Origin of the sequence: Streptomyces sp. NPDC058086, from assembly GCF_042885015.1 — a bacterium.
GTDB lineage: Bacteria > Actinomycetota > Actinomycetes > Streptomycetales > Streptomycetaceae > Streptomyces.
Genome location: NZ_JBHVST010000025.1, coordinates 1 through 113,130, shown reverse-complemented (window position 1 = coordinate 113,130; position 113,130 = coordinate 1). Strand labels below are relative to the sequence as shown.

Genomic DNA, 113,130 nt, shown 5'->3' with positions numbered 1-113,130 from the left:
GTCCGTGCGGCGCTGGGCGAAGGCGCAGAAGCGGCAGCCGGTGTAGCAGACGTTGGTGAAGTTGATGTTCCGGGTGACGATGTACGTGACGTCGTCGCCGACGGCGGACTTGCGCACGTCGTCCGCGATCCGGCAGAGGGCGTCGAGCGCCGGGCCGTCCGCGTGCAGCAGGGCGAGCGCCTCGTCGTCGGTGAGCTTCGTCGGGTCGTCGGCCGCGGTCGCGAGGGCCGCCCGTACGTCGGTGTCGATGCGGGAGGGCAGCATCCCGGGCGCCGCAGCCTCCCGCAGCGCCTCCCAGTCGCCGTACACGAGGTCGAAGTCGTCCCGGCGGTCGCCCGTGCGCCCCTCGGTGTCGATGGTGTGGTGCAGATCGGTGCGCCCCGACGCCGTGAAGGCCTCCTCCGGCTCCTGCCAGGGATGCCCTTCGACGACGGCGTCCTCGCGGGCGAGCCCCGTCTCCGGGTCCGCGAGCGCCCGTACGTGCGGCAGCAGCCGCGGGTCGAGCCAGGGCTCCCCGCGCTGCACGAACTCGGGGTACACACACAGCCGCTCGCGCAGTTCGAAGCCGACGGCACGCGACTGCTCGGCCAGCTGCTCGATCTGCGGCCAGGGCCGCTCGGGGTTGACGTGGTCGATGGTGAGCGGCGAGACCCCGCCCCAGTCGTCGATCCCCGCGCCGATCAGCCGCCCGTACTCGGAGTCGACGAGGTTCGGCGGGGCCTGGAGGCAGGCGGCCGGTCCCATGATGTGCCGGGCGACGGCCACCGTGGCGACCAGCTCGTCCAGTTCGGCGTCCGGCATCCCGCGCATCGCCGTGTCCGGCTTGGCGCGGAAGTTCTGGATGATCAGTTCCTGGATGCCGTGGTACGACCGGGACACGCGCCGCAGCGCGAACAGCGACTCGGCGCGCTCCTCGTACGTCTCCCCGATCCCGATCAGCAGCCCGCTGGTGAAGGGAACGGACGACCGCCCCGCGTCCTCCAGGACCCGCAGCCGTACGGCGGGCTCCTTGTCCGGAGAGCCGTAGTGCGGGCCGCCGGGCTCGCTCCACAGCCGCGTCGCCGTCGTCTCCAGCATCATGCCCATGCTCGGCGCGACGGGCTTGAGGCGCTGGAAGTCGGTCCAGGACATCACCCCCGGGTTGAGGTGAGGCAGCAGTCCCGTCTCCTCCAGGATCCGGATGGAGATGGCGCGGACGTACGCGATCGTGTCGTCGTACCCGTGCGCGTCCAGCCACTCCCGGGCCTCGGGCCAGCGGTCCTCGGGCTTGTCGCCGAGCGTGATGAGGGCTTCCTTGCAACCGAGTTCCGCGCCGCGCCGGGCGACGTCGAGGACCTCGTCCGGCGACATGAACATCCCGTGCCCGGCGCGGCGCAGCTTGCCCGGCACGGTGACGAAGGTGCAGTAGTGGCACTTGTCACGGCACAGCCGGGTCAACGGGATGAAGACGCTCTTGGAGTACGTGATGACGCCGGGCCGGCCGGCCGCCTCCAGGCCCGCGTCCCGCACCCGGGCGGCGGACGCGGCGAGGTCGTCGAGGGCCTCACCGCGCGCCTGGAGCAGCACCGCGGCCTCGGTCACGTCGAGGGCGACACCGTCACGGGCGCGTTTGAGGGCGCGACGCATGGAGTTCTCGGTCGGGCCGGTTCCGGAGGTCGCGGTGGTCGTCATCCTTCGAGCATACGATCGTGGTGATCAGGCATTACAGGGCGTGGCCGTATTCCTCCGGGGCGGCAGATCGTTACAGGTTGCCACTGGCACCCCGCGCGGGTCGGGCCCCGGCAGGCGCGCCGCCTCCCCGAAAGCTGTCGATTTCCTTCCCTTGCCCCGCAGTTCACAGCCGACTACCAGGGTTGTACGTGCCAACGTGCACCACCCATGTCACTCTCACGACACCCTGGGAGCAGCAGCATGTGCGAGGACGACCACGGCATCGAGAGCTTCGACGGAATCGGCAGACGCGCGCTGTTCGTGACGGGGGCGGCAGCCGCGCTTACGTTGGGAAGCGTGACCTTCGCGAGCGGCTCCGAGGCGACCGGCCGTACCGAGACCCGTACGGTGTCCGGCACCCTGCCCACCGGTTCGCCGGACTTCGTGTACCTCCCGGTGGAGGTCCCGCGCGGCGTGCGGGAGATCCACGTCGCGTACACCTACGAGAAGCCGTCCGTCCCGGCCGGCACCGCGGGCAACGCGCTCGACATCGGCCTCTTCGACGAGCGCGGCACGGCACTGGGCGGCGAGGGCTTCCGCGGCTGGTCGGGCGGCGCGCGCACCGAGTTCTTCGTCCGCGCTGACGACGCGACGCCGGGCTACATCCCCGGCCGGATCCGCTCCGGCACCTGGCACATCGCGCTGGGCCCCTACACGGTGGCGCCGCAGGGCCTGCCGTACGAGGTCACGATCACGCTGACGTACGGGGAGCAGGACGCCACCCCGGTCCCGACGTACCCGCCGTCCCGTGCGAAGGGCCGGGGCCGCGCCTGGTACCGGGGTGACTGCCACCTCCACTCCTGGTACTCGGACGGCCGCCGCACCCCCGCCGAGATCGCCGCGCTGGCGCGCGCCGCGGGCCTGGACTTCATCAACACCTCGGACCACAACACGCACTCCTCGCACCCCCACTGGGCGGACCAGGCGGGCCCCCATCCCGACGGCGAACTGCTGATCCTGCTGGGCGAGGAGATCACGACCCGCAACGGTCACGTGGTGGCCCTCGGCACGGACCCCGGCACGTTCGTCGACTGGCGCTACCGGGCCCGCGACAACCGTTTCGGCCGTTTCGCCCGTCAGATCCGTCGCGCGGGCGGCCTCGTCGTCCCCGCCCACCCGCACGCCACCTGTGTCGGCTGCGGCTGGAAGTTCGGCTTCGGGGAGGCGGACGCGGTGGAGGTGTGGAACGGTCCGTACACCCCCGACGACGAGGTGACCCTCGCGGACTGGGACAACACACTGGTGGCGGCCGTACGTTCGGGCACCCCCGACCGCTCCTGGCTCCCGGCGATGGGCAACAGCGACGCCCACCGCGACCCCGATCCGGTCGGCAGCCCGCAGACGGTCGTCCTCGCAGACGACCTGACCCGCGAGGCCATCCAGGAGGGTCTGCGCGCGGGCCGCTCCTACGTGGCGGAGTCGAAGTCGGTGTCCCTGACGTTTTCGGCGGCCGGTGCGAAGGGCGAGCACGCGGGCATCGGCGAACGCCTGCGGGTCGCCCCCGACACTCCGGTCACCGTCCGCCTGGAGGCCACCGGCGCCCCCCGCTGCACGGTCCGCTTCGTCACCGACCAGGGTGTTCTTTTCACGAGCGCCCCCTTGCCGGTCTCGGGCTTTGGGACGGTGGAGTGGAACACGACGGCGCAGTACGCGGCCTACGTACGGGCGGAGTTGCGCCACGAGACGGCGGCGGGACCGGTGCCGGGGGCGTTGGCGGCGTTCACGAACCCGATTTTCCTCGGGACATGAGTCGGCTGGTTTGACTTCCTGATGGGGCCGTCGGCCGACTGGTGCTGCTGAGCGAGAAGCGGCGGGGCCGCTCAGCGCTCACCGGTCGGCTCCGGCCACAACGCCCGCACCGCGTCAGGCACCTCGGCCACAACAGCCGGGTCGTGCAAGGACAGTTGGAGGATGTAGCCCGGGAGGACGGAGAGCATCGCCGAAGCGATCGCCTCGGCCGTCACACTTGTGGGCAAGTCGCCGCGGTCCTGGTGGTCACGGACCATGATGGCCAGGTCGGCGCGCATACGGCCCATGAGCTGGTCGAGCTTGTGAGCCACCGAGCGGTTGCGCATGGCCTCTCCCCAGACCAGAACCGCGAGCCCGGCCAGGTTCCCCTCGGCGGACTTGACCCGAATCACGTCGAGAAGTTCCGCCATGACCGCCCCCATGGACTGGCCCTGCCGGTTCGTGGCGACGGCGAGCGTGATGTCGAGGACCTCGCGCATGTTCTCCTCGGCGATCGCGAGGATCATCTCGTCCTTGCTGGTGAAGTGCCGGTACACCGCTCCCGCGGACAGCCCCGCCTCCGTGAACAGGTCCTGCATGGACGCGGAGTGGAAACCGTCGCGGAGGAAACAGCGTCGCGCCGCGTCCAGGATCTGCTCGCGGCGGGCGTCCATGTACTGCTGGGTGACCTTGGGCATGGGGCCACCCTATCAAGAAAAACGAACATTCGTGTTGACGTTTGCTCGTACAGCGGGCCAGACTGGGGAATTAATAGAACGATCATTTCTTTTTTTATGAGAGGGGCTGACCGTGAGGAGCCCGTTGTCAGGAAACCCGGCAGGGCGGGAAGCGGCCGTTGCCGTCCTGGTGTTGCCCCTGGTGATCTCCCTGGTGGTGCTGTTGTTCGCCTGGCCGGCGGGACGGACCGCGCCACGCGATGTCCCGGTCGGAATCGTGGGCACCGGAGCGGCCAGCCAGCACGCGGTGGAGGGACTGGTCCATGAGAAGCCCGGCGCGTTCGACTTCCACCTCTATCCCGACCAGCAGGCCGCGCGGTCGGCGATCGAGAACCGGGACGTCTACGGCGCCCTCGCCATCTCAGCCCACGACATCACCGTGCTGACGGCCCCTGCTGCCAGCACCTCCGTGGCCCAGCTTCTGGGTGAGGTCGGACAGCAGCTGGCCGATCGGGCCGCCCAGCAGGGGGCCGCCGGTCCTCAGTCCTCGGCCAAGATCCACGTGAGGGCGCTCGACGTGGTGCCCATCGCCGCGGAGGACCCCAGGGGAGTGGTGTTCAGCTCGGCGGTCTTCCCGCTCACGATCTGCGCCATCCTGATCGGGGCGTTCGTCTCGACGGCTCGCGGCCTGCGACGCCCATGGCACCGATTGCTGACACTTCTCGTCGCATGCGGCGCCGCGGGGCTCGGCGCCTACCTCGTGGCCCAGGGTTTCCTCGGGGCGCTGCCCCACGATCACGTGGCCACGTGGGCGGTCCTGTCGCTCGTCCTGATCTCCATCAGCGCCACCGCCGCCGGGCTGGTCCGACTCCTCGGGCAGGCGGGCCTCGGGCTCAGCGCCGCGCTCATGGTCTTCGTCGGGAACCCCTTCTCCGGCGCCGGCTCCGCTCCGGACATGCTTCCCAAGGGAGTGGACGACGTCGGCCAGTGGCTGCCCCCCGGCGCCGGAGCCAGTTTGCTTCGCGACACCGCGTACTTCGACGGCAACGGCGGCTCCGGCCACCTTGCCGTCCTCGCCCTGTGGACCGTCTGCGGGTTCACGGCAGTCATGTTCGGCCGACGGATCACCAGGCAGGCACCCGGCGCGAAGACCGGTGCGACGGCTTCGGGAGCGTCGCTCTCGTCCTTGCCGGCGTCCGGCGCCGCTTCGCCGGACCGGCGTCACGCGCACGCACACGCTCACGCACGTCGCGACGACGATGACGGCTGATGCCGAACGCTTCATACGGGACGGTGATCGCGGCCGTCCCGCATGAGCCGACCTCGCGAAGGGGGCGAGCCCTCCCACGCGGGCCGCACCGCCACCTGGGAGGCGCGGCCCGGACGGCACACGGGCCGACTCCCGCCACAGCCACGCGTACGACATACGGCGCGAGGCGTTGAACCGCGATGCCTCGCGCCGTACCGGAACGGACACACACCATGACCACCTCACAGCGCCCGCAGCCGGCCGGGCCCCCTCCGGCCGCCACTCGGGCCTTCGCCCTGCTGGGCAGACGCTGGAACGGCCTGATCCTCGCGGCCCTGGCCAAAGGCCCGGCCCACTTCGCGCAGGTTCGCGAGCTCGTACCCGGTATCAGCGACCGCATGCTCGCCCAGCGCCTCCAGGAACTGACCGCGGTCGGCCTCGTCGCCCGAAACGTCCAGCCCGGCCCGTCCCCGCGAACCCATTACGCACTCTCTCCGCACGGCAACGCCTTCCTCATCCCACTGGCCGCCTTGCTCGTGTGGGCGGAGGACCACCTTCCAGCGAGCGGCTCACTGGCCGAGGGCCAGTAGCGTCACCATGAGGACCGTCAGTACGCCCAGGCCGATTCCGCCCGCCTTCGCTCCACCTCGGGGGAGGAGGATCCCGGCGAGGGTGTCGACCGGTCGGCATCCGATGTCGTACTCAGGTCACCGTGAGGCCGTGACCTGAGTACGGCTACTCCGGTGTCGTGTTGGAGAGGCGGTCCAGCCACTCGCCCAGGAGGACGGACTCGCCCGGGGTGAAGTCCGGCCTCGGGGTCTGGCGGAGGAGGGCGGCGAGGTGGGTGGCGGTGGCGGGGAGTACGTCCTCCGCCTGCGCTTCCTCGTCGCCCGCGGACGCGGTCTCCGGCCCCGTCGCCTCCGGGGTGAAGACCACCGCGTGCACCGCGTCCCGTATCCGCCGGGAGAGCGTCTCGTCCGTGAAGGTCGTCGGGCGGGAGACCAGCATCAGGGAGACGCCGACGTTGGCGGACATGATCATCTGGGCGGCGAGTTCGGGGGCCAGGCGCAGCTTGCCCTGTTCGGCCGCGCGCCGGAGGTCCGCGGTGAGGATGCGGTGGGACTCCAGGGCGGCGGCCGGCGGTGTGCGCATCGCCGGGGAGTTCATGAGGCGGTACAGGTTCGGGTTGCGCAGGGCGAACTCGATGTGGGTGTCCCAGCCGTCGCGCAGGTCCTGTATGGGGTCCGTGCCGGGCCTGCGGCTGCGCTTGGTCGCCAGGTACTTCTCGTACCCGTGGTCGACCACCGCCGACAGCAGGCCCTCCTTGTCTCCGAAGTGGCGGTAGAGGGCCGGGGCGCCGACCCCTGCCGCCTCGCAGACCGCCCGGGTGGAGACGTCCCCGTCGGGGGAGTTCGCCACCAGTTCGGCCGCCACTTCGAGGATGCGCTCTTTCGTACTGCTCACGGACGTACTCACGGTAGCGACGTTATCCGAGTCGTCCGAGGTCACGTCGTCCCCTTCTGCGCTACGGGAGACAACAGGTCCGCCAGGCCGATCCGGGTCAGGAACTCTGCGCGGACACGGTCCGCGACCACGCTGACCTCCTGCGAACCGTCGTCCGCCGGGTCCACATGCACCCGGAAGGGACGCTTCCCGTACGGGGCGCCCACCACGTCGACGATGGCGTCGGCGACGAGCGACACGTCCGCGTCGGGCGGCGTGAGGGCCGCCAGGCGTCCCGCGACCTGGTCCATCAGGCCCGCGTAGTGCTCCTCGTAGGCGGGCAGCACGGTCTGTTCGGAGGGGTGGCCGCCGCTCGCGAAGTGGTTCGTGCCCGAGGTGAACGCGCCCGGCACCACGATCGTCGTCTCGATGCCGAAGCGGGCCAGCTCGGCGGCGTACGACACGGCGAGCGCGTCCATCGCGGCCTTGGCGGCGAAGTACGGCGCCAGGTACGGCGGGGTGCCGCCGCGCGTGGAGGTGGAGCCGACCCACAGCAGCAGGCCGTGGCCCTGGGCCCGCAGGTGCGGCAGCGCGGCCCGGTTGACCCGCTGGGTGCCCAGCACGTTCGTGTCGTGGACCGCGGCCAGTTCGGCGGGCGTGAAGGCCTCCGTCGGGCCGGTCACCATGTGCCCGGCGTTGTGGACGAGGACGTCCAGCCGGCCGGCCCCCGCCAGCACCGTGGCGATCGCCGCGTCCGCCGACTCCTGGGAGAGGACGTCGAGTTCGACCGTACGGAGGTCCACCGCGTGCTCGGCGGCGTACGCCTCGGCCTCCGCGACCCGGGCCGCGTTGCGCCCGCCGGTGTCCCGCATCGCGGCGTACACCGTGTGCCCGGCGCGGGCGAGGGCACGGGCGGACAGCGCGCCGAAGCCGGATCCGGCCCCCGTGATGACGATCGTCTTGCGCGAAACAGCGTCCATGACCGAATCCATGACTGAACTCCTTTTGACTCGTGGCAAGCTGAATCGTGGCGAGTCGAATCGTGGCGAGTTACGCGATGCCGCCGTTGGCCCGCAGCACCTGGCCGTTGACCCAGCGGCCGGCGGGACCGGCGAGGAAGGACACCACGTCGGCGATGTCCCGGGGGGTGCCGAGGCGCTCCAGCGGCGGCTGGGCCGCCATCCGCGCGATGGTCTCCTCGTCCTTGCCGTCCAGGAAGAGGGCGGTGGCGGTCGGGCCGGGGGCCACGGCGTTGACGGTGACGTCCCGGCCGCGCAGCTCACGCGCGACGATCAGGGTCATGGCCTCGACGGCACCCTTGGTGGCGGCGTACGCGCTGTACCCGGGGATCGCGAGCGCCAGCACCGAGCTGGAGAAGTTGATGAGCGCGCCGCCCGCGCGCAGCCGTCGTGCCGCCTGCTGGTCGACGACGAACGTGCCGCGGACGTTGGTGCGGTGCATGCGGTCCAGCGCGTCGAGGTCGAGGTCGACCAGGGGCGCGAGAACCATGACACCGGCCGCGTGGACGACGACGTCCACCCCGCCGAAGGCGGATTCGGCGGCGTCGAAGAGGGCGGCCACCTCGGTCTCGTCGGCCACGTCGGCGCGGACAGCGATCGCTTCTCCGCCCGCCTCGGTGATCGCGGCGACGGTCTTGTCGGCCTCGGCCTCGTTGCCCGCGTAGTTCACGACGACGGCGTAACCGTCGGCCGCGAGGCGCTCGGCGGTCTCCCGGCCGATTCCGCGGGATCCGCCCGTGACGACGGCCACTCGGCGGGACGTTCCCGACGTGCTGGAGTGCTCGGTCATGACGATGCTCCTCGATGTGGCGGGGTAGCGGCGTTCACCACCCGATGAGAGCAACGCTAACACCATTTCGATAGCGACGCTACCGTCAGTCGCGCTCAGCCCAGAAACGCCGCTACGGTCGCCACGAACCGCCCGGCGTCGTCGAGCCAGGGGTAATGACCGGCCCCCGGCTGCACGACGAGTCGCGCGTCGGGGAACAGCCCCGCGAACTCGGCCGTCGCCCCGGGCGGGCTGTTCAGGTCGAACTCCCCGGTGAGCAGCAGGGCGGGGGCCCGGCAGGCGGCGAGCGCGGCACGGGTGGCGGGCGGGTCGAAGGCGCCCTCGGCCGCGAAGAGGGCCACGGCTTCCGCGTTGCGCGGCCGGGCCGCCGCATGGTGCCGGCGTGCCGCGGCGTCCCAACGGCCCCAGAAGAAGGGGGCGATGGCCTCCCAGTCGCCGCCCGTTCCGGCGCCGATCGCCTCCAGGGCCCCGAACGCCGCCGGGAACCAGGGCTCGTCCTCTCTGAGCCGCGCGAGTGCGCGCCGCGTCTCCCCCGTGACCTCGATGCCGACGGCCCTGGTGCCGGGACCGATCAGGGCGAGCCTGCCGACGCGCTCCGGGTACCGGGCCGCGTACTGCGTCACGACGTTCGCTCCGGCGGAGTGGCCGAGCAGGTCGAGCCGGGCCGGCCCGAGGTGCGCGCGCAACGCCTCGACGTCGTCGACCAGGCGGTCGCAGCGGTAGCCGGCGGTGTCGTGCGGGAGCGCGGACCGGCCGGTACCGCGCAGGTCCAGGACGGCCAGCCGGCGGTGGGCGGAGAGGCCTCCGAGGTCACCGAGGTAGCGGGAGTCCGTGGGGCCGCCGGGGACGCAGAGGACCGGATCGCCGCCGCCGTCCCCGTTCCCACCTCCCATCAGGCGGTAGGCGAGGCGGGTTCCGTCAGGTGCGGTGAAGGTGGGCATGACACGGATCCTGACAGCCATAACCCGGTTATACAACCGGGTTATGGCTCGACTGAGACACTCGACCTCGGTATATAACCGAGCTATGGCAGCCGAAGAGGACACGCGTCGAACCCCCGAGCCCATGACCGAGCCACTGGCCGGGCCCCTGACCGAGGCGCAGGCCGAGCGGATGTTCGCCGACATGAACGACGTCATCCGCGCGGGCGAGGAGATGCGCCGGCTGCGCGCCGAGATGATCAAACTCTTCGCCGGTCTCGGCTGGACCCAGGACAGGATCGCCCGCCTCACCGGCATGAGTCAGCCCGCCGTGTCCAAGCAGGTCACCAAGCACAAGGGGGACGATCCATCACCCCCGCCGCGCCTCTCCCTCGACCAGCACGACACCCCCTGGCTCCAGGGACGCCTCTGGGGCCTCGCCGAGGAGATCTCCGAGACCCTCCACGACACCGCCCACTGCACCCGCCACCTCGACGCCGTCGCCCGGGGAAAGAAGCACTTCACACCCCAGAGCGTCGACGAACTCCGGCGCCTGGTCGAGGAGGACCTGCGGCTGCACCGGACCACTCTGCCCGACGGCCACCGGCACGCCTACGACGAGATCAGCCGCGCCCTCGACACCCCGGCCCCCTCGACGGCCACCCCCACCGAATCCCCCTCCGCACGCCGCACCCTGGCCCGCCAGATCCAGCGCACCCGCCTCAGGGACGAGGCCTGAGCCGACGCTCGCTCACCCGCCGCACCGGGGCCGGTGTTCCTACAGCCGCCACACTCAACACCATGAACCCGCCCGAGAATATGGACGCATTCGTGAAGGCCAAGGGGAACGCCTCCTCGTACACCGCCCGGATCCTGCGGCGGCAGAACTTCGCCGAGGAATGGGAGAAGTCCGCGCGGATGCGGGCCGAGGCCGGAATCGTGACCACAGCCTCGGAACCCGCCGAGAGCGAGGACGCCACCCTGGATCGCTGGGCGCGGGTCGCGGCCAGGTGAAGCACGGCCACGTCTACGAGCTGTCGTTCGCCGGAAGTCCCGCGCACGCCCTGGTGATGTCGACATCCCGGTCGACGCCCCCTCCTCGGGCACCGTCGTGCTCGGCGAGTTCCGCACCCTGTCAGCCCCTCACTTCACCGAAGAGCTGGGCCCCGTCGACGAACGGGTCATGGAGGCCGTCGAGATCGGTCTCCGGGCCGTGTTCGACCTGTGGACCCGGGCCTGCCGGGCCCGTCAGTCCTGCCGCGTTCCGGCGTTCACCGGCCCCGGCGAGGAGGACTCCGGCCAAGGCCCCTTCCTCGCCCGAGCCCAGTCGCGGGCCCACGCACCCGCGCCTACCAGTACGGCCGCCCCGGCTCCGTACAGGGGCAGCCACAGGGTCGTCGTGGCCGCCAGGCAGTCGGCGACGGCCTCATCGCTCTGGGCCTGCTGTGCGTACGCCAGGGCGGCGCCGTCGCGATCAGCCAGGTTCGCCAGCGCGGCCTCCGACTTGATGGCCTCGTACCTGCCTCTCCCCTCACACCCGCTACGCGTGCCCGACATCGGAAACAGCCAGGCCCAGCGCTGCATCATGGGCGCCAGTGCGATCGCTACGCACAGGCCGACGACCAGCGAATACGCGACCAGGCCGCGCATGTATGCCGACCGGATGCCGGGCGTCCATGCCGACCGCCGCTGGAAGGCGAAGATCACGGCGAGAAGCGTCACCCCGATGTACGTGGAGAACCACTGCCAGGAACCCTGCGCGAGCGCGAACGTCAGCACAGCGGCGAGTCCGATGCCGATGACCCCGGCCTGGCCGGCGCTGTCACCTCCCGCTCCGGTGGATGCCGGCCTTCGGGTCACTTGAGGGCTGGGGTGGTTCATGGGCCTCTCCTGCAGGGTGGGAGTCATCAGCATCCGCCGCGTGACGCCGCGAGCCCCGGCACCATGCCGGACGGGTTCGGCACCCCGCTCGGATGACGCACCCTGCCGGTCCGGACAGGCCTAGGCCCTGTCCGGCCGATCATGCCGGACAGGCCCTAGTTCCCCGACGGCCACACGATCGCCTGCACCTCGCTGTACGCGTGCAGTGCGTACGACCCCACGTCCCGCCCCACCCCGCTCTTCTTGAAGCCGCCGAACGGTGCCTCCATGTTGCGGCCGACGGTGTTGACGCCCACCCCGCCCGCACGCAGCGCGCGGGCGACGCGGAAGGCGCGGGCGACGTCGCCCGACCAGACGTAGTCGATCAGCCCGTAGTCGCTGTCGTTGGCGAGGGCGATGCCTTCCTCCTCCTCGTCGAAGGGCACGACCACGACGACGGGCCCGAAGATCTCCTCGCGGACCACCCGCATGTCGGGGGTGCAGTCCGCGAGGAGGGTCGGGGCGACGTAGAAGCCGCGGTCGTACGGGGGGCGCGTGCCGCCCGTGACGATCCGCGCGCCCTCCTTGCGGCCGAGTTCGACGTAGGCCTCGACCCGGTCCCGGTGAGCCGCCGAGATGACCGGCCCGACGACCGTCCCGGGCTCCCGCGGATCCCCGACCGACAACCGCCCGGCGTACGCCGCCAGTTGCTCGACCAGGCGGTCGTGGACACCCCGCTGTGCGATCACCCTTGTCGGCGCCGTGCAGATCTGGCCGCTGTAGAAGGAGAACGTCGTGCCGATGCCGAGCACCGCCGACCCGACGTCCGCGTCGTCGAAGACGACCGCCGCGCCCTTCCCGCCCAGCTCCATCAGCTGGCGTTTCATCCCTCGCCCGCACACCTCGGCGATGCGCTGCCCCACCGCCGTCGAGCCGGTGAAGCTGACCATGTCCACGTCCTCGCAGTCCACGGCCGCCTCGCCGACCTCCGCGCGCGAACCGCTCACCACGTTCACGACACCCGCCGGTACACCCGCCGCCTCCAGGGCCTCAGCCATCCGGAACACGGAGAGCGGATCCTGCGGGGCGGGCTTCACGACCACCGTGTTGCCCATGGCCAGGGCCGGGGCGATCTTCCCGGCCGGGTTGGCCCAGGGGTTGTTGTAGGAAGTGACACAGGTGACCACGCCGACCGGCTGGCGGACGGCAAGGGCACCCATCACCGCCGCCTTCCCGAACGGCCCGGCCTCGTTGATCTGCGGCGGCAGCGGCTGCTCGACGGGCTCCACGCGCGCGTAGCGCCGGAAACGGGCCGCGCCCACCCCCACCTGCATCCCCCGCGCGGTCCCGATCGTGGCACCGCTCTCGGCCTGGGCGAGATCGGCGTAGGGGAGGAAGTTGCGCCGGATGATGTCCGCCGCCCGGCCGAGGAGCGCCGCGCGCTCCTCGGGGGGCGTCCGTGACCACGGGCCGAAGGCCTCCCGGGCCGCGGCGGCGGCCGCGTGCACCTGCTTCCGCGAGGCCTCCGGCGCCAGCCCGACGACACCCTCCGTCGCCGGGTCGATCACCTCGTAGTGCCCGTCGTCGGGCTCCACCCAGGAGCCTCCGATGAACAGCCGCTGCTCGTCGCCCGCCCCCCGCACATCGGTCACCGCGTGCTCACCGTCTGCGTGTCCCGCCCCGAACGGAGCACCTTCCCGGGGACGGCGCCCGTCACCACGTCCCCCCGGATCGACTCGACCCCGTTGACCCAGACCGCCGTGATGCCGATCGCCTTGGAGTCGAGTCGCGGGCTGTCTCCCGGCAGGTCGTGCACCAGGGTGGCCTTGCCGGCGTCGATGCGCTCCGGGTCGAACAGCACGAGGTCCGCATGGAAGCCCTCCGCGATCCGCCCGCGTTCCCTCAGTCCGAAGAGCCGCGCCGGGTCGTCCGTGAGCATCTTCACGGCCGCCTCCAGCGTGGTCAGCTTCCGCCCGCGCAGACAGTCCCCGAGGAACCGGGTCGTGTACGGGGCCCCGCACATGCGGTCCAGATGGGCCCCCGCGTCCGAGCCGCCGAGCATGACGTCCGGGTGCTGCCAGGTCTCGGCGCGCAGCGTCCAGGAGTCGGTGTCGTTGTCGGTGGGCATGGGCCACAGCACCGTCCGCAGGTCGTCGTGCGCGCAGATCTCGACCAGGCACTCGAAGGGTTCCTGGTGGCGCCGGGCCGCGATGTCCTTCACGACCTGCCCGGTGAGGCCGTCGTTCGCCGGGCTGTAGGTGTCCCCGATGACGTACCGGCCGAAGTCGGCGAGGCGGCGGAAGACGCCCGCCTCCTTGCTGTTCGCCCGGGCCAGCATCTCGGCCCGCACGGACGGGTCCCGCAGCCGTGCGATGCGCTCCGGGACGGGCAGGGCAAGGATCGGGCCCCACCCGGGGATCAGGTTCAGCGCGCAGAACGTGCCCAGGGACATGTTCATGGGGGTGAGGATCGGCATGGTGAGGGCCACCACCCGGCCGCCCGCCTTCCGTGCCCGTTCGCTCGCGACCAGTTGCCTCGGTACGCGCTCGGGGACGGCGGCGTCGACGGTCAGCACGTTCCAGTTGAGCGGGCGGCCCGCCGCGGCGCTCATCTCGACGAAGAGGTCGATCTCGTCGTCGCTGAACTGGTCGAGGCAGCCGGCGACGATCGCCTCGATCTGGGTGCCCTCGTGCTCGCGGACGGCCCTGCTCAAAGCCAGCAACTCCGCGGGCTTCGCGTGCCGGGAGGCGACCGGTTTCCCGTCGCCGTCGGAATGGGTGGAGGACTGGGTGGTCGACAGGCCCCAGGCTCCCGCCTCCATCGCCTCGTGGAAGAGGGCGAGCATCTGCTCCAGCTGTTCCCCGGTCGGCTGCCCGCCCACCGCGTCCGCGCCCATGACGTACCGCCGCAGCGCGCAGTGCCCCACCATGAAGCCCGCGTTGACGGCGATCCGCCCCTCCAGGGCGTCGAGGTAGTCGCCGAAGCTGTGCCAGTTCCAGGGCGCCCCCTCCTCCAGGGCGACCAACGACATCCCCTCGACCTTGGACATCATGCGGCGCGTGTAGTCGGCGTCCTCGGGCCGCGCCGGGTTCAGCGGGGCGAGGGTGAAGCCGCAGTTGCCGCCCGCGACCGTCGTCACCCCGTGGTTCAGGGACGGGGTGGCGTAGGGGTCCCAGAAGAGCTGGGCGTCGTAGTGCGTGTGCGGGTCGACGAATCCGGGGGCGAGGACGAGACCGGAGGCGTCCTCGCTTGTGCGGGACGCCTCCGTGACCGTGCCGATCGCGGCGATACGGCCGTCGCGGATGGCGACGTCCGCGGTGTAGCCGGGCGCGCCCGTGCCGTCCACGACGGTCGCGCCCTTGATGACGTGGTCGAGCATGGCCGCACCCTCCTCAGACCGCTTGCCGGAAACGGGTCGTCCGGTGCACCGGATCCGTGTCGATCTTCGGAATCACGTGCTCGCCGATCAGCCGGATCGTCTGCAGGGTCTCCTCCTTCGGGACCCCGACCGGCAGCCCGAAGGAGAGCTGGTCGGCGCCCGCCTGCTCCCAGCGCTTGCACTGGGTGAGCACCTCGTCCGGGTCGCCGCAGATCAACAGCTCCTCCTCGATGAGGAGTTCGACGAACTCGGCGTTGTACTCGGGGAGCGTCTCCGGCCAGACGGGGAAGCCCTCGGGGCGCGGGAAGGTGTCGTGGTAGCGGAAGACGAGGGAGGGCAGGTAGTGCAGTTCGCCGGCGACCGCGATCCGTATCGCCTCCTCGTGCGTCGGGGCGCAGATGGCGGTGGTCGTCACCATCACGTTGTCGTTGACGAAGGCCCCGACGGGCTCGGCGTCCACGATGGCGGTCTTGTACTGCTGGAGCACCCACTCCATGTCGGAGACCTTCTGCACGCTGAAGCCGAGCACGCCCAGGCCCTTGCGGGCGGCCATGGCGTACGAGGGCGGCGACCCGGCGGCGTACCACATGGCGGGGTGCGCCTTCCCGTACGGCTTGGGGAGCACCTTGCGGGGCGGGAGCTGCCAGTGCTTGCCCTGGAACCCGGCGTACTCGTCCTGGAGCCACATCTTCGGGAACTCGGCGATGGTCTCTTCCCAGATCTCCTTGGTGTAGTTCATGTCGGTGATGCCGGGGAGGAAGCCGAGGATCTCGTGGCTGCCCGCGCCCCGTCCGCTGCCGAACTCGAAGCGGTTCTCGCTGAGGTGGTCGAGCATGGCGACCTTCTCGGCGACCTTCACCGGGTGGTTGACCTGGGCGAGCGGGTTGAAGATGCCCGAGCCGAGGTGGATGCGGTCCGTGGCGTGGGCGAGATAGCCGAGGTAGACGTCGTTCGCCGAGAGGTGCGAGTACTCCTCCAGGAAGTGGTGCTCGGACGCCCAGGCGTACTTGAAGCCGGACTTGTCCGCCTGGATGACGTACTCGGTCTCCTCCATCAGCGCCTTGTGCTCCGCGAGCGGGTCGGTCTCGGCGCGCTTGCCCACGTATCCCTGTACAAAGAGCCCGAATTCCAAGGAGGTTCACCGTCCCCACATTCGTATCTGACGTTCCGTCAGATCTACTTGCCGCCGACTGTTGCACCGAGCCCGTGAAGCGTCAATAGCTGACGAACCGTCAGCTGGCGATGGGCCTCAGAGAACGCTGACCCCCGCCAGCCACCCCCCGTCGATCACGAACGGCTGCCCGGTGATGTACGAGGAGTCCTCGGAGGTCAGGAAGAGGGCGAGCCGGGCGACCTCCTCGGGCCTGCCCACCCGCCCGAGCGGCACGAGCTTGCTGTACAGCTCGTCCAGGGCCCTGGTCATCTCCTCGGGGTCGGCCGTCGGGTCGAGCTGGGCCGGGTTCGACATGGGGGTGTCGACGGCGCCCGGGCAGATGGCGTTGACCCGTATCCGCTGGTGCGCCAGCTCCAGGGCGGCGACACGGGTGAGGCCGAGGATGGCGTGCTTGGTCGCCGTGTACGTGCCCACGGCCGCCATCCCGGTCATCGCGGTGTACGAGGCCGTGTTGACGATCGTGCCCCCGCCGGCCGCGGCGATCTCCCCCGCCACCGTCTTGATCCCGAGGAAGCAGCCGACCTGGTTGACCTGCACGACCTGGAGGAACTCGTCCAACGGGGTGTCCACGAGGGCGTTGAAGCGCAGGATGCCCGCGTTGTTGACCAGCCCGTCGATCCGCCCGTACGCGCCCTTCACGGCGGCGACGGCGGCCGCCCAGTCGTCCTCCCGGCCGACGTCGAGGTGGACGTAGAGCGCGTCCAGCTCCTTGGCCACGTCCTCGCCCCGGTCGTCGAGCACGTCCGCGACGACGACCCTGGCGCCCTCCGCGGCGAACAGCCGCGCCTCCTGCTCGCCCTGCCCGCGCGCCGCCCCGGTGACGATGACGACGCGTCCGTCCAGCTTGCCCATACCCTGACTCCCTAGTTGAGGTGCGGCGCGCTCTGGTTGAGGTGCGGCGCGACGTCGGCGCCGAACGCCGCGATCTGGTCGACGAGCTCACTCAGCCCCCGCGCCCGGAACCGCACCTGGATCTGGTGCACCCCCATCGCCCGGTACGCCCGCAACGACTCGGCGACCGCCTCCGGGGCCCCGCTCACGGTGCGCCGCCCGACCTGCCAGCCGGGCGTGCCGATGTACAGGGGCTCGGTGATGGCCCCGACGACGAGAGGCGCGGAGATCCCCGCCTCCTCCCTGATCCGGTACAGGCGGGCGATCTGCTCCGGCAGCCGCTCGCGCGGATCCCCCTGCGGCAGCCAGCCGTCACCCCGCAGCGCGGCCCGGCGCACGGCGGCGGGCGAGGAGCCGCCGACCCAGATGGGCACGCGCTCCTGCGCGGGCCTGGGCCGCTGCCCGAGCCCTTCGAAGTCGTACAGCTTCCCGTGGTGCACGGGGAACTCGTCCGCCCCCAGGGCGGCGCGCAGCGCGTCGATGGACTCGTCGAGCACCGCCCCCCGCCGCGCGAAGTCGGCGCCCACCGCCTCGAACTCCTCCTCCACATGCCCGGCGCCGACGCCGAGAATCAGCCGCCCGCCGGAGAGGTGGTCGAGGGTCGCGTACTGCTTGGCCGTGACCAGCGGATGCCGCAGCCCGACGACCGCGACATGACTGAGCAGCCGTACGCGCTCGGTCACGCCCGCGAGGTAGGCGAGGGTGGCGACGGGGTCGTACCAGATCGTGCTCATGGCGTCCGCGAGACGGCGCGGGACGGCCACGTGGTCGCAGCTCGCCACGTACGCGAAACCGGCACGGTCGGCGGCGCGGGCGACGGCGACGAGCTCGCCGGGACCGGCCGCCGCCTCCCAGGGTTCGGCGTAGATCGTGCTCTGGGACTGGATCGGGAGCTGCATCCCGTAGAGCAGGGGTGCGGGGTCCGACGGGGACTGCCTCGACGCCGACTCGTTCGACGGGGACTGGTTCGACGGGGACTGGTTCAACGGGGACCTCCCGGCCCGGCCCAGAGCCCGTCCTCCGTCAGCCCCAGCAGCTCGATGGCGTTGCCCCGGACGATCCGTTCCACCACGTCCGCGTCCAGATGCCCCATCTGGGCCTCGCCGACCTCGCGGGACTTGGGCCAGGTGGAGTCGGAGTGGGGGTAGTCGGTCTCGTAGAGGACGTTCGGGACCCCGATGGCGTCGAGGTTCCGCAGGCCGAACGCGTCGTCGAAGAAGCAGCCGTAGACGTGCTCGGCGAAGAGTTCGGACGGCGGGCGGTGGACCTTGTCGGCGACGCCGCCCCAGCCGCGGTTCTCCTCCCAGACCACGTCGGCGCGCTCCAGGATGTAAGGGATCCAGCCGATCTGGCCTTCCGCGTACATGACCTTGAGGTTCGGGAAGCGTTCGAACTTGCCGCTCATCAGCCAGTCGACCATCGAGAAGCAGCAGTTGGCGAAGGTGATGGTGGAGCCGACGGCGGGCGGCGCGTCGGCCGAGGTCGACGGCATTTTGCTGCTGGAGCCGATGTGCATGGCGACGACCGTGCCGGTCTCGTCGCAGGCGGCGAGGAAGGGGTCCCAGTCGTCGGTGTGGACGGAGGGCAGCCCGAGGTGGGGCGGGATCTCGGAGAAGGCGACCGCGCGGACGCCACGGGCGGCGTTGCGGCGTACTTCCGCGGCGGCGAGTTCCGGGTCCCAGAGGGGTACGAGGGTGAGCGGGACGAGCCGGCCGTGCGCCGCCGGGCCGCACCACTCCTCCACCATCCAGTCGTTGTAGGCCTTCACTCCGAGCAGGCCCAGCTCACGGTCCTTGGCCTCGGTGAAGGTCTGGCCGCAGAAGCGCGGGAAGGTGGGGAAGCACAGGGCGGACTGGACGTGGTTGACGTCCATGTCGGCGAGGCGCTGGGGGACGTCGTACGAGCCGGGTCGCATCTGCTCGTACGTGATGATCTCCAGCCGTATCTCGTCCCTGTCGTAGCCGACGGCGGTGTCGAGACGGGTGAGGGGCCGGTGCAGGTCCTCGTAGACCCACCAGTCGCCGACGGGTCCGTCGTCGCCGGGGCCGCCCATCACCGGGGCGAACCTGCCGCCGAGGAAGGTCATCTCCTTCAGCGGCGCGCGGACTATGCGGGGTCCGGTGTCCTGGTACTTCGCGGGGAGGCGGTCGCGCCAGACGCCGGGTGGCTCCACGGTGTGGTCGTCCACGGAGATGATCTTCGGGAACGGGGTCGTGGACGCCTGGGCGGCCTCAGTGGTCCTCGTGGTCTCCATACGGCTCACGGTAGCGCCGATCTGACGACCCGTCAGCTATCTGGTACGGCTCCGCCGGCTGCTGTACGCCTCCGGAATGGGCGGCTCTGTGCGGAGATGTGCGCAGAGGTTGTGAGAGCCCTGTGATCCCCCGTGCCTGTACGGTGTGCGGGCCTGTGATCGCTGTCTCGCACGGCTGACGCATCCGCCATGAACAAGGCAAACTGGCCTCGTAGTACTGACGGTTCGGCAGGGGGACGGCGATGGACGGTGTACCGCGAGTGCCGGAGCAGCGACGTGCCGGGGAATCGGCGGCGTTGCGCTTCAGCGTGCTCGGCCCGGTGCGCGCCTGGCGCGGCGAGGATTCCTTGCCCACGGGGTCCCCGCAGCAACGCGCCCTGCTGGCCGCGCTGCTGCTGCGGGAGGGCCGGACGGCCACGTCCGGCGAGCTGATCGACGCCCTGTGGGGCGAGGAGTCCCCGCCCCAGGCGCTGGCCGCCGTACGGACGTACGCCTCCCGGCTGCGCAAGGCCCTGGACCCCGGCGTCCTGATCAGTGAGTCCGGCGGCTACGCGATCCGGCTGGCCGGGAGCGACAGCTCCCTCGACCTCGCCGAGGCCCAGGAACTCGCCGCCGACGCCGAGAAGGCCAAGCACTCCGGAGACCTGTGCTCCGCCCGCGACCTGCTGAACCGGGCGCTGGGCCTGTGGGACGGGGAGCCGCTGGCGAGCGTGCCCGGTCCGTACGCGGAGACACAGCGGGCGCGCCTGGAGGAGTGGCGGCTCCAACTCCTCGAATCCCGGCTCGACATGGACCTGGAGCAGGGCTGCCACGCGGAGGCGGTCTCCGAACTCACCGCCCTGACCGCGGCGCACCCCCTGCGCGAGCGGCTGCGCGAACTGCTGATGCTCGCCCTGTACCGCAGCGGGCGGCAGGCCGAGGCGCTCGCCGTGTACGCCGACACGCGCCGCCTCCTCGCCGACGAGCTCGGCGTGGACCCGCGCCCGGGCCTGAAGGAGCTCCAGCAGCGGATCCTCCAGGCCGACCCGGGCCTCGCGGAACCTTCGGCCCCGGCGGCCGAGCCCACCCCGGCACCGGTCCGTCCCGCCCAGCTCCCCGCCACCGTCACGGACTTCACGGGCCGCGCCTCCTTCGTCCAGGAACTGAGCGACGTCCTGGCCTCCGCGTCCTCCGCCGAGGGCGAGGGCCAGGTCATGGCCGTCTCGGCGCTCGCGGGCATCGGCGGCGTGGGCAAGACGACCCTCGCCGTGCACGTGGCCCACCAGGCGCGCGCGGCGTTCCCCGACGGGCAGCTGTACGTCGACCTGCAGGGTGCGGGCCAGCGGGCGGCGGAGCCTGAGACGGTCCTCGGCGCGTTCCTGCGTGCCCTGGGCACGGCGGACTCCTCCATCCCCGACTCCCTGGAGGAGCGCTCGGCGCTCTACCGCTCGGTCCTGGACGGCCGCCGGGTCCTGGTCCTCCTGGACAACGCCCGCGACGCGGCCCAGGTCCGCCCCCTCCTCCCCGGCACGGAGGGCTGCGCGGCCCTCGTCACGTCCCGGGTGCGGATGGTGGACCTGGCGGGCGCGCACCTGGTCGACCTCGACGTGATGTCCCCGGAGGAGGCCCTCCAGCTCTTCACGAAGATCGTCGGCGAGGAGCGGGTGGCGTCGGAGCGCGAGGCGGCTCTCGACGTCGTCGCGGCGTGCGGCTTCCTCCCCCTCGCCATCCGTATCGCGGCCTCCCGGCTGGCCGCCCGCCGCACCTGGACCGTCTCGGTCCTGGCGGCGAAGCTCGGCGACGAGCGCCGCCGCCTGGACGAGCTCCAGGCCGGCGACCTCGCGGTCAAGGCCACCTTCGAACTCGGCTACGGCCAGCTGGAGCCGGCCCAGGCGCGCGCCTTCCGTCTGCTGGGCCTGGCCGACGGCCCCGACATCTCCCTCGCCGCCGCGGCCGCCGTCCTCGACCTCCCGATCGACGACACCGAGGACCTCCTCGAATCCCTCGTCGACACCTCCCTCCTGGAATCCGCCGCCCCCGGCCGCTACCGCTACCACGACCTCGTACGCCTCTACGCCCGCGCGTGCGCGGAACGCGACGAACAGCCCCCGAGCGAACGGGACGCGGCGATGTCCCGCCTCCTGGACTTCTACTTGGCCACGGCCGCCGGTGTATACGCGATCGAACGCCCCGGGGACCGGCTGGTGGACCATCTGGACCCGACGGAGCACCCGGGGCTGTCGTTCGAGGACCGTCACCGGGCGCAGGACTGGCTGTACTCGGAGGCGATCTCCCTGCTCGCCTGCGTCCGCCAGTCCACCAAGGAGGGATTCCTCCGGCGTGCCGTCGACGTGCTGTGGGCCTCCGTGGATCTGGCGGAGTCCGGCACGAACTCCAAGGCGTACGAGGGGGTCGCCTCCGCTCTGCGGGAAGCGGCCCAGGCGGCAGGTGACGCGCACGCGGAAGCACGGGCTCTGGTCACCCTGGCCTACGTCCACCACATCACCGGACGCTTCGACCCCGCCCGCGAGGCAGCCGCGCAGGCCCTCGAACTGGCCGCCGAGACGGATCACCTGACGAGTTGCTGGGCCTCCAACACCCTCGGCGTGATCGCGCTCTACCAGAACCAGTACGAGGACGGCGAAGCACACCTCACCCGGGCGATCGAGAGCTTCCGGGCCTGCCACGACCGCCCCGGCGAGGCGAGCGCGCTGTGCAACCTCTCCCGTATCCACCTCGCCACCAGGCGTACCAGTAGTGCCGTGTCCCTGGCCCAGCAGGGCACCGACATGTACGACGACATGGGCCATGCGCTGAAGGGCGCCAACGGGCGCTACGCGCTCGGCCTGGCGCTCACCCAGAGCGGCCGCCTTCCCGAGGCCACCACACGTCTGAGCGAAGCGCTCACGGTCTTCCGCAACAGCCGCCAGCACCTCTGGGAGGGCATGTCCCTGTTCCGCCTCGCGGAGGCCGACCTCGCCGCCCAACGCCCGGCTCAGGCGGCGGCGAACGCCGAGATGGCCCTGACGGTCCTGCGCGGCATCGGTGGCGAGTGGCGCAGGGCCAACGTTCTCATCGTGCTCGGCCACGCTCTGAACGGGATCGGCCACTCCGGCCGGGCCCAGGTCTGCTGGCGCGAATCCCTCGACATCTTCCAGACGTTGGGGGCTCCCGAGGCCGACACGGTCAGGGCGCTCCTCAACCCGCTCGCCGTCGCATAGGACTCTGCGGCAGGGCTCACGCCTGGACGTTCATCGTTCGTTTATCGCCACCCGGCACTCTCAACGAGTCGATCCGTCGCGTCGGGGGGCAGACGGGGCGACCTGAGGCCGTGGCACTAGGGTAGCGGCCCCGAGATGCCCGTCCGGCGGCCCACGGGGGAGCTGCCGGACGGGCCGCTCCATCCATTGCACCGAGACTGTCAGGGGGACAGCCACATGAGCGACACCAACAGCACCGACAACATCCACGCCACGGGCGAGCCGGTCGGCGAAGCCACCACGGACAACATCCACGCCACCAGCGAGCCCCTCACCACCAAGAACCCGATCGCCAAGGACGACAGCACCGGCGACGCCACCCCGGACAACATCCACGCGACGGACGAGCCGGTCTAAGTCCCACCGGGGGGGCGGACTTACACCACACGGGGATCGGCCGCGGCGGCGCGGAGGGGGAGCCGCCGCGGCCGATGTGTGTCCAGGGCCCGATTCACCGGGGGAGGATCATGATGACCGCACGGCATGCCCAGCCCGGCGGGCCCGGCATCGCGCGGCCCGAGCGGACGCCGGCCGCCCTCCGGTGCGCTCTGGCGCAGGTCGCGCCCCACCGGATCGCCGAGATGGAGCGTGACAAGGACGAGGCGATCACGCTGGCCGCGGCCACGGGCCGCCTCGGGCCGATCGTCCAGTTCCTCGAGACGTGGGCCGTCGCGGTGGAGATCGCCAGGAACCCGGCGCTGGCAGCGCGATTGCGCGCCGCCGAGCACGCGGCTCGGACCATCGATCGGAACGCCCCCGTCTGGCGCGCCGCCATGGACGAGATCCACGCCGTCCACTCCATCGCCCGGCAGTCCCTCGTCCAGGAATGACCTGCGCGGCCGTCGTCCCCGCCGGATCACGCCTGAGCAGGCGGCCCGAGCCTCACCGTCCCCGCAGCTCCCCCTTCACCACCTTCCCGCCGGCGTTCCGTGGGAGCTGCGTGACGAACTCCACCACCCGCGGCACCTTGTAGTTCGCCATCTCGCGGCGGGACCAGGCGAGGAGGTCGTCGGAGGTGAGGACGGATCCCGGGCGGCGGACCACGTAGGCCTTGCCGACCTCGCCCAGCCGGCCGTCCGGTACGCCGATCACCGCCACGTCCGCGATGTCCGGGTGGAGGCCGAGGAGTTGTTCTATCTCGGCGGGGTAGGCGTTGAAGCCGCCGACGATGAACATGTCCTTGATGCGGTCGGTGATGCGGAGGTTGCCCGCCGGGTCCAGGACGCCCACGTCGCCGGTGCGCAGCCAGCCGTCCGGGGTCAGGACGCGGGCGGTCTCCTCGGCGTCCTCGAAGTAGCCCCGCATCACGTTGAAGCCGCGGACCAGTACCTCGCCCGGGGTTCCCGCCGGCGCCTCGACGCGTATCTCCACGCCCGGGATGGCGCGTCCCGAGGTCGACGCGATCACGGACGACGGGTCGCCCCGGCGGCACATCGTCACGAATCCGCTGGCCTCCGAGAGGCCGTACGCCGTCAGGACCGTCTCCACGCCCAGTTCGGTGCGCAGGCGTTCCACCAGGCGCAGCGGGACCACGGCGGCTCCGGTCACCACCAGCCGCAGCGTCGACAGGTCGTACGACGCCCGCGCCGGGTGGTCGAGGAGGGACTGGTGGAGGGTCGGCGGGCCGGGCAGGACCGTGACCCGCTCGGACGCGATGTTCGCCAGCACCGTGTCCACGTCGAACACCGGCTGCGGGATCATCGTCGCGCCCCGCATCAGACAGGCGAGCACCCCGGCCTTGTAGCCGAAGGTGTGGAAGAAGGGGTTCACGATCAGGTAGCGGTCCTCCCGGCGCAGACCGGCCAGCTCGCACCACACCTCGTACGCCCGCAGGCTCTGCGCGTGCGTGATCACGGCGCCCTTGGGCCGGCCCGTCGTACCCGAGGTGAAGACGATGTCCGAGGGCGCCGATCCCGGCACGGCCGCCGCCCGTTCCCGCACCTCCGCCGCCCCGACACCCTCGCCGTCCGCCAGGAAGTCCTTCCAGGTGCGGAAGTCGGCGGGGGCGTCGTCCGCCAGTACCACCACCTGTTCGAGGTGCGGGAGCCCGGGGAGGGGTCCGTTTCCGGCGCCCTCCCCCTCCTGTTCCTCCCCCGCCGCCCGTCGCAGCGACGCCACGTACGACGTCCCCAGGAACGTCCCCGTCACGAACAGCAGCCGCGCGCGGCTCCGGGACAGTACGTACGCCGCCTCGGCGCCCTTGAAGCGGGTGTTGAGCGGGACGAGCACCGCGCCCGCGGACACCGCGCCGAGGGCGGAGACGATCCAGTCCAGGGTGTTCGGCGCCCAGATGGCAACCCGGTCGCCGAGCCGTACGCCGTTCGCGAGGCAGGCGGCCGCCGCACGTTCGACGCGGGCGCCCAGCTCGGCGTAGGAGATCCGCGTACGGCCCTCGACGACGGCCTCGCGGTCCGCGAAGCGCGTCGCCGCCGACCGCATCAGCCCCGGGATGCTGCCCCACTCCAGGTCTCCGCGCATCTCACGCCTCCGTAGGCACGAACCCACTAGCTGACTACCCGTCAGATTAGCTGTAGCCTGACGGCCTGTCAGCAGTCGGGCCCTTCCGTGGAGGTGCACCCATGCCGGGGATCAAGGACGCCACCGCCGTCGTCGGCATCGGTCAGACCCCCTTCGCCAAGCAACTCCCCGAGTCCGAGAAGACCTTGGCCTGCCGCGCGATCCTCGCCGCCCTCGACGACGCCGCAATCGCGCCCTCCGAAGTCGACGGCCTCGCCTCCTACACCATGGAGGAGACCGACGAGGTGGAGGTCGCGAAGGCGGTCGGCCTCGGCGATCTCACCTTCTTCAGCAAGGTGGGCTACGGGGGCGGCGGCTCCTGCGCCACCGTCGCGCACCTCGCCGCCGCCGTCGCCACCGGTCAGGCGACGGTGGGCGTGGCCTGGCGGTCGCGCAAGCGCGGCAGCGGGCCGAGGCCGTGGAAGAACACCGCCGTCCAACTGCCCACCCCCGCCCAGTGGACCCGCCCCTTCGGGCTGCTCAGACCGGCCGACGAGATAGGCATGCTGGCCCGTCGCTACATGCACGAGTACGGCGCCACCCGCGACCACCTCTTCAACGTCGCCCTCGCCTGCCGCAACCGCGCCAACCAGAACCCCGCCGCGATGATGTACGAGCGCCCGCTGACCCGCGAGATGTACATGACCTCCCGCTGGATCAGCGAACCCCTCTGCCTCTTCGACAACTGCCTGGAGACGGACGGCGCGTTGGCGTGCGTGATCGTGTCCGCCGAGCGCGCCCGGGACTGCCGGCAGCGCCCCGTGTACGTCCACTCCGCCGCCCAGGGTCTGCCCGCCCAGCACCACGGCATGGTCAACTACTGGAACGACGACCCGCTCACCGGCCCCGCCTGGACGGCCGCCCGGCACCTGTGGAAACACGCCGACTTCACCCCGGACGACGTCGACGTGGCCCAGATCTACGACGCCTTCACCCCCCTCGTTCCGCTCTCCCTGGAGGGCTACGGATTCTGCGGACGCGGCGAGGGCGCGGCCTTCACGGAGGGCGGCGCACTGGAGATCGGGGGCCGGCTGCCTCTCAACACCGGCGGGGGCGGACTCAGCGAGGCGTACGTCCACGGCTTCAACCTCATCAACGAGGGCGTGAAGCAGTTGCGGGGCATGAGCACCGCCCAGGTACCCGGGGCCGCCACCTGCCTGGTCACGGCGGGGGAGGGCGTCCCCACCTCCGCGATCCTGCTGCGGAACTGAGGAGCCGAGATGACCGAGCCCCTTCTCACCCCCGTCCTCGACGACGACGGCGCGCCCTTCTGGGGGTACGCCGCCCAGGGCGAGCTACGGATCCAGGCGTGCGCCGACTGCGGCGAGCTGCGCTTCCCGCCCCGCCCCTGCTGTCCCCACTGCCAGTCTTTCGGCAGCGAGTGGCGACGCATGAGCGGACTGGGCCGCGTCTGGTCGTACGTCGTCCCGCACCCGCCGCTGCTCCCGGCGTACGCGGCCCTGGCCCCGTACAACGCGATCGTCGTCGAACTCGCCGAGGCCCCGCGCATCCGCCTGGTCGGCAACCTGGTCACGGCCCCGGGCGCACCGCTCGACTCCTTCTCCCCGGACCGGATCCGGATCGGAGCGCGGGTACGGGTGGTGTTCAGCGGGGAGGGGCTGCCGCAGTGGGTTCTGGACGGCCGGTCGTGAACGGCGGCGCGCTGCGGATCGCGACCGACAAGGACACCGGCGTCGCGGTCCTCACCCTGGACCGCCCGGAAAAACTGAACGCCATCGACGAGGCCCTGGCGTCCGAACTCTCGGCCGCCTGGCGGGCGTTCCGCTTCGACGACTCGGTACGGGCCGTGGTCCTCACGGGGGCGGGCGAACGGGCCTTCTCCACGGGCCTCGACCGCACCACCGAGACTCCCCAGCCCGCTTCCCCCTACATGGTCGACGACCCGCTCCTGCGCATCGGCCCGAAGGCCAACGACCTGTGGAAGCCGGTCGTCGCGGCCGTGCGCGGGATGGCGTGCGGCGGGGCCTTCTACCTCCTCGGGGAGGCGGAGTTCGTCGTCGCCGACGAGACCGCCACCTTCTTCGACCCGCACACGACGTACGGCATGGTCAGCGCGTACGAGTCCGTGTACGCGGCGCACCGGATGCCGTACGGGGAGGCGGCGCGGATGGCACTCATGGGGAACGCCGAACGGATGTCCGCGCGGCGGGCGTACGACATCGGGTGGGTGTCCGAACTCACCCCGCCCGGGGGTGCGTTGGAGGCCGCCGTCCGCTGCGCCACGGTGATCGCCTCCTACCCCTCCGAAGGAGTGCAGGGCACCGTCCGCGCGCTGTGGACGGCCCACGAGGCCGCCCGCGCCCACGCCTTCACGCAGGCGCCGCACCTCATCTCCCTCGGCAACCTGCCCCCGGCCCGGCAAGCGGCTCTGTTCTCCGCACGCCGACCGAACGGATTCCGGGTGCGGTGATGCGTCTGCGGCCGAGTGGGGTCTGGTCGCGCAGTTCCCCGCGCCCCTAAAAGCACCTGATGCGGGGGCCGGGGCGCAGCCCCGCCCCTCAGGGGCGCGGGGAACTGCGCGCCAAGCCCCCACCGTCCCGCAGCCGAATCACCGCACCCCGGGGGCCCTACGCCGTGCGGGCCGTCCCCGTCCCCTTCTCCGCGTCCAGCGCGTACACGCACCGGTCCTTGCTGCACGCGTACACCACCCCGTCCTTGACCACCGGCGCACCGGTGATCTCCCCGCCCGTCGCCAGCTTCCAGCGGAGCCGGCCGTCGTCCGCCTTCAGGGTGTAGAGGAGATGGTCCGTGGAGCCGAAGTGGATGCGGCCCTCGGCGACCGCGGGCGCGCCCACGAGGTCGCCCCCGGCCTGGAAGCGCCACTTCGGGGTGCCGGTGACCGCGTCGAGGGTGTACAACCCCTTGCCACTGCCGACGTGGACGTGGCCGGCGGCGACCAGGACGGGATCGATCGAGGAGCGGGCCTCGGTCGCGATGCGCCAGCGGTCGCGACCGTCCGTCGCGTCGAGGGCGTACACCGTGCCGAGGTAGTCGGCGAGGTAGACGCCGCCTCCCGTGACCGCGGGGCCCGGCACGAAGGTCGGCGGGGAGAGGAAGACCGCGGGGGCCTCGAAGTGCCAGCGGACGTGCCCGCTCGCGACGTCGACGGCGAGGACGCGGGTGCCCGCGGAGATGTAGACGTAGCCGTCGGGGGCGGACGTGATCCGTACGGGTACGCCTCCGCACGACGCCGCGTCGCCGATCGGGTACGACCACCGCTCCTCACCCGTACGGGCCTCCAGGGCACACAGCCGGGCGTCCTTCCAGACGTACACCGTGCCGTCGTGGACGGCGGGCCCGGCCTCCGGGGACTCGAAGTCGGTCTGGGCGCCGGTGATCTCCCAGAGTTTCTGGCCGTTGGAGGCCTCCCAGGCCTGGACACCGCCCCCGCGCGTACCGGTGATGACGGTCCCGCGGTCGGCCTTCAGGGAGTACACCCAGGCGTCCGTGGACAGCCGCCACAGGTCCGCGCCCTCCCGCGCGTTCAGGGCGAAGAGGGTGGGGCCGTCGGAGGCGTGGATGCGGCCGTCCGCGACCGCCATGGACCAGGCCACGTCCCGCGTCTTGAAGCGGCGGCGGCCGGTCGCGACGTCCAGGGCGTGGACTTCGAAGGAGGTGACGTAGACGAGGTCGCCCGCGACCGAGGGCGTACCCCAGACGTCGTTCGACATACGGAAGCGCCAGGGCCGCCAGCCGGACGGGGAGTCCGGTGCGGGCGGCGGAGCGACCGACGGCGCGGGGTCGGCGCCGTTGACGCCGACGCGCGGGCGGGACCAGGAGGCGGCGAGGCCCGCCTCCGGAGGAGGTGCCTTCACGGCGGCGGCACGGGCGTCGGCGACGCGCGGTCCGGGGCCGATGGGCACCTGGCCGCCCGCGAGCCGCACGGGGCCGGCGTCGGGCGCCCCGACGGGCACGGGAGCGTGCGAGGGCGGCGGAGGAAGGGCGGGGCGTCCGCCACCGCTGCGACCGCCGGAGGACGGGGGCTTCAGCGCCGGACGGCCCCCGCGGCGCGCCTCGATCAGGCCTACCGCCCGCTCGGGCAGCCACGCCGACGCCGTACCGCTGTCGTCGGAGCCGGAGCCGAAGAGGTGGGGTGCCAACTGGGCCTGGAGGTCGGCGGGGTTGGGACGGCCGGTCGCCTCCATCTGCATACAGGACTCGATGAGGGGGCGCAGCTCGTCCGGGAGGCCCTCCAGGTCGGGGCCCTCCCGCAGCAGCATGAAGACCGTCTCGACCGGGTTGGCGCCGTGGAAGGGCGCGTGCCCCGTGGCGGCGAACACCAGCATCGAGCCGAGCGAGAAGACATCGCTCGCACCGGTGACGCTGCGCGAGTCCTTCGCCTGTTCGGGGGACATGTAGGCCGGGGTGCCGACAGCGACGTTCGTCATCGTCAAACGGGTGTTCGAAACACCGGAGGCGATACCGAAGTCGATGACCCGCGGCCCGTCCTCCACCACCAGCACGTTCGAGGGCTTCAGGTCACGGTGGACGAGCCCGGCGCCGTGGATCGACTGCAGCGCCTCCGCGACGCCCGCCGCCAGCCAGCGCACCGCCTGGGCCGGCATCGGCCCGCACTCGTTCACTATTTCTTCGAGGGAGGGCGCCGGAACGTACGCGGTGGCCAGCCACGGCACGGCCGCGCGCGGATCGGCGTCGACCACGGCCGCCGTGTAGAAGCCGGAGACCGCTCGCGCGGCCTCCACCTCACGAGTGAAGCGGACCCGGAACAGCTGGTCCTCGGCGAGCTCGGTCCTGACCGTCTTGATCGCCACGCGCCGGCCCGAAGCCGAGCGCGCGAGATAGACCAGCCCCATGCCGCCGGCACCCAGCCGTCCCAGCACCTCGAACGGCCCGATCCGCCGCGGATCGTGCTGTGTCAGCTGATCCACCACTTGCCTGCCACCTCCCCGTACGAGCCACATCATCCACGTATGAACGCGGCCCCGTGCAGCGTCTCACCACCGCACCGCCATGGCGGCACGCACCCCGATTCTTCCTGTCCGGGCCACAGGTTGCGAACCCGGGGGCGGAACGGGGTGTCTCGGGACAAAATCACCGGCCCCGTACCTGGAGTACGGCGAACGACGCCCCTTGATTGTCCGTGACGACGGCCGCTCTTCCGTACGACGTGTCGAAAGGGAGTGTCTGGACGCGTCCGCCGAGCCGGTTCACCGTACCGAGAACCGCGTCGACGTCCTCCACTCCGAAGTGCACGAGGAAGTGCGGCGGCATCTCGGCCGGGAAGACGGCGGAGACCGGGGCGCGGCCGAAGTCGGGCGAGGCGTCGGGACCGAACAGGGCTTCGTGGAACAGGGTGCCGTAGAAACGGTCGACGGTTTCCGGGTCCCGCGCGTACAGCTCGGCCCAGCAGAAGGAGCCCGGCTCGTGCCGCTTGCCGAAACCGGGGTGAGTGCCCGCCTGCCACAGGCCGAAGACCCCGCCCTCGGGATCGGTCGCGAGGGCGGCCGTACCGTAGGGGCCCAGCCGAGTGGGCGCGGTGATCACCTGCCCGCCGGCCGCCTGGATCCGGGCCGCAAGCGCGACGGCGTCCGGGGTCGCGAACGACACCGTCCAGACGGTGGGCATCCGGCCGTCCCGCTTGGGGGTGAGGGCGGCGACGGGCTCTCCGTGATGGCGCGCCCACACGCCCTCCGTGTGCGGCCCGAAGCCCTCCCCGAAGGTCCAGCCGAACAGCTCACCGTAGAAGCGCCTGCCCGCCTCCACGTCGGGAAGCTGCGCGTCGACCCAGCAGGGGACGCCCTCCGAGTAGGCGTGCGTTGCGTCGGACGCCCGGGATACGGCCATGCGGCCAAGTTAACGGCCTTTCATCCACTCCGCGCGACGGCCCGGACACCCTCGGGCATCCCCCAGGGCCCCCCACTCGCCGCCCACACTCCCCCACGCACCCCATTTGCAGTCGGCCGAATCGCGCTCCGATCACCCCTCGGTAAGCTGACGGCATGACAGGACAAGTGCGTACCGTCGACGGCCGCGTGGCCGGACGGCGAGGGCAGGCGACCAGGCAGAAACTGCTCGACTGCCTCAGTGAAATGCTCAGCTCGTCGCCGTACCGGGACGTCAAAGTCATTGATGTCGCCCGGAAGGCGGGCACGTCGCCGGCGACTTTCTACCAGTACTTTCCGGACGTCGAAGGCGCCGTTCTGGAGATCGCCGAGCAAATGGCAGCAGAGGGCGCCGGGTTGACCCAGCTCCTCGAAGGGCGCTCCTGGGTCGGCAAGGCCGGCTGGGCGACCGCGCAGGAACTCGTTGACGGTTTCCTGGAGTTCTGGCGGAAGAACGAGGCGATTCTGCGCGTGGTCGACCTGGGTGCCGCCGAGGGCGACAAACGCTTCTACAAGATCCGAATGAAGATTCTCAACTCGGTGAACAACTCCCTCTCGGACTCGGTCGCCGAGCTCCAGTCCAAGGGCAAGGTCGACAAGGACGTGAACCCCGGGGCGATCGCCGGTTCGCTCGTCGCGATGCTCGCCGCGGTGGCCTCGCACCAGAAGGGCTTCCAGACCTGGGGGGTCAAGCAGGCCGAACTCAAGCCGAACCTGGCGCTCTTGGTGCACCTCGGGGTGACCGGGAAGAAGCCGACCAAGTAGCGCGACCGTATCTTCTGGGGCTCCTGTTCGGCCCACATCCTGTCATGCAGGCGGCAGTTCACTTCGTGGACTGCCGCCTGCTGCGCTATGCGCCGCGGCGCACGATGCGAAACAGCCTGATCTCACGATCGATCCGCGCCTGGTACGTGGCGTACGGCGGCCAGAACGCCAGCACCGCCTTCCAGACCGCGTCCCGCTCCTCCCCCTCCAGCAGACGGGCCGTCACGGGGATGTCCTCGCCCTGCCAGCTGATGACGGCGTCCGGATGGGCGAGGAGGTTGGCGGTCCAGGCCGGATGATCGGTGCGCCCGAAGTTGGACCCGACGAGAATCCAGCTGCCTGTCCGGCCGCCCGTCCCCTTCGGCCCCTCGGTCCCCTGTGCCCCCTCCGTCCCCTGTGCCCCCTCTGGCATACAGGCCAGTGGCGTGCGCCGCTCCAGCCCGCTGCGGGCCCCCCGCACGGTCAGCACGATCCCCGGCAGCAGCTGCGCGCTGAGCAGCACCTTGCCGCGCGTCAGCCGGTGCACCGCGCGGTCGAGGGCCGGGACGAGGTGCGGGGCGACCCGGGCGAAGACCCGCGTCGAGGACACCTTCTGCACACTCCGTACGACGGCTCGCGACCGGATTCCCGCCGCCATCAGACCGCCACCTCCGCGCCGTCGAAGAGCCGCGCCGCGTCGGCGGCGTACGCCCGCAGCCGGTGCACGGGCCCGAAGAGCAGCTCGTCGCCGGCCGCGCGCTTGAAGTACAGCTGGGCCTCGTGCTCCCAGGTGAAGCCGATGCCGCCGTGCAGCTGGATCGCCTCGGCGGCGGCCGTGCGCAGCGCTTCCAGGCCCTGGGCGAGCGCGAGCCCGCCGACCCTCTCGCCCCCGGCCCCCGCCGCCCAGGCGGCGTAGTACGCGGCGGACCGCGCCGCCTGCACCCGCACGTACACGTCCGCGAGCCGGTGCTTCACCGCCTGGAAGGACCCGATCGCCCGCCCGAACTGCTCCCGCTGCCGCACGTGGGCGACGGTCCGCTCCAGCGCCCGGTCGGCTCCGCCGACGGCTTCGACGGCGAGCAGGGCGGCCGCGCTGTCCCCGACGGAGGCGAGCGCGCCGAGCACGTCGCCGTCCTCCTCGCCCAGCAACTCGGCCCGCACCTGCCGCAATTGCACCCGCCCCTGCGCCCGCGTCTCGTCCAACGACGTCTGCCGCATCCGTACGAGTCCCTGGGCACCCTCCGTCACGAGGAAGATCCGGGTCCGGGCCCGGGCGAACCCCCCGGTGTGCGCGGCGACCAGCAGGAGCCCCGCGCTGTGCCCGTCGAGGACCTGTTCCACCTCCCCGTAGAGGCACCAGCCGCCCTCCTCGCCCCGCCGGGCCTGTACGCCCCCCGCCCGGCCGCCGCCCGCCCAGTCCCCGGCGTTGTCGCCGACCAGGCAGAGCGCGGTGGGAAGCCCGGCGCCCGGTACCGCGAGGGCGGCGGTCAGCTCGCCGGCCGCGATCCCGGGCAGCAGCGCGGCGCGCTGTGCGTCGGTGCCGAGGGCGAGGATCAGCGGGGCCGCGAGGGCGGCCGTGGCGAGCAGCGGCGAGGGCGCGAGGGCCCGCCCCGACTCCTCGCAGGCGAGGGCGAGGTCGGCGAACGAGCAGCCGACCCCGCCGTACGCCGTGGGCAGGGCGAGCCCCGGCAGCCCGAGCTGCTGTGCGAGTGCCTCCCAGAGCCCGGTGTCGTATCCGACCCCGGTGCGCACGGCCGACCGCACCTCCTCCGGACCGCAGCGCTTGAGCAGGAGTTCCCGCAGGGTGCGGCGGATCTCGTCCTGTTCGGCGGTGAAACGGGCGTCCATGGCCAGGCCCTTTCTCCCGATCTGACGGCCCGTCACATTAGCGCCGTGCGGTACGGATGCCCAGAGCCACGACGACCTCCCGCGCGCCGCCGTATCTGATGTACCGTCAGATTCATGACTCCGGGGAAGCGCAAGATCGCCGTCGTGGGTGTCTCCCTCTCGGACTGCGGTCGCGTGGACGACGCGACGCCCTACGCCCTGCATGCCCAGGCCGCCAGGCGTGCGCTGGCGGACGCGGGGATGGACCGCTCGCTGGTCGACGGGTTCGCGTCGGCGGGCCTCGGCACCCTGCCACCGGTCGAGGTGGCCGAGTACCTGGGCCTGCGCCCCACCTGGGTCGACTCCACCGCCGTCGGCGGCTCCACCTGGGAGGTCATGGCCGCGCACGCGGCGGACGCGATCGCGGCGGGCCACGCCCGCGCCGTCCTCCTCGTCTACGGCTCGACCGCCCGCGCCGACATCAGGGCGGGCCGCCGCACCGGCAACCTCTCCTTCGGCGCCCGGGGTCCTCTCCAGTTCGAGGTCCCCTACGGCCACACGCTCATCGCCAAGTACGCGATGGCCGCGCGCCGCCACATGCACGAGTACGGCACGACGCTCGAACAGCTCGCGTCGGTGGCCGTCCAGGCGCGGGCGAACGCGGCGCTGAACCCGGAGGCGATGTTCCGCACCCCGATCACCACCGACGACGTCCTGTCCGGCCCGATGATCGCCGACCCCTTCACCAAGCTGCACTGCTGTCTACGCTCCGACGGCGGCGCGGCGGTGCTGCTGACGGCCGAGGAGTACGTACGGGACTGCCGTACGGCCCCGGTGTGGATCCTCGGCACCGGCGAGCACGTCTCGCACACGACGATGTCCGAGTGGCCGGACTTCACCGTCTCCCCCGCGGCGGTGAGCGGACGCCTCGCCTTCGAGCGGGCGGGGGTGCGGCCCGACGAGATCGACGTGGCCGAGATCTACGACGCCTTCACCTACATGACCCTCGTGACCCTGGAGGACCTGGGCTTCTGCGCGAAGGGCGAGGGCGGTCAGTTCGTGGAGAAGGGGCGCCTGACAGTGGGCGGGGAGCTGCCCGTGAACACGGACGGGGGCGGACTCTCGGCCCAACATCCAGGCATGCGGGGCCTGTTCCTCCTGGTGGAGGCCGTACGGCAACTGCGCGGGGAGGCCGGGGAACGGCAGGTCAGGAAGGCGGGCGGACGCCTTCCCGAGCTGGCGGTGGCCTCCGGGACGGGCGGGTGGTTCTGCTCGTCGGGGACAGTGGTGCTGGGGCGGTAGGGGCCGTTGGTGCTCGGACGGTCGGCCCCGTCGGCGCTGGGGCGGTAGGGGCCGGGCAGCGGTTCAGCGTGCGGCCCAGCGGCGTCTGGCCCGGCGCAGGGCGCGGGCGTCGGAGTAGCCGAGGAGACCGGCCTTGCCGCCGGAGGGCGCGGCCGGGTGCCGGTGGAGCCGCGCGAACTGCGCCTGCCGGGCGCGGTCGACCTCATGGCGCCAGGTGGTGCCCGACTCGGCGAGCCGGCGCTGGAGAGTTCTGGGGCTCGTCGCCAGCCGTCGCGCGACGGAGGTGAGGGAGAGGGGGTCCTCCGTGAGCACCGCGGCGGCCAGCGCCTGCTGGACGCGGTCGGGCCAGCTGGTGGGGCGCGGCTGGATGCGCGGCAGCGAGGCCGCGTGGCGCTCCATGATGGCGGCGAGGGCGGGATCGGCGGTGCGCAGCGGCAGCTCCAGATCGGCGGCGCGCAGGGTCACGCTGTCGGTGTCGGCCCCGTACGTGATCCGGGTGGTGCCGAGGAAGTCGCTGAACATGGTGGACCTGCGCGGTGCGCGCTGCCGCAGGCTGACCTCCACGGCTCCGATCGGCCGTCCGGTCGCCCAGCGGGAACGGGAGAGCAGGTCGGACATCCCGGTCTGGATGGCCAGCTCCCGCCCCCGGTCCTCGTCCTCGGCCAGCGAGAAGGTGACCCGCACGACTCTCTCCGTGGCGGCCACGACGGCGTACTGCCCCACACCGGTGATCAGGTCCACATACCGCCCGCTCGCCGCGTAGCCCTCCCCGAGAGTCCGTGCCGTGGTGAACAGGTAGTCGTAGACACCGAGTTGGCCGGGCGCGAAGTCGGCGCCGACGCGCAGTCCGACGTCGGGCACACCATGGTGGTGCTCGGCCAGTACCAGGGTCCGCAGGAAACAGTCGTTGGCGACGGTGATGTCGTCGCTGTCCATGGCCCACGCCGGGATCCCCGCTTCCCGGGCGAGGCGGCCGGCCTCGTACCCGGTTCCCGCCGTTCTCGCGAGCACCATCTTCGGCAGGGCAACGCTGTACAAAACAGGCACCTCACAACACCGCGGCGGTGACTGGCGTGTTCAGCCGCGTCGCTGACACGTTCGGTCCTCCCGCACAGGCCGATCCGCGCCACATCTTAGAGGCAGCGGAAAACGCAACAGCCTCTTCCGTTCCCTGGCGTCACGGGGGTGCGCCAGGGACACGGAAGGTCAAGGCAGAACGGTGACAGGAGCCGTGTCGTTGGCCGGGTTCGAATCGCGGCGGCCCGTGGACGGCTCGGTGTCCTGGAGGGCCACGCCGCCCTGCCCCGGACCGTCGAGGCTCAGGGTGAACTCGAAGTCACGGGTCTTGCCGGGGTCGAGTCGGCCCACGAGGCAGCTGTACGCCGGGCCGTCGGAGTCGCAGTACGGCTCGTACGCGTCCACGTCGATGGCCTCCATGGGTTCTTCCAGCACGGTGCCGGGCGGCGGCGTGAACAGCAGCTTCGTGCCGGCGCCGGGGATGCCGGGCCCGTTGTTGCGGACCTTGAGCCGCAGCGAGCGCTTCGTGCCGGGGGTGCCCCGCAGTTCGACGCCGAAGACCTCGTAGTCGGCGTGGGTGTCCAGACGCACGTCGGTGAAGACGTCTCCCTCGGCGAACGTGTCGTCGGTGTCGTCGGCGCCGCGCACGGCCTCGGCAGTCAGGGGCGGGCCGTCACCGTGGTCGCCGCCCGGCGGCACCACGGTGTACTGCCCGGGCCCCGAGTCCAGCGGCCAGGCCTCCTGGCTGAAGGAGCCGTACATCCGCGTCTTCGACGCGCGCAGGCGCAGGGCCGGGTGCAGGACGACGGTCCCACCCGGCGGGATACGCAGTCCGGGAAAGCGGCAGACGGCCGTGTGGCCGTGATGCTGGGGTGGGTAAAGGCAGTTGGCGTACCGCTGCCGGAAGTCCATTCCTCCGGAGCCGAGTTCGAGGGCGAGCCCCTTCACCGGCACCTCGCCGTCATTGCGGACGACGACCGGTACGGTCACGTCGGCGCCGGGGCGCACGTCCTTGATGACCTTGAGCGTTCGCACCTTCACCACGGGCTCCCCGACCACGACCCGGGTGCGGGTGGTGAGCGTCTTCCCGTTCTTCGTGGTGAACGTGAAGCGCACGATGCCTGTGTCGCCGGGTTTGCTGCCCTCGGCGGCGACCGGGTGGACACGGTCCAGGTCCGACCAGCTGTCGTAGGCACCGCTGACGTCGCAGATGGCACGCACGGTGTCGTTGACGCACCGGGTCCCGCCCTTGTGCAGACCGACCGCCTTCAGCCGTACGACGCCCTCGGACCCGCGCACGTCGACGGTCAGCCGGTGATCCTGCGTGCCGTAACGGCTGGTCGCCTTGACGTCCTCGGCCTGCAGATGGAACGGCATCTTGGCCTTGGGCCCGGATTTGTCACCGACGGGGCGCAGGTAGAAGACCTCGGGGGCGGAGATCCAGGACTTGGGCTCCGCGAGGCCGCAGGCGGCGAGGGGGAGCAGGAGGGCGCCACCGAGAGCGACGCCCGAGGAGCGCCTCAACGGACGGTACGGAGGAAGGCGGTCCAGGTGGTGGGGGTGATGGTGAGGGTGGGGCCGGTGAGGTTCTTTGAGTCGCGGATGTGGATGGTGGTGGGGGCGGTGGTGGGGGTGGCTATTTCGAGGCAGGCGCCGCCCTCGTTGTTGCTGTAGCTCGACTTGAACCAGTTCAGTTCGGTCGCGTTCACAGTTCTCCAGCCTTCTGCTTGATCAGCTCCTCGGACTCCCAGGGGTTGAGCGCCTGGGCCCGCAGGATGCCGAAGATTTCGAACAGATCGGTCACCTGCTCCGGCTTGTGGATCAACTTATCGCCGCCATGGGCCTCCACGTACACCAGATTGCGCCCCTCCTCGGTGCCCATCAGCTGCATCGGCCCGTTCAGCCCGGCGTGCGTATGCCGCTTGGTCGGCATCACCTGAACCGTGAGGTGCTGCCTCATCGTCCGGATGCACTCCAGGATGTGCAGCAACTGTCCCTTGAGCACTTCCGCACCCCCGAGATGCCGTTCCAGTACGGACTCCTCGATCACGTAGCCCACGTACGGCGGCGGGTTGCGCGTCAGCACCGACTGCCGTTCCAACCGAGCCGTTACGTGCCCCTCGATCTCCTCCTCAGTGAACGCAGGCCGCCGCGCTTCGTACAGCGCCTGCGCGTGATCCCGGGACTGAAGCAGCCCCGGGATCAGCATGTTCTCGTACGCGCTGATCACCCGCGCGTGCCGTTCCAGCCGCACCCAATTGACGAAGGTGGGCGCGTACTTCTCCTCCTCCATCATCTCGATGCACGCGACGAGCGCACCCCTCGCGTCCAGCCCGTTGTCCGCGTCCTTGAGGAACTGGATCGGCGGAATGCGTTCCGCCCTCTCGTACGACCCGAGGCACCCCTCGGAGACCAGCAACAACTCCCCGGCCTCCTTCTGCGTCAGCCCCCGCCGCCCCCGATGAATCCGCAGCAACTCCCCCACCAACCTGCGCCCCACGGACACCCCACCATTCGCCCCCACAACGACCACCATCCTCCCCACAACCGGCAATGTGGACCGTGTTCACCTAGTCACGCTACGCAACCACCGCCACGCTCATAGTCATGACGAACAAACTCACCCCGAATTGGGTCCCAAGGTCCGGGCTTCAACTACGCCTCGCCGGGGTCCACTTCGACGCCATCCGGGTGTGCGGCGTACGCGGGGAAGCCGTGCTGCACCACCTCGTCGCGCTCACCGACGGTCACCCCGGACCGGTCGTCAGGGAATCCAACGGCTGCCGGTGGACGTACTTCCTGCTGGCACCCGGGGAGGGCGCGGAGCACGACTGGCCGCCCGGGGCCCGCCGGTTCACTCGCTCGGCGCACGACGAGTACGTGGGCGTACCCGCGCCGGAGGGGAACACGTACCCCCTGAGCTGGGGGCACGGCGCACCGGAGGTGGGTGAGTTCGTGGACGCGGAGCTGCTGCACGGGGTGCTCATGGCGCAGCTTTGCCGGACCTCCGAGTGATACTCGGGGCATGGGAACGGATCTTCACGAGCTGCTCAGGTCACTGCGGGTGTGGGACGTAGAGCTGCCCACCTTCGACCCGGCATCCGCACCCGCCGAACCACTCCCGCTGTTCACGGAGTGGTTCGCGGAGGCGGTCGCCGCGGGGCAGAGCGAACCGCACACGATGTCGCTGGCGACGGCGGACGAGGACGGGCTGCCCGACGTCCGGATCGTGATGCTGCACGGCGCGGACGCGGACGGCTGGGCCTTCGCGAGCCATGTCACCAGCCGCAAGGGCCGCCAGCTGGCCGCGCGCCCGTACGCCGCGCTGAGTTTCTACTGGCCCGCTCAGGGCCGCCAGATCCGGCTGCGGGGCCCGGTCGAGGTCGCCCCGGCCGAGGAGGGGCAGGCGGATCTGCACGCCCGTTCGACGGGGGCGCTGGCCGCCGCGCTCGTGGGCGGGCAGAGTGAAGTGCTCGGTTCCGTAGAGGAGTTGGGGCGGGCCTCGGATGCCGCTTGGGACCGCGCTCAGCGCGAGCCCGACGCCCCTGCCCCGACGTGGACCCTCTACCGCCTCCGGCCGGAAGAGGTGGAGTTCTTCCAGGGGGACGCGAGGCGTCGGCACGTACGGCTCGTCTACCGCCGTACGGAACCCTCTTCGGAGGGCTGGCGCAAGGAGCTGCTCTGGCCCTGAGACTCGGGACCGCTCAGGTGGGCCTGGGCGCGTTTACAGAAGGCTGTCACGGGGCGGCCGCGGTCGTCGCCGCGCACCGGCTCACGGGCGGCTACTTCACCTGGTTCTGGCGAGGCAAGCTCAGCCGTTCACGGCCGAGAAGGTGACGAAGTCGTAGACGGCGAAGTCGGCGACTGGGCGGTAACCGATGCGCTGGTAGAGGCCGTTGCTGGTCGGATTGGCGAGGTCGGTGAAGAGGAGCACCTCGTCCGCTCCGGCGGCCAGCGCGGCCCTGCTGACCTCGGCGGTGGCGGCCCCCGCGTAGCCGCGTCCGCGCAGGGGCGCCGGGGTGTAGACGGGGGCGACCCGGATCTGCCCGGCGATCAGGGGGGTCGCTCCGGCCATGGCCACCGGCGTGCCGTCCGGCGTCTCCCAGAGCGTGACACCGCCGTACGCGATTCGGCTCTCGGCCCAGCGGTCCTGGTCCTGCCTCTCGTTCCGCCCGAAGATCCCGGCGAACTCGGAGTACCAGCGCGCGACGAGCGCGTGGTCGCTCTCGCCGGCCACCCGGGCGCGGCCCGGCGGAACGGGCGTCGGCGGCGTGAGCGTGCCGAGCCGGTAGAGCCGTTCGCTTCTCCTGAGTTGGGCCCGCGCGCCGGCATGGCGCTCCCAGGCGGCGGCGAACTCCGCGGCCGTGTCCACCGGACCGCCGACGCCCGGGAACGAGTACCCCTCGTCCGCGAGCCGCGCGGCCAGCGCGTCGATGTCCTCCGCCGGGAGGTCGGTGAGGTTGAGCTGGTACGGCGGTGTGTGGAACAGCACGGCCGACACTCCACCGACCCCGCCGACATGACCATCCGCGTCCGCGAGCCGCCCGAAGAACGGCGCCTCCTGCCCGTACACGTCCGGCCCTCGTCTGCGCAGCGCGTCGGTCACGGACAGCGCCACGGTGTGCGCCGCGGGCCGCGAGCGCAGGAAGTCCCCCGCGCTCGTGAGGAATTCGTCCAGATCGCGGGTGAACACCCAGCCGCGCGCGTCACGAGTCATACCCGGCATGATCCCGCTCACGGCATGCCCGGTGCCTCCGGTTTTTTTCCTGGCCCGCGCACCGTGCCTGCCCTGGCCGGCGGCCCGGCCCGGTCCCTCACGCGTGACCGTGTAGGCCGTTCGCCTCCGTGGTGGTGCACGGGTCGACACCGTCGATGACCATCCAGGTGTGCCCCCCGGCAATGAAATGCATCGGTATGTCCGGGGTACCCGAACGAAGGAACTGGACATGCGGTATCGAATCGTCGCCCTCGCCGTGGTGAGCGTACTGGCCATGGCGGTCCCGGCCGGCGCGACTACCCCACGGATCGCGCCCGCCGGCGCGGGGCCGAAACCCCCCGGGCCGACGCCACCCCCCGGAACGACACCTCCGCCCGGGGCGCCGAACGGCGAGGCCTGGGCATGGACCCAACTGACCAGCGGCGGCACCCAGATCCGGTACGTGTCCACGGACACCAGCCAGACGTGTCCCGTCGTGCGCTACACCCTGGGAGGGACCCGGAATCCGTTCACCCTGCACCGGCTGAGCACTCCCATGGGGTCACAGTTCCCGACCACCGTCTGTCAGCGGACGGTGCCTCTCACGGCCTCCGACGCGGTGCTCGAACAGACGTCGATCCAGGCGGCCACGGTACATCCCGCGAACCGTCAGCTCCCCTTGCCGAAATGGACCTCGAAGACGCGTCCCGGCAAGATCGCCGTCATCGGCGACGCGGGCTGCGAGGTCCCGACGACCGGTCCCGTGCAGAACTGCGCGAACCATCAGACCGGCTGGCCCTTCCAAGGGATCGCGGACAGCGCGGCCGGCGTGACGAAGCCAGATCTCGTGGTCCACACCGGCGACTACCTCTATCGGGAGGACCCCGGCAGGGCGAACGACAAGGCGGCGAATCCGGGCTGCACGACGTTCGCCGACAGAGCCAGTTGGGACTGTGTCGTCGCCGACTTCTTCAGGCCCGCCGAAGCGCTGCTGGCCGCGGCGCCGATCGCGCTGACCCGGGGCAACCACGAAGACTGCAACGCGGCACAGCAGGGCGGCGCGGGCGGCACGTGGTTCCGCTACCTCGCCGACGATCTCCGCTCCAACGGATCGTGCAGCCGATACTCGGCGCCCTCGCTGATCCCTGCCGGCACCCTGACCCTCGCGTCCGTGGACTCCTCGTTCGCCGACCCGAACGACAGCGGAAGCACAGCGCACCGGAACATCTACGCCGGGCAGTTCCAAGCCGTGAACCAGGCCGCGCTCCAGAACCCCACCAACGACTACTTCGTGGTCACGCACAAGCCGCTGTGGATGGTGACAGGGGCCGGCCAGCCGCCCAACTCGGCGGAATGGCGGACTCACGTCCTCGACGCGGCTGTCGCCGACACCCCCCAGCACCGGCTGGCGGACAACGTGCGACTGGTGCTGTCGGGGCACGTCCACCTCTACCAGATGCTCGATTTCAACACCTCCCGCCCGCCCCAGCTGACCGTGGGTTCCTCGGGCGGACCACTGGACAAGGGCCCGAACGACAACAATGTCGTGGGACAGCTGATCGGCACGCCCTTGCAGGCCGTCCATAAGTCGATCACCGCGGAAGCGAACCCTCCGGGAGGCGTGGGGGTCTTCGGATACGCGGTCCTCGAAGACAACGGCGGGACCTGGAAGCTCGCCTTCCATGACACGGCCGGTAGTCCCGTAACGGGCACGTCCTGCACGTTGAGTGCGAGCAAGACCAACAAGTCGTTCGCCTGCCCTTGAGTCAGACCGGCGGGTCAAGGAGGGTCAAGGAGTCGGGGCCGGGTCCTGTCGGGGCCCGGAGCCCGTCGGCGGCAGCGTCGGCTCCGGGTCCGTCGCGATCCGTGCGTGCAGGTGGACGTCCCGGAACGCGTCGTGCCGCCCCGACTCGAACATCGCCTCCCGCAGCGTCCCCTCGTACGGGAACCCGCACCGCTCGGCGATCCGGCAGGACGCGTCGTGGCCGAGGGCGTGGCCCAGTTCGATGCGGTGCAGACGCACGGCGCCGAAGGCGTAGCGGGCGGCCAGGGCGAGGGCCCGGGTGGCGACCTGGTGGCCGCGGGCCTCCGGAAGGACCCAGTAGCCGACGATGCCGACGCGTATGACGTGGTTGATGTCGTTGACGCCTATGTGACCGAGGGTCGTACCGGTGGCCGCGTCCGTGATGCAGAAGGCGACAGCGGTGCCGTCGGCGACGGCCTCGGCGCGCGAGCGGAGCGAGTCGCGGGCGCTGTCCAGGTCCCGGACGAGCTTGACCGGGGTGTTCCAGCGCTGGAACTCCGGGTCGGACAGCCCGCGCAGCCAGGTCTCGACATCGGCCTCGGATTCCGGGTCCCAGGGGCGCAGCCGCAGGCCGTGGCCGTCGAGCACGGGGAAGGGGTGGGCGAGGGACTTCTCGTGAACGTCGGACATCCGGCCATTATTCACAGGAGCCGAAGGGGGTCAGGAAGTGGTTTTCGACGCGGAGGAGGGGGATGGGACGGCGGAGGAAGGGGATGGGACGGCGGAGGAAGGCGGCGGGACTGCGCCGGACCGTGGCCGGAACACGGGCACCCCCGCCCTGAACGTGACCTCCAGCCCCATGCCGATCCGCAGCGCGTCGCCCTCGCACTCCACCACCTCGGTCATCATCCGCGGCCCCTCCGCGAGGTCGACGACCGCGGCGACATACGGCACCCGCTCGCCGAACGGCGGGAGGTCGTTGCGGTGCACGACGGACCAGGTGTAGAGCGTGGCGTGGCCGCTCGCGGGCTGCCAGCGCACGTCCTCGCTCCAGCAGTGCGGGCAGAACTCCCGGGGGTAGTGGTGGGCCCGGTCGCAGCCCGCGCAGTGCCGGATCAACAGCCGGCCCTCCGCCGCCGCGTCCCAGTACGGCCGGGTGAAGGCATCGACTTCGGGCAGATCGAAACGCGCCCCGCCTGGCGCCCGCGTCCTGTCCGCCGCACGCACTTCGCCCGACGGACGCTCCCCGCTCGACGCGCGCTCCCCGCTCACGAGCACACCCCGACCCCGATCGACCCGCGCCTCACGAGAAGAGCCCGATCGCACTGTCCAGCGACCACGTCTGCCACCCCATCCCGAAGAAGGCGACGACCGAGATCAGCGCCATCATCGCGTTCTGCCCCTGCTCGGCCCAGTCGTGGATCATGAGCGTGAAGTACAGGACGTTGAGGAGCAGCCCGCCGATCAGCGCGATCGGCGTCAGGAACCCGGCCACCAGTCCCAGTCCGAGGGCCAACTCCGCGTACACGACGACGTACGCCATCGTCCGCGGCCTGGGCGCGACCACGACGTCGAAGCCGGAACGCACCGCGTTCCACCGGTGCTTGCCCGCGACGTCCGCCGCCCACGCGATCCCGGTCCCCCGCTCGAACCAGCCCTTCTTGTCCTTGTGCCGCCAACTCTCCAGCCACCACAGCCCGAGCCCGATCCGCAGCACGGCCAGCCACTCCGCCCCGCCGAGCCAGATCGTGTCCATGGCAGTCCACGCCCCCTTCGGTATCTGACGGTACGTCAGTTCAGCGCACGGAGGGCGCACGCGCAAGAGGCGTACGCCACCCTCCGTTCCCGTTCACTCCTCACCGCCCCTCACCACTCCTCACCATCCTTCGAACACAACCAAGTGACCTACGCCACCGGCCCCACCCACTCCTCCTACAGTCGTGATCAGTTCGCAACCGATTCCGGGCTTGACCGAGACCTATCAAGTGACGACGTGATTACGCTCGCGCTCATGGCCGACTCGACTGCTTCCTCCACATCCCGCCCGGTGCCGTCGCACGAAGACCGCCCCGTGTACGTGATAGGCGGCGGCCCCGGGGGGCTCGCGACGGCGTACGCGCTGCGCGCCCAAGGCGTACGGACCGTCGTACTGGAGAAGTCCGACCAGGTCGGAGCGTCCTGGCGGCGCCACTACGACCGGCTGCATCTGCACACGACCCGTCGGTTGTCCGGCCTGCCCGGCCTCGCGATGCCGCGCTCCTTCGGGCGGTGGGTCTCCCGCGACAACGTGGTGCGCTACCTGGAGAAGTACGCCGAGCACCACCAGCTGGAGATCGTCACGGGCGTCGAGGTCTCGCGCGTCGAGCCCGCCCCGGGCGGCGACGGCTGGCTGCTGCACGCCACCGGCGGCCGTGAACTGACCGGCAGCGCCGTGGTTGTCGCCACCGGCCACAACCACACCCCGCGCCTCCCCGACTGGCCCGGCCGCGACACATACACCGGCGAACTCCTGCACGCCGGCGACTACCGCAACCCCGCCCCCTACGCCGGCCGTGACGTCCTCGTCGTCGGCGTCGGCAACACGGGTGCCGAGATCGCCGTGGACCTGGTCGAGGGCGGCGCCTCCCGGGTACGGCTCGCCGTGCGCACCGCGCCGCACATCGTGCGCCGCTCCACGGCCGGCTGGGCCGCCCAGTTCACCGGGATCGTCGTACGACGGCTGCCGGTGCGCCTCGTCGACGCGCTCGCCGGACCGATGGCCAAGGTCAGCGTGCCGGACCTGTCGGCGCACGGGCTGCCCCGCCCCGACACCGGCCTCTACTCCCGCGTCAACGAAGGCTCCATCCCCGTCCAGGACGTCGGCCTCATCAACGCCGTCCGCAAGGGACGGGTCGAGGTCGTGGCCGCGGTGGAGGGTTTCGAGGAGGACAAGGTCGTCCTCGCCGACGGAAAGCGGATCGGCCCGGACGCCGTGATCGCCGCGACGGGGTACGTACGCGCCCTGGAGGGCATCGTCGGCCACCTCGACGTCCTCGACGGGCGGGGCCGCCCGGTCGTGCACGGCGCCCACACCCCGAAGAAGGCACCCGGCCTCTACTTCACCGGCTTCACCAACCCCATCAGCGGCATGTTCCGCGAACTCGCCCTCGACGCGGAGAAGATCGCGAAGGCGGTCGCGAGGACCGCGGAGAAGGCGGAGAAGGCGGCGGCCAAGGCGGAGGAGAGAGCAAAGCAGGCGGCAGCCAAGGCGGAGAAGAAGGCGGCGACGAAAACCAGGGCGAAAACGGGGGCGCGCGACACGGGAGACACCCGCGCCGCGCACTGAGGAAACGGTGGATGCCGACCTCACCGGTCGTGCCGGACACCGCCGCGTCGATCCGCAGCTGGAAGGCGTACGTGTGCTCGGCACCCTCAGACACCGAGTACGGGGGAGCGCACAGACACCGAGTACGGGAGAGCGCAGTCGTACCGCGGGGCGCCCGTCCGCTGCCCGGAGTACCCGTCCGTGAGGGTGTGCGGGACGCAGTCCACGGGGACGCCGGTGACCGTCATATCGGTCGGGACGACCAGCCTGACCTTGGCGGCCAGGTCGCCGGAGCCGAGGTTCGCGAACCAGGCCGGACCGTTGTTCTTGAAGGTGAGCGGGGCGGTCACCGTCTGGTTCCGGCCCCGTGCGCGGCGGGTACGAACCAGTTGCCCGCCACCCGTGCACGCGCTCGCCCCCGCCGCGGCACACCCGGCGGCGCGCCGGGTGTGCGGCGATGAACAGCGGGGTGCCCAGCCTTTTGCTTGCACGACGGTTCCTGACGCGGCGTCAGTTAAGTAATCTGACAGTGCGTCAGTTAATTGGCTGTCACACAGGAGCGGGCGGACCGATGCTTGGATCAACCCACGGCACCCTCACCACCGACTCCCGCCGGGCCCGCGTCATCGCCTGCGGCGAGCAGCCCTCACCCGTCGTGCACGGCCGCCCGGCCGACGTCGACGACCTGGACGTCAGCGGCCGTCCGCTGTACGCCGACGCACCGGATCTGGACCGCTTCTTCCGTCCCGAGTCCGTGGCCGTCGTCGGTGCCTCGGACGCCGAGGGCCGGCCGAACACCGGCATCACCCGGCAGCTGATCGCCTGGGCCGAGCGGGTCGGCGCCCGGCTGCACCCCGTGCATCCCACCCGTCAGTCCGTCTTCGGCATCCCCTGCTCCCCTTCCCTCGCCGGCCTGCCCGAGCAGGTCGATCTGGCCGTGCTCCTCGTCGGCGATCCACTCCCCGTGATCGGGGAACTGGCCGAGGCCAAGGTGAAGTTCGCCGTCGCCTTCGCCTCCGGGTTCGCCGAGACCGGGGCCGAGGGCGCCGCCGCACAGGCCCACCTCGCCGCCGCCGTCCGCCGCTCCGGCCTCCGGCTCCTGGGGCCCAACACCAACCTCAACGCCTTCGAGAAGTTCCGCGACGATCTCGACGGTCCCGCGATCGCCCTCATCACCCAGTCCGGGCACCAGGGCCGGCCGGTGTTCGCGATGCAGGAGCTGGGCGTACGGCTCTCCCACTGGGCGCCCACCGGCAACGAGGCCGACCTCGAGACCGCCGACTTCATCTCCTACTTCTCCGAGCAGCCGGAGATCGGCGCGATCGCCTGTTACGTCGAGGGGCTCAAGGACGGCCGCTCCTTTCTGCTCGCCGCCGACCGCGCCGCCCGCCGCGGAGTACCCGTCGTCGCCGTCAAGGTCGGCCGCACCGAGACCGGCGCCCGCACCGCCGCCTCACACACCGGCAAGCTGACCGGCGCCGACACGGTGGTGGACGCGGCGATGCGGCAGTACGGCGTGATCCGCGTCGACGGGCTCGACGAACTCCAGGACACCGCCGCCCTGTTGGCCCGCGCCCGCGCCCCTCGGGCCGAGGGTGTCGTGGTCTATTCGATCTCGGGCGGCACGGGGGCGCACTTCGCCGACCTGGCCACGGCGGCGGGGCTGCCGCTGCCGGGTCTCTCCGCCGCCAGGCAGGCCGAGCTGCACCAGTGGATACCCGAGTACCTGAGCGTGACCAATCCCGTCGACAACGGCGGGCATCCGGTCGGCGACTGGCGCGGGCGGAAGATCATCGACGCGATCCTCGCCGACCCCGAGGTCGGCGTACTGATCTGTCCGATCACCGGGCCCTTTCCTCCCATGAGCGACAAGCTCGCGCAGGACCTGGTGGACGCGGCGGAACAGACGGACAAGCTGGTGTGCGTGGTGTGGGGATCGCCGGTCGGCACCGAGGCCGCGTACCGCGAGACGCTGCTCGGCTCGTCGAAGGTCGCCACCTTCCGGACCTTCGCCAACTGCATCACGGCCGTGCGCGCCTACCTGGACCACCACCGGTTCGTCGCCGCCTACCGCTCCCCCTTCGACGAGGCTCCCCGCACCCCCTCGCCGTCCTTCCGCAAGACGCAGGCGCTGATGCGGCCGGGGCAGCAGCTGAGCGAGCACGCGGCGAAGCAACTGCTGCGCGCCTACGGGATCCGGGTGCCGCGCGAGCAGTTGGTGACCAGCGCGGCGGCGGCCGTGCGCGCGGCGAGTCTCGTCGGCTACCCCGTGGTCATGAAGGCGTCCGGCGCCCAGATCGCCCACAAGACCGAACTGGGCCTGGTGAAGATCGGACTGACCTCCGCCAGCCAGGTCAGGGACGCCTACCGCGAGCTCACCGACATCGCGCGCTACGAAGGGATCTCGCTCGACGGGGTGCTGGTGTGCCAGATGGTCGAGCGGGGCGTGGAAATGGTCGTGGGCGTCACGCACGACCAGCTCTTCGGGCCGACCGTGACCGTCGGGCTGGGTGGTGTGCTCGTCGAGGTGCTGCGGGACGCGGCCGTCCGCGTGCCGCCGTTCGGCGAGGACCAGGCGCGGGGCATGCTCGGCGAGCTGCGCGGGCGGGCCCTTCTGGAGGGCGTGCGCGGGGGGCCGCCGGTGGATGTGGACGCGCTGGTCGAGGTCGTCATGCGCGTACAGCGGATGGCTCTGGAACTCGGGGACGACATCGCCGAGCTCGACATCAACCCGCTGATGGTGCTGCCCAGGGGCCAGGGAGCGGTGGCCCTGGACGCGCTGGTCGTCTGCCGCTGACCCCCAGCGCCCCAGCCCCCGCGCCATCGCCCGCCCCCGCCGCACCGCCTCCCGTAAAAACCGGAGCACCCCCATGACATCCTCCCCCGAGAAATCTGCCGAGAAATCTGCCGATCCCGTCGACTCATTGGTACTGCACGCCACTGACAATCACGTCTCGTGGATCACCCTCAACCGCCCCGAAACCCTCAACGCCATCACCCCTGACCAGCGCGAACGCCTCATCCAACACCTCACCCACGCCTCCTCCGACCCGGACGTACGGGCCGTCGTGATCACGGCGAGGGGACGTGGTTTCTGCGCGGGCGCGGACCTGCGCGGGGGGCCGCCGGCCGGGGAGCGGGTGGCCGGTGACGTGGCCCGCACGATCCGGCTCGGCGCCCAGCGCCTGATCGGCGCGGTCCTCGACTGCGAGAAACCCGTGATCGCGGCGGTCAACGGCACCGCGGCCGGCCTCGGCGCCCACCTCGCCCTCGCCTGCGACCTCGTACTCGCCGCCGATTCCGCCAAGTTCATCGAGGTGTTCGTGCGCCGCGGCCTGGTCCCCGACGGCGGCGGCGCGTATCTGCTGCCCCGTCTCGTCGGACCCCAGCGCGCCAAGGAACTGATGTTCTTCGGCGACGCGCTGACGGCGGCGGACGCGGCGCGGCTCGGGCTCGTCAACAGAGTCGTACCGCCGGACGATCTGGAGAAGACCGCCCGCGACTGGGCCGAACGCCTGGCCACCGGCCCGACCCGCGCCCTCGCCCTCACCAAACAGCTGGTCAACGCCTCCCTCGACACCGACCGCGGCACCGCCTTCGCCGCCGAAGCCGCCGCCCAGGAGATCAACATGACCACGACGGACGCGACCGAGGGCGTGACAAGCTTCGTAGAACGCCGAACCCCGCACTACCGGGGCCGCTGAGTCAGCCCCGCCTCAGCCTGCGCAGATCCCCCGAGCCGGGATCCCCGAACAGGACGTAGAGCTCGGGCTCGTCGGCGTCCGCCCACTTCAGCCCCGTGCGTCCCGGCTTGCGTGCCGTGTCTGCCCGCCTCATGGTCGTGAAGATACGCGCAGGCCGGACCGGGAGTTCCCGCCGGGCTCGTAGCGGCTCCCGCCCCTTCCTATCTGACACATCGTCAGCTTCAATGGGTGGTGTGATGGGACACGCAGGGATGGCGGCAGCCGCCGTCCGTTACCTCAGGTCGGCCGGGGCTTCCACCGTCGCGGGGCACGTCGAGGCGCTGCCTCGGCCGGAGTTGCGCGCGGTGGGGGACGATGAGCGGGCGCCGGTCGATCAGGCCGCGTTTCGGCGGGTGTTGGGGAACTTCGCGACGGGTGTCACCGTCATCACCGCGCCGGGCGTCAAGGGCGAGGCAGGCGGCGGAGGCCCGGCCGGGTTCGCCTGTCAGTCGTTCGCGTCGCTCTCGCTCGACCCTCCCCTGGTCTGCTTCATGGTGGGGCGTACGTCGGCGACCTGGCCGCGGATCGCCCGCGCGGGCGTGTTCTGTGTGAACGTACTGGGGGCGCACCAGGGTGAGTTGTGCCGTGGGTTCGCGGTGAGCGGGGCGGACAAGTTCGCCGGGGTCGTGTACGACGCGGCGCCCGTTTCCGGTTCGCCACGTCTCGCGGGCGCCGCGGCCTGGGTCGACTGCACGATCCACGCGGTGCACACCGGCGGGGACCATCTGATCGTGGTGGGACGGGTGGACGCGCTCGGCGCGAGCGCCGGTGACGACGCCGCGCCGCTGCTGTTCCACAAGGGGCGGTTCCTCTAGCTCGGTGGCAGGCCGCCCGGCCGGAGTGCCGGAGTCGTCAGGCGATCGCCGGTACCGCGGGTGTGCCCGTCGCGGGGCGCCGTCGGATCACCAGTGCCATCAGGGCCGCAGCCGCGCACAGCGCGCCCGAGGCGTACCAGACCATGTCGTACGAGCCGAACGCGTCCCGCGCCACACCGCCGAGGAACGCGACGAGGGCGGCGCCGACCTGGTGGGAGGCGAGGACCCAGCCGAAGACGATGGCGCTGTCCTCGCCGTACTGCTCACGGCACAGGGCCAGCGTGGGCGGGACGGTGGCGACCCAGTCGAGGCCGTAGAAAACGATGAAGAAGATCATCGGAGGGTGCACGGTCGAGGCGAGAAGCATGGGGAGGAAGAGGAGTGAGATGCCGCGCAGCGCGTAATAGACGGCGAGCAGCCTGCGCGGTTCGAAGCGGTCGGTGAACCAGCCGGAGGCGACCGTTCCGACCACGTCGAAGACCCCGATGACCGCGAGCAGCGAGGCCGCCGCCGTGATGGGCATCCCGTGGTCGTGGGCCGCGGGCACGAAGTGCGTCTGGACCAGGCCGTTCGTCGAGGCGCCGCAGATCGCGAAGGTGCCGGCCAGCAGCCAGAACGGGCCGGTGCGGACCGCGGAGAGCAGGACCGTCACCGCGCGCCGGGCGGCGCCCTGCACGGGCGCGGGCTTCGGTACGAACTCCGCCGACCCGTACGGCTTCACGCCCACGTCCGCCGGGTGGTCCCGCAGCAGCAGCCATACGAAGGGGACGACCGCGAGCGCCGCGAGGGCCACCGTCACCGCGGCCGGGCGCCAGTCGTGCTTTGTGACGATCCAGGAGAGGAGCGGCAGGAAGATCAGCTGGCCGGACGCCGAGGCCGCCGTCAGGATGCCCGTGACCAGGCCCTTGCGCGCCGTGAACCAGCGGTTGGTGACCGTCGCCGCGAAGGCCAGCGCCATGGAGCCGGACCCCAGACCGACCAACAGGCCCCAGCAGAGCAGCAGCTGCCAGGCGGCCGTCATCCACACGGTCAGACCGGAACCGAGCGCGATCACCATCAGGGCGACCGCCACCACCCGTCGGATGCCGAAGCGGTCCATCAGCGCCGCCGCGAACGGCGCCGTGAGCCCGTACAGCGCGAGGTTGATGGACACCGCCGCGCCGATCGTGCCCCGCGACCAGTGGAACTCCTGGTGGAGCGGGTCGATCAGCAGACCCGGCAGCGAACGGAAGGCCGCCGCACCGATGATCGTCACGAAGGTGACGGCGGCGACGAACCAGGCGCGATGGATGCGGACGCGGGGAGCGGAGGCGCGGGTCGGCTCGGCGGAGTCGGTCGGCTCGGTGGAGTCGGTCGGCTCGATCGCGTCGGTGGAGTCGATCGGCTCGGTGGGGCGGGGGTCCTCCGCGGCTGCGGCGCCCCCCGAGGAGGCGGCTTCGGTTGTCTGGGTCACGACATAGAGCTTCGGACCTGCCGTTCTCGCGAACGAGTGGCCCGGAGGACAGCATTCGCTAGGATCGGGCCATGGCCTCTCACGGTACGCACCCTCGCCACCGCGTCGTCGTCCTCGCCCTCGACGGGCTGCTGCCCTTCGAGCTCGGCATCCCGCAGCGCATCTTCGGCAAGGCACGCGACGCGGACGAGCGCCCGCTGTACGAGATCGTCACCTGCTCGGTCCGGCCGCCCGGCCCCGTCGAGACGGACGCCGACTTCGCCGTCCTCGTCGCGAACGGCCCCGAAGTCCTCGCCACCGCCGACACCGTCGTCATCCCCGCCTCCTACGAACTCGGCCCCGTCCACGCCGAAGGCGTCCTCACCCCCGAACTGGCCGCCGCCCTCGCCCACATCCGCCCCGGCACCCGCCTCGTCTCCATCTGCACCGGCAGCTACGTCCTCGCCGCCGCGGGCTACCTCGACGGCCGCCCGGCCACCACCCACTGGATGCACGCCGAGCACTTCCAGCGGCTCTTTCCGAAGATCAAGGTCGACGCCGAAGTGCTCTTCGTCGACGACGGCGACGTCCTCACCTCCGCCGGCGTCGCCGCGGGAATCGACCTGTGCCTCCATCTCGTACGCCGTGACCACGGCACCGCCGTCGCCAACGACGTGGCCCGCCGCACCGTCGTACCCCCGCACCGCGACGGCGGGCAGGCGCAGTACATCCAGCGGCCGGTGCCGGAGCCGCAGGCGGCCACCACGACCGCCGCCCGCGCCTGGGCGCTGGCCCGCCTCGACGAACCGATCCAGCTGCGCGACATGGCCGAGCAGGAAGCCATGTCCGTACGCACCTTCACGCGCCGCTTCCGCGAGGAGGTCGGCGTCAGCCCCGGGCATTGGCTGACCCAGCAGCGCATCGAACGGGCCCGGCACCTGCTGGAGACCAGCGACCTGTCCATCGACCAGGTCGCGCGGGACGCCGGATTCGGCACGGCCCAGTCGATGCGGCAGCACCTACAGGCGGCGCTCGGGGTCACCCCCACCGCGTATCGGCGCACTTTCCGGACCTCCGGGGCCTCCAGAGTCGAGGACCTCGGTGCGCGCCAGCGCTCTTAAGGGGCGCGGGGAACTGCGCGACCAGCCCCCACCCACCCGCAGACGAATGAACCGCCCCTCCTAGAACGTCAGCACCGCCCGCGCCACCCTCCCCTCCTCCGCATCCTGCGCCGCCTTGTCGAAGTCCTCCACCGGGTAGGTCTGAGTGACCAGCTCGTCCAGGAGGAGGCGGCCTTCTCGGTACAGGTCGGCGTACAGGGCGATGTCACGCTGGGGGCGGGAGGAGCCGTATCGGCAGCCCAGGATGGACTTGTCGAGGTACATGGACGAGACGAGGAAGGACGCCTCGGCCGTGGCCGGAGGTACGCCGAGCAGGACCGCCTGGCCGTGGCGGTCCAGCAGGTCGATGGCCTGGCGGATGAGTTCGACGCGGCCGACGCACTCGAAGGCGTGGTCCGCGCCCGTGGGAAGGATGTCCTTCACGGCCTCCGTCGACGTCAGGAAGTGCGTGGCGCCGAAGCGCCGGGCCACGGCCTCCTTCGCCGGGTTGGCGTCGACCGCGACGATCTTCAGGGCGCCCGCGATCCGAGCGCCCTGGAGAACGTTGAGTCCAATGCCGCCGGTGCCGATGACGAGGACGGTGTCCCCCCGGTCCACCCTCGCGCGGTTGAGGACCGCGCCCACTCCCGTCAGGACTCCGCATCCGATCAGCGCGGCGGACGGGAGGGGGATGTCCTTGGGGATGCGGACGACTTGGACGGCCTTCACCACCGTCTTTTCCGCGAACGCGGAGTTGGACGCGAACTGGTACAGCGGCCGCCCGCCCCGCGCGAACGGCTGCCGCGGCATCCCGATCGCCTTGCGGCACATCGTCGGCCGCCCCCGGTCGCACTCCGCGCACGCCCCGCAGTTGGCGAGCGTGGAGAGCGCGACATGGTCGCCGGGGCGGACATGGCCGACGCCCGCGCCCACCGCCTCGACGACCCCCGCGCCCTCATGCCCCAGGACCACGGGGACGGGGAAGGGGATCGTCCCGTCCACCACCGACAGGTCACTGTGGCAGAGGCCGGCCGCGGAGATCGCGACCTGCACCTCGCCAGGCCCCGGATCCCGTATCTCCAGGTCGTCCACGACCTGCGTCCGCTTGCCGTCGAAGATCACGCCTCGCATCGCGACTCCCTCAGCCCTTGGGTTCCCTCGGCAGGCCGAGCACGCGCTCGGCGATGATCGTGCGCTGGATCTCGTCCGAGCCGCCGTAGATGGTGTCGGCCCGGCTGAACAGGAACAGGTGCTGGGAGGAGTCGAGTTCGTACGGTTCCGAGGCCGACCAGTCCGCGGGGCCGGTCGCGGCCTCCGCGCCCCGCACCCGTACCGCCAGTTCGCCGAGCCGCTGGTGCCAGCGGCCCCACAGCAGCTTGGCGACGCTGGGCGCGCCCGCGTCGCCCGAACCACCCAGCGTCCGCAGGGCGTTCCAGCGCATCGTGCGCAGTTCCGCCCACTGGCGTACGAGTCGGTCGCGGACCACCGGGTCGGCCGCCGCGCCCGTGGCGACGGCCGTCTCGATCACCCGCCCCAACTCCTCCGCGAAGCCGATCTGCTGGGCCAGCGTCGAGACCCCTCGTTCGAAACCGAGGAGACTCATGGCCACCTGCCAGCCGTTGCCCGCACCGCCGACGACGTGTTCGGCGCGGGCCACCGCCCCGTCGAAGAAGACCTCGTTGAACTCGCTCGTGCCGGTGAGCTGGCGGATCGGGCGGACCTCGACGCGGCCCGGCTGGTCCATCGGGACGAGAAGGAAGGACAGGCCGTGGTGGCGGGCCGACCCCGGTTCCGTACGGGCGAGGACGAAGCACCAGTCCGCCTCGTGGGCGAGCGAGGTCCAGATCTTCTGGCCGGTGACGCGGTACGTGTCGCCGTCCCGTGCCGCGGCCGTACGGATCCCCGCCAGGTCCGAGCCCGCGCCCGGCTCGCTGTATCCCTGGCACCAGAGTTCCTCGCCGCGGGCGACCGGGGGCAGGAAGCGGGCCTTCTGTTCCGGGGTCCCGTGGGCGATGAGGGTGGGGGCGAGGAGCTTCTCGCCGATATGGCCGGAGCGGGCCGGGGCCCTGGAACGGGCGTACTCCTCGGCCCAGACGACCTGTTGGGTCAGGCTCGCCCGCCGGTTGCCGTATCCGTCCTCCGCCCAGCCGAGGCCGATCCAGCCGCCCCGGCCCAGTTCCCGTTCCCAGTCCTGCCGGACGACCGACTCCGCGGCCGGATGGGCCGTCAGCCAGTCCCGTGCCGTGCGCCGGAAGGCCTCGTCCTCGGCGTCGAATCCGAACTCCATGTATCCCCCTCGCCCACGGGCCCAACAGAACAACGGCACCTCACGCGTTCGGCCGCGCCCTTTGCGCGGCCGCCCGCGCCATCGCCTCCACCTGTTCCAGCAGGGGCATGGGGTCCACGCCCACGGTCCCCGGCAGGAAGTCCGCGATCCGCTCGGGAGTCCAGGGGCCGCCGTCCGCGTATCCGGCGCGCAGCTCCCGCGGCTGTGCCCACACCGCGATCTTCGGGCCGGCGATCGTGTAGACCTGCCCGGTGATGCGTTCCTCGCGGGCACGGTCGGACAGGAGGTAGACCACCAGCGCGGCCACGTCCTCCGGTTCGCCGATCTCCTTCAGCTCCATGGGGACATTGGCCGACATGCGGGTGCGGGCGACCGGTGCCACCGCGTTGGCCGTCACCCCGTACTTGTGCAGGCCCAGTGCCGCGCTGCGGACCAGCGAGATGATCCCGCCCTTCGCCGCGCTGTAGTTGGCCTGCGCGACCGAGCCCTGGTGGTTGCCGCTGGTGAAGCCGATCAGCGTGCCCGCGCCCTGTTTGCGCATGACCGCCGAGGCCGCCCGGAAGACCGTGAACGTGCCCTTCAGGTGGGTGGCGACGACGGGGTCCCACTCCTCCTCGGACATGTTGAAGAGCATCCGTTCACGCAGGATGCCGGCCACGCACACCACTCCGTCGATGCGCCCGTACGAGGTCAGCGCCGCGTCGACGACCCGCTGACCGCCCGCCATCGTGGAGATGTCGTCGGCCACCGCGACCGCTTCCCCGCCCGCCGCCCCGATCTCCTTGACCACGGCGTCGGCGATCGAACTGGTCGGCTCGGCGCCCTCGATGGACACCCCGTAGTCGTTGACGACGACCCGTGCGCCCTCGGCCGCCGCGGCGAGCGCGACGGCGCGGCCGATCCCGCGGCCCGCCCCCGTCACGGCGATGACCTTTCCTGCCAAGAAGTTCCCCACGTCCGGCCCCTTCCCGCAGTTTCTGACGGTCCGTTAGATTCGGTCTCCTCGGATTCTACGACCCGTCAGATACCCGGAGACAAGCCCCGCGGAGGACTCATGTCACTTCCGGTCGAGTTCCACGACATCGCCAAGCGCGTGAACAACTGGGGGCGTTGGGGCGCCGACGACGAGATCGGGACCCTGAACCTGATCACCGACGAGGTGGTACGAGAGGCCGTCGCCTGTGTCCGCACGGGGCGGCGTGTTCCGCTCGCGCTCCCTCTCCAGCAGGACGGGGTGCAGACCGGGATGATCCCCGGGCGGATCAATCCGCTGCACGTCATGGTGCAGATCAACCAGGAGATCTTCGGTCCCGGAACGGTCGCGTGCAGCGACGACGCCGTGACTCTGGGGCTCCAGGCGGCGACCCACTGGGACGCGCTCACCCATGTCTCACACTCCGGGAAGCTCTACAACGGCCGCCCGGCCGGCACGATCACCCCGCACGGCGGCGCCGAGTTCAGCGGCATCGACAAGCCCCGGCACCTCGTCTCGCGAGGCGTCCTGCTCGACATCCCGCGCGCGCGGGGCGTCGACCGCCTCGACGGCGGGCACGCCGTGACCCCCGAAGACCTCGAAGCGGCGGAGGAGTTGGCGGGCACGCGGGTGCGGTCCGGGGACATCGTGCTCGTACGGACCGGACAGATCCAGGTCTACCTGGCCGGCGACAAGCACGCGTACGGGTATCCGTCGCCCGGGCTGTCGATCCGTACGCCGGAGTGGTTCCACGCGCGCGATGTCGCGGCCGTCGCGAACGACACTCTCACTTTTGAGATCTTCCCTCCCGAAATCGAGGACCTGTGGCTGCCCGTACACGCGCTCGACCTGGTCGAGATGGGGATGCTGCAGGGCCAGAACTGGAATCTCGAAGAGTTGTCCACAGCCTGTGGACAAGAGAATCGCTACGCCTTCCTGCTGTCCGCGATGCCGGAACCCTTCGTCGGCGGCACGGGTACCCCCGTGGCACCGGTGGCCATCCTCTGAGATGAGCCCCAAGGAGCCCCCGGGGAAAGGTCGGCCGGTGGCCGGGAAACGGGTCGGCCGGTGGCCGGGAAATGGGTCGGCCGGTGGCCGGGGAATGGGTCGGCTGGCGGCGCGCCACTGCGCGCCCCGAGCACGGCATCGCGCGCCGCCAGTCGGTTCCGGCGTACCCGCCCTGCTCCCTCTGGCCCTGTAGGAGCCGACGCCGAATCACGACCCGCACTCGCCGAGGGCTCCCGTCACCGAAGCCCTCGTCGTCCCCTCGCGGCGAATCGCTGAACACAAGCGTGATCAAACGGACACGTCACGTCAACACCCGTTCGGGGAATTATCACTTACGCGCCCTTTGCGACGGCGCGCACGGAAGCACATCCCGGCGCACTCGGCCCCGACCCGGGCCGTGGAAACGGAACGCGTGCACAAATGCACGAACCGTGCTCCCGCACCAGAGGTACGGGAGCGGGTGCGGACGCGGACTAGACCGCCTCGTACGCCTCGTACGCGAAGCCCTCATAGGAGGAAGCCGCGTACGCGACCCCCGCCCGGGCGCCCTGCGTACAGCGGTCGACCTCGCACCAGATGCTCTTGCCGGCACCCTCGGGATTCCAGCCCCAGCGGTCCGCCAGACCGTCGACCAACTCCAGGCCGCGGCCGTTGGTCTCGTCACCCTCGGCGTGCCGGGGCACCGGGGGGCGGGCGCTGGAGTCGGCCACCTCCAGACGGACGGTCCCGATGGACTCACCGAGGACGCCCGGCAGGGACAGCCGCAGCACGGCCGGACAGCCGGTGTGCACCACGGCGTTGGTGACGAGTTCGGAGACGAGCAGGATCAGCGTCTCGGCGAGCGGCTCATCGACCCCTATCCCGGACCCGGCGAGCCGCGAACGGGCCCACCTCCGAGCTCGCCCCACCTCCGCGGGGTCGGGCCGGATCTCCAGCTGCACTTGAAGCACCTGCACCGCTCACACCATCCGAACCGGCGGACACATCGCCTCGCGCCTCACGAGGGCCACGATCGTGGCCATGACCTGCATGACCAGAACCAGGATCACAGAACGTGATTCCCTTGAGAGACAGCATGGTTGACGTACAGTCACCCCAACAAGCGCTTCGGGCATATTCCAGCGCGAAGGAGTACGCGTGCGGCATACTGTGCGACGCTCGCCACGGGGAGTCGAACAGGCAGTCGCGGGGGTCCGCACTGCCTTGCAAGCGGCGAGCATCGCCGGATCCGGCGCGGCCTCAGGGGCAACACCGGGATGGCTCGATCTCGGAACCACTCGCATCCCACACAAGGTACCCGAGCCCGCCGCCGACTCCAGGCCGTGACAAGTCACGCGTAGGACACAACCCGATATCAACGCTCCGTAATTCCGGTATGCCACGATCCGCGACATTCATCGCGCCCCTTTCCGGGCCGTGCCTGCACAGAGCCCTATCGGCCCACTCCGGACACCAGGTCGGCCGCCAACAATTCCTCACTCTCCGTAGCCATGCCCGTACGTTGGGTTCGCGTCCAAGCCCGCTTCAGAAACAGATGGACGTCGGACTCCCAGGTGAAGCCCATGCCGCCGTGCACCTGGAGGCAGTCGCGGGCGCCGCGCACGGCGGCCTCGTCGGCGAGCAGCCGGGCCGCCGCGATGTCCACGGGATCGGCCGTGACTGCGGCGGCGTAGACCGCGGCGCGCGCCAGTTCCACCCGCACCAGCATCTGGGCGCACAGATGCTTGACCGCCTGGAAGGCCCCGATCGGCTGCCCGAACTGCTCGCGGGTCCGGGCGTGTTGCACGGCCGTGTCGCAGGCGCGGGCGGCGGTGCCGAGTTGTTCGGCCGCCGTGAAGAGCGAGGTGAGGGGAGCCGGGGGGAGTGCGCCGGTGGAACCCACGGGGCGCACGTCCGGGGGCCCGGCAACGCCGGATACGGGTACCCGGTGCAGCGGCGTCAGTGGGTCCACCGACCGCAGCGGCTCGGCGCCGCTCGCGTCCCCGCGTACGACGTCCGCCTCGGCCAGCCACTCCACCAGGCCGCCGCCGTCGACGGCCGTCACCACGGTCTCTCCGGTGGCGGCCCCGTCCACCACGCCCGCCGCGAGGTGCGTGGCGATCAGCGGGCCGGGCAGCAGGACCCGCCCCGCCTCCTCGAAGGCGAGCACCGTCTCCGGGAGGCCGAGTCCGACGCCGCCGTCCGCCTCGGGCAGGCGCAGCGCGAAGAACCCCGCCTCGCCGAGCTCGCGCCACAGAGCCCGGTCGAGCCTCGGCCCCTCGTCCACGGCGGCGCGCAGCCGCTCCCTGCCGAACCGAGCCGCGAGCAGCTCGCGCACGCCCGCCTTCAAGGCTCGCTGGTCGTCCGTGAGTTGGAAGTCCACGGGGAAGTACTCACCGTCCCTTCGGCAGGCCCAGGATCCGCTCGGCCACGATGTTGTGCTGGATCTGCGAGGTGCCGGCCGCGATGGTGTACGACAGGGAGCTGAGCCGGTCGAGGGTCCACTCCCTGCCCAGGTCCAGCGCCTCGGGCCCGAGAACCTCGGCGGCGGCGTCGTACAGCTCCTGCCGCGCGTGTGAGTACCTCAGTTTGAAAACCGAACCGCCGACTCCCGGCACTCCCCCGTTGCTCTGTGCCTCGCTCACGTTCCACTGCGTGAGCCGCCACAGCGCGCGGAACTCCGCGTTGAGCCCGCCCAGCCTCCGCCGGAGTGCCGGATCGTCCCAGCGGCCGTTCTTCCGGGCCTCGCGCGCGACCTCTCCGAGCACCCGTCGGCAGGCCACGACCTCACCCACGAATGCGGTACCGCGCTCGTACGACAGGGTCACCATGGTCACGCGCCAGCCGTCGTTCTCGGCGCCGACCCGGTGCGTGACAGGCACCCGCACCTCGTCGAGGAAGACCTCCGCGAACTCGGTCGAGCCCGCGAGGGTGCGCAGTGGCCGGACGGTGATCCCGGGTGCGTCCATCGGCATCGCGAGCCACGAGATCCCGCGGTGCTTCGGGGCCGCCGGGTCGGTCCTGACCAGCAGCTCGCACCAGTCGGCGACCTCGGCGTGGGAGGTCCAGATCTTGGACCCGCTCACTACGTAGTCGTCGCCGTCCCGCCACGCGCGGGTGCGCAGTGCCGCGAGGTCCGAGCCGGCGTCCGGTTCGCTGAACCCCTGGCACCAGACCTCCTCGCCGCGCAGCACCGGCGGCAGCCAGCGCGCCCGCTGTGCGGGGGTCCCTTCGGAGGCGATGGTCGGCCCGGCGTGCAGCAGTCCGACGAAATTGGCCCCTACGTAGGGGGCGCCCGCCTTTTCCGTCTCCTCCAGGTAGATGAGGTGCTGGGTCGGCGTGGCACCCCGGCCCCCGGCGTCGACGGGCCAGTGCAGCCCCGCGTACCCGGCGTCGTACAGCATCCGCTGCCACCCGAGGTCGTACGCCCGCCGGCCGGGCCAGTCGTCCGGGGACGGTTTCGGGGGCAGCGACGGGAGCACCCCGGCGAGCCACTCCCGCAGCCGGGCGCGGAACTCCTCCTCCTCGGGGGTGTACGTGAGATCCATGGGCCCGCTACTTGTCGAGGTCCAGGTCGAGCATGCGGATGGCGTTCCCGCGCATCAGCTTGTGGACGGTCTCGTCGTCGAGGCCCTTCACATGGTCGAGGGCGACCTCCTTGGTGTGCGGGAAGGTCGAGTCGACGTGCGGGTAGTCGGTCTCGAAGGTCGCGTTGTCCCGTCCCACGACGTCCAGCGAGGCGACGCCGTGCTTGTCACGGAAGAAGCAGCAGAAGATCTGCCGGTAGTAGTACGTCGAGGGCGGCTCCGGGATGAGGTCCCGGACTCCGCCCCAGGCGCGGTGCTCCTGCCAGACGTCGTCGGCGCGCTCCAGGGCGTACGGGATCCAGCCCATCTGCCCCTCGGAGTAGGCGAGTTTGAGGCGCGGGAACTTCACCAGCACTCCGCTGAACAGGAAGTCCATCATCGAGGCCATCGCGTTGTTGAAGGACAGCGAGGCCTGTACGGCGGGCGGCGCGTCCGGGGACGCGGCGGGCATCTGCGACGAGGAACCGATGTGCATGTTCACGACCGTCCCCGTCTCCTGGCAGACCGCGAAGAACGGGTCCCAGTAGCCGGAGTGGATGGAGGGCAGGCCGAGGTGGGTGGGGATCTCGGAGAACGTCACCGCCTTCACTCCGCGCGCGGCGTTGCGCCGGATCTCCGCGACCGCCAGTTCGATGTCCCACAGCGGGATGAGACACAGCGGGATCAGCCGGCCGCCGCTGTCGCCGCACCACTCCTCGACCATCCAGTCGTTGTACGCGCGCACGCAGGCCAGGGCCACTTCCTTGTCGTGCGCCTCGGCGAATGTCTGGCCGCAGAAGCGGGGGAAGGTCGGGAAGCAGAGGCTTCCCTCGACGTGGTTGAGGTCCATGTCCTTGAGCCGCTCGACGGGGTCCCAGCAGCCGCGCCGCATCTCCGCGCGCGTGATGCCCTCCAGGGTCATCTCGTCGCGGTCGAAGCCGACGGCTGCGATGTTGCGCTTGTACGGGAACTTGAGGTCCTCGTAGATCCACCAGTCGGTGGGCGGGCCGTCCGGGTCCATGGTGATCTGGTACTTGCCGCCGACGTAGGCGAGTTCACCGATTCCGGCCGTGAGGGGCTTGGGTCCCCGGTCCTGGTACTTCTTCGGCAGCCAGGTCTCGAAGAGGTGCGCGGGCTCGATCACATGGTCGTCGACGCTGATGATGCGGGGCAGTTCGGTCATGGTTCCCCTCCGCCTGGCGTACATATCTGATGGGTCGTCAGATTCCCTCTTGCCCAGCAGGCTAGTCCCGCACCCCTGGACCGACAAGGCGCCGAGCCCTACGCTCTGCCCACGATCTGACTACCCGTCAGCTGCATCACGGTCACAGGGGGCCGCCGCCGTGAACGACACCGCCCACGCACTGAGCGCATCCCGCACCCTCTGGGAACTGGTCGCCCGCCGGGCCGACCTCACCCCCGACCGCCCGGTCCTCCTCCAGGGCGCCCGCACCCTGAGCTTCGGCGAGTTGCGCGACCGCGCCGAGCGGGTGGCGGCGGGCCTGTACGACATGGGCGTACGCCCCGGCACGGTGGTCGCCTGGCAGTTGCCCACCCGTGTCGAGACCGCTCTGCTGTCCTTCGCCCTGGCCCGCCTCGGCGCCGTGCAGTCCCCGGTGATCCCCTTCTACCGCGACCGCGAGGTCGGCTTCGCGCTCAGGGAGTCCAAGGCCGAGTACTTCGCCGTACCGGGCGAGTGGCGCGGGTTCGACCACACGGCGATGGCGCGGCGGCTCGGTGCGAAGGGTGTCTTCGAGGCGTACGACGCGCTGCCGGACGGCGATCCCGCCGTGCTGCCCGCGCCGCCCGCCGACGGCACCTCGGTCCGCTGGATCTACTGGACCTCCGGGACGACGTCCGACCCCAAGGGGGTCCTCCACACGGACCGTTCGCTGATCGCGGGCGGGTCGTGTCTCGCCCACGCGCTGCGGCTGTCGGCCACCGACGTGGGCTCGATGGCCTTCCCGTACGCGCACATCGCCGGGCCCGACTACACGGTGATGCTGCTGCTGTACGGATTCCCCGCGGTGATGTTCGAGCACTTCGCGCTGCCGGCGGCGCTGGCGGAGTACCGGCGGCACGGGGTGACGGTGGCGGGCGGTTCGACGGCGTTCTACTCGATGTTCCTCGCCGAGCAGCGCAAGCGGCCGTCCGAGCCGGTCATCCCCACGCTACGGCTGCTGGCGGGCGGGGGCGCGCCGAAGCCGCCCGAGGTGTACCACTCCGTCGTACGGGAGATGGGCGTGCAGCTCACCCACGGGTACGGGATGACCGAGGTCCCGATGATCACGATGGGGGCGCCGGACGACACGGCCGAGAACCTCGCGACGACGGAGGGCAGGCCGCCGGCGGGCATGGAGATACGGATCGTGGACGGCGGGGTACGGCTGCGCGGGGAAGCCGTCTGTCAGGGCTATCTGGACCCGGCGCAGACCGCCGAGGCCTTCGACGAGGACGGGTTCCTGATCACCGGTGATGTCGGTCATCTGACGGAGAGCGGGCACCTCGTCCTCACCGGGCGCCTGAAGGACGTCATCATCCGCAAGGGCGAGAACATCTCCGCGAAGGAGATCGAGGACCTGCTGCACCGGCACCCGGCCGTCGGCGACGTCGCGGTGATCGGCCTCCCGGACGCCGACCGCGGTGAGCGGGTGTGCGCCGTGGTCGAACAGCCCCCGGGCGCCGCCGAACTGACGCTCGCCGTCGTGGTCTCGTACCTGCGCGAGGAAGGACTCTCCGTCCACAAACTCCCCGAGCAGTTGGAGGTGGTGGACGCCCTCCCCCGCAACGAAACACTCCGGAAGGTACTCAAGTACAAGCTCAGGGAGCGGTTTTCGGGGGAGGGGTGAGGGTGGAGACCGGACGGCGGCCAGTGGGAGTGCGGGTGCCGTAGGGGTCTACTCCGGGACCGTGAAGTAGCGGGCGAACGAGGTGACGACCTCCGTTTCGCCGATCCGGCCGTCGGCGTCCGTGTCGAGCGTGGCGGCGGCCACGGCGGCGACGCCGTCGGGCACGCCCAGGGCCCTGAGCACACGGACGGCCTCCTCGACCGTGGCCGCGCCGTCCCCGTCCGTGTCCGCGACGGCGAGGGCCGCGTGCAGGAAGGGACGGGCGATCTCCCCGAAGCGGTCGGGGTTGTCCCGCAGGCGCTTCACGGCGCCGTTCACGAACTCCTCCCGGGTGATGCGCTGATCGCCGTCACGATCCGCTATCCCCGCCATGCCCTGCCAGAACGCCTCCGCGCCGACGTACAGGGCCTGACCCTTGTCCGACCGTGCGGGCGTACCGAACTCGGCGAGAACCGCCTTCGTCGCGGCGTTGAAGTCCTCCCGGTCGATGTAGCCGTTGCCGTCCTGGTCGAAGCCGGCGAAGCGGGCGGCAATCCTGCGCTCGTACTCGGTGCTGACCATGGTCTTCTCGGACCGCCTTACAACTCAGCCGGCATCTCAGCCGGACTGCGGTTTCATCTGGCACGGAGCGTACGACGCCCGGGCAAGCCGGGGTGCGGGAAAACGACGGTTGTGCCAAGACCGAGGGAATTCCCGGACAACTGTGTGGCGCGGGTTCACGCCGACAGCGGGCTCGACTCCTCGTCGACGGCCGAGACGACGTCCGGATAGACGTCGAAGAGGCGGCGCACTCCGAGGGCCCCGAGAACGCGGTTGACGTGGGAGACGTCCGACGCGCCCTGCGCCGGCAGGATCAGCCTCAGGCGCCCCTGGCAGGAGCGGACCAGGCGGCGGGTCGCGATGAGGACGCCGACGCCGCTGGAGTCGCAGAAGAGGACCTCGGAGAGGTCGAGGACCAGACTGCGGCGGCCCTCCGCCACCGCCTCGTGCACCCGCCGGCGCAGCACCGGAGACGTCACGAGATCCATCTCGCCCGACACCCGGAGCACGGCCCACTCGCCCCACTCGCCCCACTCGTCGTCGGTCACCTTGAGCGTCACCGCAACGCCTCCCGCTCGCCTCGCCCGCCGAAAACCGGAAGCACGTCTTACGCTTCCTGTCAGCGCGGCTGCCCCACCGTCGTTCCATGAAACACCGGTACGGGATCGATGAAACGTCGGTCTACGGTCGAAAATGCTGGACGACCGAGCTGTTTCGGTCGTTCAGTGGTCACATACGGTCTAGTTCGATCGGATCCAAGGGGGGAAGCGGTGGGCTTCTACCATCCGCACCCCGTCCAGGGGCGCACATTGACGTAAAGGGGCGTGCGCTGTCGGACGTGCCGACTACATTCGAGACAGCGATGCACACAGGCTGGACGGGGACTCCGGCCGCCGACAGGTACGGACAGGGACGCAGGGACAGGCGCCGGGCAGGAGCAGAGTGAGGGGGCCGCATGGCGACGAAGGACGCACCGCCCCGCTGGGACCGCAAGATGCAGCAGCGGCTCGCACGCGGGGAGGCGGCCGCGCTCGGTGAGCTCTACGACCGGTTCGCCTCGCTCGTGCACGGCCTCGCACACCGCGTACTCGGCGATGAGCGGGCCGCCGACAACATCACCCGCGAGGTGTTCGCCCACGTCTGGCAGAGCCCCGAGTCGTACGACCCCAAGCAGGGTCCCCTGCGTTCCTGGATCGCCACGCTGACCCACCGGCTCGCCGTGCAGCGGCTGCGCGCCACCGAGACCGCCGCGCTCGCCCTGGACGGCGGCGGCACCACCGAGGAGTTGGAACGCAAGGTGCGCAGCGCCTCCGTCGCCGCCCGCGCGGACTACATCGTCACATCCATGCCGACCCCACTGCGGGCCGCCCTGGAACTGGCGTACTTCCAGCGCCGCGACTACCGACAGGCCGCCGCCGACCTCGGCGTCACCGAGGACGAGGCCCGCCGCCGGCTCCGTCTCGGCCTGCAACTGCTGTCCACCGCCCACGACGCCGGGCTCTCCGGCACGCCGCCCGAATACGGAGGTGCGCGGTGAGCGGAGGAACAGACCGGTTCGATCCCTTCGACGAGCCTTTCGACGAGCCCTTCGACAAACCTGTCACCGAACACGAGGAGCACGAGGCGAAGGAGGCGAACGAGGCGAAGGAGCAGGGCGGTGAAGGGGACGGTGGCGACGGAGGCGGGGGCGACGACGGGGACGGTGGCGGCGGTGGGTTCACCGCTCCCGCCGGGCCCGCGGGGTCGGGGCAGCCGCCGCGCATCCCCATGCCGCGTTCCTCCGTCGAGGACACCGGACTGCCGCTGCCGGAACCCGCGCCGCTCGTCCTGGAGCACCGGGTGCTGAAGTCGCTGCTCGGCGCGTGGGCGCTGGCCGCCTGCTCGGCGCAGGAGACGGCGGCGGTCGAGGAGCACCTCGGGGAGTGCGGTTCGTGCGCGGACGAGGCACTGCGGCTGCGCGGGGCGGTCGGGCTGCTGCACCCGCCGGAGAGCCTCGATCTCGACCCGACGCTGCGCACCCGGGTCCTGGAGGGCTGCCTGGACCGGCGTCCGGCGCGTATCCCGGTGCCCGAGTGGGCGGCGCCCTACGACGCGGAGGCCGCGCGGCTCGACGCGCTGTTGCAGGACATAGGAGACGCGGAGTGGCACGCGCCGGTGCGGTTGCGCTGGTTCGAGGGCGACGGGCCCGTGAGCCGGCGCACGACCGTGGCCGGGGTCATCGCGCATCTGCTCTCCGTGGACGGGCTGGTGGGGGTCGCGCTGGGCCTGGAGGACCCGCTCGGCGGAGCGACGACCGGGAAGACCGGGGCGAAGGGGGCGAAGGGGGCGAAGGGGGCGGCTGCGGGCACCCCTACCCCTTCGCAGCGCACCGAGGCGTACTGGCGTGCCTCGCACTTCCCGCCCACCCGGGCCGTGCGCGCGCCCTGGCGGGAGCAGAGCCACCACCTCGTCCGTACGGTGTCGTTCGCGGGCGGAGGCTCCGGGCGGCTCGCCGTGTCGTACGGCGCTTTCGAACTGCCGCTCAGCGACTCGATGCTGGATCGCGCCTTCGAGTGCTGGGTGCACGCGGGGGACATCGCGGACGCCGTGGACTATCCGTACGAGCCGCCCGCGCCACGTCATCTGCATCGGATGATCGACCTGGCGGCGCGGATGCTGCCCGTGTCGCTCGCCGAGCGGCGGCGGGCGGGGCTGTCGGCTCCGGCGCCCCGCCGGCTCGTCGCCGCCGGGGCGCCCGGGCGCAGTCTGCGTCTGGAGATCGAGGGCTCCGGTGGGGGCGAGTGGCTGATCCCGCTCGACTCCCCGGCGAGCGTCGCCTCCGCCGAGCACGAGGTCGCGCATGTCGCGCTGGACGGGGTGGAGTTCTGTCGGTTGGCGGCGGGGCACGTGTCGCCGGAGGAAGCGGCCGCGGGTCAGGTGGGTGACCGCGAGGCCATCAGGGACGTACTCTTCGCCGCCGCGTCCCTGAGCCGCATGTAGGCCGCCCCCGTCCGCCCGCGGTCGAAACGATCTCCGGGGCCGGGGGTGAAGCCGCCGCGTGTCCTACGCGAACACCACCGTGCGGCGGCCGTTCAGGAGGATCCGGCGCTCGGCGTGCCACTTCACCGCGCGCGCCAGCGCCTGGCACTCCACGTCCCGCCCGATGGCGACCAGCCCGTCGGGCGTCACGTCGTGGCCGACGCGCTCGACCTCCTGCTCGATGATCGGCCCCTCGTCGAGGTCGGCGGTGACGTAGTGCGCCGTCGCGCCGATCAGCTTCACACCGCGCGCATGCGCCTGGTGGTACGGCTTCGCGCCCTTGAAGCTCGGCAGGAAGGAGTGGTGGATGTTGATGATCCGGCCGCTGAGCTGCTTGCACAGGTCGTCCGAGAGCACCTGCATGTAGCGGGCCAGCACGACCAGTTCGACCCCTTCGGAGCGGACCAGTTCGAGCAGCTGCGCCTCGGCCTGCGCCTTCGTGTCCTTCGTCACCGGGATGTGGTGGAAGGGGACGTCGTACGAGGCCACGAGCTCGGCGAAGTCCGTGTGGTTGGAGACCACGGCCGCGATGTCGACGCGCAGCGCGCCGGTCCGGGCGCGGAAGAGCAGGTCGTTCAGACAGTGGCCGAACTTACTGACCATCAGCACGACCCGCATCTTGTCCTCGGCCCGGTTGAGCTGCCAGTCCATGTGGAAGGAGTCACCGATCGCCGCGAAGCTCGCGCGCAGCTTGTCCACGGTCACCGGCGCCTCCGCCGAGAAGTGGACGCGCATGAAGAACAGTCCCGTGTCGTGGTCGCCGAACTGCTGGCTGTCCTCGATGTTGCAGCCGGTCATGAAGAGGTAGCTCGACACGGCGTGCACGATTCCCTGCTTGTCCGGGCAGGAGAGGGTCAGGACATATTGTTCGGCGGGCGCGGCGGCACGGGTGGACTGATCATTCATGCACGACAGGGTCCCATACGAGGCAGCACGCCGGACGAACCGTCCCGCCACGCGGACGCGCTACGCCGAGCGTCCCGCCCCCGGCCGCTACGCCGACCGCGTCAGGATCCGCAGGATCTCCAGCGTCCGCGGCGGAGTGTCCGGATCCTCGCCGTCGCTCACCGCGAGGCGTACGTGCGCGTCGCGCGCCGCCCGCAGTGCCTCCGGCCACGCCTGGTGGTCGAGGTAGGCGGAGACGGGTGCGTCGGGCCCGACCTGGTGCATGATCCGCAGGACGCGGAGCACGGCGGTGTCGACGAGGGCCGCCTCCTGGGAGTCCCGGAAGATCGTGCCGACGTACTTCTCGGCGGACCAGTTGTCCAGCCAGGTGTCCTCGACCAGGCGGTACACGGCGTCGGTGACGTCTCCGTACCCGTCGATCCCGGCGAGCCAGACATCACGTTGGAAGGCGGGGTCGGAGAGCATGTGCAGCGCGGAACGCACATTGCTGCGCCAGCGCCACCAGGGCATGTCGTTCAGTGGCATGCCGCCCATGGTGGAGGAGCGACGGCCGCGACGGGAAGAGTTCTCCGAACCTTGCACAGTCGACGATCGTACGTTCTCCGCGAAAATGCGATCAGCGCCCCCCGTAATTCACCTCTACGTCACCTCACGTTGACCACCGGTCACACGCAGGTTAGTGATGTGACGGAATCGTGCGTGTCCATGACCGGTAGGCGACGCACGCGCACCACCCCACCCGTCCGCCCCCAGCGGACCGGGACCAGAGTCTCGACGAAGGTCAGGACCAGAGTGCTGATGGCGGGCGCGGTGATGGCGTGTGCGTCGATCGCTGTCGGGTGCGGGGCCGTCCCCGGTATCACGGGGGGCTCCGGGGACGACCCCATCACCGTCATGACCTGGGCGCCGCAGGACACCCCCGCCACCAACAAGCCCGGCATGCCCGCCATGGCCGAGGCCTACGCACGCTGGGTCAACGCGAACGGCGGCATCAACGGCCACAAGCTCAAGGTCCTGACCTGCAACGACCACAACGACACCGTGTACGCGGCGAAGTGCGCCCGGCGCGCGGCCGACGAGAACGTGGTCGCGGTCGTCGGGTCCTACAGCCAGCACGGCCGTTCCTTCCTGGCCCCGCTGGAGGCCGCCGGCATCCCGTACATCGGCGGCTACGGCGTCACCGACGACGAGTTCTCGAGCCCGCTCTCCTATCCGATCAACGGCGGCGAGCCCGCCCTGCTGGCCGGTCTCGGGGAGCAGCTCGGCAAGAAGTGCGGCCCGGTGGCGCTCGTGCGCCCCGACACCGTCGCGGGCGACCAGCTCCCGGTGCTGCTCAACGCCGGTCTGAAGGCGGAGGGCCACACGCCCACCACCGACCAGCGGGCCGCCGAGGACGCGACCGAGTACTCGGAGCAGACGAAGCTCGCGCTCGGCCGCGCGAGTTCGGACCCGCTGAAGCAGGGCTGCGTGGTGTCCGCGCTCGGGGACCGTACGGAGACCTTCATGGACTCGTTCCGGCGCGACCGCCAGGACTATCCGAAGGTGGGTACGGGCACGGTGCTGGGCAGCCTCGACCAGTCCCTGATCGACTCCACCGGCGGCCAGTCGAGCCCGTACGAGGGCACGCACGTCACCGGCTGGTACCCGGTGGCGAGCGACGCGCGCTGGGACCCGATGCGCAAGGTGATCAAAGAGGAGGCCTTCGGCGACAACCGGATCGACCCCGCGGACGCCGGCGTGCAGACCACCTGGATCGCGTACAACGTGCTCAAGTCGGTCGTCGAGTCACTCGGCGACAGCAAGGTGACCTCGCTCGCGATCCGGCACGCCCTCGACAACGGCCTCAAGGTGACCACCGGCCGGCTCACCCCGACCCTCAGCTGGCGCTACGAGGACCTGATCGCGGCCGTCGACTTCCCGCGCCTGGTCAACGCCCACGTCACCTTCCAGGTCGTACGCGAGGGTCAGCTGGCCTCGGAGCGCAACGGGTTCATCGACGTGTCGAAGACGCTGGAGAACGCGGACTCGAACTGAGACCCGGGCTCGGCCCGCGCGGCCACTCGGACCGCGCGGCCACTCGGACCGGGCAGTCACTCGGACCGGGCGGTCACAGCTGGGTCGTCGTGCGCCGCGTCAGTCCGTACGTCGAGGCGATCGAGTTCCACAGCCTGGCGGCCTTCGCCTTCTGCGCGCTCGCGGTGCCGCTGGCCTGGTTGGCCGCCGCGGTCTGGCCGGTGGTGCGGGCGTGGCCCTTCTTGCAGCCCTTCCTGCCCTGGACCTGGTCGGCCCAGGCCGCGTAGTGGTTGTCGGCCGACGCGGAGGCCTGCCAGGCGCTGTTCAGCGCGGCGGTCAGCTCGGCGTTGTTCGGGAGCTTGTCGACCGAGAGGCCGGAGAGCCTGGTCACCAGTCCGGACCGCTGCTTGGCCGCGTCGCGCAGGTCACTGGCCGCCTGGTCCAGGTTGTTGCACGCCTTCACGTTCTCCACGGCGTTGATCACCGAATCGCGGCTGTTGTTGCTGTCCGCGAGGAGCTTGTCCAGCGCGACGGCCTGCGCCTTGGCCGGGTCGGCCGCCGACGACGACGAGCCGTCCGTGGCCCCGGCCGTCGCCGACACGTTCTTGCTGCTGCCGTCCTTGCCGCTGTCACTGCCTCCGCCGCCGCTGAGCATGGCGCCGGCCCCGATACCGAGCACGACGATGCCGATACCGACGCCCGCGATCAACGGGACGCGCGAGCGGCTCCGTCCACCGCGGCCACCGCCGCCGCCGTCGTCGACCGCGCCGCGCCGGGTGGCGGCCCGCCCGCCCGGCGCTCCGGGCATCCCCGGGGCCTGCGCGGCATACGGGGCGTGCGGAGTCTGCGGGGCGTGTGGGGCGGGGGCCTCGAACCGCGGCAGCTGCTGCGTGGACGCGGGCCCCTCCGACGCACTCGGCGCGCCGGGCGCACTGCGGAACAGGTTGTCGAACTCCGCGGGCGGCTGCCGGTCCTCCGGGCCGCCCGGACGTATCCCGTACGGCGCAGCGCCCGGCTCCGCGGGCACAGGGGCGATGTACTGCGTGGCCTCGGCGTCGGGGTGCGCGGCCGGGGGCAGCGGTCCCGAAGTCACCTCGGGCGGCAGCGCACCCGGGCCCACCGGCGGGATGTACTGCGTGGCCCCCTCGTCGGGCGAGGCGGGGACGGGCGGCAGGAACTGGGTCGCGCCCTCGGGGGCGGCCGGAACCGACGGGATGTACTGCGTGGCGCCCTCGTCGACGGCGGGCGGCAGCGCCCCGGGAACGGCGGGCGGCAGCGCGGCAGCGTGCGCGCCCTGGGGCTGCTGCTGGGGTACGGCACCACCCTGGTGGCCGCCGTACGCCGGATCCTGCTGGCCGCCGTAGGAGGAAGTCTCCTGACCGCCGTACGACGGCGGCTGCTGGTCCCCGTACGGCCGCTGGTCCCTGTACGGCGGCTGCTGGGTGCCCTCGGCCGGCAGCGGGCCGACGCCGGGTGCCTGCTGGGCCGGGAAGCCCTGCTGCTGGGCCGGGACGGCGCCCCAGCCCTGCGCCGGTTCCGCAGGCGCGGCCCAGGTCTGGGTGGACGGGTCGTGACCGCCCCAGTCCGGGGCGGGGGCGTTGGACGGGGACGGCTCGGAGCCGCTCCAGGTCTGGGTGCCGTTCACGGGCGCCCCCCAGCCCTCGGCCGGCTGCGGAGCCGGTGCCGCCGACGGGTCCGGTCCCCACGGCTGGTCCCAGGTCTGACCGCCCGCCGGGGCCGCCGGAACGACCCGGTCGCCCGTCATGCCCGGCAACAGCGGCTCGCCGCCGTCGGAGGGCAGCACGATGCCTTCGCGCGCCGTGCGCGCCGAGGGCTGCTCGCCCTGTCCACTCTGCGTCACCGGGACTCCTACTAATGGGGGACCTTCGGAATCGTCGGCTCACGCTACCGGGTCCCCACGCGCCCGTGCCACGCAGCACAGGGCGTTACCCCCGCCCACTGTGACCGGGGTAACGAATACGCCCCACCGTGCGCTGTATGTGACTCCTCCCACTCCAGGCGCCCCTGTTTGCCCGGCGTTCACACCCGTGCACACCGCGTGTTCACCGGCACACACACGATCCGCTCACGCCGCCGCCTGCAACTCCAGCCGCGCCCCGAACTCCCTCACCACCGCCTCGTCCCGGTACGGCTCCAGACGCTGCTGGAAGTCGTCCAGGTACTCGGCGCCGCGGTTGGAGCGGAGCGTGCCGAGAAGTTCGACCGCGCGCAGACCTGTGTGGCACGCCTGTTCCACCTCGCGCTGCTGGACCTGCGCGGTGGCCAGCAGGACGTAGCCGATGGCCCGGCGGCGGGCCCGCGACTCCGGGTGCCCGGCGAGGGACTCCTCGGCGCAGCGCGCGGCGGCCTCCGCCTGACCCAGGTCACGGTGGCAGTGCGCCAACTCGTCGGCGAGGTAGGCCTCGTCGAAGTGCGCGATCCATGTCGGGTCGTCCCCGGAGGCCGCGTCGGCGCCCTCCAGCGCGGTGATCGCACGCCCGGACGCCACCTGAGCGGCGCGCGCGTCGCCCATCAGGGCGTGCCCGCGCGCCTCCGCGGCGTGGAACATCGACTCCGCGCGCGGTGTCACCCGCCCCCGCGCCCCCTCCTGCGCCGCGCGCGCCAACTGCGCGATCTCGCGCGGGTTGCCGAGCTGCGCCGCCAGGTGACTCATGGACGCGGCCAGCACGTACCCGCCGTATCCCCGGTCCCCGGCCGCCTGGGCGAGCCGCAGCGCCTGGATGTAGTACCGCTGGGCGAGGCCCGGTTGACCGGTGTCGATGGCCATGTAGCCCGCGAGCTCCGTCAACCGCGAGACCGCCGAGAAGAGTTCGCGTCCGACGCCCTCCCGGTACGAACCCGCGAGCAGCCCGGAGACCACGCTGTTGAGGTAGTGCACGACGACCGGGCGTACATGCCCGCTGCCGTACTGGTGGTCCAGATCCGTGAGCGCCTGGGTCATCGCGCGGACCGCCGCCACGTCCGAGAGCCCGACGCGCGGGCCCGCCGCACGCGCCACCTGCGAGTCCGGCGAGGAGATCAGCCAGTCGCGGCTCGGCTCGACGAGCGCGGAGGCGGCGACGGACGAGCCGGACAGGAAGTCCCTGCGTCCGACGTCACTGCGCCACAGCTCACACACCTGCTCGATGGCGCCGAGGACGGTCGGCGAGAACTGCAACCCCACGCCCGACGCGAGGTTCTTGCCGTTGGCCATGCCGATCTCGTCGATCGTGACCGCACGGCCCAGCTTGCGGCCGAGCGCCTCGGCGATGATCGCGGGAGCGCGTCCCCTCGGCTGCTGACCGCGCAGCCAGCGCGCCACCGACGTCTTGTCGTAGCGCAGATCGAGGCCGTGCTCGGCGCCGCACATGTTGACCCGACGGGCCAGGCCGGCGTTGGAACAGCCCGCTTCCTGGATGAGCGCCTGCAGCCGTTCGTTCGGCTGCCTGGCGACGAGAGGCCTTGCGGCCATGGCGTACCCCCTGTGGCTGCGGTGCCTGCCCACGCACCGAGTTGACGTGTCCTCATCGGCCAACCGCAGCGAAGGAAGTCGGCCATGAAGATCAATGCCCCGCCGACATACCGAAGATGCGAGACATGTGAGGATTGCCGGAGTAAAGGCGGCTGCCCCGACCCCACCCCTGGATACCCACCGCCCGCTGCCGTTCCCCCTGCGCGCCCCCGCCCGTGCATCCATGCGCCCCACACGCGGGAACGATGCCCCTCCCCCGCGCACGGGACCCCCGTAACCCCTTGTGGCAGCTAGAGTTGTGTTCATCGTGGAAGAGACCATCGCGGGGCCCGAGGCCGTCCAAATCCCGAAGCAGCGTGGCGAATCATTGCTTGACACCGCTGTGCGATATGCCGAAGAGCGCCATTGGGACGTGTTCCCGGGCACGTGGCTGGAGGCCGTCGACGGGATGCAACGCTGCTCCTGCGGCGAGGCCACCTGCCCCACGCCGGGCGCACACGCGGCGCGCGAGGACTGGGCGACGCAGGCGACGGGCAGTGCGACCGCCGCGCGCCGGATGTGGTCGAAGCAGCCGAACGCGTCGATCCTGCTGCCCACCGGGCGTACGTTCGACGCGATCGATGTGCCGGAGACGGCCGGATTCCTCGCGCTCGCCCGCATGGAGCGGATGGAACTGACACTGGGGCCGGTGACGTGCACGCCGGACCGGCGCATGCACTTCTTCGTCCTTCCCGGCGCGGCGACGAAGGTCCCCGACCTGGTACGCCGACTGGGCTGGCCGCCCGCCTCCCTCGATCTGGTCACCCTGGGCGAAGGCTCGTACGTGGCGGCTCCGCCCACCCGGTTCGGTTCACGAGGTGCGGTGCAGTGGGCCTGTCGGCCGACGCCGGCGAACCGGTGGCTGCCGGATGCGGAGGAACTGATCTCGCCGCTCGCCTACGCGTGCGGCAGGGATCGATGACCGTGGTTCGGCGCCGTTCTTGAGCCGCGGGTTCGTCGTGGCTGGTCGCGCAGTTCCTCGCGCCCCTGAAACCTTGCCCCTTAGGGTGCTCACATGGCCGAGCAAACAGGGGCAGACGTTCCCGCCGTACGCGTACGCGGGCTCTGGAAGCGGTTCGGGGAGCAGGTCGCCGTCGCCGGGATCGATCTGGAGTTGCCCGCGGGGCGGTTCATCGGGCTCGTAGGGCCCAACGGCGCGGGCAAGACGACCACCCTCTCGATGGTGACCGGACTGCTCAGGCCCGACCAGGGCGGCGTCGAGGTCGTCGGCCATGACGTGTGGCGCGACCCGGCGGCGGTGAAAGCCCGGATCGGCATACTCCCCGAGGGCCTGCGGCTCTTCGAACGGCTCTCCGGGCGTGAGCTCCTCGCCTACACCGGCCGGCTGCGCGGCCTGCCCGGCGCCGAGGTCGACAAGCGCACCACCCAGCTCCTCGACGTCCTCGACCTCGCGGGCGCCCAGCACAAACTCGTCGTCGACTACTCGACGGGCATGCGCAAGAAGATCGGCCTCGCCGCCGCTCTCCTCCACAACCCCGAGGTCCTCTTCCTCGACGAGCCGTTCGAGGGCGTCGACCCCGTCTCCGCGCAGACCATCCGCGGCGTCCTGGAGCGCTACACGGCATCGGGCGCCACGGTCGTCTTCTCCTCTCACGTCATGGAACTCGTCGAATCGCTGTGCGACTGGGTGGCCGTCATGGTCGCGGGGCGCATCCGCGCGCACGGCCCGCTCGCGGAGGTCCGCGGCGACGCGCCCTCCCTCCAGCAGGCGTTCCTTGAACTGGTCGGCGCACAGGGCCGCGACCGCGGGTCCGACCTGGACTGGCTGGGCGGCGGGGCGACGCGATGAGCACGGGTGTCTCCGAGGCCTCCATCACCCCCGTCGTCGTACGGCTGAAGCTGTCGCTGCTGCGCAACGGGCTGCGGCAGTCGGCCGGGCGGCGGGCCGCGTACATCACCTCGGTCGTCGTCGTCCTCCTCTTCGCCGCCCTCCAACTGCTCGGCCTCGTCGCCCTGCGCGGCAACGCGCACGCCGCGTCCGTCACCGTCCTGCTGATCGCGGTCATGGCACTCGGCTGGGCCGTGATGCCGCTGTTCTTCCCCAGCGGCGACGAGACCCTCGACCCGACCCGGCTCGTCATGCTGCCGTTGCGACCGCACCCGCTGGTCCGGGCGCTGCTCGTGGCCTCGCTGGTCGGTATCGGACCGCTGTTCACCCTGTGCCTGCTGGTCGGTTCCCTGATCTCCGTGGCGCACGGCACGGCTGCGTACGTCACCGGGGTCGTGGCCGTGCCGTTGGCGCTGCTCGTCTGTGTGGCCCTCGCGCGGGCCGTCGCCGCCGCCAACATCCGGCTGCTGTCCAGCCGCAAGGGCCGCGACCTGGCCGTACTGAGCGGCCTCGTCATCGCGATCGGCGCGCAGCTCGTCAACTTCGGCGCGCAGCGGCTCGGTTCGGCGGGCGGACTGTCCCGGCTCGACCCGGCGGCGGACGTGCTGCGCTGGGTGCCGCCCGGGTCGGCGATCGGCGCCGTGGACTCGATGAGCAGGGGCTCGTACGGGGCGGGGGTCGCCCAACTCCTCCTGAGCGTGGCGGCGCTGGTGGGGCTGCTGGCACTCTGGTCGAGGCACCTGACCCGGCTGATGACCTCGCCGGACGGGTCGACGTTGCAGGCGGGCGAAACCGCGGCGCGGGAGCGGGTCCCGACGGGCGGGCTGCGTCGGCTGCTGCCCTCGGGGCGCACCGGGACCGTGATGGAGCGCAGTCTGCGGTACGTGTGGCGCGACCCGAAGACGAAGGCCGCGTGGGTGACCTCGCTGGCGATCGGGCTGATCGTGCCCGTGTTCAACGCCCTGCAGGGCACCGGCTCGATCTACTTCGCGTGCTTCGCGGCCGGGATGCTCGGCATCCAGATGTACAACCAGTTCGGTCAGGACACCTCCGCGTTCTGGATGGTCGCGATGACCATCGCGTCCCCGCACGACGCGTACGTCGAACTGCGTGGGCGTGCGCTGGCGCTGCTGATGATCACCCTGCCGTACGCGACGCTCGTGACCGTGCTGACGACGGCGATGCTCGGCGACTGGTCCAAGCTGCCCGAGGTGCTCGGCCTGTCCTTCGCGCTGCTCGGCGCGATGCTGGCCACCGGCGCCTGGTCCTCGGCCCGCTTCCCGTACTCGATCCCGCAGGAGGGCTACAAGAACGTGGCCCCCGGGCAGACGGGCCTCGCCTGGATCGCCATCTTCGGCGGAATGGTCTCGGCGGCGCTGCTGACCGCTCCTGTCATCGCCCTCACGATCTGGCTGAACGTGTCGGCGGACGGGCACAAGTGGAGCTGGCTCCTGCTGCCACTGGGGGCCGGATACGGGGCGCTGATCACGGTGTTCGGGCTGCGGATGGCGGCGCCGCGGACGGCCCGGCGGCTGCCGGAGATCCTGGCGGCGGTCAGCAAGGGCTGAGCCGACGGGGAGGCCGACGGGGAGGACGAGCTGTCCGGTCGGCGCCCCGCGCCCGCGGCATGATCCGCCGGACGGGCCCTAGGCCCTGCCGTCACATTCCCGTCTGCCCCCCGCCGGGCGGACGACGGGAATTTGACGACAGGGCCTAGCGGTCCTGGCCGGTGAGTACGCCGTCGAGGAAGGGCTCGATCGCGGCACGCCACGCCTCCGGCTGGTCGTAGTGCACGAGGTGACCGGCGTCGGCCACCTCCGCGTACTGGCCGTGCGGCAGTACGCGGACCATCTCCTGGGCCTCGGCCCGGCCGAGCTCGCCGTCGAGGCCCCGTACGACCAGTGCGGGGCACTGGACCTGGGCGAGCTCCTCCCAGTGGGCGTCGTACACCCAGGTCTGGCGGGACTTGAGCATCTGCTCGGGTTCGAAGACCGGGCGCCAGCCGTCGGCGGACTCGTGCATCACCTCTGCGTAGAACTCGCCGCGGGACGGGTTCGGGCGCTCCACCCAGGGGTCGTCCTCGCCGAACCACTTCCGTACGTCGGCGAGCGTGGCGAAGGGCATGGGCCAGGCCTTGAACCAGTCCTCCCACTCACGCTGCGACGCGGCCCCTAACGCCGAGGCCCGCATGTCGCAGATGATCAGCCCGCGGACGAGGTCGGGGCGCTTGGCGGCGAGCTGCCAGCCGGTCAGCGCGCCCATCGCGTGGCCGATGAGGACGGTCGGGGCGAGACCCAGCTGCTCGAGAGCGGCCTCGGCGTCCTCGACGTAGGCCTCTCGCGTGTACTGCCCCTCCGGCGCCTTGTCGCTCTGGCCGTGGCCGCGCTGGTCGAGGGCGACGGCGCGGTGCCGCTCGGAGAGCCAGCGGGCGGTGGACGCCCAGTGGGAGGCGCGGCCCATGAGGCCGTGCAGAAGCAGCACGCCGGGGGCGGGCGGGGTCCTGGGAGGGTCGGTCTTGGGAGGATCGGCGAACTCCCAGGCGGCGAGGCGTAGACCGCCCGCGCCCGTCACGTCGATGCGCCGCACCATAGGTCTGGCACCCCCCTAGCTCGCTCGGACCGCTCGCTCCCGCTCGAGCCGGCCGGTCCACTCGTAACCGCTTCCTGCCGCTTCCTGCTGCTGCCGTGCCGCTGAGTCTGCTGATGTGCTGCTCTACGTGTACCCGATTTGCCTGTGATACGCCGCCAGATTATCGAATGGGTATTCGAAAATACTCCTCTCGGGGGCAACACCCCTCGTTCGAGTGACCACGCTCGGGGATTGACCGCCGCCGCCGAGGGGAGATCTTCAGCGGGAGGCGGACCGCTCGGGGAAATTGGTCCGAAGGGGATGACCCTGGGAGCTCGGGGCTCCGGGTCAGCACAGGGGAGGACAGGCCCCGGCGCCGTAAGGCGCCGGGGCCCTCTCCACATCTACGGCACATTCTCCCCGCCCCCTCCCCAACCGTGCGACATCCCTCTTGGACACGGTCAAGAGCCCTCAGGTCATATGCCTCACGGGCCAGCCTCGCACGCAAACGGTCCGGGCGCTGCGATTCCGCACACTGAATCTTGGTTTCGGCCATGTAGCGAAAACATCACAACTACCCCTGTCGTCACGGGAGTTGACATGACCGAGGTGAGTCGACGGAGGTGCGGGAAGGGGGTGGAGTGTTGGGTCATCGCAGGCGGACGACACGCTCCACGGCGAGCGACCTGCGCCATGGCGCCCACGCCCGCGCCCGGCGCGTCGAACGGAGTGCCGGGTCGTCCCCGACGCGCGGTACGCAGTCCGGAGCGCCACCGGCCCACGACGAGCGAGCCGGGTCGCCACGAATCCACGACAGGCAAGCCAGGCCGCCACCGGCCCACGACGGTCGGCGGGCGCCCGGAGGTCGACCCGGGGTTCGGCGGATGCCGGACCCCGTGGCCCACCCCCGGGAGCTGCCCCTCGCGGGCTCAGGGCCGGGAAGCCCGCACCCGGGGTGCGAGGCCTCCCGCGATCACCGGATGTCAGCGCTTGGCGACGAACACGTGGGACGCGACGTCCGACTCCAGCTCCGCCGCCTCACCACCGCTGCCGACGAGCACGCCGCCCGCCGACTCCGTCACGCTCACCACGGAGCCGGGCTGCACACCCGCGCGCCGCAGCGTGTACATCAGCTGCGCGTCCGTCTGAATGGGCTCGCCGATCCGGCGTACGACGACGGTCTTGCCGTCCAGGCCGGGGTCGAGCTCGGCCAGCGACACCATGCTCTCGTCCAGGAACGGGTCGGCGCCGTCCTTCTCACCGAGCTCCTCCAGTCCGGGGATCGGGTTGCCGTACGGCGACTCGGTCGGGTGGCGCAGCAGCTCCAGCACGCGCCGCTCCACCGCCTCGCTCATCACGTGCTCCCAGCGACACGCCTCGGCGTGCACCTGCTCCCACTCCAGACCGATCACGTCGACGAGCAGGCACTCCGCGAGGCGGTGCTTGCGCATCACGCGAGTGGCGAGGCGACGGCCCTCCTCGGTGAGCTCCAGGTGCCGGTCGGTGGCGACCGCCACCAGACCGTCGCGCTCCATACGCGCCACCGTCTGGCTGACCGTCGGCCCGCTCTGGTCGAGCCGCTCCGCGATCCGGGCGCGCATGGGGACCACGCCTTCCTCCTCCAGCTCGAGGATGGTGCGGAGATACATCTCCGTGGTGTCGATCAGTCCGGACATACGTGCCCCTTGATTAGCTCTGCCGAAGGCTCGGTGGCTCACCGGCGTGTGCGCTGGCCCTGAACTCAATTCTGACGCATACCACTGACAAGCGTGCCTCGCCGTTGAAACCACGGAGTTACGGGTACCCCTGCGGACGCCCCACGGGGTGCCTCCGCGGACACCTCCGCAGGCCGTATTGACAGCGCGCTGGTCCAGACCGCAACGTGATCCGCGGCACAAAGCGTGACCCAGCGCCCACCCGACGCCGACGAGACTTATAAGGGGCTTCGCCGATGAGCGACCGCAAGCTGGCCGGGCAGTTCTTCGACGCGGCGATCGGCCTGCTCCAGCAGGTGCGGGACGAGGACGCGGGAGACATCGAGGCGGCCGGCGCCCTGATCGCCGACACCGTCGCGGGCGGCGGACGGCTCTTCGCCTTCGGCGCCGGGCACTCCTCGCTCGCCGCGCAGGACGTCGTCTACCGCGCGGGCGGTCTGGCCCTGATGAACCTGCTCGCCGTGCCGGGCGTGGTCGGTGTCGACGTCATGCCGGCGACGCTGGGCTCGGCCCTGGAGCGGGTCGACGGCCTCGCGAGCGCGGTCCTGGACTCCAGCCCGGTCCGCGCCGGCGACGTACTCGTGATCATCTCCCTGTCCGGCCGCAACGCGCTCCCGGTCGAGATGGCCATGAAAGCGCGGACCCTGGGCATGAAGGTCATCGGCGTCACCTCGGTCGCCTACGCCTCGGAGACGCAGTCCCGGCACGTCTCGGGGACGTACCTGAAGGACCACTGCGACATCGTCCTCGACTCGAAGATCGCGGTCGGGGACGCGGAACTGACCCTGGAGACGATCGAGGCGCCCTTCGCTCCCGCCTCCACGGTGGTCACGACGGCCCTCCTCCAGGCCGTCATGGCCACGGCCGCGGGCGCGCTGGCCGACCGGGGCATCGAGCCGCCCCTGCTCCGCTCGGGCAACGTCGACGGCGGCCACGAGTGGAACAGCCGGGTGATGACGGAGTACGGCGACCGGATCTTCTACCGCCGCTGAGCCGAGCGAGATCTTTCACCGCCGCTGGACCGAGCGAGATCTTTCACCGCCGCTGAGCCGAGCAAGATCTTTCACCGTCATTGGGCCGACCGGGTGGGAAGCGCGTGGCGGTGCTACGTCCGTCCCGCCAGCCCCTCCAGATCCAGCGCCATGGCGATGCGTACCGCCACGTCCTCCGCATACATCGCGTCCGTGCGCTCGAACTGGCTGCGCCCCGCACCCCGCAGAAACGTCACGACGCCCAGCGTGCGCCCCCGGCTGCGCAGGACCGCGCACAGGGCGTGCACCGAGTCCGGCGGCCACTGGCGGGCCGTGGCCCACTCCCGCATCCGCTCGGGGGTGATCTCACCGGAGCTGGCCCGCACGGACCCGGCCCGCTCCACGCACTGGAGCGCGGGATGCCCCTCGGCGTACCGCACGGGCAGTCCGGCCTTCCCGGTGAGCAGGCTGGGCCCGGGCGCCCCGGCGGGCGTGGTGACGGCGCGTACCAGCCGTACGGGCCCCTCGTCGTCCCCCGTCGGCCACCCGCTCGCGACCCGGTCGATCAGCGCGTGGTCGGCGAACCCGGCGAGCGCGAAGTCGAGGTGGACGGTGGCGGCCTCCCCGGGGTCCTCGCACTCGGCCGCCGCCCGTGCGGCCCGGTGCAGCTGGTTGGCCCTGAACCGCAGCAGGGCCGCCTCCTGCTCGGTGTGCTTGGCCTCGGTCACATCCTGGAAGAGCCACCCGACCCCGAGCGGAACCGGTTCTTCCGTGAGCGGCGAGGCGAGCCGCAGGAACCCGCTGCGCCAGCACCGCCGCTTCTCGCCCTCGGTCGAGCGCACGCTCACCCACATCTCGGCGGGCGCGGGCGGCGCACCCTCGGCGAGCACGTGCGTGAGCGCGCTCTCCAGTTCCTCGACCCCTTGGGAGAGCAGCTCCCCCAGCGGCCGTCCGAGCACCGCCGTACGCCCGATCCCCAGGGCTCGGGCCGCGTGCGCGTTGACGACGGCGGGCCGCAGGTCCGCGTCGACCAGGACCACACCCCAGCTGGCGTCCTCGAACAACGCCTCGCTCAGGGCGATGGACCGCTCTAGATCGATCTGCGCGTGCACCTCGCTGAAGGCGCAGTACACCCCGGCGGGCTTCCCGTCGGCTCCGCGCACGGCGGCGGACTGGGTCCGTACGAGCACGCGCCCGCCGTCCTTGGTCAGCAGCGCGAACTCGTGCACCTGGCGCCCAGGTGCCTCCATGACGGACAGCAGCCGTGCCTCGACCTCCTCGGCGTCCGCGGTCCGCACGGCCCACCCGGCGAACCCGCGCCGCCCCACGGCCTCGGCCGCGGTCCAGCCGAGAATCCGCTCGGCCTCGCGGTTCCAATGAGTGACGACCCCATCGGCGTCGAACGCGCACAGCGCCGCGTCCATCCCGTCCAACAGCGCGGCAAGCAGATCGGAACCAGCCGGCTCGGGCTCGTCCGGCCCCAGCTCGTCGGTGGTCCCACTACGCCGGGAAGCACTCACCTGGACCCCCTGCAGGCTGCGTCCGCACGTACGGCGAGACAGTTCGCTCACTCGCCTTCATTCAACTCGAACGTGACCCAGCCCACATCGTGTTCCCCAAAGATTGGACGAAATCGTTGTACGCAGGGATTCCGCCCCCTCAGCCCCAGAAATCGCACCACTGGACACACCCGCCCAGCGCCCGACTCCCTCCGGTCGCCTCAACTCGCCGCCCTGCGCACCCGAGCTGGAGATCATGAAGTGGCCGTCCCATACGCCTGCCTAGCAGCCGCTCCGGCCACCCGTTCGACGATTCACCTCAATTCGCACAAACGGATGCCTTCATGCGGTCTGCGCCACAGGCAGATCCACGATCACTAGCGTCTCGTTCCAGGTGGTTCGGCAGGTCAGCCGCTCCCACCCATGGTTGACCAGCCCCAGTCGTCACCGTGAATCGAGGTGAGTTCGACGACTACGTTCCATACAGGTGAGGAGACCCACCCTGCCGTGCTTCCTCAGCGGCAGGCTCTGGAACCTGCGGCAGCAGACAACCCCGGGAGCAGGGACGAAACGGGCCGCAGGGGCGCCACTTCGCTGGACGGCGCAGCCGGTATGGGACATGGGCGAGGGGAGACCGTATGCATGTCACCAGCACGCGTACGGCGACACCCCGACGCGGCTGCTTCAGTTGCCGCGGAGGGAGTGCACCTCTCTGTCCGCGCCAACGGGTGCCACAGCATTCCCGTCCCAGGCGGCCACGCGGGCACCAGCCACAAGAACCTGCGCCTGCTCCAGCGGGCTGACGGATACGCGTACGGCACCAGGTTCGAAAAACCGGTTGAGCCGCGTTCGATCGGTTCCTAGGGTGGGCTGCACGCCGAAAGGAGGTGATCGGGTACATGTATGAAACCCGGACCAGCGAGGTGGCTGCGGGCTAGCGGCCCGTCACCACATCCAGTGCGGTGCCGGACCAGCGCTTGAAGTGAGCGCGCAGCCGGCCCCAATCCCAAGCAGTCACCCGACCCGCGAGCTCGCCGGTATGTCCGGCCGGCTCCTCCGCCGCGAGGCGGGGGAACCCGAGCTCGCGGGTCGTCTGCGTTTCGCAGGGCATGTGAGGTGGGGCACATGCGTTTCGCGGGGTCCGCAGTACTCTTGGGCCATGCTTCCGATGCTCGTTCGACGCCGGCACGTGGACTTCGTGCGCGTCACAAGCATGGGCTGTCAGGCTTCTTCCTGACCTCGGCCCCCTCTTCCCCTTGGCACCCGTGGCCCCCGCCCCACCCCTGGCGGCCGCCCGGGCACCCGTACACCCTGCGGACGCACCTCATGACGACGAACACGTCTTCTGCTCAGTACCAGCGGAGCCGGCAGCACCGGCCGTACCAGCAGCTTCCGATCATCGATCTCTCCGCGGCCGACCGCGGCCCCCAGGCCCGTGCCCTGCTGCACGCGCAGTTGCACAGCGCCGCCCACGACGTGGGCTTCTTCCAGCTCGTCGGGCACGGGGTGACCGAGGGCGAGACCGCCGCCCTGCTCGACGCCATGCACCGGTTCTTCGCGCTGCCCGAGGCCGAGCGGCTCGCCCTCGACAACGTCAACTCGCCGCATTTCCGCGGGTACACGCGCACCGGCGACGAGCGCACGGGCGGCAGCCGGGACTGGCGGGACCAGCTCGACATAGGGGCCGAGCGGCCCGCGCGCAGGCCCGGTCCGGGCGAGCCCGCCTACTGGTGGCTGGAGGGGCCCAACCAGTGGCCGGCCGCGCTGCCGGAGCTGCGGACCGCCGCGCTGGCGTGGATCGACCGGCTCAGCTCGGTCGCGGCCCGCCTGCTGCGCGAGCTGCTCACCGCGATCGGGGCGCCCGCCGACTTCTACGAGCCGGTCTTCGGCGAGCGGGCCCATCCGCATCTGAAGCTCGTACGGTATCCGGGCAGCGCGGGCGACGGCGCCGACCAGGGCGTGGGCGCGCACAAGGACTACGGATTCCTGACGCTGCTGCTCCAGGACCAGGTCGGCGGCCTTCAGGTGCAGCGCGAGGACGGCCTCTTCCACGAGGTGCCGCCGCTGCCGGGAGCGTTCGTGGTCAACCTGGGCGAGCTGCTGGAAGTGGCCACCAACGGGTACCTCGTCGCCACCAACCACCGGGTCGTCAGTCCGCCCGGGGCCACCGAGCGGTTCTCCGTGCCCTTCTTCTACAACCCGCGCCTGGACGCGCGCGTGGAGCCGCTGCCCTTCCCGCACGCCTCCGCCGCACCCGGCGTCACCGACGACCCGGCGAACCCTCTGTTCGCGGAGTACGGCTTCAACGAGCTGAAGGGCAAGCTGCGGGCCCACCCACTGGTCGCCACCCGTCATCACGCGGAGCTGCTCACCCCCGCGTGATGACCGGCAGACCCGGTGAGTGGGCTCAGAGGGCTCAATGCACTGAGCGCACTCAGTGCGCTCAGTGCGCGATGTCCTCGTAGCCCTTGATCTCCTGGGGGCTGCGCGGACCGGGGCCCATATAGCGCGCGGACGGCCGTACGAGCCGTCCCGTGCGCTTCTGCTCCAGGATGTGCGCCGACCAGCCTGCCGTACGGGCGCAGGTGAACATCGATGTGAACATGTGCGCCGGGACCTCGGCGAAGTCGAGCATGATCGCGGCCCAGAACTCGACGTTCGTCGCCAGGACGCGGTCCGGGCGGCGCGCGTGGAGCTCCTCCAGGGCCGCCTTCTCCAGCGCCTCGGCGATCTCGAAGCGGGGGGCGCCGAGCTCGCGGGCGGTACGGCGCAGGACACGGGCGCGCGGGTCCTCGGCGCGGTAGACGCGGTGGCCGAAGCCCATCAGGCGTTCGCCCTTGTCGAGGGCCTTCTTGACGTAGGCCTCCGCGTCGCCCGTGCGCTCGATCTCCTCGATCATGCCGAGGACGCGGGAGGGCGCGCCGCCGTGCAGCGGCCCGGACATGGCCCCGACGGCGCCGGAGAGGGCGGCGGCGACATCCGCGCCCGTCGACGCGATGACGCGGGCGGTGAAGGTGGACGCGTTCATGCCGTGCTCGGCGGCGGACGTCCAGTAGGCGTCCACGGCCGCGACGTGCTTGGGATCGGGCTCGCCACGCCAGCGGATCATGAAGCGTTCGACGACGGAGTGCGCCTTGTCGATCTCGCTCTGCGGAACCATGGGCCGGCCCTGGCCGCGGGCGGACTGGGCGACGTAGGAGAGGGCCATGACGGCGGCGCGGGCGAGATCCTCGCGGGCCTTGGCCTCGTCGATGTCGAGGAGGGGTTTGAGGCCCCAGACGGGGGCGAGCATGGCGAGCGCGGACTGGACGTCGACGCGGATGTCGCCGGAGTGGACGGGGATCGGGAACGGCTCGGCCGGCGGCAGTCCGGGGTTGAAGGCGCCGTCTACGAGGAGGCCCCACACGTTTCCGAAGGAGACGTGGCCGACCAGATCCTCGATGTCGACGCCCCGGTACCGGAGTGCGCCGCCCTCCTTGTCCGGTTCGGCGATCTCCGTCTCGAACGCGACGACTCCTTCGAGTCCGGGTACGAAGTCGGACATCAGGCGGCTCCTCGTGATGTGTACGACGGGGGGTTCATGGGGGGGTGATGGTGGGTGTGTCGGCGGAGGCGGGTCTTGCGGTCGGAAGGGGAAACCGTGCGTCGGTGATGGGTGGTCGACGTCCGGCTCCACGGTCGGCTCGTGGACTCGCGGTCCGGTACGTCTTCCCGGTGATGCCCCGTGCGGCCGGCGGTCATCCCACCGCAAGCGTGGCAGCACCATATCCCCGAGTGCCACCTTTGGGGAGGCCCTGCGGCACTCAGTGCCACCCACTGTCACTCGATGCCGTACCGGGATACGGCAAGATGACCGCGTGACCGACCGCGACCGCCTCCCGGATGAATCCGCCGACGAGCCCCTCGTTCTGCGCGCTGCGGAAGCCGCCGCCGCAGAGGCCACGGGCGACGCCGAAGAACTCGCCGCCGACCCCGCCGCGATGCGGGCCCACTACCGCGCCGAGGGGCTCGTCGAGGCCGATCTCGCCGCCCATCCCATGGACCAGTTCGCCCGCTGGTTCAAGCAGGCCGCCCAGGCCTCCGTGCAGGGCATGGTGTACGAGCCGAACGCGATGATCGTCTCCACGGCGGACGCGGAGGGCCGGCCCAGCTCACGCACGGTGCTGCTCAAGCAGTACGACGAGCAGGGCTTCGTCTTCTACACCAACTACGACTCCCGCAAGGCCCGCGAGCTGTCCGAGAACCCGTACGTCTCGCTGCTCTTCCCCTGGCACCCGATGGCCCGCCAGGTCATCGTCACCGGAACGGCGCGGCGCACCGGACGCGACGAGACCGCCGCGTACTTCCGCACCCGCCCGCACGGCTCCCAGCTCGGCGCGTGGGCCAGCCCCCAGTCCTCGGTCATCTCCTCCCGGGACGAGCTCGACGCCGCCTACGAGGAGTTGAGCGCCCGCTACCCGGAGGGTGAGCAGGTCCCCGTGCCCCCGCACTGGGGCGGCTTCCGCATCGCCCCCCGGACGGTCGAGTTCTGGCAGGGCCGCGAGAACCGCCTCCACGACCGGCTGCTGTACGTGGCGGAGCCGGACGGCAGCTGGCGGGCGGAGCGCCTCGGTCCGTGACGTCGGCGGGGCTCAGCCCAGCGCCTCGTCCAGCAGTACGCCCCACTGCGCCACCACCCGTTCCCGTCGCCCCCCGTCGTTCGTGAGGAGGTTGGCGAGGCCGAGGCCGCGGGACATGTCCAGGAGTCCCTGGACCGTTTCGCGTACGCCGGGGCGGGATTCGTCGGCGGCGAGCAGTTCCACGGCGATCCGGTGGGTCTCGCGGCCCACGCGGGCCTCCAGCTCGGTGACCCTCGGGCGGAGCTGCTCCTCGTTGGAGGCGGCGACCCAGAGGTGGAGGGCGGCGCGGAAGAGGGGGCCGGTGTAGAGGTCGACCAGGGCCGCGACCACCTCGCGGCGGTCGGCGGCACCCTCCGGGAACAGGGCGCGCAGAGCGGTGGAACGCTCCTCGGCGACGTACTCCACCGCCGCGGTGAACAGGTCCTCGCGGGTGCGGAAGTGGTGCTGGGCGGCCCCCCGGGACACTCCCGCGCGCTCGGCGACGACGGAGACCGTGGAGCCCGCCCAGCCGTGCTCGGCGAGACAGGCCACGGCGGCCGCGAGCAGCCGCTGCCGGGTGGCGCGGCTGCGGTCCTGCTTGGGAACGTGCGGAAGCCGGGGACTGCGGGGGGCGATTTCGGCAGGCTCTGTCGCGTCCGTGGTCGCGTCCGTGGCGTCCGTGGTCGCGTCCGTGGGCTCCACGCGCTCCGCGGCTTCCGTCGTGCTCACACCACCCATGCGGGATCCCGTCGTTCGAGGAAGGCCGTCATCCCCTCGCGGGCCTGCGCGGAGGAGAACAGTTCGGCCGAGAGCGCGGTCAGGGCGCCCGCGTCCCGGTCGAAGGCCTCCAGCACCCTAGCCGTGAGCAGCCGTTTCGTCTCGGCCAGGCCTTGGGGGGAGGCGCGGCGCAGGCCGTCCAGGACGGGTTCCAGGGTGACGTCGACGTCGTCGCCGGTCGCCGTCAGGAGTCCCGTCCGTACCGCCTCCGCCGCGTCGAAACGTTCGCCCGTGAGGTAGTAGCGGGCAAGGGCGCGGGGGTCCGTCCGGGGCAGCAGGGGAAGGGAGATCACGGCGGGCGCGACGCCGATGCGTACCTCTGTGAAGGCGAACGTGGCCTCCTTGGAGGCGATCGCCAGATCGCAGGCTCCGAGGAGTCCCAGTCCGCCCGCCCGCACATGGCCCGTCACCCGGGCCACCACGGGCTTGTGCAGCTCGACGATCTGCCGCAGCAGGGCGACGAGCGCGTCCGGGTGCGGGGGGTCGCGCAGGTCGGCGCCCGCGCAGAACGTGTTCCCCGTGTGGGCGAGGACTACGGCGCGGACGTCACGGTCCTTGCCGCACCGGGTGAGCCCGTCCGCGAGCTCCCCCACGAGAGCGGCGGAGAGGGCGTTGCGGTTGGCGGGCGAGTCGAGGGTGAGCGTGGTGACGGCGCGGTCGTGCGCCACGCGGACAACCGGTTCAACGGTCATGACAGGCCTCGCAGTTCCCGGCGCAGGATCTTTCCGGAGGCCGCACGTGGGACGGCGTCGATGAAGGTGACGCCGCGGACCCTCTTGTACGGGGCGACGCGCTCGGCGACGTACATCATCACCTCGCCTTCGGAGAGGCCGGTGACGTCGGAGAGGTCCGCCGCCGGACCGGCCGGGCCGGCCCCGGACGGCTGGCGCACCACAAAGGCGTGCGGGACTTCGTTGTTGTCCTCGTTGTAGACCCCGATGACCGCGGCGTCCGCGATGCCGGGGTGGGTGAGGAGCAGGGCCTCCAGTTCGGCGGGCGCGACCTGGAAGCCCTTGTACTTGATGAGCTCCTTGACGCGGTCGACCACGAACAGCCAGCCCTCGGTGTCCACGTGACCGACGTCTCCGGTGTGCAGCCAGCCGCCCGGGTCGATCATCGCGGCGGTGGCGTCGGGCTGCCCCAGATAGCCCTTCATGACCTGGGGACCGCGGATGACGATCTCGCCCGCCTCCCCGACGCCCAGGTCCTTGTCGGGGTCGTCGAGGGAGACGATGCGCATCTCCGTGCCCGGGACGAGCCTGCCGACCGTTCCCGGGGGCGCGTCCTGGGCGGCGTCCACGGGGACCAGGTGCGTGCAGGGAGACAGTTCCGTCATCCCGTAGCCCTGGCCGATGGGCGGCAGTCCGAGCCGCTCGGCGCAGGCCAGCGCGAGCTTGGCGTCCAGGGGCGCGGCGGAGGAGACGATGTACTTCAGGGACGACAGGTCGTACCGCGCGACGGCCGGGTGCTTGGCCAGGGCCAGCACGATCGGCGGCGCCACGAAGAGGCCGCTGATGCGGTGCTTCTCGATGGCCGCGAGGAAGGTGTCGAGGTCGAAGCGGGGCAGTACGACGACGGTGGCGCCCTGCCTGAGGGGCGCGTTCATCAGGGCCGTCAGCCCGTAGATGTGGAAGAAGGGCAGCACCGCGAGGATGCGCTCGCCCTCGCCCATCGGCAAGAAGGGCACCAGCTGTGCCAGATTGGTGGCGATGGACCGGTGGGTGAGCATCACCCCCTTGGGTATGCCGGTCGTCCCGGAGGAGTACGGCAGGGCCGCGACGTCCGTCACCGGGTCGATGTCGATCTCCGGTTCGGGCGCGGTCGAGCCGAGCAGATCGATCAGTGAGCGATGCCCCGGAGCGCTGTCGCAGACGAAGATCTCCCGCACCCCACCGGCGAGCTCGGCGGCCTGCCGCGCCGCCTCCAGGAGGGGCGACACGGTCACGATCCAGTTCGCGGCGCTGTCCCGCAGCTGCTTGGCGAACTCCTCGGGTGTGGCGAGCGGGTGCACGGTCGTGACCGACGCCCCCGCGCGCGTGGCAGCGTAGAACGCCGTCGGGAAGGCGATGGTGTTCGGGCTGTGCAGGGCGAGGACGTCGCCCTTGCGGACGCCCGCGTCGGCGAACGCGGCGGCAAGCCCGCGGTGGAACCGGTCCAGTTGCCCGTAGGTGAGCGTGGTGCCGTCGACTCCGTCGATCAGCGCGGGCGTGTCGCCGCGCTCGGCGGCGCGGCCGAGGACCGCCTCGTGAATGGGTTCCTCTACGGCCGGTACTTCGGCGTACTCGCTGCGGAACACGGTTCCTCCTGGAGCGGCTCGTGGAGCGGCGGGCTAGTACGACTTGGGCAGGCCCAGGGTCTGGTGGGAGACGTAGTTGAGAATCATCTCCCGGCTCACCGGAGCAATACGAGCCACGCGCGAGGCCGTTATCAACGAGGCGAGGCCGAATTCTCGGGTGAGGCCGTTGCCGCCGAGGGTGTGCACGGACTGGTCGACGGCCCTCACACAGGCCTCGCCCGCCGCGTACTTGGCCATGTTGGCGGCCTCACCTGCGGCGACGTCGTCCCCGGAGTCGTACAGGTACGCCGCCTTCTGCATCATCAGGCGGGCGAGTTCGAGGTCGATGTGGGCCTGTGCGAGGGGGTGGGCGATGGCCTGATGGGCGCCGATGGGTGCCTTCCAGACGGTGCGCTCGCGGGCGTACTCGACAGCCCTGGAGAGCGCGTAGCGGCCCATGCCGATCGCGAAAGCGGCCGTCATCACGCGCTCGGGGTTGAGTCCCGCGAAGAGCTGCAGCAGGCCCGCGTCCTCGTCTCCGACGAGCGCGTCGGCGGGCAGCCGCACGTCGTCGAGGGTCAGCTCGAACTGCTTCTCCGCGCTCTGGAGTTCCATGTCGATCCGGCGCCGCCCGAAGCCGTCGGCGTCGCGCGGGACGATGAACAGGCAGGGCTTGAGGCGGCCCGTCCGCGCGTCCTCCGTGCGCCCCACGATGAGGGTGGCGTCCGCGATGTCGACGCCGGAGATGAACACCTTGCGGCCGCTGAGGAGCCAGTCGGCGCCGTCTCGGCGGGCGGTGGTGGTGATGCGGTGCGAGTTGGAACCCGCGTCGGGTTCGGTGATGCCGAAGGCCATGGTGCGGGTGCCGTCGGCCAGGGCCGGAAGCCACTCCTGCTTCTGAACGTCCGTGCCGAAGCGGGCGATCACCGTGCCGCAGATCGCCGGCGACACGACCATCATGAGGAGGGGGCAGCCCGCGGCGCCGAGTTCTTCCAGGACGATGGAGAGTTCGGCTATGCCGCCGCCCCCGCCACCGTATGCCTCCGGCAGGTTGACGCCGAGGTAGCCGAGCTTGGCGGCCTCGGACCAGAGGGTGTTGATGTCGTAGTCGCGGCCGTGGCGTTTGCCTAGGGCGGCCACGGCGGATCGGAGGGCCTTGTGTTCTTCGGTTTCTGTGGCGGGGCTCATGGGGGCTCCTGGGGCCGTCATTTCGCTGCGGGTTGTTTGTGGCTGGTCGCGCAGTTCCCCGCGCCCCTAATGGGGCGCTGTACTCACCGGTGTTGTCTCCACCACTGCCAGCAAGGTCCCGACCTCGACCTGTTGACCGGGGGTGGCGTGGAGGGCCGTGAGCGTGCCTGCCGTCGGCGCGGAGATCTTGTGTTCCATCTTCATCGCCTCCAGCCACAGGAGGGGCTCTCCGGCCCGTACGGCGGCTCCCGTGGCCAGTCCCTCGGCGACGCGAACGACGGTTCCGGGCATGGGGGCCAGAAGGGAGCCGGGGGCCTGCTGGGCGGTGGGGTCGGGGAAGCGGGGCAGGGCGGTGAGGGCGGTGGCGTTCACGAACACCTGGTCGCCGTACCGCGTCACCTCGAACTTCCGTCGTACGCCGTCCACTTCGAGTACGACGAGACGGGCGTCGGCGTGCGCCACGCGCACCCCGTCGGCCGTGAGGCCCTCACGGGTGTGCCGGTAGCGCACCTCGTGCTCGGTGCCGGCCAGGTCGTAGCGCTTGACCTGGGGCTGCGAGGGGAGATTGCGCCAGCCGCCGAACCGGGAGCGGGAGTGGCCCCGCGCGTCCGCCAGGGCCGCCGCCAGGGGCGCGTACGGGTCCGGGGCCGGAGTCGTGAGGGCGGCGAGGTGACGCTCGTAGAACCCGGTGTCCATGCGGGCCTCGGCGAACTCCGGGTGCCGCAAGGAGCGTACGAGCAGATCCCTGTTGGTCGCCGGGCCGTGGACGTCGGCCCGCTCCAGGGCACCCGACAGCTTGCGCAGGGCCTCCGCGCGCGTGGGCGCGTACGCGATCACCTTCGCCAGCATCGGGTCGTAGTGGACGCCGATCGGGTCACCGTCGGTGTAACCGGTGTCCAGGCGGACGCCTTCCGGGACGGCGAGGCGGTGCAGGGTGCCGGTCTGCGGGGCCCAGGCCCGTGCCGGGTCCTCGGCGTACAGGCGGGCCTCGATCGCGTGCCCACGCGCGCGTGGCGGGTCGTTCGCGAGCGCCGCGCCCTGCGCCACCTGGATCTGGAGCGCGACGAGATCGATGCCGAAGACCGCCTCCGTCACCGGGTGTTCGACCTGGAGTCGGGTGTTCATCTCCAGGAAGTGGGCCGTGCCGTCGGCGACCAGGAACTCGACCGTTCCCGCGCCCACGTAGTCGACGGCTCGGGCGGCCCGCACGGACAGGTCGTAGAGGGTTTCCGTCAGGTCTCCGAGACCGGGGGCCGGGGCCTCCTCGACGACCTTCTGGTGGCGGCGCTGAAGGGAGCAGTCGCGGGTGCCGAGCGCCCAGACCGTGCCGTGCGCGTCGGCGAGGATCTGCACTTCCACATGCCGACCGCCCTCTACGTAGGGCTCGACGAAGACCTCACCGTCGCCGAAGGCGCTGAGGGCCTCGGCGCGGGCGGCGGTCAGTTCGGCGTCGAGGGCGTCGAGTTCGCGTACGACGCGCATGCCGCGCCCGCCGCCGCCCGCGGCCGCCTTGACGAGCACCGGGAGATCGGCGGCGGTGACCGTCTCCAGCGGTTCGAGCCCCATCAGCTTCTTGGCGCGCGTCTTCGAGGCCATCGCCTCGATGGCCTCGGGCGGCGGCCCGATCCAGACGAGGCCCGCGTCGAGGACGGACCGCGCGAAGTCGGCGTTCTCGGAGAGGAAGCCGTACCCGGGGTGCACGGCGTCCGCGCCGGCGTTCAGGGCCGCCTTCACGATCAGGTCGCCGCGCAGATACGTGTCCGAGGGCGCCGCCCCCGGCAGCCGTACCGCCTCGTCGGCCACACGCGTGTGGAGGGCGTTCTCGTCGGCGTCCGAGTACACGGCGACCGTTCGGATCCCGGCCTCACGGCAGGTGCGGAAGACCCGGCAGGCGATCTCGCCCCGGTTGGCCACGAGGACGGAGCCGATCACTCGGCCGATCGCTGGGCTGGTCGTTGGGCTGGTCACTGGGGAGACCTCACATCCGGAAGACGCCGAAGCCACCGCGCGCACCCTCGTAAGGGGCCGTGTGGATCGCGGACAGGCACAGGCCGAGGACGGTGCGGGTGTCGCGGGGGTCGATGACCCCGTCGTCGTACAGCCGCCCGGACAGGAACATCGGCAGGGACTCCGACTCGATCTGCTGCTCCACCATGGCGCGCAGGGCCGCGTCGGCGTCCTCGTCGTAGGGCTGTCCCTTGGCCGCGGCCGACTGCCGGGCGACGATCGAGAGGACGCCCGCGAGCTGCTGGGGGCCCATGACGGCGGACTTGGCGCTGGGCCAGGCGAACAGGAAGCGCGGGTCGTAGGCGCGCCCGCACATGCCGTAGTGGCCGGCTCCGTAGGAGGCCCCCATGAGGACGGACAGGTGGGGGACCTTCGAATTGGAGACGGCGTTGATCATCATCGCGCCGTGCTTGATGATGCCGCCCTGCTCGTACTCCTTGCCGACCATGTAGCCGGTGGTGTTGTGCAGGAAGAGGAGGGGGATGTCGCGCTGGTTGGCGAGCTGGATGAACTGGGCGGCCTTCTGGGACTCGGCGCTGAACAGCACTCCCTGGGCGTTGGCCAGGATGCCGACGGGATAGCCGTGGAGGGTTGCCCAGCCGGTCGTGAGACTCGTCCCGTAGAGGGGCTTGAACTCGTCGAAGTCGGAGCCGTCGACCACGCGGGCGATGACCTCGCGCGGGTCGAAGGGGTGTCGGAGGTCGCCGGGGACGATCCCCAGGAGCTCGTCCTCGTCGTACTTGGGGGGCGCGGCCGGACCGGGATCGCCGAACGCCTTGCGGTGGTTGAGCCGGGCGACCACGCGCCTGGCCTGACGGAGGGCGTCCTGTTCGTCGACGGCGAAGTAGTCCGCGAGACCCGACACGCGCGCGTGCATCTCGGCACCGCCCAGGGACTCGTCGTCGCTCTCCTCGCCGGTCGCCATCTTCACCAGCGGCGGCCCGCCCAGGAAGACCTTCGCCCGCTCCTTGACCATGATCACGTGGTCGGACATGCCGGGGATGTACGCGCCTCCGGCGGTGGAGTTCCCGAAGACGACGGCGACGGTCGGGATCCCTGCCGCCGACAACCTGGTGAGGTCGCGGAAAATCGCTCCCCCGGGGATGAAGATCTCCTTCTGCGACGGCAGATCGGCGCCGCCCGACTCCACCAGGCTGATGCAGGGCAGCCGGTTGGCGAGGGCGATGTCGTTGGCCCGCAGGGCCTTCTTCAGACTCCATGGGTTGCTGGCGCCGCCCCGTACGGTCGGGTCGTTCGCGGTGATCAGGCACTCCACGCCCTCGACGACCCCGATCCCGGTCACCAGCGACGCGCCGACCGCGTACTCGCTCCCCCAGGCCGCGAGCGGCGACAGCTCCAGGAACGGTGTGTCGGGGTCGAGCAGCAGCTCGATGCGTTCACGGGCGAGCAGTTTGCCGCGCTTGCGGTGCCGGGCCACGTACTTCTCGCCGCCGCCCGCGAGCGCCTTGGCGTGCTCGGCGTCCAGCTCGGCGAGCTTGGCGAGCATGGTCTCGCGGTGGGCGGTGTAGTCGGGGGCGGCGGTGTCCAGGGCGGACGCCAGGACCGTCACAGCAGGGCCTCCGGGATGTCGAGGTGGCGGGAGCGGAGCCATTCGCCCAGGCCCTTGGCCTGGGGGTCGAAGCGGTGCTGGGAGGCGACGCCTTCGCCGAGGATCCCTTCGACGACGAAGTTGAGGGCGCGGAGGTTCGGCAGAGTGTGACGGACAACTTTCAGATGACAGCTTTCAGTTATCAGATTCTGAAATCTGTCAGCTGTCAGCTGATGAACCAACCAGCGCCACGCGTCATCCGATCGCACCCACACCCCGACATTCGCGTTCCCGCCCTTGTCCCCACTGCGCGCACCCGCGACCACACCAAGAGGAGCGCGTCTCGTCGGCCCCGGAGGGAGCGGTTCGGGCAGGGCGGGCTCGGACGCGGGTTCGAGTACGAGGGTGTCGGTGGCCGGAGCGACCGGCACCCGGCGCCCGTCATGGAGGATCGCCACATGCTCCACGGAGCCTTGGGGGACGTACACGTCCTCGAAGACCCCGTACGGGGAGCCCTTTCCCGGCGGCGCGATCACGTGGAAACCGGGGTAGCTCGCCAGCGCGAGTTCGATGGCGGCGCCGCTGAGGGTGCGGCCCACCGCGTCCTGGTCCCGGTCGCGTACGACGAGGCGCAGGAGGGCGCTCGCGGTCTCCTCCGTGGGGGCGTCGGGGTGGTCGGTGCGGGCGAGGTCCCAGCGGACCTCGGAGGGGCGGGACTTCGCGGCATCCAGCGCGGCTTCCATCTGGTCCCGGACGAGGGCGGCCTTCGCCTCGATGTCGAGGCCGGTGAGGACGAAGACGACTTCGTTGCGGTAGCCGCCGAGGCGGTTGAGGCCGACCTTGAGGGTGGAGGGCGGGGCCTCCCCGCGTACACCGGAGATGCGGACGCGGTCGGGGGCCTCCTGGGTGAGGCGGACCGAGTCGAGGCGGGCGGTGACGTCGGGACCCGCGTACCGGGCGCCGGAGGTCTCGTACAGGAGTTGCGCGGTGACCGTGCCGATGTCCACGAGGCCGCCGGTGCCGTCGTGTTTGGTGATGACGCTGGTGCCGTCCTCGTGGAGTTCGGCGAGCGGGAAACCGGGGTGGCGAAGGCGTGCCGGATCGTGGTCGGTGAAGAAGGCGTAGTTGCCGCCGGTGGCCTGGGTGCCGCATTCCAGGACGTGACCGGCGACGACGGCGCCGGCGAGGCGGTCGTACGCGTCCGGCGCCCAGCCGAAGTGGGCGACGGCGGGCCCGGTGACCAGCGCCGCGTCCGTGACCCGCCCGGTCACCACGATGTCCGCGCCCTCGCGCAGACAGGCGGCGATCCCGGCACCGCCGAGGTAGGCGTGCGCGGCGAGACTCCTGGGGTGGCCGGCGGTCAGGTCGTCGCCCTCGACATGGGCGACGCGCGCCGGTATGCCGAGGCGGTCGGACAACTGCCGTATGGCGTCGGCGAGTCCGCCGGGGTTGAGACCGCCCGCGTTCGCCACGATCCGCACGCCCCGCTCGAGCGCGAGGCCGAGGCATTCCTCCAACTGGCCCAGGAAGGTGCGGGCGTAGCCGCCGGAGGGGTTCTTGAGGCGGTCGCGGCCGAGGATGAGCATGGTCAGTTCGGCGAGATAGTCGCCGGTGAGAACGTCCAGGGGGCCGCCGGTGAGCATCTCGCGCATCGCGTCGAAGCGGTCGCCGTAGAAGCCGGAGGCGTTGCCTATTCGGAGGGGCGCGACGGTCACTTGGCGTCTCCCTTGGACTCGCGCCCCTGTCCCGGTGGCCCCGCGAAGGCCTGCGCGATGTCCAGCCAGCGGTCGGCGTCGGGTCCGTCCGCCCGTAGGGCGAGGTCGTCGCGGTGGGCCCGTTGGGTGACCAGGAGACAGAAGTCCAGAGCGGGGCCGGTGACTCGCTGAGGGGCCTCTTCGGGCCCGTACGTCCACAACTCGCCTTGGGGGCCGCGCAGTTCGACGCGAAACTCCCCGGCGGGCGGCGTGAGCCCCCGTACGTGGAAGGCGAAGTCCCGGGCCCGTACGCCGATGCGGGCCACGTGGCGAAGGCGGTCGGTGGGAGTGCGCGCCACACCCAGCGCGTCCGCCACGTCCTGGCCGTGGGCCCAGGTCTCCATCAGGCGGCCGGTGGCCATGGAGGCGACCGACATGGGCGGGCCGTACCAGGGGAATCGGGTGCCGGTGGGGGCCGCCCGAAGGGCCTCCTCCAGTGCCTTTCGCCCCGACCGCCAGTCGGCGAGCAGTGTCGCGGGCGGCAGTAGCGCCCCTTCCTCCGCGCCCTCGTCCACGAAGCCGCCGGGCGAGGCGATCGCCTTCTCGACCTCCTTGGCGAAGGCCTCAGCGTCCGTCACGGCGAGCAGGGCGGAACGGTCCGTCCAGGCCAGGTGGGCGATCTGGTGAGCGACGGTCCAGCCGGCGGCGGGAGTGGCGAGTGCCCAGCGGCCCTCCGCCAAGTCCCCTACCAGCAGGTCGAGTTCTTCGCTCTCCCGGTGCAGATCGTCGATCACTGACGACGGGTCGGACACGATGGAGCTCCCCTCGGGGCACGACGGTGTGCGGCGGCGCGCGGCGATGCGCGGCGGGCGTGCGGAGTCTTTCGCGGTGCGCTCTGGAGCATGGCAGCGGGCACAGAAACAAGCAAGCATGCTTGCATTAATTGATGTGGTGCGCCGACTACAGGGAGGCGCCCCGCGCGGGCTTCAGGAAGGCGCCCCGCGCGGACTACAGGGAGCGGAAGACGCCGTCGGGCGCCGCCTCGGCCGCGTCGGCGAAATCGGCGAAGTCGAGATTGGCGATCATCAGGTTGGCGTGAATCTCGTGGATCCCGGCCGGGGCCGTGCGGAACTCGCCGCCTTCGGCCTCGAACTCCTCGTCGCTCTCGCATTCCTCCCTGGTCAGGGTGGACACCGCCAGCAGAGCTCCCTGGCCGGTGCGCAGGGCGACGCCGTCCGCGAGGAAGACGACGGCCAGTTCGTCGTCGGCGGAGACCGCGGCGAGGACGTCGGCTGTCGTGAGCCCCGCCCAGGAGGGGTCGTCGACGACATGGACGCGTGGCTCGAAGTCTCCGGGCCCCCAGGGCAGGGACAGCGCGCTCTTCAACGCCGTCCACGCCCCGTCGTCGCCGAAGTCGGTCCTGATGACCAGCGCCGCGAACTCATCACGGTCCGCCGCCCCCAACCCGGTGCGATCACTCATGCCGCAGCCCCACTCCCCCGCTCGGATCCCCGCCTGCACGTGCGGCACGCACACTAGGCGAGGGCACCGACAAGCCCCGCGGCCCCACGTGTTCGATTCGGCGGAGTGGGGCAGACGTCAGGCGTCGTCGCCGTGCGCGGACGCGCCCCGGCTCATCGCGAGGACCGCGTCGCGTCGGCTGAGCGCACCGAACGGGGAACCGCCGGTCGGGGTGTCGCTGCCGTAGATCCAGGTGGGGCCGTCGGCGAGGTGGTCGAGGGCCTCCGCCGCGACGTCATCGGGGTCGGCGAGCTCCCCGTACGCCTTGCCCTCGGCGTCGAACGCCCGGCGCATGGACGGGGTGTCGGTCTTGCCGAGGACGAGCCCCAGTACGTCGACCCCGCGGGTGCGCCACTCCGCCCACAGGCTCTCCGCGAGGATGAGGTCGAACGCCTTCGTGGCGCCGTAGGCGGCGAGCGTCGCACCGCCCGCCCAGGCCGCGCCCGACGTCACCAGCACCACGGCCCCGCGCCCGCGCGCCACCATCGGACCGCCGAAGCGGTACGCCGCTTCGAGCGGGCCGACACAGTTGCGGTGGACCAGATCCAGGTGGGTGCCGAGGTCCTTGTCGAGGAAGGCGACGCTGCGGTCGTCGCCGCCCGCGTTGTAGACGAACAGGCCGACCTCCAGGTCGGAGGTGGCCCGCGTCAGTTCCGACAAGGCGTCCGGGGCGCTGAGGTCGAGCGCGACCGTGCGGGTCTCGACGTCGTACTTCGCCCGGATCTCGGCGGCGGACGCCTCCAGTACGGGTACGCGCCTCGCCACCAGGACCACGTTCATGCCGCGGGCGGCCATCGCGTGGGCGAACGCGGCGCCGACGCCGTCGGATCCACCGGCGACGACGCCCCAGGGGCCGTACGTACTGGTCAGGGTTTCAGCCACTGCGCACACCTCATCTACTCGGCCTGCTCGATTGCCAAACGGTCACCGGCGCTGAGCACCTTCTTCTCGACGGCGTCCGACGACAGCACCGTCCCGAGGATCCCGAGGTCCGCCCCGGCGCCCCGCGCCACCTCGCGCACCACGGTGACGTCCTTGCGCATCAACGCGCCGAGCCGGCCCGCGACCGCCTCGACCGTCCCGCCCCCTGCGACGACGCCGAGGGCCCGCCCGGCGCCGCTGCCGTGCTGCAGGGCGGCCAGGATCGCCTGTTCCTCGATGCCCAGGGAGCCCGCGAGGCGTACGGCGTCGACGGCGAGACCCACCTGCGCCACGAACAGCGCGTTGTTGACGAGTTTGACCCGCTGGCCGTTGCCGGCCGCACCCACGAACATGATCGGCGCGGCGTACGTGGCGAGGAGCGGGCGGGTCTGTTCGAGCAGGGTCTCGTCCCCGCCCACCCACAGGGTGAGCCGGCCGGCGGCGATGTCGTGCGGGCCGCCCGACAGCGCGGCGTCGAGCACCCCGATCCCGCGGTCCGCGCCCGCCTCGGCGAGCAGTTCGGCGGTCGCGGGGGCGGAGGTGGTGTGCTGGACGAGGGTCGCCCCCGGCCTCATGGCCGCGATCGCGCCGTCCGGGCCCAGACACACCGACCGCACCTGTTCGTCGCGCAGTACGACGACGAAGACCGCGTCGGCGTCGCGGACCGTCGCCGCCATCGTCGCGGCGCAGGTCAGCCCCTCGGCCTCGGCGGCGGTACGGGCCTGCGGGCGGCGCACCAGGACCGTGACCTCGTGTCCCGCGGCGGCCAGGCGGTCGGCCATCGGGCGGCCCATCCGGCCCGGCCCGATCAGTCCGATCCTCACTCCGCCTCCTGGTGGGCCCGGTCCGCGGGCGGCGTGAGCATCGCGCGAGGTCCCTCGGTTCCGTCGAGGTTGGCGTTGATCCGCTCGGCGATGCGCCAGCCCTGCGGGGTGCGCACCCAGCGCCAGGTGTTCGCGGAGACCTGGAACACCCAGAAGCGGCCGACGTCGGCGTCCCAACGGAGGTGCAGCGCGTGGCTGCGGCCGGTGGCCCGGTCGCCGTCGACGACGATGTGCGGCACGGTCAGGACGTGGCCGCAGCCGTTGTGGATCACGCTCTGGTGACCGGCGCCGTGGACCATCCCGAGGACGCCCTCCCGGCCCTCCATCCGCAGGTGCGGGACCGCGTCGAAGACGCCGTCCTCGGCCCAGAGGTCCGCCGCGGCCTCGCCGGATCCGCTGTCGACGGCGGGTCCGTACTGGGCGACGAGCTGCATGATCTCGACCTGGTCCTCCAGGGCGTGGACCTTGGCCGCCAGTAACTCGACGGCGGCGCGCAGCTCTTCGGTCTCGGTCATCCGTCACAGCCCTTCCCCACGCGGATCCCTACCCGGATCCCCACTCGGACTGTAGCGACGACACGACATTTACAGAAGAGGTCCTCCTATAAATGGCCTGCCGTGAACGGCCGGTCATTACGATGTCCGCCATGACAGAGCCGCGCCGTCGCCCCGGTCGCCCCCGGGACACGAGCATCAGCGAACGGGCCCTCGCGGCAGCGCGCGAACTGCTCGTCCAGCGCGGCTTCGACGCGACGACGATCCAGGCGGTCGCCGAACACTCGGGCGTGCACGCCTCCGCGATCTACCGCCGCTGGCCGTCCCGGATCGAGCTGATCGAGGAGGCCACGTTCCCCGGGCTCAGCCCGCTGAGCGTGCGGCCGACGGGGGATCTCCGCCGCGATCTGGGCCGGTTCGTCCGCGCCTACTTGGCGGCCTTCAGCACTCCCGCGGCCCGCGCGGCCGCCGCCGGCCTGCTCGCGCACCACCAGACGTCGGAGCGGACCGGCCCGCCGGAGGTGTACGTGCGGATGTCGGCGCGACCGCACTTCCTGGACATCCTGCGCGCCGCGCCACCTGGGACCGTCGACCCCACCGTGGACCCTGACGACGTGTTCGACATGCTGCTGGGCGCAGTCCTGACCCGCACCCTGCTGTTCGGCGCCACGGCACGCGCTCGCCCCGTCGAGCGGACGGTGGAGATGATCCTCCGGCTGCTACGCCCCCTCGACCGAGTCGACCGACCGGGCCGAGTCGGCTGAACGGACGGAACCGGCCGACCCGACGTTCTTCGCCCTGCCCCGCCCCACCTGTGTCCGTACCGCCCCCATGCTCGCGGCGATGACCAGGGCGATCGCGAGGGCCTCGGTGGTGGAGAGGGCCTGGTCCAGGACGAGGAAGCCGGCGGTCGCGGCGACGGCGGGCTCCAGGCTCATCAGGATGGCGAAGGTGGCGGCGGGCAGGCGGCGCAACGCGAGCAGTTCGAGGGTGTACGGCAGCACGGAGGACATCACGGCGACCGCGCCGCCCAGGGCCACGGTCGTCGGGTTGATCAGCCGGGTCCCGGACTCGGCGATCCCCAGCGGCAGGAACGCCACCGCCGCGACCACCATGGCGAGCGCGAGCCCGTCCGCCTGGGGGAAGCGTCGGCCCGTACGCGCGCTGAAGACGATGTACGCCGCCCACATCGCGCCCGCGGACAGGGCGAAGGCGACGCCGACCGGGTCGAGGGAGCCGAAGCCTCCGCCGCCGAGCAGGAAGACGCCGCCGAGGGCGAGGCCCGCCCAGAGGAGGTTCAGGGCACGGCGGGAGGTGATGACCGAGAGGACGAGCGGGCCGCAGACCTCGAGGGTGACGGCGGGGCCCAGCGGGATACGGGCGACCGACTGGTAGAAGAGGCCGTTCATCGCGGCCATCGTGAGACCGAAGATCACGACCGTGCCCCAGTCCGCCCGCGAGTGCCCGCGCACCTTGGGCCGGCAGACGGCCATCAGCACGATCGCGGCCACCAGGAGGCGCAGGGTGACGACCCCGAGCGCGCCCGCACGCGGCATGAGGGCGACCGCCAGCGCGCCGCCGAACTGCACCGAGACGCCTCCGGCCAGGACCAGCCCCACGGGGCCGAGGGCACCCCTCCGACTCGGGGCGCCCCCACCCGGGGTGGGCGCGTGCGCCATCGCCGGGGCGGCCGAGGCCGGGGAGGACGGACCCGCCGGGGAGGACGGTGCGGCGCTGGGGGTGTTCACGGGGCCTTCCAGGGGCTCGACTCAAGCGTCGTGCATCAAGGTGCACTTCTCGGTCCACAGTAATGGACCAAGTCAGGCACGTGAACCCTTTATGCGCCTGTCCAGGGTGTCTCGTCGCGGAAGAGGGGCCGGCCGTCGGGCAGATAGCCGTCAAGGGGGTCCCGCAGTGGATCGGGATCGGGGAGAGGGTCAGGGAGGGGGTCAGGGAGGGGGTCAGGGAGGGGGTCGGGAAACGCGCTGGGGTACCAAGCTCCCTCGGCCCCGTACTGCCCGGCGGCCGCGTAGTACGCGTACTGCGGAGCCGCTTCCGCCACGAAGCCCCCCGCGTAATCCACCGGCACCCCCGCAGGCACCCCGGTCGGCGCCCCCACAGGCACCCCGGTCTGCGCCCCCACGGGCACCCCCGTCGGCATGCCGGTCGGCATCCCCGCCGGCACCGCGCCGCTCACCGGAACCTCCGCCTCCGTGAACAGCGGCAGCCGCAGCTCACCGGTGTCCATCAGCGCGTTGTTCTGCGATCCGTGCAGACGGGCGTACGCGCCGCCGCGGGCCAGGAGTTCGTCGTGGCGGCCGGTTTCGACCACACGGCCGCGGTCGATGACGAGGATGCGGTCGGCGTCGGGCGCGAGGTTGAGGTCGTGGGTGATCATGATCGTCGTGCGGCCCTGCATCAGACGCCGCAGCGGCTTGATCACGCGGCGCGCGGCCATCGCGTCCAGGCCGGTCGTCGGCTCGTCGAGGACGAGGACCGGGGCGTCGCGCAGGATGGCGCGGGCGATGGCGAGCCGTTGGAGCTGGCCGCCGGAGAGGCGGGCCGAGTTGGGGTCGATCTTGGTGTCGTACCCGTCCGGCAGCTTCATGATGAAGTCGTGCGCGTCGGCGGCGCGCGCGGCCTCCACGAGCGCCTCGTCGCTCGCGCCGGGGCGCCCGCAGCCGATGTTGGCGCGGACGGTGTCGTGCAGGACGAGGGTCTCCTGCGGCAGCAGCGTGACGTACTCGCGCAGCCGGGCCAGCGGGAAGTCGCCCACCGGGACGCCGTCGAGAAGGACGGAGCCGGCGTCCGGGTCGTAGAAGCGCAGGAGGAGCTTGGACACGGTGGACTTGCCCGCGCCGCTCGGGCCGGTGACGATCACCAGCTCGCCGGGGCTGACCGTGAAGGACAGACCACGCAGGGCGTCGCTCTCCGCACCGGGGTAGCGGAAGGTGGCGTCGCGGACCTCCACGGCGCCGTCGGGGCGGCCGAGCCGGCTCTCCGCCGAGCTCGTCGGGTCGGCGACCGCGGGCCGCACATCGAGAATCTCGATCAGCCGTTCGGCACCGGCGGTGGCGGCGGCGATGGTGAGACCGAGCTGGGCCAGGCCACGCACGGGCGGGTAGAGGTAGCCGAGGAACGCGGCGAAGGCGAGCAGTTGGCCGAGGGTCATCCGGCCGCCGGAGATCTCCCACACGCCGAGGCCGATGACCGCGAGCACGCAGATCGTCTCGATGACCTGGACGAGCTGCTCGTACAGCTCGTTGAGGCGCCCGGAGCGCACGGAGGCCCTGAACCAGGCGTTCGCCTCCTGGTTCAGCCGCCGCCGCTCGGCGTCGCGGCGGTCGTACGCCTGGGTGAGGACGATGTTGCCGAGGGACTCCTCGACGACGGAGGTGATCGCGCCGTCGGCGACCCGGCCGTCGCGCGAGACGGACTTGATGGAGCCGGAGAAGCGGCGGGCGGCCAGCCAGAACAGGGGTGCGAGCACGAAGGTCGCCGCGGCCAGGTCCCAGCGCAGCCAGAAGGCGGCCGCCGCGTAGAACAGCGCGCTGAACGCCGCCGACGCCGCGCCCACGAGCCCGGACACGACCATCGTCTCGATCGACTCGACGTCGCTGGTCAGCCGGGACAACAGGTCGCCCTGGCGGTGGCGTTGGAAGAAGTGCGGCGGCAACTGCTGTACGTGGTCGAAGACGTGCTCGCGCAGCCGCATCACGAAGCGCTCGGTGACCCAGGTGGCGAGGGAGTTTCCCGCGTAGGCGACGGCGGCGCCGAGCACGGCGACGGCCAGCCATTCGGCGGCCGGGGCCCAGAACGCGGCCAGTGAGCCCTGTTGCAGGGCGTGGTCGGTCAGATCGCTGAAGAGGAGGATCGCGGCGGTTTCGGCGAGTGCGGCGAGCACCGTGCACAGCCAGATGGCCAGCAGCCAGCTCCGCAGCCCCTTGGTCAGCGGCCAGAAGCGCCGGAAGGCGGTACGGGCGGGGATGGTCGGCGTGTCGTGGTCGAGTTCGTCCTCGTCCTCGTACTCGTCGTCCGCGTCCGCGTATTCCTCGTACTCCTGATTCTGCCTTTGCCGGGTCATGGCCCTCCTCGTTTAAATTGCAGGCCGTGCCGTGGAATTTCCGTTCGCCGCCGGAATCGTTTATGGCAGCCCCACCAAAAGAGAGAGAGGCCGACGGCGCACCGTCGGCCTCTCTGCTACCGCCCGATCAGCGTTCGTCGTTGGGGAACGGCTTGGGGAGCGGCTTGTGCGCCTTCTTGCGCGGCTTCGGCGCCGGCGGGGGCGGGAGCTGCTTCGACTTGGGCTTGGGGGGCAGGGGGGCAAGCTTCTTGAAGCTCATGCCAACTCCTTGAGGTTTCTGGCTACGCAATAGCGAGCGCAATAGTGCGATGGTGCGAGAATTCTCTACGGAAACGGGCGGGAATTCCTGGTCGTCACCTCGGTTTTCCCTGCTGCCCGACATGAAGGAACCTACACGCCCCGCACCCCAAGGCACAGCAAAATGCAGCACATGACGACTGTGAATCCCCTTATGAAACCTGAGAGTTGCCTAAAAAACCTGGGTATTGCTTATCCATGCCGTCAGTCCGCCCCTTGGCCGCCCTCCAGGTCCACCCCTTGGTCCACCCCTTGGTCCAGCGCCTCGGCCAGCGCCTCCGCCAGATGGCGCCCCTTGCGCCCCGCCAGCTGTTCCAGCTGTGTGCGGCAGGAGAAACCGTCCGCGAGAAGCAGGGTGTCGGGCGTGGCGGCCCGCACGGCCGGGAGCAGCTGTTCCTCCGCGCAGGTCTTCGACACCTCGTAATGGCCCTTCTCGAAGCCGAAGTTGCCCGCGAGTCCGCAGCAGCCGCCCGCGAGGGAGCCGGTGAGGCCCGCCGCCTCGCGCAGCCGGCGGTCGGCGGCGTCGCCGAGGACGGCGTGCTGGTGGCAGTGGGTCTGGCCGGTCACCGGACGGTCGATATTCGGGGGTGACCAGTCCGGGGCCAGGCGCTCCAGGGCCTCGGCGAACGTCAGCACCGCCGAGGCGAGGCGCGCCGCGCGCGGGTCGTCGTGGAGGAGCTCCGGGAGGTCCGTGCGCAGGGCGGCGGCGCAGCTCGGTTCCAGGACGACGACGGCGGGTGGCCGCGGGTGGACGTCCGGGTCCAGGAACACGCCCATCAGGTCGAGCGTGCGGCGCATCACCGCGCGGGCTCGGTCGAGTTGGCCCGTGGAGACGTACGTCAGTCCGCAGCAGACGTGGCCCCGGGCGCCCACCGACCAGGGGAGGTGTGAGAGCGACACGCTCTCCCCGGCCCGCGGCGTCCGTTTGCGCATCGCCACGGTCGGCGGGAGCATCACGTCCACCCCGGCCGCCTCCAGCACCCGTACGGCCGCCTTCCCCACGGAGGGCGACAGGTGCTCGGTGAAGGTGTCCGGCCAGAGGAACGCCACCTCCCTCGGGGCCCTGTCGAGCTCCGCCTCGGGGCCGTACACCCCCTCCCGCATCATCCGCCGCACCCGCTCCTTGAACCGCCGCCTCCACCACCGGCTGAACGTCTCCGGCGCCAGGCGCGGGATCTCCCGCTCGGGTGCGATCCCGCCGAGCCGTTTGGCGAGCGCCGCGAACGGCCCCACGGACGCGAGGCAGTTGAGCAGCGGCGCCGTTCTCGTGCGGTCGGCCAGGCGCAGCCACACCGGCAGCCGGCCCATCGTGTAGTGCGCTGCGGGGCGCCTCCTGCCTTCGTAGTGGTGGTGCAGGAACTCCGCCTTGTACGTGGCCATGTCGACGCCCACCGGGCAGTCGGACCGGCAGCCCTTGCAGGACAGGCACAGGTCGAGCGCGTCCCGGACCTCGGTCGAGCGCCAGCCGTCGGTGACCACCTCGCCCGCGAGCATCTCGTGCAGCAGCCGGGCCCGTCCCCGCGTGGAGTGCTCCTCCTCGCCCGTCGCCCGGAACGACGGGCACATGACGCCCGCGTCGGCGGCCGTCGTACGGCACTTGGCGACGCCCACGCATCTGCGCACCGCCGCCGAGAAGTCCCCGCCGTCCGCCGGATATCCGAACGCCACGTCCACCGGCTCGCGCGGCAGCACCGCGAACCGCAGGTTCTCGTCCAGCCGGTGCGGGCGCACCAGCATGCCGGGGTTGAGCAGGTCGTCCGGGTCCCAGAGGTCCTTGGCCCGCTCGAAGAGGCCGACCAGCTCCGTGCCGTACATCCTGGGCAGCAGTTCGGCCCGTGCCTGCCCGTCCCCGTGCTCGCCCGAGAGGGAGCCCCCGTGGGAGACCACCAGTTCGGCCAGTTCCTCGGAGAAGCGGCGGAAGCGGCCGATGCCCGCACTGGTCAGCAGGTCGAAGTCGATGCGGACGTGGATGCAGCCGTCGCCGAAGTGCCCGTACGGGGTGCCGCGCAGGTCGTAGGCGCTCAGCAGGTGCCGGAAGTCGCGCAGATACGCGCCGAGCCGGGCCGGCGGCACCGCGCAGTCCTCCCAGCCCGGCCAGGCCTCGCTCCCGTCCGGCATCCGGGTCGCCGTGCCGCTCGCGTCCTCGCGCAGCCGCCACAGGACGCGCTGCCCGGCCGGGTCGGTGACCACGAGGGAGTCCAGGACGTCGGCGGCCCGGACGATCGCGTCCGCACGCGCGCGTGCCTCCGCCGGGTCCGCGCCCCCCGTCTCCACGAACAGCCACGCGCCGCCCCGCGGCAGCCCCGCGTCCGGCGGTACGAGGTCCGCGGCCATCCCCTCCACGGTGAGCGGCCCCAGCGGCAGCAACCCGGCCGCCGCCTGGGCCGCCGCGCTCTCGTCCGCGTACGCCAGCACGGCCAGCGCCCGCGCGCGCGGTGCCTCGACCAGCCGTACGACCGCCTCCGTGAGCACCCCGAGCGTGCCCTCGGAGCCGCAGAAGGAGCGGGCGACGTCGGCGCCCTTCTCGGGGAGCAGCGCGTCGAGCGCGTAGCCGGAGATACGGCGGGGCAGCTCCGGGAAGCCCGTGCGCAGGCGGGCCAACTCACCCTCGACCAGCGCCCGGAGGCCGTCCGGGGCGCCCTGCCAGTTCTGTCCCAGCCGTACGACGGAGCCGTTCCCCTTGACCACCGACAGTTCACGCACGCTGTCCGCCGTCGTGCCCCAGGCCACCGAGTGCGAGCCGCACGAGTTGTTCCCGATCATGCCGCCGAGGGTGCAGCGGCTGTGGGTGGAGGGGTCGGGTCCGAAGCGCAGGCCGTGCGGGGCCGCGGCCTCCTGGAGACGGTCGAGGACGACACCGGGCTGGACGACGGCCGTGCGCGCCTCGGGGTCGAGCGTGACGATCCGGTTCATGTGGCGGGTGAGGTCGACGACGACTCCGGTGCCGGTCGCCTGTCCCGCGATCGACGTGCCGCCGCCGCGCGGCACGACCGGCACCCCGTGGGCCCGGCACACGGACAGGGCGGCCGCCACGTCGTCGGCGTCGCGCGGGCGGACCACGCCGAGCGGGACCCTGCGGTAGTTGGACGCGTCCATGGTGGTCAGCGCCCGCGCGGTCACGTCGAAGGCGACCTCGCCGCGCATCTCCGCCGCGAGGGCGGCCCGCAGCCCGTCCACGTCGGGCGGGTCCGCCGCGCCGTTCGTGCCGTCCTTCGCGCCAAGATCCGTCATGTCTCCAGGATGGCCCCGCGCACCGACAACGGTCCGTAACCGTGACGCATCGATCACCGGCCGATCGTCGGCCGATCACTGAGCGATCACTGAGCGAGCACCGACCGATCGCCATCGAGATCACAGAACGATCACCGGCGGATTATGAGCTCGGATCCAGAACCTTCCCAATGCGATCACGAACTCTCATATAGTGACGGCAAATTGAGCAACCGGTGTCGGCTCTCGCCCAGGAACCTCCCCCCAGGAACCTCGCCCCAGGAACTTCGCCCAGGACACGACCGAGGACACGATTCATGACCGCGCCCATCCCCTCCGGCGAACGACCCACCCTCCGCGCGACAGCTCCCGCGCCCCTGCTCACCGCCGTCGCGGCAGCGGTCGCGGTCGTCGTCGCCGTCTCCCTGGCACCCGACTCGGCACGCGTCCCCCTCGCCTGGGGCGCGGGCGCCGCCGCCGTGCTCCTGTGTGTCGCCGTCGCGGTCGCCGCGCGCGCCCTGGGGACCGCGAAGCTCGCGCGCCGCCGCCTCGACGCCGTGGCCCAGGACGCCGGACGGCTCCTGCAGGAACGGGCCCGCATGGCCGAGGAGTTCAACCAGGAGCGGTCCCGGCTCGCGGAGGAGTCCGCCCGCGACCGCGCGCGCCTGGCCGACGCCGGCGCCCGCGACCGCACCCTGCTCACACAGGGGTTCGAGGAGGAGCGGCACCGCCTCGCCACCGAGATCGCCGAGGGGCAGCGGCGGTTCGCCGAACTCTCCGAGAAGAACGCCCGGCTGACCGAGCGAATGCGGCGTGCCAACAGTGACCGGGCGGCCGCGATCTCGGCCACCGCCAACGCGGCCGGGCGGATGCAGGCCCTGTCCACCGGCATGCTCGCCGACCTGCGCGCCATGGAGGAGAAGCACTCCGACGAGGAGGTCCTCGCCGACCTCCTCCACCTCGACCACCGCACCGCGCAGGCGGGCCGCCTCGCCGACTCCGTCGCCGTCCTCGCGGGCGCCCGCTCCGGCCGCCGCTGGGCGCGCCCCATCGTCATGGAGTCGATCCTGCGCGGCGCCATGGGCCGTATCGGCGGCTACCAGCGGGTGCGCGTCCACTCCGCGAGCGACGCCGCCGTCGCCGGGCACGCAGCCGAGGGCGTGATGCACGCGCTCGCCGAACTCCTCGACAACGCCGCGAACTTCTCGCCGCCGACCGCCGAGGTCCACGTCTACGTCGAGGAGGTCCCGGCCGGTGTCATCGTCTCCGTCGAGGACAGCGGCCTCGTCATGGGCGACGTCCAGCTGCGCCGCGCCGAACGCGCCGTGTCCGCGGACGCCGAGAACGCCGCCGACCTCGGCGGCCTCACCGGCACCCGGCTCGGCCTCGCGGTGGTCGGCCGGCTCGCCCGCAAGCACGGCCTGAAGGTGTCCTTCCGGCCCTCCGCGCGCGGCGGCACGGGCGTCCTGGTGCTCATCCCCCAGGACATCCTGAGCCTGCCCTCAGTGCCGGCCCCGGCCGCCCCGGCGGCGACGGAACCCCAGGTCAAACCCGCCACGGCGACCCCGCCCGCCGAGGACAGCCCGCTCGCCGAGCCGCACCCCCAGGCGTCGTACGCCGCCGCCCGCGCCCCCGAGGACCTCGACCCGGACCCGGTCCCCACCCACGAGTCGCCCCGGCACGCCACCGCCACCGACACCCCGCCGAACGGCATCCCCGCGACCGGCACTCCCGCGACCGGCGGCCTCCCCAAGCGCCGCCGCGGCCGGACCCTCGCGCACGCCGAGCGCAGCCGCGCCCACCTCACGAACCAGGCCGACCCGGAGCCCCGTACGACCGACTCCAAGGCCACCGCCGCCCGCTTCAGCAGCTTCCGCCAGGCCGTCCGGGGCACCGCGCCCGACCAGGCGGCGGTCCAGGGAACGGTGCCCGAGGACGACGCCGTACGCGCCACCGCGTACTCCGCCGAAGACGCCGTACGGGACGAATTCACGCAGGACGAATCCGCGAACGCCGTACGCGGCGAAGAAGCCCTACGGGAGTCCGCCCCCGCGCATCCCTCGCACGCCCCCTCGCACACCCCCTCGCATCCGGAAGGCGACACCACTTCATGACCGGCACCACCACCGCCGACGAGAAGCTCTCCTGGCTCATCGAGGGCCTCCTCGAGCGCACCCCGGGCGCCCGGCACGCGCTCGTGCTCTCCCGGGACGGCCTGAAGCTGTGCCGCACGCCGGAGCTCACCGTCGACCGCGCCGACCAGCTCGCCGCGATCGCCGCCGGCATCCAGTCGCTGTCCCACGGGGCGTCCGTGGAGTTCGGCGACGGCACCGGGGGCGTGCGCTCGGCCATGACCGAGTTCTACGGCGGGGTCCTGTTCATCGTGGAGGCGGGCGACGGCGCCCACCTCGCCGTGGTCACCGCCGAGGACGCGGACGCCGGTCTGGTCGGGCACAACATGAGCGAGCTCGTGGAACAACTCGGCGAACACCTGAGCGCGCAGCCCCGGACGTCATGAGCCGTCCGGGCAGGGACGACTCGCCCGACCGGCTCTACACCCTCACCGGAGGGCGCAGCCGGTCCGCGCCCGACACCCCGTTCGACCTGGTGACACTCGTGGTCGCCGAGTGCGATCCGGTGGTGGGAATGCAGTCGGAGCACGCGGCGATCCTGCGGTTGTGCGAGCGGCCGACGGCGGTCGTGGAGATCGCCGCCGTGCTGAAGCTGCCGGTGTCCATCACCCGCATCCTGCTCTCCGACCTGCTCGCCGCGGGCCGCGTCAGCGCCCGCCACCCCCAGAAGGCCGCTCTTCCCGATCCCGACATCCTGGAGCAGGTGCTCGTTGGACTCCGCAACCTCTGATGCCCGTACGTCCCTGGGGGCCGACGCCCCTGCGCCCCTGGGGGCACAGGCCGACAACGGTCTGAAGATCGTCATCGTGGGCGGCTTCGGCGTCGGCAAGACCACCCTGGTCCGCTCCGTGAGCGAGATACGTCCCCTCAACACCGAGGAGACGATGACGCAGGCCGGCGCGGCGATCGACGACATCAGTGAGGTGCGCGGCAAGTCCGCGACCACGGTCGCCTTCGACTTCGGGCGCATCACGCTGGACGCCCGCAATGTGCTGTACCTGTTCGGCGCGCCGGGCCAGGAGCGTTTCTGGTTCCTGTGGGACCGGCTGTTCTCGGGCACCCTCGGCGCCGTCGTCCTCGTCGACACCCGGCGCATCGACGACTCCTGGTACGCGATCGACCGGCTGGAGCACCACGGGACGCCGTTCATCGTGGCCTGCAACGACTTCGGCGGCTCCGCGCACACCCCCGCCCAGATCCGCGAGGCCCTCGACCTCGATCCGCAGGTCCCGCTGCTCGACTGCGACGCGCGTTCGCGGGAGTCCAGCAAACGGGTGCTGATCACGCTGGTGGAGCATCTGAAGACTTTGTACGCCGCCGAAAGCGCCCTCAAATCACCGGAGTTGGCCCTGTGACCCCCGCCCCCGTGCCCCTCAGCGGGCCCCGGTTCCAGACCGAACCCGCCGAGCTGTACCGGGAGATGCGGCGCGACCACGGTTCCGTGACTCCCGTCGTCCTGGACAGCGACATCCCGGCGTGGCTGGTGCTCGGCTACCGCGAACTGCACCAGGTCACCGGCGACCCCGTGCTGTTCAGCCGCGACTCCGAGCTGTGGAACCAGTGGGACCGCATCCCCGACGACTGGCCACTGCTGCCGATGATCGGCCGCAAGCAGCCCTCGATCCTCTACACCGTCGGCGAACGCCACCGCGAGCGCGCCGCGATGATCAGCGACGCCCTCGAAGCCGTCGACCCCTTCGAACTGCGTTCCCAGGCCGAGAAGTTCGCCGACGAACTCATCGACGCGGCGTGCGCCAAGGGCGAGACGGACCTCATCGGGGACTACGCCGCCCTGCTGCCCGTCCGCGTCCTCGCCACGCTCTACGGCTTCGCCGAGGAACAGGGCCCCGGCCTCGTCACCGCCCTCAACGACATGGTCAACGGCCGTGAGGACGCGCTGGCCGGACAGCAGCACCTGGCCGGTTCCATGGCCCGGTTGATCGCCGACCGGAAGGCCGCGCCCGCGAACGACGTCGTGTCCCGCATGCTCGCGAACACGGCCGGCTTCACGGACGAGGAGATCATCCAGGACCTGATGGTCATGATGGCCGCCGGCCACCAGCCGACCGCGGACTGGATCGGCAACTCGCTGCGCCTGATGCTGACCGACGAACGCTTCGCCGCCTCCCTCTTCGGCGGCCGCAACAGCGTCGCCGAGGCCATGAACGAGGTCCTCTGGGAGGACACCCCCACCCAGAACGTGGCCGGCCGCTGGGCCTCCCGCGACACTCAGCTCGGCGGCCACCGCGTCCGCGCGGGCGATCTCCTCCTCCTCGGCCTCCAGGGCGCCAACTCCGACCCGCAGGTCCGCACCGACGGCTCCGCCCTCACCGGCGGCAACAACGCCCACTTCTCCTTCGGCCACGGGGAGCACCGCTGCCCGTTCCCGGCGCAGGAGGTCGCGGAGGTCATCGCGCGGACGGGGATCGAGGTCGTACTGGACCGCCTGCCGGACATCGACCTGGCGGTCCCGGCAGACACCCTGACCCGGCGCCCCTCACCGTGGCTGCGGGGCCTGACCGAACTGCCCGTGCGCTTCACCCCGACCCCGGCCCTGGGAGGCACCCCCGCATGACCAGTCGTATCGTCCTGGACCCGTTCGTGTCCGACCTGGACGGCGAGAGCGCTCGGCTCAGGGAGGCGGGACCGCTCGCCGCCGTCGAACTGCCCGGCGGCGTCCCGGTCTGGGCCGTCACCCACCACGCCGAGGCACGCGCCCTGCTCACCGACCCCCGGCTGGTCAAGGACATCAACGTCTGGGGTGCCTGGCAGCGCGGCGAGATAGCCCCCGACTGGCCGCTGATCGGGCTCGCCAACCCCGGCCGCTCCATGCTCACGGTGGACGGCGCGGACCACCGCCGGATGCGCACGCTGGTCGCGCAGGCGCTCACGCCGCGCCGGGTGGAGCAGATGCGGGAGCGCATCACGAAACTGACGGAGGGTCTGCTGGACTCCCTGGCGCCGGGCCCGGACGGGGTCGTCGACCTGAAGGCCGACTTCGCCTACCCCCTCCCCATGTACGTCGTCGCCGACCTCATGGGTATCGAGGAGTCCCGGCTCCCCCGCCTCAAGGAACTCTTCGAGAAGTTCTTCTCGACGCAGACCCCGCCCGCGGAGGTCATCGCCACGCTGACGGAGTTGGCCGGGATCATGGCGGCGACGGTCGCCGCGAAGCGGGCGGAGCCCGGTGACGATCTGACCTCGGCACTGATCCTGGCCTCCGAGGACGGCGACCATCTCACCGACGAGGAGATCGTCTCCACCCTCCAGCTGATGGTCGCGGCGGGCCACGAGACGACGATCTCCCTGATCGTCAACGCGGTGGTCAACCTCTCCGCCCACCCCGAGCAGCGCGCCCTCGTCCTCTCCGGCGAGGCGGACTGGTCGGCGGTCGTGGAGGAAACCCTCCGCCACTCGACTCCGACCTCGCACGTCCTGATCCGCTTCGCGACGGAGGACGTACCCGTCGGGGACAAGGTGATCCCCGCGGGCGACGCCCTGATCGTCTCGTACGGCGCGATCGGCCGCGACGAGAACGCCCACGGTCCGAGCGCGGGCGACTTCGACATCGCCCGCACCACGAAGAACCGTCACATCTCCTTCGGCCACGGCCCGCACGTCTGCCCCGGCGCCGCCCTCTCCCGCCTGGAGGCGGCGGTCGCCCTCCCGGCCCTGTACGCCCGCTTCCCGTCCCTGGACCTGGCGATCCCCTCCTCAGAACTCCGCAACAAGCCGGTGGTAACCCAGAACGACCTGCACGAACTCCCGGTACACCTGACCCCGACCCCCTGACCACTCCCTCGCCCCCGCCACCCCTACCCTCCCCCAAGCTCTCGGCTTCGCTCGAGCAGGGGGGACCCCCATCATCC

At 71.5% G+C, this 113,130-nt stretch carries 101 protein-coding genes (1 of these 101 only partly in view); 39 read left to right on the top strand and 62 right to left on the bottom strand.

Annotated elements, in window-relative coordinates:
- A protein-coding gene (locus ACFVWD_RS21420) for a bifunctional FO biosynthesis protein CofGH (protein WP_389598061.1) crosses the window boundary here: on the bottom strand, nt 1-1,671 show its 5' portion. The gene continues 915 nt to the left of window position 1, outside the view; only the first 1,671 of its 2,586 coding nucleotides appear in the window; the start codon lies at nt 1,669-1,671; its stop codon lies off the left edge, out of view.
- 240 nt (nt 1,672-1,911) lie between these two features.
- Between ACFVWD_RS21420 and ACFVWD_RS21415 the strand changes: the two genes are divergently transcribed.
- Nucleotides 1,912-3,459, top strand: a complete 1,548-nt coding sequence (locus ACFVWD_RS21415) for a CehA/McbA family metallohydrolase (RefSeq protein ID WP_389598060.1) — start codon at nt 1,912-1,914, stop codon at nt 3,457-3,459.
- A gap of 71 nt (nt 3,460-3,530) precedes the next feature.
- Here the strand turns inward: ACFVWD_RS21415 and ACFVWD_RS21410 are convergent, their stop codons facing one another.
- Nucleotides 3,531-4,136 (bottom strand): TetR/AcrR family transcriptional regulator, encoded by a 606-nt coding sequence (locus ACFVWD_RS21410; protein WP_389598058.1) that lies wholly within the window; start codon nt 4,134-4,136, stop codon nt 3,531-3,533.
- Between the two features lie 112 nt (nt 4,137-4,248).
- On the opposite strand from ACFVWD_RS21410, the gene ACFVWD_RS21405 reads away from it, so the two are divergent.
- Together ACFVWD_RS21405 and ACFVWD_RS21400 are read left to right on the top strand one after the other, a co-directional pair.
- The gene (locus ACFVWD_RS21405; RefSeq protein WP_389598056.1) at nt 4,249-5,385 is read left to right on the top strand and encodes an ABC transporter permease; all 1,137 of its coding nucleotides are present in this window, start codon (nt 4,249-4,251) and stop codon (nt 5,383-5,385) included.
- A 212-nt stretch (nt 5,386-5,597) separates the two neighbouring features.
- The gene (locus ACFVWD_RS21400) at nt 5,598-5,954 is read left to right on the top strand and encodes a winged helix-turn-helix transcriptional regulator (RefSeq protein ID WP_389598054.1); all 357 of its coding nucleotides are present in this window, start codon (nt 5,598-5,600) and stop codon (nt 5,952-5,954) included.
- Between the two features lie 145 nt (nt 5,955-6,099).
- On the opposite strand, the gene ACFVWD_RS21395 is transcribed toward ACFVWD_RS21400, so the two are convergent.
- The 4 genes from ACFVWD_RS21395 to ACFVWD_RS21380 all read right to left on the bottom strand — a co-directional run bounded on the left by ACFVWD_RS21395 (nt 6,100) and on the right by ACFVWD_RS21380 (nt 9,557).
- On the bottom strand, nt 6,100-6,828 hold the full coding sequence (locus tag ACFVWD_RS21395) for a TetR/AcrR family transcriptional regulator (RefSeq protein ID WP_389598052.1): 729 nt from the start codon (nt 6,826-6,828) through the stop codon (nt 6,100-6,102).
- A 41-nt stretch (nt 6,829-6,869) separates the two neighbouring features.
- Nucleotides 6,870-7,787, bottom strand: a complete 918-nt coding sequence (locus ACFVWD_RS21390; RefSeq protein ID WP_389598051.1) for an SDR family NAD(P)-dependent oxidoreductase — start codon at nt 7,785-7,787, stop codon at nt 6,870-6,872.
- Nucleotides 7,788-7,857: 70 nt separating this feature from the next.
- On the bottom strand, nt 7,858-8,616 hold the full coding sequence (locus tag ACFVWD_RS21385; protein WP_389598050.1) for an SDR family oxidoreductase: 759 nt from the start codon (nt 8,614-8,616) through the stop codon (nt 7,858-7,860).
- Between the two features lie 95 nt (nt 8,617-8,711).
- Nucleotides 8,712-9,557: an alpha/beta fold hydrolase gene (locus ACFVWD_RS21380; RefSeq protein WP_389598048.1), complete on the bottom strand. Its 846-nt coding sequence runs from the start codon at nt 9,555-9,557 to the stop codon at nt 8,712-8,714.
- 124 nt (nt 9,558-9,681) lie between these two features.
- Between ACFVWD_RS21380 and ACFVWD_RS21375 the strand changes: the two genes are divergently transcribed.
- Together ACFVWD_RS21375 and ACFVWD_RS21370 are read left to right on the top strand one after the other, a co-directional pair.
- The gene (locus ACFVWD_RS21375; protein ID WP_389598046.1) at nt 9,682-10,275 is read left to right on the top strand and encodes a sigma-70 family RNA polymerase sigma factor; all 594 of its coding nucleotides are present in this window, start codon (nt 9,682-9,684) and stop codon (nt 10,273-10,275) included.
- Between the two features lie 62 nt (nt 10,276-10,337).
- Nucleotides 10,338-10,550 carry a hypothetical protein gene (locus ACFVWD_RS21370; RefSeq protein ID WP_389598044.1) on the top strand — a complete coding sequence of 71 codons (213 nt, stop codon included), beginning with the start codon at nt 10,338-10,340 and terminating at the stop codon, nt 10,548-10,550.
- A gap of 234 nt (nt 10,551-10,784) precedes the next feature.
- Here the strand turns inward: ACFVWD_RS21370 and ACFVWD_RS21365 are convergent, their stop codons facing one another.
- The 7 genes from ACFVWD_RS21365 to ACFVWD_RS21335 form a co-directional block, all read right to left on the bottom strand.
- On the bottom strand, nt 10,785-11,417 hold the full coding sequence (locus ACFVWD_RS21365) for a hypothetical protein (RefSeq protein ID WP_389598042.1): 633 nt from the start codon (nt 11,415-11,417) through the stop codon (nt 10,785-10,787).
- Nucleotides 11,418-11,572: 155 nt separating this feature from the next.
- Entirely contained in the window at nt 11,573-13,039 is a 1,467-nt protein-coding gene (locus tag ACFVWD_RS21360) for an aldehyde dehydrogenase family protein (protein WP_389598078.1), read from the bottom strand.
- Between the two features lie 5 nt (nt 13,040-13,044).
- A complete protein-coding gene (locus ACFVWD_RS21355) occupies nt 13,045-14,829 on the bottom strand; it encodes an amidohydrolase family protein (protein ID WP_389598076.1) in 1,785 nt (594 codons plus the stop codon).
- Complete coding sequence (locus ACFVWD_RS21350; RefSeq protein WP_389598041.1) at nt 14,789-15,907, bottom strand: LLM class flavin-dependent oxidoreductase; 1,119 nt, start codon at nt 15,905-15,907, stop codon at nt 14,789-14,791. Before ACFVWD_RS21350 ends, ACFVWD_RS21355 begins: the two co-directional genes overlap by 41 nt.
- A gap of 117 nt (nt 15,908-16,024) precedes the next feature.
- Nucleotides 16,025-16,801: an SDR family NAD(P)-dependent oxidoreductase gene (locus ACFVWD_RS21345; RefSeq protein ID WP_101404461.1), complete on the bottom strand. Its 777-nt coding sequence runs from the start codon at nt 16,799-16,801 to the stop codon at nt 16,025-16,027.
- Between the two features lie 11 nt (nt 16,802-16,812).
- Nucleotides 16,813-17,739: a TIGR03619 family F420-dependent LLM class oxidoreductase gene (locus tag ACFVWD_RS21340; RefSeq protein ID WP_389598074.1), complete on the bottom strand. Its 927-nt coding sequence runs from the start codon at nt 17,737-17,739 to the stop codon at nt 16,813-16,815.
- 83 nt (nt 17,740-17,822) lie between these two features.
- The gene (locus ACFVWD_RS21335; protein WP_168509261.1) at nt 17,823-19,094 is read right to left on the bottom strand and encodes an amidohydrolase family protein; all 1,272 of its coding nucleotides are present in this window, start codon (nt 19,092-19,094) and stop codon (nt 17,823-17,825) included.
- A gap of 242 nt (nt 19,095-19,336) precedes the next feature.
- Between ACFVWD_RS21335 and ACFVWD_RS21330 the strand changes: the two genes are divergently transcribed.
- From ACFVWD_RS21330 to ACFVWD_RS21320, 3 genes are all read left to right on the top strand, one after another.
- Complete coding sequence (locus ACFVWD_RS21330) at nt 19,337-22,294, top strand: BTAD domain-containing putative transcriptional regulator (RefSeq protein ID WP_389598039.1); 2,958 nt, start codon at nt 19,337-19,339, stop codon at nt 22,292-22,294.
- A gap of 216 nt (nt 22,295-22,510) precedes the next feature.
- Nucleotides 22,511-22,690 carry a hypothetical protein gene (locus ACFVWD_RS21325; RefSeq protein WP_389598038.1) on the top strand — a complete coding sequence of 60 codons (180 nt, stop codon included), beginning with the start codon at nt 22,511-22,513 and terminating at the stop codon, nt 22,688-22,690.
- A 110-nt stretch (nt 22,691-22,800) separates the two neighbouring features.
- Nucleotides 22,801-23,163: a hypothetical protein gene (locus ACFVWD_RS21320; protein WP_389598036.1), complete on the top strand. Its 363-nt coding sequence runs from the start codon at nt 22,801-22,803 to the stop codon at nt 23,161-23,163.
- Nucleotides 23,164-23,215: 52 nt separating this feature from the next.
- Here ACFVWD_RS21320 and ACFVWD_RS21315 read toward each other — a convergent pair whose 3' ends face one another.
- Nucleotides 23,216-24,811: a FadD3 family acyl-CoA ligase gene (locus ACFVWD_RS21315; RefSeq protein ID WP_389598034.1), complete on the bottom strand. Its 1,596-nt coding sequence runs from the start codon at nt 24,809-24,811 to the stop codon at nt 23,216-23,218.
- A 101-nt stretch (nt 24,812-24,912) separates the two neighbouring features.
- Here ACFVWD_RS21315 and ACFVWD_RS21310 point away from each other — a divergent pair, with 101 nt between their 5' ends.
- From ACFVWD_RS21310 to ACFVWD_RS21300, 3 genes are read left to right on the top strand one after another with little or no spacing between them, the layout of a single operon-like run.
- A complete protein-coding gene (locus ACFVWD_RS21310; protein ID WP_389598033.1) occupies nt 24,913-26,061 on the top strand; it encodes a lipid-transfer protein in 1,149 nt (382 codons plus the stop codon).
- A 9-nt stretch (nt 26,062-26,070) separates the two neighbouring features.
- Complete coding sequence (locus ACFVWD_RS21305; protein WP_389598031.1) at nt 26,071-26,502, top strand: Zn-ribbon domain-containing OB-fold protein; 432 nt, start codon at nt 26,071-26,073, stop codon at nt 26,500-26,502.
- Nucleotides 26,478-27,281: an enoyl-CoA hydratase/isomerase family protein gene (locus tag ACFVWD_RS21300; RefSeq protein WP_389598029.1), complete on the top strand. Its 804-nt coding sequence runs from the start codon at nt 26,478-26,480 to the stop codon at nt 27,279-27,281. The genes ACFVWD_RS21305 and ACFVWD_RS21300 overlap by 25 nt, the downstream gene beginning before the upstream one ends.
- Nucleotides 27,282-27,438: 157 nt before the next feature.
- Here ACFVWD_RS21300 and ACFVWD_RS21295 read toward each other — a convergent pair whose 3' ends face one another.
- Both ACFVWD_RS21295 and ACFVWD_RS21290 read right to left on the bottom strand, forming a co-directional pair.
- Complete coding sequence (locus ACFVWD_RS21295; RefSeq protein WP_389598027.1) at nt 27,439-29,763, bottom strand: PQQ-binding-like beta-propeller repeat protein; 2,325 nt, start codon at nt 29,761-29,763, stop codon at nt 27,439-27,441.
- Between the two features lie 160 nt (nt 29,764-29,923).
- Entirely contained in the window at nt 29,924-30,676 is a 753-nt protein-coding gene (locus tag ACFVWD_RS21290; RefSeq protein ID WP_389598025.1) for a VOC family protein, read from the bottom strand.
- 167 nt (nt 30,677-30,843) lie between these two features.
- On the opposite strand from ACFVWD_RS21290, the gene ACFVWD_RS21285 reads away from it, so the two are divergent.
- On the top strand, nt 30,844-31,479 hold the full coding sequence (locus tag ACFVWD_RS21285; protein ID WP_101404450.1) for a TetR family transcriptional regulator: 636 nt from the start codon (nt 30,844-30,846) through the stop codon (nt 31,477-31,479).
- A gap of 85 nt (nt 31,480-31,564) precedes the next feature.
- On the opposite strand, the gene ACFVWD_RS21280 is transcribed toward ACFVWD_RS21285, so the two are convergent.
- Both ACFVWD_RS21280 and ACFVWD_RS21275 read right to left on the bottom strand, forming a co-directional pair.
- Nucleotides 31,565-32,116, bottom strand: a complete 552-nt coding sequence (locus tag ACFVWD_RS21280; RefSeq protein WP_389598023.1) for a nitroreductase/quinone reductase family protein — start codon at nt 32,114-32,116, stop codon at nt 31,565-31,567.
- Nucleotides 32,116-33,306 (bottom strand): acyl-CoA dehydrogenase family protein, encoded by a 1,191-nt coding sequence (locus ACFVWD_RS21275; RefSeq protein ID WP_389598021.1) that lies wholly within the window; start codon nt 33,304-33,306, stop codon nt 32,116-32,118. Before ACFVWD_RS21275 ends, ACFVWD_RS21280 begins: the two co-directional genes overlap by 1 nt.
- A 114-nt stretch (nt 33,307-33,420) precedes the next feature.
- On the opposite strand from ACFVWD_RS21275, the gene ACFVWD_RS21270 reads away from it, so the two are divergent.
- Nucleotides 33,421-34,587, top strand: coding sequence for an acetyl-CoA acetyltransferase (locus tag ACFVWD_RS21270; RefSeq protein WP_389598020.1), 1,167 nt, complete (start codon nt 33,421-33,423; stop codon nt 34,585-34,587).
- A 63-nt stretch (nt 34,588-34,650) separates the two neighbouring features.
- Here the strand turns inward: ACFVWD_RS21270 and ACFVWD_RS21265 are convergent, their stop codons facing one another.
- From ACFVWD_RS21265 to ACFVWD_RS21250, 4 genes are all read right to left on the bottom strand, one after another.
- The gene (locus ACFVWD_RS21265; RefSeq protein WP_389598018.1) at nt 34,651-35,601 is read right to left on the bottom strand and encodes an AraC family transcriptional regulator ligand-binding domain-containing protein; all 951 of its coding nucleotides are present in this window, start codon (nt 35,599-35,601) and stop codon (nt 34,651-34,653) included.
- A gap of 192 nt (nt 35,602-35,793) precedes the next feature.
- Complete coding sequence (locus ACFVWD_RS21260; RefSeq protein ID WP_389598016.1) at nt 35,794-37,128, bottom strand: hypothetical protein; 1,335 nt, start codon at nt 37,126-37,128, stop codon at nt 35,794-35,796.
- On the bottom strand, nt 37,125-37,313 hold the full coding sequence (locus tag ACFVWD_RS21255; RefSeq protein ID WP_389598014.1) for a DUF397 domain-containing protein: 189 nt from the start codon (nt 37,311-37,313) through the stop codon (nt 37,125-37,127). The genes ACFVWD_RS21260 and ACFVWD_RS21255 overlap by 4 nt, the downstream gene beginning before the upstream one ends.
- On the bottom strand, nt 37,310-38,104 hold the full coding sequence (locus ACFVWD_RS21250) for a helix-turn-helix domain-containing protein (RefSeq protein ID WP_389598012.1): 795 nt from the start codon (nt 38,102-38,104) through the stop codon (nt 37,310-37,312). The genes ACFVWD_RS21255 and ACFVWD_RS21250 overlap by 4 nt, the downstream gene beginning before the upstream one ends.
- A gap of 107 nt (nt 38,105-38,211) precedes the next feature.
- On the opposite strand from ACFVWD_RS21250, the gene ACFVWD_RS21245 reads away from it, so the two are divergent.
- Together ACFVWD_RS21245 and ACFVWD_RS21240 are read left to right on the top strand one after the other, a co-directional pair.
- The gene (locus ACFVWD_RS21245) at nt 38,212-38,619 is read left to right on the top strand and encodes a hypothetical protein (RefSeq protein WP_168509272.1); all 408 of its coding nucleotides are present in this window, start codon (nt 38,212-38,214) and stop codon (nt 38,617-38,619) included.
- 10 nt (nt 38,620-38,629) lie between these two features.
- A complete protein-coding gene (locus ACFVWD_RS21240; RefSeq protein ID WP_389598010.1) occupies nt 38,630-39,295 on the top strand; it encodes a pyridoxal 5'-phosphate synthase in 666 nt (221 codons plus the stop codon).
- Nucleotides 39,296-39,415: 120 nt separating this feature from the next.
- Here the strand turns inward: ACFVWD_RS21240 and ACFVWD_RS21235 are convergent, their stop codons facing one another.
- Entirely contained in the window at nt 39,416-40,321 is a 906-nt protein-coding gene (locus tag ACFVWD_RS21235) for a GNAT family N-acetyltransferase (RefSeq protein WP_389598008.1), read from the bottom strand.
- Between the two features lie 229 nt (nt 40,322-40,550).
- On the opposite strand from ACFVWD_RS21235, the gene ACFVWD_RS21230 reads away from it, so the two are divergent.
- The gene (locus ACFVWD_RS21230; RefSeq protein ID WP_389598007.1) at nt 40,551-42,065 is read left to right on the top strand and encodes a metallophosphoesterase family protein; all 1,515 of its coding nucleotides are present in this window, start codon (nt 40,551-40,553) and stop codon (nt 42,063-42,065) included.
- Between the two features lie 24 nt (nt 42,066-42,089).
- Here the strand turns inward: ACFVWD_RS21230 and ACFVWD_RS21225 are convergent, their stop codons facing one another.
- The 3 genes from ACFVWD_RS21225 to ACFVWD_RS21215 form a co-directional block, all read right to left on the bottom strand.
- Nucleotides 42,090-42,734, bottom strand: coding sequence for a GNAT family N-acetyltransferase (locus ACFVWD_RS21225; protein WP_389598005.1), 645 nt, complete (start codon nt 42,732-42,734; stop codon nt 42,090-42,092).
- A gap of 30 nt (nt 42,735-42,764) precedes the next feature.
- Complete coding sequence (locus ACFVWD_RS21220) at nt 42,765-43,271, bottom strand: Zn-ribbon domain-containing OB-fold protein (protein ID WP_389598073.1); 507 nt, start codon at nt 43,269-43,271, stop codon at nt 42,765-42,767.
- Between the two features lie 76 nt (nt 43,272-43,347).
- Complete coding sequence (locus ACFVWD_RS21215; RefSeq protein WP_389598004.1) at nt 43,348-43,800, bottom strand: DoxX family protein; 453 nt, start codon at nt 43,798-43,800, stop codon at nt 43,348-43,350.
- Between the two features lie 255 nt (nt 43,801-44,055).
- Here ACFVWD_RS21215 and ACFVWD_RS21210 point away from each other — a divergent pair, with 255 nt between their 5' ends.
- Nucleotides 44,056-45,369, top strand: coding sequence for a flavin-containing monooxygenase (locus ACFVWD_RS21210; protein WP_389598003.1), 1,314 nt, complete (start codon nt 44,056-44,058; stop codon nt 45,367-45,369).
- An 86-nt stretch (nt 45,370-45,455) separates the two neighbouring features.
- Here ACFVWD_RS21210 and ACFVWD_RS21205 read toward each other — a convergent pair whose 3' ends face one another.
- Nucleotides 45,456-45,698 carry a hypothetical protein gene (locus ACFVWD_RS21205; protein ID WP_389598002.1) on the bottom strand — a complete coding sequence of 81 codons (243 nt, stop codon included), beginning with the start codon at nt 45,696-45,698 and terminating at the stop codon, nt 45,456-45,458.
- Nucleotides 45,699-45,919: 221 nt separating this feature from the next.
- Here ACFVWD_RS21205 and ACFVWD_RS21200 point away from each other — a divergent pair, with 221 nt between their 5' ends.
- Nucleotides 45,920-48,145 carry an acetate--CoA ligase family protein gene (locus tag ACFVWD_RS21200; RefSeq protein ID WP_389598000.1) on the top strand — a complete coding sequence of 742 codons (2,226 nt, stop codon included), beginning with the start codon at nt 45,920-45,922 and terminating at the stop codon, nt 48,143-48,145.
- A gap of 73 nt (nt 48,146-48,218) precedes the next feature.
- The gene (locus ACFVWD_RS21195) at nt 48,219-49,052 is read left to right on the top strand and encodes an enoyl-CoA hydratase/isomerase family protein (RefSeq protein ID WP_389597999.1); all 834 of its coding nucleotides are present in this window, start codon (nt 48,219-48,221) and stop codon (nt 49,050-49,052) included.
- Nucleotide 49,053: 1 nt separating this feature from the next.
- Here the strand turns inward: ACFVWD_RS21195 and ACFVWD_RS21190 are convergent, their stop codons facing one another.
- Entirely contained in the window at nt 49,054-49,185 is a 132-nt protein-coding gene (locus ACFVWD_RS21190; protein WP_389597998.1) for a hypothetical protein, read from the bottom strand.
- Between the two features lie 103 nt (nt 49,186-49,288).
- Between ACFVWD_RS21190 and ACFVWD_RS21185 the strand changes: the two genes are divergently transcribed.
- A complete protein-coding gene (locus ACFVWD_RS21185; RefSeq protein WP_389597997.1) occupies nt 49,289-49,906 on the top strand; it encodes a flavin reductase family protein in 618 nt (205 codons plus the stop codon).
- Nucleotides 49,907-49,943: 37 nt separating this feature from the next.
- Here ACFVWD_RS21185 and ACFVWD_RS21180 read toward each other — a convergent pair whose 3' ends face one another.
- Complete coding sequence (locus tag ACFVWD_RS21180; RefSeq protein ID WP_389597996.1) at nt 49,944-51,359, bottom strand: MFS transporter; 1,416 nt, start codon at nt 51,357-51,359, stop codon at nt 49,944-49,946.
- Nucleotides 51,360-51,430: 71 nt separating this feature from the next.
- Between ACFVWD_RS21180 and ACFVWD_RS21175 the strand changes: the two genes are divergently transcribed.
- Nucleotides 51,431-52,459: a GlxA family transcriptional regulator gene (locus ACFVWD_RS21175; protein ID WP_389597994.1), complete on the top strand. Its 1,029-nt coding sequence runs from the start codon at nt 51,431-51,433 to the stop codon at nt 52,457-52,459.
- A 60-nt stretch (nt 52,460-52,519) separates the two neighbouring features.
- On the opposite strand, the gene ACFVWD_RS21170 is transcribed toward ACFVWD_RS21175, so the two are convergent.
- The 3 genes from ACFVWD_RS21170 to ACFVWD_RS21160 are packed head-to-tail and all read right to left on the bottom strand — an operon-like array spanning nt 52,520 to nt 55,680.
- Nucleotides 52,520-53,569 carry a Zn-dependent alcohol dehydrogenase gene (locus ACFVWD_RS21170; protein ID WP_389597992.1) on the bottom strand — a complete coding sequence of 350 codons (1,050 nt, stop codon included), beginning with the start codon at nt 53,567-53,569 and terminating at the stop codon, nt 52,520-52,522.
- A 10-nt stretch (nt 53,570-53,579) separates the two neighbouring features.
- Entirely contained in the window at nt 53,580-54,725 is a 1,146-nt protein-coding gene (locus tag ACFVWD_RS21165; RefSeq protein ID WP_389597990.1) for an acyl-CoA dehydrogenase family protein, read from the bottom strand.
- Between the two features lie 40 nt (nt 54,726-54,765).
- Complete coding sequence (locus ACFVWD_RS21160; RefSeq protein ID WP_389597988.1) at nt 54,766-55,680, bottom strand: SDR family oxidoreductase; 915 nt, start codon at nt 55,678-55,680, stop codon at nt 54,766-54,768.
- 99 nt (nt 55,681-55,779) lie between these two features.
- Here ACFVWD_RS21160 and ACFVWD_RS21155 point away from each other — a divergent pair, with 99 nt between their 5' ends.
- The gene (locus tag ACFVWD_RS21155) at nt 55,780-56,706 is read left to right on the top strand and encodes a cyclase family protein (protein ID WP_389597987.1); all 927 of its coding nucleotides are present in this window, start codon (nt 55,780-55,782) and stop codon (nt 56,704-56,706) included.
- A 473-nt stretch (nt 56,707-57,179) separates the two neighbouring features.
- On the opposite strand, the gene ACFVWD_RS21150 is transcribed toward ACFVWD_RS21155, so the two are convergent.
- The 4 genes from ACFVWD_RS21150 to ACFVWD_RS21135 form a co-directional block, all read right to left on the bottom strand.
- Entirely contained in the window at nt 57,180-57,662 is a 483-nt protein-coding gene (locus ACFVWD_RS21150) for an ATP-binding protein (RefSeq protein WP_248002973.1), read from the bottom strand.
- A gap of 476 nt (nt 57,663-58,138) precedes the next feature.
- Nucleotides 58,139-59,068 carry an acyl-CoA dehydrogenase family protein gene (locus ACFVWD_RS21145; RefSeq protein ID WP_389597986.1) on the bottom strand — a complete coding sequence of 310 codons (930 nt, stop codon included), beginning with the start codon at nt 59,066-59,068 and terminating at the stop codon, nt 58,139-58,141.
- 10 nt (nt 59,069-59,078) lie between these two features.
- Complete coding sequence (locus ACFVWD_RS21140; protein WP_389597984.1) at nt 59,079-60,233, bottom strand: acyl-CoA dehydrogenase; 1,155 nt, start codon at nt 60,231-60,233, stop codon at nt 59,079-59,081.
- A 7-nt stretch (nt 60,234-60,240) separates the two neighbouring features.
- Entirely contained in the window at nt 60,241-61,434 is a 1,194-nt protein-coding gene (locus ACFVWD_RS21135; RefSeq protein ID WP_067372012.1) for an amidohydrolase family protein, read from the bottom strand.
- Nucleotides 61,435-61,594: 160 nt separating this feature from the next.
- On the opposite strand from ACFVWD_RS21135, the gene ACFVWD_RS21130 reads away from it, so the two are divergent.
- Nucleotides 61,595-63,100: a class I adenylate-forming enzyme family protein gene (locus ACFVWD_RS21130; protein ID WP_389597982.1), complete on the top strand. Its 1,506-nt coding sequence runs from the start codon at nt 61,595-61,597 to the stop codon at nt 63,098-63,100.
- A gap of 48 nt (nt 63,101-63,148) precedes the next feature.
- Here the strand turns inward: ACFVWD_RS21130 and ACFVWD_RS21125 are convergent, their stop codons facing one another.
- Both ACFVWD_RS21125 and ACFVWD_RS21120 read right to left on the bottom strand, forming a co-directional pair.
- The gene (locus tag ACFVWD_RS21125; protein ID WP_168492801.1) at nt 63,149-63,661 is read right to left on the bottom strand and encodes an EF-hand domain-containing protein; all 513 of its coding nucleotides are present in this window, start codon (nt 63,659-63,661) and stop codon (nt 63,149-63,151) included.
- A gap of 155 nt (nt 63,662-63,816) precedes the next feature.
- Nucleotides 63,817-64,200: an STAS domain-containing protein gene (locus tag ACFVWD_RS21120; RefSeq protein ID WP_168492803.1), complete on the bottom strand. Its 384-nt coding sequence runs from the start codon at nt 64,198-64,200 to the stop codon at nt 63,817-63,819.
- A gap of 395 nt (nt 64,201-64,595) precedes the next feature.
- On the opposite strand from ACFVWD_RS21120, the gene ACFVWD_RS21115 reads away from it, so the two are divergent.
- A complete protein-coding gene (locus ACFVWD_RS21115; RefSeq protein ID WP_101404421.1) occupies nt 64,596-65,177 on the top strand; it encodes a sigma-70 family RNA polymerase sigma factor in 582 nt (193 codons plus the stop codon).
- Nucleotides 65,174-66,619 (top strand): zf-HC2 domain-containing protein, encoded by a 1,446-nt coding sequence (locus ACFVWD_RS21110; protein WP_389597981.1) that lies wholly within the window; start codon nt 65,174-65,176, stop codon nt 66,617-66,619. Before ACFVWD_RS21115 ends, ACFVWD_RS21110 begins: the two co-directional genes overlap by 4 nt.
- A 63-nt stretch (nt 66,620-66,682) precedes the next feature.
- On the opposite strand, the gene purU is transcribed toward ACFVWD_RS21110, so the two are convergent.
- Nucleotides 66,683-67,564: a formyltetrahydrofolate deformylase gene (gene purU, locus ACFVWD_RS21105; RefSeq protein WP_054235638.1), complete on the bottom strand. Its 882-nt coding sequence runs from the start codon at nt 67,562-67,564 to the stop codon at nt 66,683-66,685.
- Between the two features lie 87 nt (nt 67,565-67,651).
- Nucleotides 67,652-68,098 (bottom strand): hypothetical protein, encoded by a 447-nt coding sequence (locus tag ACFVWD_RS21100; protein WP_389597979.1) that lies wholly within the window; start codon nt 68,096-68,098, stop codon nt 67,652-67,654.
- Between the two features lie 171 nt (nt 68,099-68,269).
- Here ACFVWD_RS21100 and ACFVWD_RS21095 point away from each other — a divergent pair, with 171 nt between their 5' ends.
- On the top strand, nt 68,270-69,598 hold the full coding sequence (locus ACFVWD_RS21095) for an ABC transporter substrate-binding protein (RefSeq protein ID WP_389597977.1): 1,329 nt from the start codon (nt 68,270-68,272) through the stop codon (nt 69,596-69,598).
- Nucleotides 69,599-69,671: 73 nt separating this feature from the next.
- On the opposite strand, the gene ACFVWD_RS21090 is transcribed toward ACFVWD_RS21095, so the two are convergent.
- Nucleotides 69,672-71,438, bottom strand: coding sequence for a hypothetical protein (locus ACFVWD_RS21090; RefSeq protein WP_389597975.1), 1,767 nt, complete (start codon nt 71,436-71,438; stop codon nt 69,672-69,674).
- A 225-nt stretch (nt 71,439-71,663) separates the two neighbouring features.
- A complete protein-coding gene (locus tag ACFVWD_RS21085; protein WP_389597974.1) occupies nt 71,664-73,049 on the bottom strand; it encodes a transcriptional regulator in 1,386 nt (461 codons plus the stop codon).
- Nucleotides 73,050-73,347: 298 nt separating this feature from the next.
- On the opposite strand from ACFVWD_RS21085, the gene ACFVWD_RS21080 reads away from it, so the two are divergent.
- The 3 genes from ACFVWD_RS21080 (at nt 73,348) to ACFVWD_RS21070 (ending at nt 76,505) form a co-directional block, all read left to right on the top strand.
- Nucleotides 73,348-74,010 carry a bifunctional DNA primase/polymerase gene (locus ACFVWD_RS21080; RefSeq protein WP_389597972.1) on the top strand — a complete coding sequence of 221 codons (663 nt, stop codon included), beginning with the start codon at nt 73,348-73,350 and terminating at the stop codon, nt 74,008-74,010.
- Between the two features lie 93 nt (nt 74,011-74,103).
- The gene (locus ACFVWD_RS21075) at nt 74,104-74,898 is read left to right on the top strand and encodes an ABC transporter ATP-binding protein (protein WP_101404416.1); all 795 of its coding nucleotides are present in this window, start codon (nt 74,104-74,106) and stop codon (nt 74,896-74,898) included.
- On the top strand, nt 74,895-76,505 hold the full coding sequence (locus tag ACFVWD_RS21070) for a transporter (RefSeq protein WP_389597971.1): 1,611 nt from the start codon (nt 74,895-74,897) through the stop codon (nt 76,503-76,505). Before ACFVWD_RS21075 ends, ACFVWD_RS21070 begins: the two co-directional genes overlap by 4 nt.
- 145 nt (nt 76,506-76,650) lie before the next feature.
- Here ACFVWD_RS21070 and ACFVWD_RS21065 read toward each other — a convergent pair whose 3' ends face one another.
- On the bottom strand, nt 76,651-77,526 hold the full coding sequence (locus ACFVWD_RS21065; protein ID WP_168492821.1) for an alpha/beta fold hydrolase: 876 nt from the start codon (nt 77,524-77,526) through the stop codon (nt 76,651-76,653).
- A 962-nt stretch (nt 77,527-78,488) separates the two neighbouring features.
- A complete protein-coding gene (locus tag ACFVWD_RS21060) occupies nt 78,489-79,181 on the bottom strand; it encodes a metal-dependent transcriptional regulator (RefSeq protein WP_054235646.1) in 693 nt (230 codons plus the stop codon).
- A gap of 275 nt (nt 79,182-79,456) precedes the next feature.
- Here ACFVWD_RS21060 and ACFVWD_RS21055 point away from each other — a divergent pair, with 275 nt between their 5' ends.
- Nucleotides 79,457-80,212 (top strand): SIS domain-containing protein, encoded by a 756-nt coding sequence (locus ACFVWD_RS21055; protein ID WP_389597969.1) that lies wholly within the window; start codon nt 79,457-79,459, stop codon nt 80,210-80,212.
- Between the two features lie 113 nt (nt 80,213-80,325).
- Here ACFVWD_RS21055 and ACFVWD_RS21050 read toward each other — a convergent pair whose 3' ends face one another.
- Nucleotides 80,326-81,711, bottom strand: a complete 1,386-nt coding sequence (locus ACFVWD_RS21050; RefSeq protein ID WP_389597967.1) for a PAS domain-containing protein — start codon at nt 81,709-81,711, stop codon at nt 80,326-80,328.
- 1,305 nt (nt 81,712-83,016) lie between these two features.
- Between ACFVWD_RS21050 and ACFVWD_RS21045 the strand changes: the two genes are divergently transcribed.
- Entirely contained in the window at nt 83,017-84,072 is a 1,056-nt protein-coding gene (locus ACFVWD_RS21045; protein ID WP_389597965.1) for an isopenicillin N synthase family dioxygenase, read from the top strand.
- Between the two features lie 61 nt (nt 84,073-84,133).
- Here ACFVWD_RS21045 and ACFVWD_RS21040 read toward each other — a convergent pair whose 3' ends face one another.
- Nucleotides 84,134-85,234, bottom strand: a complete 1,101-nt coding sequence (locus ACFVWD_RS21040) for a citrate synthase 2 (protein WP_389597963.1) — start codon at nt 85,232-85,234, stop codon at nt 84,134-84,136.
- 436 nt (nt 85,235-85,670) lie between these two features.
- On the opposite strand from ACFVWD_RS21040, the gene pdxH reads away from it, so the two are divergent.
- Complete coding sequence (pdxH, locus tag ACFVWD_RS21035; protein WP_389598071.1) at nt 85,671-86,309, top strand: pyridoxamine 5'-phosphate oxidase; 639 nt, start codon at nt 85,671-85,673, stop codon at nt 86,307-86,309.
- 12 nt (nt 86,310-86,321) lie between these two features.
- Here pdxH and ACFVWD_RS21030 read toward each other — a convergent pair whose 3' ends face one another.
- The 12 genes from ACFVWD_RS21030 to ACFVWD_RS20975 form a co-directional block, all read right to left on the bottom strand.
- The gene (locus ACFVWD_RS21030; protein WP_075027416.1) at nt 86,322-86,924 is read right to left on the bottom strand and encodes a TetR/AcrR family transcriptional regulator; all 603 of its coding nucleotides are present in this window, start codon (nt 86,922-86,924) and stop codon (nt 86,322-86,324) included.
- A gap of 89 nt (nt 86,925-87,013) precedes the next feature.
- Entirely contained in the window at nt 87,014-87,757 is a 744-nt protein-coding gene (locus ACFVWD_RS21025; RefSeq protein WP_389597961.1) for an enoyl-CoA hydratase family protein, read from the bottom strand.
- A complete protein-coding gene (locus ACFVWD_RS21020; RefSeq protein WP_389597960.1) occupies nt 87,754-89,361 on the bottom strand; it encodes a 4-coumarate--CoA ligase family protein in 1,608 nt (535 codons plus the stop codon). Before ACFVWD_RS21020 ends, ACFVWD_RS21025 begins: the two co-directional genes overlap by 4 nt.
- A 33-nt stretch (nt 89,362-89,394) precedes the next feature.
- Nucleotides 89,395-90,528: an acyl-CoA dehydrogenase family protein gene (locus tag ACFVWD_RS21015; protein ID WP_389597959.1), complete on the bottom strand. Its 1,134-nt coding sequence runs from the start codon at nt 90,526-90,528 to the stop codon at nt 89,395-89,397.
- Nucleotides 90,529-90,594: 66 nt separating this feature from the next.
- Nucleotides 90,595-92,460, bottom strand: coding sequence for an acetyl/propionyl/methylcrotonyl-CoA carboxylase subunit alpha (locus tag ACFVWD_RS21010; protein WP_389598069.1), 1,866 nt, complete (start codon nt 92,458-92,460; stop codon nt 90,595-90,597).
- A 46-nt stretch (nt 92,461-92,506) separates the two neighbouring features.
- A complete protein-coding gene (locus ACFVWD_RS21005; RefSeq protein WP_101404405.1) occupies nt 92,507-94,105 on the bottom strand; it encodes an acyl-CoA carboxylase subunit beta in 1,599 nt (532 codons plus the stop codon).
- Complete coding sequence (locus ACFVWD_RS21000; RefSeq protein ID WP_389597958.1) at nt 94,102-95,799, bottom strand: acyclic terpene utilization AtuA family protein; 1,698 nt, start codon at nt 95,797-95,799, stop codon at nt 94,102-94,104. Before ACFVWD_RS21000 ends, ACFVWD_RS21005 begins: the two co-directional genes overlap by 4 nt.
- Nucleotides 95,796-96,590: a TIGR03084 family metal-binding protein gene (locus ACFVWD_RS20995; RefSeq protein ID WP_389597956.1), complete on the bottom strand. Its 795-nt coding sequence runs from the start codon at nt 96,588-96,590 to the stop codon at nt 95,796-95,798. The genes ACFVWD_RS21000 and ACFVWD_RS20995 overlap by 4 nt, the downstream gene beginning before the upstream one ends.
- A gap of 196 nt (nt 96,591-96,786) precedes the next feature.
- Nucleotides 96,787-97,260, bottom strand: coding sequence for a DUF6924 domain-containing protein (locus ACFVWD_RS20990; protein WP_389597954.1), 474 nt, complete (start codon nt 97,258-97,260; stop codon nt 96,787-96,789).
- Between the two features lie 117 nt (nt 97,261-97,377).
- Nucleotides 97,378-98,181, bottom strand: a complete 804-nt coding sequence (locus ACFVWD_RS20985) for an SDR family NAD(P)-dependent oxidoreductase (RefSeq protein ID WP_389597953.1) — start codon at nt 98,179-98,181, stop codon at nt 97,378-97,380.
- A 14-nt stretch (nt 98,182-98,195) separates the two neighbouring features.
- Nucleotides 98,196-99,044 carry an NAD(P)-dependent oxidoreductase gene (locus ACFVWD_RS20980; protein ID WP_389597951.1) on the bottom strand — a complete coding sequence of 283 codons (849 nt, stop codon included), beginning with the start codon at nt 99,042-99,044 and terminating at the stop codon, nt 98,196-98,198.
- Nucleotides 99,041-99,559, bottom strand: a complete 519-nt coding sequence (locus tag ACFVWD_RS20975) for a nuclear transport factor 2 family protein (RefSeq protein WP_389597949.1) — start codon at nt 99,557-99,559, stop codon at nt 99,041-99,043. Before ACFVWD_RS20975 ends, ACFVWD_RS20980 begins: the two co-directional genes overlap by 4 nt.
- 131 nt (nt 99,560-99,690) lie before the next feature.
- Here ACFVWD_RS20975 and ACFVWD_RS20970 point away from each other — a divergent pair, with 131 nt between their 5' ends.
- Nucleotides 99,691-100,302, top strand: a complete 612-nt coding sequence (locus ACFVWD_RS20970; protein WP_389597947.1) for a TetR/AcrR family transcriptional regulator — start codon at nt 99,691-99,693, stop codon at nt 100,300-100,302.
- On the opposite strand, the gene ACFVWD_RS20965 is transcribed toward ACFVWD_RS20970, so the two are convergent.
- The 4 genes from ACFVWD_RS20965 to ACFVWD_RS20950 all read right to left on the bottom strand — a co-directional run bounded on the left by ACFVWD_RS20965 (nt 100,258) and on the right by ACFVWD_RS20950 (nt 107,150).
- The gene (locus ACFVWD_RS20965; protein WP_389597945.1) at nt 100,258-101,286 is read right to left on the bottom strand and encodes a DMT family transporter; all 1,029 of its coding nucleotides are present in this window, start codon (nt 101,284-101,286) and stop codon (nt 100,258-100,260) included. The genes ACFVWD_RS20970 and ACFVWD_RS20965 overlap by 45 nt on opposite strands.
- An 89-nt stretch (nt 101,287-101,375) precedes the next feature.
- Complete coding sequence (locus tag ACFVWD_RS20960) at nt 101,376-103,622, bottom strand: ABC transporter ATP-binding protein (RefSeq protein ID WP_389597944.1); 2,247 nt, start codon at nt 103,620-103,622, stop codon at nt 101,376-101,378.
- A gap of 127 nt (nt 103,623-103,749) precedes the next feature.
- The gene (locus ACFVWD_RS20955) at nt 103,750-103,881 is read right to left on the bottom strand and encodes a hypothetical protein (RefSeq protein ID WP_256258009.1); all 132 of its coding nucleotides are present in this window, start codon (nt 103,879-103,881) and stop codon (nt 103,750-103,752) included.
- A gap of 242 nt (nt 103,882-104,123) precedes the next feature.
- Entirely contained in the window at nt 104,124-107,150 is a 3,027-nt protein-coding gene (locus ACFVWD_RS20950; protein ID WP_389597942.1) for an FAD-binding and (Fe-S)-binding domain-containing protein, read from the bottom strand.
- A 296-nt stretch (nt 107,151-107,446) separates the two neighbouring features.
- Between ACFVWD_RS20950 and ACFVWD_RS20945 the strand changes: the two genes are divergently transcribed.
- The 6 genes from ACFVWD_RS20945 to ACFVWD_RS20920 are packed head-to-tail and all read left to right on the top strand — an operon-like array spanning nt 107,447 to nt 113,053.
- On the top strand, nt 107,447-109,243 hold the full coding sequence (locus ACFVWD_RS20945) for an ATP-binding protein (protein ID WP_389597940.1): 1,797 nt from the start codon (nt 107,447-107,449) through the stop codon (nt 109,241-109,243).
- Nucleotides 109,240-109,647, top strand: coding sequence for a roadblock/LC7 domain-containing protein (locus ACFVWD_RS20940; RefSeq protein WP_054235659.1), 408 nt, complete (start codon nt 109,240-109,242; stop codon nt 109,645-109,647). The genes ACFVWD_RS20945 and ACFVWD_RS20940 overlap by 4 nt, the downstream gene beginning before the upstream one ends.
- Complete coding sequence (locus ACFVWD_RS20935) at nt 109,644-109,991, top strand: DUF742 domain-containing protein (RefSeq protein ID WP_389597939.1); 348 nt, start codon at nt 109,644-109,646, stop codon at nt 109,989-109,991. The genes ACFVWD_RS20940 and ACFVWD_RS20935 overlap by 4 nt, the downstream gene beginning before the upstream one ends.
- Nucleotides 109,972-110,616, top strand: coding sequence for an ATP/GTP-binding protein (locus ACFVWD_RS20930; RefSeq protein ID WP_389597937.1), 645 nt, complete (start codon nt 109,972-109,974; stop codon nt 110,614-110,616). Before ACFVWD_RS20935 ends, ACFVWD_RS20930 begins: the two co-directional genes overlap by 20 nt.
- Nucleotides 110,613-111,836 (top strand): cytochrome P450, encoded by a 1,224-nt coding sequence (locus ACFVWD_RS20925; RefSeq protein WP_389597936.1) that lies wholly within the window; start codon nt 110,613-110,615, stop codon nt 111,834-111,836. The genes ACFVWD_RS20930 and ACFVWD_RS20925 overlap by 4 nt, the downstream gene beginning before the upstream one ends.
- On the top strand, nt 111,833-113,053 hold the full coding sequence (locus ACFVWD_RS20920) for a cytochrome P450 (protein ID WP_168509322.1): 1,221 nt from the start codon (nt 111,833-111,835) through the stop codon (nt 113,051-113,053). Before ACFVWD_RS20925 ends, ACFVWD_RS20920 begins: the two co-directional genes overlap by 4 nt.
- Nucleotides 113,054-113,130: the final 77 nt, after the last annotated feature.

Bases quoted from the DNA above. Each gene is read 5' to 3' on its own strand.
- ACFVWD_RS21125 (WP_168492801.1), bottom strand. From the start codon at position 63,661: ATGGTCAGCACCGAGTACGAGCGCAGGATTGCCGCCCGCTTCGCCGGC.
- ACFVWD_RS20940 (WP_054235659.1), top strand. From the start codon at position 109,240: ATGACCGGCACCACCACCGCCGACGAGAAGCTCTCCTGGCTCATCGAG.
- ACFVWD_RS21380 (WP_389598048.1), bottom strand. From the start codon at position 9,557: ATGCCCACCTTCACCGCACCTGACGGAACCCGCCTCGCCTACCGCCTG.
- ACFVWD_RS21085 (WP_389597974.1), bottom strand. From the start codon at position 73,049: ATGGCCGCAAGGCCTCTCGTCGCCAGGCAGCCGAACGAACGGCTGCAG.
- ACFVWD_RS21140 (WP_389597984.1), bottom strand. From the start codon at position 60,233: ATGGATCTCACGTACACCCCCGAGGAGGAGGAGTTCCGCGCCCGGCTG.
- ACFVWD_RS21290 (WP_389598025.1), bottom strand. From the start codon at position 30,676: ATGGCCGTATCCCGGGCGTCCGACGCAACGCACGCCTACTCGGAGGGC.
- ACFVWD_RS21325 (WP_389598038.1), top strand. From the start codon at position 22,511: ATGAGCGACACCAACAGCACCGACAACATCCACGCCACGGGCGAGCCG.
- ACFVWD_RS20935 (WP_389597939.1), top strand. From the start codon at position 109,644: ATGAGCCGTCCGGGCAGGGACGACTCGCCCGACCGGCTCTACACCCTC.
- ACFVWD_RS21340 (WP_389598074.1), bottom strand. From the start codon at position 17,739: ATGCAGCTCCCGATCCAGTCCCAGAGCACGATCTACGCCGAACCCTGG.
- ACFVWD_RS21060 (WP_054235646.1), bottom strand. From the start codon at position 79,181: ATGTCCGGACTGATCGACACCACGGAGATGTATCTCCGCACCATCCTC.
- ACFVWD_RS21410 (WP_389598058.1), bottom strand. From the start codon at position 4,136: ATGCCCAAGGTCACCCAGCAGTACATGGACGCCCGCCGCGAGCAGATC.
- ACFVWD_RS21270 (WP_389598020.1), top strand. From the start codon at position 33,421: ATGACTCCGGGGAAGCGCAAGATCGCCGTCGTGGGTGTCTCCCTCTCG.
- ACFVWD_RS21155 (WP_389597987.1), top strand. From the start codon at position 55,780: ATGTCACTTCCGGTCGAGTTCCACGACATCGCCAAGCGCGTGAACAAC.
- ACFVWD_RS20955 (WP_256258009.1), bottom strand. From the start codon at position 103,881: ATGAGCTTCAAGAAGCTTGCCCCCCTGCCCCCCAAGCCCAAGTCGAAG.
- ACFVWD_RS21210 (WP_389598003.1), top strand. From the start codon at position 44,056: ATGGCCGACTCGACTGCTTCCTCCACATCCCGCCCGGTGCCGTCGCAC.
- ACFVWD_RS21390 (WP_389598051.1), bottom strand. From the start codon at position 7,787: ATGGACGCTGTTTCGCGCAAGACGATCGTCATCACGGGGGCCGGATCC.
- ACFVWD_RS21400 (WP_389598054.1), top strand. From the start codon at position 5,598: ATGACCACCTCACAGCGCCCGCAGCCGGCCGGGCCCCCTCCGGCCGCC.
- ACFVWD_RS21305 (WP_389598031.1), top strand. From the start codon at position 26,071: ATGACCGAGCCCCTTCTCACCCCCGTCCTCGACGACGACGGCGCGCCC.
- ACFVWD_RS21365 (WP_389598042.1), bottom strand. From the start codon at position 11,417: ATGAACCACCCCAGCCCTCAAGTGACCCGAAGGCCGGCATCCACCGGA.
- ACFVWD_RS21235 (WP_389598008.1), bottom strand. From the start codon at position 40,321: ATGACTCGTGACGCGCGCGGCTGGGTGTTCACCCGCGATCTGGACGAA.
- ACFVWD_RS21370 (WP_389598044.1), top strand. From the start codon at position 10,338: ATGAACCCGCCCGAGAATATGGACGCATTCGTGAAGGCCAAGGGGAAC.
- ACFVWD_RS20920 (WP_168509322.1), top strand. From the start codon at position 111,833: ATGACCAGTCGTATCGTCCTGGACCCGTTCGTGTCCGACCTGGACGGC.
- ACFVWD_RS21310 (WP_389598033.1), top strand. From the start codon at position 24,913: ATGCCGGGGATCAAGGACGCCACCGCCGTCGTCGGCATCGGTCAGACC.
- ACFVWD_RS21165 (WP_389597990.1), bottom strand. From the start codon at position 54,725: ATGGAGTTCGGATTCGACGCCGAGGACGAGGCCTTCCGGCGCACGGCA.
- ACFVWD_RS20950 (WP_389597942.1), bottom strand. From the start codon at position 107,150: ATGACGGATCTTGGCGCGAAGGACGGCACGAACGGCGCGGCGGACCCG.
- ACFVWD_RS21135 (WP_067372012.1), bottom strand. From the start codon at position 61,434: ATGACCGAACTGCCCCGCATCATCAGCGTCGACGACCATGTGATCGAG.
- ACFVWD_RS20970 (WP_389597947.1), top strand. From the start codon at position 99,691: ATGACAGAGCCGCGCCGTCGCCCCGGTCGCCCCCGGGACACGAGCATC.
- ACFVWD_RS21065 (WP_168492821.1), bottom strand. From the start codon at position 77,526: ATGGTGCGGCGCATCGACGTGACGGGCGCGGGCGGTCTACGCCTCGCC.
- ACFVWD_RS21345 (WP_101404461.1), bottom strand. From the start codon at position 16,801: ATGGGCAAGCTGGACGGACGCGTCGTCATCGTCACCGGGGCGGCGCGC.
- ACFVWD_RS21320 (WP_389598036.1), top strand. From the start codon at position 22,801: ATGATGACCGCACGGCATGCCCAGCCCGGCGGGCCCGGCATCGCGCGG.
- ACFVWD_RS21265 (WP_389598018.1), bottom strand. From the start codon at position 35,601: ATGGTGCTCGCGAGAACGGCGGGAACCGGGTACGAGGCCGGCCGCCTC.
- ACFVWD_RS20960 (WP_389597944.1), bottom strand. From the start codon at position 103,622: ATGACCCGGCAAAGGCAGAATCAGGAGTACGAGGAATACGCGGACGCG.
- ACFVWD_RS21100 (WP_389597979.1), bottom strand. From the start codon at position 68,098: ATGGGCGGCATGCCACTGAACGACATGCCCTGGTGGCGCTGGCGCAGC.
- ACFVWD_RS21045 (WP_389597965.1), top strand. From the start codon at position 83,017: ATGACGACGAACACGTCTTCTGCTCAGTACCAGCGGAGCCGGCAGCAC.
- pdxH (WP_389598071.1), top strand. From the start codon at position 85,671: ATGCGGGCCCACTACCGCGCCGAGGGGCTCGTCGAGGCCGATCTCGCC.
- ACFVWD_RS21315 (WP_389598034.1), bottom strand. From the start codon at position 24,811: ATGCGCGGAGACCTGGAGTGGGGCAGCATCCCGGGGCTGATGCGGTCG.
- ACFVWD_RS21375 (WP_389598046.1), top strand. From the start codon at position 9,682: ATGACCGAGCCACTGGCCGGGCCCCTGACCGAGGCGCAGGCCGAGCGG.
- ACFVWD_RS21070 (WP_389597971.1), top strand. From the start codon at position 74,895: ATGAGCACGGGTGTCTCCGAGGCCTCCATCACCCCCGTCGTCGTACGG.
- ACFVWD_RS21015 (WP_389597959.1), bottom strand. From the start codon at position 90,528: ATGAGCCCCGCCACAGAAACCGAAGAACACAAGGCCCTCCGATCCGCC.
- ACFVWD_RS21040 (WP_389597963.1), bottom strand. From the start codon at position 85,234: ATGTCCGACTTCGTACCCGGACTCGAAGGAGTCGTCGCGTTCGAGACG.
- ACFVWD_RS21095 (WP_389597977.1), top strand. From the start codon at position 68,270: ATGACCGGTAGGCGACGCACGCGCACCACCCCACCCGTCCGCCCCCAG.
- ACFVWD_RS21330 (WP_389598039.1), top strand. From the start codon at position 19,337: ATGGACGGTGTACCGCGAGTGCCGGAGCAGCGACGTGCCGGGGAATCG.
- ACFVWD_RS21200 (WP_389598000.1), top strand. From the start codon at position 45,920: ATGCTTGGATCAACCCACGGCACCCTCACCACCGACTCCCGCCGGGCC.
- ACFVWD_RS21335 (WP_168509261.1), bottom strand. From the start codon at position 19,094: ATGGAGACCACGAGGACCACTGAGGCCGCCCAGGCGTCCACGACCCCG.
- ACFVWD_RS21215 (WP_389598004.1), bottom strand. From the start codon at position 43,800: ATGGACACGATCTGGCTCGGCGGGGCGGAGTGGCTGGCCGTGCTGCGG.
- ACFVWD_RS21240 (WP_389598010.1), top strand. From the start codon at position 38,630: ATGGGAACGGATCTTCACGAGCTGCTCAGGTCACTGCGGGTGTGGGAC.
- ACFVWD_RS21175 (WP_389597994.1), top strand. From the start codon at position 51,431: ATGGCCTCTCACGGTACGCACCCTCGCCACCGCGTCGTCGTCCTCGCC.
- ACFVWD_RS21190 (WP_389597998.1), bottom strand. From the start codon at position 49,185: ATGAGGCGGGCAGACACGGCACGCAAGCCGGGACGCACGGGGCTGAAG.
- ACFVWD_RS21385 (WP_389598050.1), bottom strand. From the start codon at position 8,616: ATGACCGAGCACTCCAGCACGTCGGGAACGTCCCGCCGAGTGGCCGTC.
- ACFVWD_RS20945 (WP_389597940.1), top strand. From the start codon at position 107,447: ATGACCGCGCCCATCCCCTCCGGCGAACGACCCACCCTCCGCGCGACA.
- ACFVWD_RS21245 (WP_168509272.1), top strand. From the start codon at position 38,212: ATGACGAACAAACTCACCCCGAATTGGGTCCCAAGGTCCGGGCTTCAA.
- ACFVWD_RS20990 (WP_389597954.1), bottom strand. From the start codon at position 97,260: ATGAGTGATCGCACCGGGTTGGGGGCGGCGGACCGTGATGAGTTCGCG.
- ACFVWD_RS21185 (WP_389597997.1), top strand. From the start codon at position 49,289: ATGGGACACGCAGGGATGGCGGCAGCCGCCGTCCGTTACCTCAGGTCG.
- ACFVWD_RS21280 (WP_389598023.1), bottom strand. From the start codon at position 32,116: ATGGCGGCGGGAATCCGGTCGCGAGCCGTCGTACGGAGTGTGCAGAAG.
- ACFVWD_RS21025 (WP_389597961.1), bottom strand. From the start codon at position 87,757: ATGACCGTTGAACCGGTTGTCCGCGTGGCGCACGACCGCGCCGTCACC.
- ACFVWD_RS21115 (WP_101404421.1), top strand. From the start codon at position 64,596: ATGGCGACGAAGGACGCACCGCCCCGCTGGGACCGCAAGATGCAGCAG.
- ACFVWD_RS21170 (WP_389597992.1), bottom strand. From the start codon at position 53,569: ATGCGAGGCGTGATCTTCGACGGCAAGCGGACGCAGGTCGTGGACGAC.
- ACFVWD_RS21055 (WP_389597969.1), top strand. From the start codon at position 79,457: ATGAGCGACCGCAAGCTGGCCGGGCAGTTCTTCGACGCGGCGATCGGC.
- purU (WP_054235638.1), bottom strand. From the start codon at position 67,564: ATGAATGATCAGTCCACCCGTGCCGCCGCGCCCGCCGAACAATATGTC.
- ACFVWD_RS20975 (WP_389597949.1), bottom strand. From the start codon at position 99,559: ATGACCGAGACCGAAGAGCTGCGCGCCGCCGTCGAGTTACTGGCGGCC.
- ACFVWD_RS21195 (WP_389597999.1), top strand. From the start codon at position 48,219: ATGACATCCTCCCCCGAGAAATCTGCCGAGAAATCTGCCGATCCCGTC.
- ACFVWD_RS21225 (WP_389598005.1), bottom strand. From the start codon at position 42,734: ATGTCCGACGTTCACGAGAAGTCCCTCGCCCACCCCTTCCCCGTGCTC.
- ACFVWD_RS21075 (WP_101404416.1), top strand. From the start codon at position 74,104: ATGGCCGAGCAAACAGGGGCAGACGTTCCCGCCGTACGCGTACGCGGG.
- ACFVWD_RS21275 (WP_389598021.1), bottom strand. From the start codon at position 33,306: ATGGACGCCCGTTTCACCGCCGAACAGGACGAGATCCGCCGCACCCTG.
- ACFVWD_RS21415 (WP_389598060.1), top strand. From the start codon at position 1,912: ATGTGCGAGGACGACCACGGCATCGAGAGCTTCGACGGAATCGGCAGA.
- ACFVWD_RS21230 (WP_389598007.1), top strand. From the start codon at position 40,551: ATGCGGTATCGAATCGTCGCCCTCGCCGTGGTGAGCGTACTGGCCATG.